Genomic DNA, 110,890 nt, shown 5'->3' with positions numbered 1-110,890 from the left:
GCCCGCCCGCACATCGCCTCCAGCCTCGACAAGGCCGGGCTGAGCTGGCGCGTGGCCTGCACTTCCTCCTCGCAGGGCGGCATCCACGCGGCGATCGAGACCGGCCTGTGCATCACCGCCCTGCCGGAATGCGCCGCGCCGGCGGACTGGCGCCGGCTCGGCCCGGCCGAAGGGCTGCCGCCGCTGCCGGATATCGAGGTGGCTCTGTTCCTCGCCCCCGCCGCCTCCTCCGCCGCCCGCCGCCTCGCCGACATGCTGCGCACGGCGCTCGCCATGCCGGTGGTGGAAGCCGCCTGAAGGCCACCTCCGCGCGTCATCGAAAATTCACATGCAGCGCCGCGGGCGGCGCGCTAGTGCTGCGCCATGAGCGATGAACCAGCGCCTGTCCCTACCGATAAAGGAACACCGGTCGAGGTGTTCCTCGCATTTCTGCGTCTCGGCCTCACCTCGTTCGGCGGGCCGGTGGCGCATCTGGGCTTCTTCCGCGACGATCTGGTGAAGCGGCGCCGCTGGCTGAGCGAGGAGAGCTATGCCAGCCTCGTCGCGCTCTGCCAGTTCCTGCCCGGCCCGGCCTCCAGCCAGGTCGGCATGGCAGTGGGGTTGATGCGCGCCGGGCCGGCCGGCATGGCGGCGGCGTGGCTGGGCTTCACCCTGCCCTCGGCGCTGCTCATGCTCGCCTTCGCCTATGGCGTCATGCATGCCGATGCCGCCGGCATTGGCGGTGGATGGCTGGATGGCCTGAAGGTGGCGGCGGTCGCCATTGTCGCCGATGCGGTGCTCGGCATGGCGAAGAACCTCTGCCCCGATCGGCCGCGCCGCAGCCTCGCCCTTGTCGCGGCGGCAGTGGCAGCATTGGTGCCCGGTTCCCTCGGCCAGATCGGCATCATCGTCGGCGGCGCTCTCGCCGGCCTCGCCTTCATCCGGCTGGACGGCGCGGCGGTGCGCGAACCCGGCGGGCATTACCTGCCAGGCCGGACCGCCTCGCTCATTGCTTTCGCGCTGTTCGCCCTGCTGCTCGTCGGCCTGCCGCTGCTGGCGCAGGCCACCGGCAGCGCCGGCGTCGAACTGTTCGACACGCTCTACCGCGCCGGAGCGCTGGTGTTTGGCGGCGGCCATGTGGTGCTGCCGCTGATCGAGGCGGAGCTGGTGCGGCCCGGCGGGCTGACGCGCGAGGTATTCCTCGCCGGCTACGGCGCGGCGCAGGCCGTGCCGGGGCCGCTGTTCAGCTTCGCCGCCTATGTCGGCGCGATGATGCCGGTGCCGCCCCATGGCGTGGCCGGCGGGCTGCTGGCGCTGGTAGCGGCGTTCCTGCCCTCGGCGCTGCTGGTCTATGCGGCGCTGCGCTTCTGGACCCGGCTGGCGGCGAACCGGCGGGTGCGCGATGGCCTCGCCGGGGTCAACGCCGCCGTGGTCGGCCTGCTCGGCGCGGCGCTGTGGGACCCGGTGATCACGTCAAGCCTCACCTCGGGCCGCGCCTTAGCGCTGGCCCTGCTCGCCTATCTGGCGCTGGCGCTGTGGCGGGTGCCGGCCTGGGCCGTGGTCGCCGGCGCCGCCCTGGGCGGCGCCATTCTCCTCTAAAAGCGCCGCCGCCCTGGGCGGCGCCATTCTCCTCTAAAAGCGCCGCCGCCCTGGGCGGCGCCCTTCTTCTCCAAAGAGCGGCGCCGCCCCCCGCCTCAGCCGCGCGAGACCTTGAACGGGGAGAAGCTCTGGCAGGTGGCGAAGGCCTGGATGCGGTTGATGTTGACGCGCCGCGGCAGGGTGGAGGCGAAGAACACCTGCTCGGCGATGTCCTCGGCGGTCATCGCCTCGGTGCCGGCATAGACGTTCTCCGACTTGGCGGCATCGCCATGGAAGCGCACCAGCGAGAACTCGGTCTCGACCATGCCCGGCTCGATATTGGTGACGCGCACGCCGGTGCCGGCGACATCGGAAATCAGGTTCAGCGCGAACTGCTTCACGAAAGCCTTGGTCGCGCCATAGGTGTTGCCGCCGGGATAGGGATAGTCGCCGGCCACCGAGCCGGTGAACAGCACATGCCCCTCCTTGGCCTCCACCATGGCCGGCAGCGTCGCACGGATGGTGTAGAGCAGCCCCTTGATGTTGGTCTCGACCATGTCGTCCCAGTCCTTGAGGCTGGCCGCCTGGGCCGGCTCCAGGCCGAGCGCCAGGCCCGCATTGGCGAACACCACGTTGAACGGGGCGAAGGCCTCCGGCACGCCGGCCAGCGCCGCCACCAGCGCGTCATTGTCTCGCACATCCACTTCGAGCGGATGGAAATGGCCACCAAGTTCATCGCGCAGCGCGATCAGCCGGTCGGCGCGGCGTCCGGTGCCGACGACGCGGGCGCCCGCCAGCGCGAAGCGCCGGGCGGTAGCAGCGCCGATACCGGAGGTGGCTCCGGTGACAAGGACACGCAGGGTGGCGGGATCCAGCATCTGGTACATGGCGCAGCTCCTTTTCGCTGCAACGCACATAGAACAGTTTGCGGCAAAACTGAACGGGCGATGCGGGAGGAGCCACGACATGCCGCTGTTGCGCGTGAGGGCCGAGGCGTTAAGCTTTCATTGAGCATAACCGCGCCAAATGTCGCCTTGGGTAAGCCGTGGCGGCGCCGTTGGGCGTTGGGGTCACGCTGATGCCATCTTCCCCGGGGAAACAGGGCGGGCGGCAGGGAAAGTGCGAATGCCGCAAACGGCCTTGCGCCGTGTAGGATTTCAGGAGATGTCCGGCGGGTTTTGCCGGGCAAGGGGTACAGCGCCGATGAAGTGCACCGCCGTCGTCATCACGTCCGTAACCGCCCTGCTTCTGGGCGGCTGCAGCACTGTGCTCGACGGGTTCGGCGACAAGGCACCGAATCCGGTCGAAACCAGCCAGATCACCCCGGCGCCCTCGGGCTCGGTGGAAAGCTCGCCCGTCGCCGCGCCGGCCCCGACGACCTATGGCGCTACGGCCGCCACCGCCGCCGCCGCCGTCACGCCGACCTCGCCGACGCGGGCCTCGCAGGTCGCGCTCGCCCCGCCGCCGGCCACAGCCCCGGGCGGCGTCGCCTATGCCGAGCCGGGCGCGGCCCGCACTCAGCTGGCTGGCACCTGGAATTTTAGCTGGGACGAAGGCCAGAAGACCTGCAAGGTCACGCTCTCGACCGATCGCGGGATGTCCGGCTTTGCCGCCACCGCCGATGTCGATTGCCCGAACGATATCTTCATGACCAAGGGCTGGGATGTGTGGGGCAACGAAATCGTCCTGCAGAACCATGTCGGCAAGGTCACGGCGCGTCTGCAGCCCGCTGGCGCCGGCCAGTATGATGGCGTCGCCACCGGCGACGGCGCCAAGGTGACGCTCACCCGCACCTGATCCGCCTGCGGAACATGACCGGACCTATCCGGTCATTGCGGCGCGAGGCAAGCGTTGCCCGCCGCACGCCCCTAAAATTCTTCCCACCGATGAATACCGTTCGTCCCGGAAATTCTCGCCGCGTGGTGGGAATATCGTGCTCTCGTCTTCGTAGTGTCTCGTATGGCGGCCAGGGTAACACTGTGAGAACTTGGCCACAGGCGCGTTCACAAGAGCGGGAACGCAAATTTTGTTCGTGCGTTTGGAGATGATGGCCCTCATTTTATCCATGAGGAAAGCCGATTGATTCGAGATGGCGATCGGAGGATGTTGTGATGCTGCAGTCTGCGAGCGTGACAGTGAAGATTCCGGCGCCGGGCCCGTTGCGCGAGGCCGACACCCGCATCGCCTTCAGGCGCGAGCCCGCGACAGTGGCGCAGCTTATGTCCCAGCATCTTGACCTCGCCCGCCCCGGCTCGGACGCCGAGGCGCTGCGGCTGTTGCGTCAGGCCTTTCCCGCCGCGCCGCTGGCCGCGCGGGTCGAGGCGATGAAGGCCCGCGCCCGCTGAGCGAGGACATCCCTGTTTTTCAGGTTGGTATCCAGGCGCCCGACTAGATCATTTCCCTGTTTCATGGAAACTGGGAATTGATCTAGTTCTTTGTTTTGTCACGTTTTATTCACGCGAACCGGTATCCGCTTCGCTCGAAAACTAGTTGAGCGGACCGGGCCGCTCGTCCTGCGTGCCGCCAGCCACGGGCGCCGGGCGAAGCTCGGCGGGGTGGGCATGCGCGCGCCGCGCCTCATAGGCCCGCGACAGCTGGTTGTAGCGCGTCACCGAGAAGGGCAGCGCCGCGAGATAGGCGACGCAGATGACCGAGAGCACCGTCCACGGCCATGTCACCAGCACCGCCACGAACAGCACCACGCAGATGAACAGCGGCATCACCTTGTCGCGGGGAATGCGGGCGCCGAGCCGCTTGCCGGAAAAGGCCGGCAGCTTCGAGACCATAAGCAGCGCGATCGCCAGGCAATAGAACGCCGCCACCGCCGGCGAGGCGACCAGGCGCGGCAGGCCCACCAGTTCCAGATAGACCGGCAGCAGCACGCAGATCGCCCCGGCGGGGGCGGGAACGCCGGTGAAGAAATCCCCGGCGAAGGGCGGCTTGTTCGGGTCTTCCAGCATCACGTTGAAGCGGGCGAGCCGCAGGGCGGCACAGATCGCGAAGGCCAACGCCGCGATCCAGCCGACCGAGCCGAGCGTTTCCAGCCCCCACATATAGAGCACCAGCCCCGGCGCCACGCCGAAGCAGACGAAGTCGGACAGGCTGTCCAGTTCCGCCCCGAAGCGCGAGGTGCCGTGCAGCATCCGCGCCAGCCGGCCGTCGAGCCCGTCCAGCACCGCCGCCAGCACGATGGCGCCGAGCGCCAGTTCCAGCCGCCCCTCGATCGCCATGCGAATGCCGGTGAGGCCGGCGCAGAGCGCCAGCAGCGTCACCAGGTTCGGCAGCAGCAGCCGGAACGGCACCGCCTGGAAACGCCGGCGCGGCGGCTCCGGCGCATCGGGCTCGAAGGGAGAGAAGAGGTCGGCCATCGCACGCTCGCGGGTTGGAAAACTCAATCGATGCGGAATGTCGGCTCGGTGCCGATGGCCGCGCGGTCCGCCAGAACGGTTTCGCCGGCAATGGCGCGCTGGCCCTCGGCCACCGCGGGGCGGGTGCCGAGCGGCAGGTAGACATCGACCCGCGAGCCGAAGCGGATCAGCCCGAAGCGCTCGCCCGGCGCCAGCAGGTCGCCCTCGCGCACGAAGCTGACGATGCGGCGCGCGACCAGCCCGGCGATCTGCACCACGCCGACGGCGCCGATGGCGGTGTCGAGCACCATGCCGCTGCGCTCATTGTCCTCGCTCGCCTTGTCGAGATCGGCATTGAGGAACTTGCCCGGGCGATAGGCGATGCGGGTGATCCGGCCGGCCAGCGGCGCCCGGTTCACATGCACGTCGAACACATTCATGAAGATGCACACGCGCGGCAGCGGCATGTCGCCGAGGCCGAGCTCAGCCGGCGGCACCGCCGGCCCGACCAGGCAGACCCGGCCATCGGCGGGGGAGACGACAAGCCCCTCGCGCACCGGCGTCACCCGCTCGGGATCGCGGAAGAAATAGCAGATCCACAGCGTGATCAGCACGCAGATCCAGCCCAGCGGCGCAAACAGCCATAGAAACAGCGCCGAAACGCCAGCGCCGATCAGGACGAACGGGTAGCCCTCGCGGTGAATGGGGGCGAGGCCGCTGCGGATGGAATCGAGGACGGACATCAACTGGCCTTTCTGCCCGGTGCCCATGGGTCACGCACCGGCTCCTTGCGCCGAGAGGTAGGGCGCGCCGGCCCGCCCGTCAAATGCCGGATGCGCGACATGGTTCCGCAGAGGTCGCCCGCGCGCCACTGGCCTCAGGCCGGGATGGCATCCGCCGTACCCGCCGGCACCGTCTCGTCGTCCGCCTCGCCGGCAGCCTTCAGCGTCTCGATGGCCCGCTCGGCCTCGCGCTGGCGCTCCCACATGGAATGGTAGAGTCCGCCGCGCTCCATCAGCTCGCCATGCGTGCCGCGCTCGGCGATACGCCCGTGCTGCAGCACGATGATCTCGTCGGCGCCCACCACGGTGGAGAGGCGATGAGCGATGACCAGCGTGGTGCGCCCGCGCGAGACGCGCTCCAGCGCGTCCTGGATCTCGCGCTCGGTGTGGCTGTCCAGCGCCGAGGTCGCCTCGTCGAGAATCAGAATGGGCGGGTCCTTGAGGATGGTGCGGGCGATGGCGACGCGCTGCTTCTCGCCGCCGGAGAGCTTGAGCCCGCGCTCGCCGACCTCGGTGGCATAACCCTTGGGCGTGCGCCGCACGAAGCCGTCGATCTGCGCCAGTTCCGCCGCGCGCGCCACCTCCTCGTCCGAGGCGCCTGCGCGGCCGTAGCGGATGTTGTAGCCGAGCGTGTCGTTGAACAGCACCGTGTCCTGCGGCACCATGCCGATGGCGGCGCGCAGGCTCGCCTGCGACACCTCCCGTACATCCTGCCCGTCGACCAGGATGCGGCCGGAATTGATGTCGTAGAAGCGGTAGAGAAGCCGCGAAATGGTCGACTTGCCGGCCCCGGACGGCCCGACGATCGCCACCGTGCGGCCGGCCGGCACCTCGAAGCTGACGCCCTTGAGGATTTCGCGCTCGGGATCATAGGAAAAGCGCACATCCTCGAAGCGCACCGTGCCGCCCTTCATCTCCAGCGCCGGCGCGCCGGGCCGGTCGCGGATTTCCGGCGAGCGGGCGAGGATGGTGAACATCGCCTCGATGTCGATCAGCGACTGCTTGATCTCGCGATAGATCATGCCGAGGAAGTTCAGCGGCTGGTAGAGCTGGATCATCATGGCGTTGACCATGACGAAGGAGCCGACCGACTGCCGCCCGGCGCGGATGTCCAGCACGCACAGCGCCATCACGGCGGTGAGGCCGAGAGTGAAGATCGCCGCCTGCCCGGCATTGAGCCAGGCGAGCGAGGTGTGGGTGGTGACGGTGGCGCGCTCATAGCGGGCCATGGAACGGTCATAGCGCTCGGATTCCCACGATTCGGCGCCGAAATACTTCACCGTCTCGTAGTTGAGCAGGCTGTCCACCGCCTTGGCGTTGGCGTCGGTGTCGCTCTCGTTCATCGCCGCGCGGATGCCCATGCGGTATTCGGTCATCACGAAGGTGAAGACCGTGTAGGCGAGGATCATGCCGATGGTTGCCGCCACATAGCGCCAGTCGAACTGCCAGAACAGCACGCCGATCACCATCGCGAATTCAAGGATGGTGGGGCCCAGATGCAGCACCAGCATCCGCACGATGGTCTCGATGCCTTCGCGCGAGCGCTCCAGCACCCGCGTCAGGCCGCCGGTCTTGCGCTCCAGGTGAAAGCGCAGGGAAAGCGCGTGCATGTGCTGGAAGGTTTCCAGCGCCAGCCGGCGCACCGCATGGATCGCCACCTTGGCGAACAGGCCGTCGCGCCACTGCGTCAGCCCGGCCATGACGATGCGCGAGCCGCCATAGGCCAGCGTCAGCATCAAGGGGCCGGCGACGAGCCAGGCGATGGCATCGGTGGAAATGCGCGCGCCCTCGCCTTCCGCCACCGCGTCGGTCGCCCATTTGAAGAAGAAGGGCGTGGACATGGTGGCTATCTTGGCCAGCACCAGCAGCAGCAGCCCCCAGACCACGCGGGTGCGCAGATCCGCCCGGTCGGCCGGCCACAGATAAGGCCACAGCCCCTTCAGCGCGACGAGAAGGCTGCCGCGCGGATTGATCTCGGTGGCGCTGGAGGCGGCGGAGCCCTTGGGTGGGGACATGCAGATTTCCGTTCTTCTCACTCGCGGGCGGCAGGCGCCCGATTCACGTCTTACATACGTCGATGGTCGTCACGCAGATGGTGACGGGGCGCGCTCAGACCAGTGCGTCGGCGCGCGGATCAGGGTTGTCCGCGCCGCTCCCCTGCGCCGGCGCGGCGGCCAGCAGATCGAGCAGCGGCAGCAATTCGTCCGCCAGGGCCGCCACCGTCTGCCGGTCGAGGCAATAGCAGGAGCGCGGCCCCTCGATGGTGCCGGTAATCAGCCCCGCCTCCTTCAGCACCTTGAGGTGCTGCGAGACGGTGGATTGCGCGAGGGTCAGCCCGCGCACGATCTGCCCGCACTGGCAGCGCTCGGTCTGCGCCAGCGCCCGCAGAATGGCCAGCCGCGCCGGATGCGCCAGCGCCCGCAGGCGCAGCGCCAGCAATTCGTCGGCGTCGGTCGTGGCATCGGTGGCGGCATTGGTAGCGGTCATCGCCATCGTTTATCGTCGATAGACGATGATTTCAAGACAGCGCCCCCTCAGCCACCCGACAGGCGCGGCCATGGAACCGTACGGCCCTCCCCGCCATTTGCACCGGGCGGCGGGCAATGCCATGTGATGGTAATCTGAATACTTGAACCCGCCCGTGCTGCGGTGCAACATGGTGTCCATGACAAAGATCAAGAGCATATGCGTCTATTGCGGCGCGGCTACCGGAGCCGATGCCGTCTATCTCGAAACCGCCATCGCGCTCGGGCGCCTGCTCGCGGCCGAGGGCATTCGCCTCGTCTATGGCGGCGGCGGCGTGGGGCTGATGGGCGCCACCGCCCGCGCCTGCGCGGAAGCGGGCGGCAGGGTGACGGGCATCATCCCCGATTTTCTGATCGGCAAGGAACAGGCGTTCGACCACGCCCATGAGCTGATCGTCACCAAGGACATGCACGAGCGCAAGCGCCTGATGTTCGAGCGGGCGGATGCCTTCATCGCCCTGCCCGGCGGCATCGGCACGCTGGAAGAGCTGATCGAACAGCTCACCTGGGTCCAGCTCAACCGGCATTCCAAGCCGGTGATGGTGCTCAACATCGCCAATTTCTGGGACCCGCTGCTGACCCTGCTGGACCACATGCAGTCGACCGGCTTCGTCAACATCGCCCGCCCGGTGAAGCTGCTGGTCGCGCATAATGTGCGCGCCGTGCTGCCCAAGCTACAGGGCGCCGTCGCCCATCTCGGCGAGGCCGATCTGCACGGCGAAGCCGAGGAGCGCGTGCTCGACCGGATGTGAGGGCGAAGGCCTGCGGGCCGGCCTTCCTCCGGCCTTCGTGATGCGGAGGGCGATGGCGCTGCGCGGCCGGTGACGGTATTCAAGAGCCGTCGCCGTCCCGGCACGCACGAGTTCATCATGACGCTTTCCGACTTTGCCACCCGCCGCCCCCTCGCACGGCTGCTCGCGCCCGCAGCGCTGTCGCTCACCCTGGCGCTCGCGCCGTCCGCGCAGGCCTGCACCTCGCTGATCTATCGCGATGCCAATGGTGGGGTCTATTTCGGCCGCACGCTGGAGCTGGCGATGGAGCTGCCCTACCGGGTCGCCTATCTCCCCGCCGGCCAGCGCTATACATCCACCGCCGCCGCCGGTGCCGCCGCGCTCGCCTACACCACCAAGTACCGCATGCTGGCGATCACCGTGCCGGACGGCTCGCTCGCCGATCTGAAGATCGTCGAGGGCTTCAACGAGAAGGGCCTCACCTTCAGCCTGCTCGCCTTCGCTGGCGCCGCCGGGCCCACCCACGCCTTCGAGATGACCAAGGCGGCGCTCTCCGCCATCGATCTCGGTTCCTGGACGCTCGGGCAGTTCCAGGACGTGGCCGAGGTAAAGGCCGCGCTCGCCAGCCAGCCGGTGCTGCTCGCTCCGCTGGCCGTGCTCGGCAACGCCAAGTCGCCGTTCCACTATGTGCTGCACGACCGCAGCGGCGCCTCGATCGTCATCGAGTTCGCCAATGGCAAGCAGACCGTCTACGACAACCCGGTAGGGGTGATGACCAACGGGCCCGAACTGCCCTGGCACCTCACCAACCTGAACAACTACACCTTCCTCAGCAATGTCGACCAGTCGAGCGGCCAGTTCGGGTCGCTGAAGGTCGCCCAGCCCGATTCCGGCATCGCCACGGCGGGGCTTCCGGCGTCGAACACCTCGGTCGGGCGCTTCGTGCGCGCGGTGTATTATTCGCAATACGCGCAGAAGGTGAAAGCGCCCGACGACGCGGTGCGCACGCTCGCCCACATCATGAACAATTTCGATCGGCCGAAGGACATCACCATCGACACCAACTCAGGTGGCAATGAAGGCATCGCCGCGGTGGCGACCAAGGATTCCCCGCCCTTCACCAGCGAATACACCTCGTGGACCGCGCTGACCGATCTCAACCGCAGCGTGCTCTATGTCCGCACCTATGGCGGGCTGAACTACAGCACCTTCGATCTCACCAAGCTCGCCGCCGGAAACGCGGTGCTCTCGCTGCCGCTGGCGACGCTGGATGGCATGGCCGGCGACGCCACCGCCGCGCTGATCGCCGCCAAGGCCAAGTGAGGGCGTGAGAAAGGCGCCCGGAGCGTTGTTCCGGGCGCTCGCGCTCAATGCGTGGTGTCGGGCGGGGCGAGCGTCTTTTCCAGCGTCGTGTTGGCCAGCCACACCCCGCCCAGCGAGATGGTGTTGCGCTGCTTGGGGGTGAAGCCGCGCTTGCTGAAGAAATCGAGCGCGGTGTCGCTGGCATCGACGGTCAGGCTCGTCGCCCCGCGCGCGCCGGCCAGCCGCTCGATGGCGTCATAGAGCAGAGACGCCACGCCCTCGCCCACCGCTTCCGGCCGCACATACAGCATGTCGATCAGCCGGTTGTCGGCGAGCGAGATGAACCCCACCGGTTCGCCCTCACGGGTGGCGATGAGGGTCAGTTGCTCCGTCAGGCGCGTCTCCAGCGCTTCCTCGTCGGAAGCCGCCGCCGCCCAGGCTTCCTGCTGGTCGGAATCATAATCCTCGCCGGTCAGCTCAAGGATCGCCGCCTCAGCAATGGCGGCGAGCATCGCCACGTCGCCCGGCAGTGCCGGGCGCAGCGCGGCGGCGGGGGGCCGGTTGGCCCCGCTCACCGCTTCGGCTCCCATGAGGTGGTGCCGTCCTTGTTGTCCTTCAGCGCCACGCCGAGCGCGAGCAGCTCGTCGCGGATGCGGTCGGAGGCGGCCCAGTCGCGGTTGCGGCGGGCCTCGATGCGCTCCGAGATGCGCGCCTCGACCTCTTCGGCCGCAATTGTCAGCACCGGCACGCGCGCCGCCGCCCACGCTTCCATGGGCCCTGGCTCGAAGCCGAGGAAAGCCAGCGTGCCGGCCAGCGCCTTCTTGCCGGCATGGTCGCGCAGCGCGTGCATCTCGGCGATGGCCTTGGGCGTGTTGAGGTCGTCGGCCAGCGCTTCCAGCACCGAAGGCGCCGGGCGCGGATAGGCGTCCGGGGCGGCGGCGTCGAACCACTGCTCCAGCGTCTTGGCGCTCTCCTCCAGCCCCTTCACCGTCCAGTCGATCGGCTGGCGGTAATGGGTCTTCAGCATGTTGAGGCGCAGCACCGGGCCGGGCCAGTCGGCGAGCAGCTGGCGGATGGTGATGAAGTTGCCGAGCGATTTCGACATCTTCTCGCCTTCCACCTGCAGGAAGCCGTTATGCATCCACACCTTGGCCATCAGCCCGGAATGGAAGGCGCAGCGCGACTGCGCCACTTCGTTCTCATGGTGCGGGAAGACAAGGTCGATGCCGCCGCCATGAATGTCGAAGGTCTCGCCGAGATGCTTCCAGCTCATGGCGGAGCACTCGATGTGCCAGCCCGGACGCCCGGGCGCCGCGATGCCCGCCGGCGAGGGCCAGCCCGGCTCGCCGGGCTTGGAGGGCTTCCACAGCACGAAGTCCATGGCGTCCTGCTTATAGGGCGCGACATCGACCCGGGCGCCGGCCAGCATGTCGTCCAGCGGCCGGTTGGAGAGCTTGCCGTAATCGGGCATGGAAGGCACCGAGAACAGCACATGGTCCTCGGCGACATAGGCGTGGCCGGAGGCGACCAGCTTCTCGATCAGCTGGCGCATCTCGGCGATGTGCTCGGTGGCGCGCGGCTCGACATCGGGATGCAGCACGCCGAGCGCTTCGAGGTCGTCATGGAACTGCGCCTCGGTGGTGAACGTCACCTTGGCGATCGCCTCGTTGAGGTCGAGCCCGGGATGCTCGGCGGCGGCGCGCGCGTTGATCTTGTCGTCCACGTCGGTGATGTTGCGGACATATTTGACATGGTCGACGCCATAGAGGTGGCGCAGCAGCCGGTAGAGCAGATCAAACACGATCACCGGGCGCGCATTGCCGATATGGGCGAAGTCGTAGACCGTCGGGCCACAGACATACATCCGCACCTTCGCGGCATCGAGGGGAGTGAAGACCTCCTTCGACCGCGTGAGCGTGTTGTAGAGCTTGAGCTCGGGAAGCGCCTGCGCGTTGGTGCCCGACATATCTGTGCCTTCCGGATCCTGCCGCGCGCGATGAGGCGCGGCGCCGCGTCTGTCGTCCGTTTGGCCGGCCGCGTCAAGCCAAGGCCAGGGATAACGCCGCACGCGACGCCGCCAGCGTGCCGCAGTTGACGGGTGCGGGAGGCGGGGCTATCTCGCCGCCACGACGACGGCAGGCGAAAATTTTAAGGGTCGATTCAAACCTTTTCGCCACATTCACGTTGTCCTGCCGCCACCTTGTCGCCACCAAAGAACGCACCCAACATGACCGCGATGCCGCGCCTGCGCCTCTCCCTGCTCGCCCTTGCTTTGGCGCTGGCTCCGAGCCTTGCCCCGAGCCTTGCCACGGCCGGCGAGGACACCGCCATTTTCAGCGTCGACCTTTCCGACGGCTACGGCATCGACACCTGCATCGCCTCCGGCGCGCCCTGCGGCCAGGCGATGGCGGATGCGTGGTGCCGGGTGCACGATTTCAGCCGCGCCACCAGCTTCGGCCCGGCACGCTCGGACGCCCAGCCGAGCCTGACGGGCGCCGCCCCGGTCCGCACCGCCGCCTGCGAGGGCAGCGCCTGCCAGAATTCCGTCGCCATCACCTGCGCGCGCTGAACGCTTGCGTGCGCAGAAGGCTTGCGTGCACAGAAGGCTTGCGCGCTCAACCGGCGCGCCCGCCCGACTTCACTTGAGATAGTCGCCGCATTTCGGCGCCTCATTGGTCGCGCCCCAGGGCATGACCGGCACGGTCGAGGTCGAGTTCTTCGGGCTGCCCTCGATCAGCTTGTCGGAATAGACCAGATAGACCAGCACGTTGCGCTTGGCGTCACAGCCGCGCACGATCTGCATCTTCTTGAAGATCAGCGAACGGCTCTCCCGGTAGACGATATCGCCCTGGTCGAACTTGCTCTTGAAGCTGATCGGGCCGATCTGCCGGCAGGCGATGGAAATGTCCGACACTTCCTCGGCCACCCCCAGCATGCCCTTCACCCCGCCCCGCTCGGGCACTGTGTAATGGCAGGCGACGCCGTCGACGACGGGATCGTCGATGCCATAGGTCGCGAGCTTGTCGTCGGGGGTGAGGAATTTCCACACCGTCGACTTGCGGAAGATGAGGTCCGGCTCCTGCGCCTGCACGGGGGCGGCGGCGAGGCCGGCGGCCAGCACGAGGGCGGCAAGCGCGAGAGAGCGGAAGGCGGGAACGCGGGGGGCGCGGATCATGCGGATGTGAACTCCGATCGGAACGTTCCGCATATGGGGGTGCCGGCCCCGCGCGCAACGCCCCGCAGGCGCCGTGCGGCGCCGGTGGCTGGGCGTCCCGCTTGCATCGGGCGGCGAAAGCGGGTTCAAACTTTCGACAAGCTTGCCGTGCTCATTGCGGCCTTCGCCCGATTCCGGCACACCCGCTTCCGTCCGCCATCGCGATTGCAGTCTCCCTTGATGACATTCCGCCGCCACCTCGCCGCCCGCCTCCTCCTCGCTGCGGCGCTCCTTGCTCCGGCCGGCCTCGCTGTCGCGCAGGATTATCCGCCCGGCAGCGTCGGCGGGGGGTATGAGGGCGGCGGCTATGAAGGCGGCGACCGCTCCACCTGCATCCGGCTGGAAGGCCAGCTGGCCGGGCTCGACCGGGGCCAGGGCGGGCAGCCCGATCTCGGCGCCGCCATCGCCCAGCAGCAGCAGGAGATCGCCAATCTCTCCGCCCAGGTGCGTCAGCTCGGCTGCGACAAGCGGGGCTTCCTCATCTTCCAGCCGCAGCTGCCGCCGCAGTGCGAATCGCTCAACCGCCGCCTGACCCAGGCCCGCTCGAACCTCGACCGCACCATGATGCAGGCGCGGGGCCAGCAGAGCGGCAATAATGAGCAGCGCCGCCAGCTCATCTACGCCCTCGCCCAGAATAATTGCGGCGCCCAGTATCAGGCCGCGCTGGGGCAGAGCAGCGGTCAGGGTGCCGGGGGCAATTACGGCAACCAGAACCGGCGGCCGCGCAATTTCATCGAGCAGCTCTTCGGCGTGCCGGCGGACGAAACCGGCCCGCTGGACGTGCAGCCGCTGGAAATGCCGAAAGTGTCGACCTATCGCACCGTCTGTGTGCGGACCTGCGACGGTTTCTTCTTCCCGGTGTCCTTCGCCGCCACCCCGGCCAAGTTCGGCTCGGACGAGGCGCAGTGCCAGCGCCAGTGCCCCGGCACCGAGGCCCGGCTGTTCGCCTACCGCAACCCCGGCGAGGATATTAACCAGGCGGTCGGCATCAACGGCCAGCCCTATATGTCGCTGCCCACCGCGCTGCTGTTCAAGAAGCAGTTCGTCCCCGCCTGCACCTGCCGCCCGGCCAACATGAACTGGTCGCAGGCGATGGCCGGACAGGAGGACCCGACGCTGCGCAAGGGCGACATCGTCGTCACCGAGGATGCCTCGCGCGAAATGGCGCAGCCGCGCCCGGCGGCGCCGCCGGCGACCAAGAAGCCCTGACAGGCGCGGGCCTTACCGCAAGGCCTCACGAGAACCGACCGTCATCCCCGGGCTTGACCCGGGGCTCCGTGTCTTTTCCTGCAGCGATCCCTCTCGGTTAGGGCCGGGATGACGGCGCTCCGCGCGCTACGCCCGCTCGCCCCGCAGCCGCGCCGCCGCCTTGTCGCGACCGATCAGCGGCAGCAGCGCCTTCATTTCCGGCCCGCTCTCGCGCCCGGTAAGGGCGAGGCGCAGCGGGTGGAACAGGCCCCGTCCGCCCCGTCCGCTCGCCGGCTTCAGCGCTGCGATCCAGCGCGAATAGACATCCTCGCCCCACTCCTCCGGCAGCAGCGCCGCCGCCTGCGCGAGGAAGTCGGCATCCTCCGGGGCCGTCGCCGGCGCCAGCGGCCCCTCGACCACGCGCCACCAGTCGGCCGCCTCGGAAAGGCGGGCGAGATTGCCGCGCACCGCCAGCCAGAACGCCTCGCCGCCGCCGACGCCGAACCCCGCAAGCCGCGCGGCCACCGCCTCATAAGGCAGGTGATGCAGCGTTGCCGCGGTCAGCGCGGAAAGTTCGGCCGGGTCGAAGCGCGCCGGGGCGCGGGAAATCTTGGCGAAATCGATCTTGCTCGCCAGCGCCTCCAGCGAGGCCACCGGCTCCACCGCCAGCGAGGTGCCGGTGAGCACGGCGAGGCTCGCCACGGCAAGGGCTTCCTCGCCCTCCGCGCGCAGCGCCCGCAGCGAGAGATGGCCGAGCCGCTTGGAAAGCCCCTCCCCGCTCGGCAGCACGAGCAGATTGTGGTGGCCGAAGCGCGGCACCCACCCGCCCAGCGCCTCGATGATCTCGATCTGCACACCGGTATTGGTAACGTGGTCCTCGCCGCGCACCACATGGGTCACGCCCATGTCGACATCGTCGACCACCGAGGTCAGGGTGTAGAGATAGGACCCGTCCTCGCGCACCAGCACGGGGTCGGAAAGGGTCGCGGTGTCGACGCCCTGCCGCCCGCGCACCAGATCGTCCCACACCACCTGCCGGCCATCGAGGCGGAAACGCCAGTGCGGCCGGCGCCCGTCCACTTCCAGCGCCGCGCGCTCGGCCTCGGAGAGCTTCAGCGCCGCGCGGTCATAGACCGGCGGCAGGCCGCGCCGGCGCCGCGACTGGCGCATCGCCTCCAGCTCTTCCTCGGTCTCATAGGCGGGGTAGAGCCGGCCGAGCGCCTTCAGCCGCGCCACGGCCTCGTCGTAACGCGGCAGCCGCCGCGACTGGTGCTCCACCCGGTCCGGCACGAGGCCGAGCCAGGCGACATCCTGCGCGATCGCCTCGGCGAAGGCATCGGTGGAGCGCGCCGTGTCGGTGTCGTCATAGCGCAGGATGAAGGTCCCGCCCCATTGCCGCGCATAGAGGGCATTGTAGAGCGCCGTACGGGCATTGCCGACATGCAGCAGGCCGGTGGGCGAAGGCGCGAAGCGCAGGACGGGCGGGGCGTCGGGAGCGGTGTCGGACATGCCGTCTTATCGCCGAGGAGACCCCACCGGAGCAAGCGCCGGGGCTGCGCGCACCGCCCCATAGCTTTACCTCGGCTGCCGCAGATGGGAGATTGCGGAGGTCGACATTATGCAAGAAGCGCTGCGGCGCCGGTTAGTGGAGTTTCGCGTGACCCCGATCATCCAGGATATCTTCTCCATCTTCTTCGTGCTCGCTCTTGGATATGTCGCGGGTAAGCGCTCCAGCTTCAATCAGGCTCAGGCCTCCGGTTTCAATCACCTTGTCCTCTCCTATTGCCTTCCGGCCCTGCTCTTCGTCTCGATCGCCAACTCCTCCCGGGAGGAACTGTTTTCCGACACGCGACTGCTGACCATCTCCGTGGCCGTGTTGCTGTTCTGGTATTTCGTCGCCTTCTTCGGTGCGCTTTTCGTGTTCGGACACGACCGCCGCGAGGCGGGAATCGCCGGGCTCAGCGCCGGTGCCCCGACCGTCGGGTTCCTCGGCATGGCGGTGCTCGCGCCGCTGTTCGGCGGCAGCGCGGCGCTCAGTGTGGCCATCGTTGCGCTGGTCGTGAACGTGTTGCTGGTTCCGCTCGGCATGTTCTTCGTCGCGCCCAAGGGCACCAAGCCGGCGGCGGCTTTGATCAAGGCGGCGAAGGAGCCGGTCGTTCTGGCGCCGATGATCGCCGTGGTGCTGGTGCTGGCCGGCGTGCGCATGCCCGACCTGCTGCAGGCGCCGCTGGCGCTGATCGGCCATGCCACCTCGGGTGTGGCGGTGTTCGCCGCCGGGCTGGTGCTGTCGGCGCACAGGTTCCAGCTCAATGCGGAGGTGCTGTGGAACTCGGCGGTCAAGGTCGGCCTGATGCCGGCCTCGATGCTGGCCCTCGCGCTGATCACCGGCGTCAGCGCCAGCCATCTCGAACAGGTGGTGCTGCTCGCCGCGCTGCCGCCGGCCTTCTCCGGCATCGTCATTGCCGGACGCGAGCAGACCTATGTCGACCTCGCCTCATCGACCCTCATCGTCAGCGTGCTGGGATTCGCCGTCGCCGCGCCGCTCTGGATTTCGCTGGCCCGCCACCTGGCGGGATGACGCGCGCGCCTACGCCCCCTTGCGAAACCGGTTGGTGAGGGGGTAGCGCCGGTCGCGGCCGAAATTTCTCGCCGTCACCTTCACCCCCGGCGCCGCCTGCCGGCGCTTATGTTCGGCGAGGGTCAGCAGCCGTTCCACCCGCGCCACCAGCGCCGGCTCGAAGCCGTCGGCAACGATGGCGTCGAGCGGCGTCTCGCGCTCCACCAGCCGCTCCAGAATCGCGTCCAGCACCTCATAGGGCGGCAGGCTGTCCTGGTCGGTCTGGTTTTCGCGCAGCTCGGCGGTCGGCGGCTTGGCGAGGATGTTGTCGGGGATGACAGCGCCGTCCGGCCCCAGCGCCCCGGCCGGCTTCCAGCGGTTGCGCAGGGCGCTGAGGCGGAACACCTGCGTCTTGTAGAGGTCCTTCAGCGGGTTGAAGCCGCCATTCATGTCGCCATAGAGCGTGGCATAGCCGGTCGCCATCTCCGACTTGTTGCCTGTCGTCACCACCATGGCGCCGAATTTGTTGGAGAGCGCCATCAGCAGCGTGCCGCGCAGGCGCGACTGCAGGTTCTCCTCGGTCACATCGCGCGCGCGGCCCGCGAACAGCGGCGCCAGCCCCTGCTCCAGCGCCTCCACCCCCTGCCCGATCGGCAGAATGTCGTAGCGCAGCCCCAGCGCCTGCGCGACGCCGGCGGCGTCGGCGAGCGAGTCCTTTGAGGTGTAGCGCGAGGGCAGCATCACGCCATGCACGCGGTCCGGCCCCAGCGCATCCACCGCCATCGCCGCGGCAAGGGCGGAATCGATGCCGCCGGAAAGCCCGAGCACCACGCCGGGAAAGCCGTTCTTCTCGACATAGTCGCGCAGGCCGAGCACGCAGGCGGCATAATCCGCCTCGTCGCCCGCCAGCAGCGGCGCGCGGGCGCCCTCCTCGCAGCGCCAGCCATCGGCCCAGCGCTCCCAGCTTGTGATCCGCACCCGCTCCTGGAAGTTGGGCAGCTGCACCGCCAGCGAGCGGTCGGCATTGAGGACGAAGGAGCCGCCGTCGAACACCAGCTCGTCTTGCCCGCCGACCGCATTGACATAGGCAAGCGGCAGCCCGCTCTCGACCACCCGCGCCACGGCGACGTTCAGCCGCTCATCCTGCACGTCGCGGCGATAGGGCGAGCCATTGGGGATGAGCAGGATTTCCGCCCCGGTCTCCATCAGGCACTCGATCACGTCAGGCGACCACACATCCTCGCACACCGGCACGCCGAGCCGCACGCCGCGAAACGCCATCGGCCCCGGCATCGGGCCGGGGGTGAAGAGGCGCTTCTCGTCGAACACGCCGTAAGTGGGCAGATCGACCTTGAAGCGCACGCCCGCCACCGCGCCGCCATCGAGCAGCAGCGCGGCATTGTAGAGCGCGGCGCCCTCCACCCACGGCGCGCCGAGGAGCAGCGCCGGCCCGCCATCGGCGGTCTCAGCGGCGAGTTCTTCCACCGCGCGCCGGCACGCCGCCTGGAAGGCGGGCTTCAGCACAAGGTCCTCGGGGGGATAGCCGGACAGAAAAAGCTCGGTGAAGACGACAAGATCCGCCCCCTGCCCGCCCGCCAGCGCCCGCGCCTCGCGCACCAGTCGCATATTGCCGGCGATGTCGCCGACCACGGGGTTAAGCTGCGCGAGGGCGATGAGAAGCTGGTCGGCGGGCGCGGATGACGACGTGCTGGACATAAGCGTGATGTAGCCTTTCCCCTCCGGCGCCGGCGATCGCCGCCGCGCCGGTGCGATTAGTCCCAGTCGGTGCCGGGCACCCGGACGGCGAGCGTGCTGAAGCCGGCCTGGCGCACGGCCATGGGCAGCAGCCGCTCCAACCCGTGCATGAGGGTGCCGTCGTCCGGAATCGGCTCGGCCGGGTAGTCCTCCCACTCCAGGCCGAGCGCGAGAAAGGACCGCAGCGCCGCCGGGCGGACGGCGAACATGTTGCCGACGGGAAAATCGACATAGGTGCCGAGCGGCTCGGTCAGCCCCAGGTCCTCGCGCAGTTCCTGGACGATACGGTCATTGCGCGCCCAATTGACCAGATGCGAATCCTCCGGATGGACCAGCCCGACCTCCGGGCTGACTTCCAGCCGGGCGAGCACGGTATCAAGCATGGGATGGGCGCCGCCGATCAGGTTCTCCCACAGGAACTGGCGCCAGGGATCGCCGATGGCGCGGCGCCTTCCCTTGGTCTTCTTGCCATGCACGTGGAAGAACACGTCATAGCCGCCCCCGGCCAGCGCATCGCGCAGCCCGGTCAGGAACGGGCCGATATCGCGGCCGAGATTGGGCACCACATCGATCTGCACCGCGCCGGCATAGCCCGCCGTCATCGCCCGCATTTCGTCCGCCTTGGCCGGCGTGTCCGTGGTGAGGAAAAGGTCCGGGCGCGAGGCGTTGACCTCCAGGCGGTCGAGGAGTTCCGGCAGCAGGTCGGGATAGAAGAAGTGTCCGTGCAGCGCGCTTTTCAACCGGCTCGCGCGCGGGCCCGGCAGCGGCCCGAACACCGGCAGCGCCCAGGGCCCCGCCGGGCGCCCCCGCTCGATCCAGTGCGACAGCGGGTAGCGCCGCTGGTCGAAGCAGGCGACCGGGTGGTGCTCGGCATAGATCAGCGGGTGAAAGCCGGAATAGGGCCGGCGCAGCGGCGGCCGGTTGGGGTGGCGCTTCAGCAGCGCCTTGCGCCGCCAGTCGGCGATCAGCCACTCCAGCTTCTGCGCCACGGTGAGGTCGCCCGGCGGATCGTTCTCGCGCGGAATGTCGAGCATTTCCAGCCGTTCCGGCTCGGTGGCCAGAATGAGGGAAAGCTCGGCGTCCAGTTCCTCGCCGATCTCGCGGCCGATGGCGAGCACATGAGCCGCGCCCGCCTCCAGCGGCGCTTGCGCCGCCACCAGCCGGCGGCGGGCGGCAAAACGGGGCATGGAAGCCAGCGCCGCCTCGCGCGTGGCAGCCGTGGGGAAAACCAGCGCACTGGCCCGTGCCAGCGCCAGTTCCAGCGCCGGGCCGAGCGTCTCATGCCGCGCCGGGTCGGCATCGGCCGCGCCGATCACCGCGACCACGGGAATGTTGCGCTGTTCCAGCGCGTCGGCGGCGTCGATGGTCGCCAGGCCGACGGTGACGGCGAAGAGCGGCCGGTCCTCGTGGACGCGGAAGGCCAGCGCGTCGAGCAGCACCGCGCGGGGCGCGCGCGCGCCGGCGACCGGCACCGGCACCAGCGCAACGCCGTCACCGACCAGAGCCGCGTCGCCGCTCGGCTCGCCATTGAGCACCAGCACCAGCACCGCGTGGTCGCGGGCGAGCCGGCGCAGCAGCGGCGCGGCCGGAGCGGCGCTGTTCTCGATCACCACCACCACGGAGCGGCGCCCAACCGAGGGCGGCGGAAACGGCAGGCCGGCGACCAGCGGCGGCAGTGTCGCGTCCGAGCCCGTCAGCCAGTTGGCGAAGGGACGCCGGGGCCGGCCGGGTTCCTTGAAAATGACGCCCGCCAGCCCCGGGCGCGGGCGCTGATAGGCATCGAACAGCAGCGAGCGCAGGAAGGCGCGGGGGTGGCCCTCGGCGTCGAACAGCAGCCGGCCGATCCGGCGCCCGGTCTTCTGGGTGTTCGCGGTGATCCAGCGCCGCAGCTTGCTGCGCTGCCGGGGCACGAAATAGCGCGCGCGTTTGGCGGGCAGATCGTTGGCCGGGCCATCGGTGGCCGGCGGCGCCTGTTCCGGCAGGGAAGACTCGGGACGGGTCATGACACTCCGGCGGGCCGATGCGGACGATCGTGCAACGCTTCGCAGAAGCGCAGCGCTCCGGGCGTTCTAATGAGGGTGGCCGGCGAAGGCCAGAGCCTCGCCGCGCAAAGTCACTCCGCCGCGATGTCGAACACCCCGCGCGGGCGACTGCCCCAACGGTGCAAAGCCAGAATAGCGGGGCGCAGGCCCTCACCCGCCTCGGTCAGCCGGTAGCCGACCTGCGGGGGGATGGTGGGGTAGACGGTGCGGGCGATCACCCCATCCGCCTCCAGTTCGCGCAGCGCCTTGGCGAGAATGCGCGCGGTCACATTCGGCATGCGCCGGCCGAGTTCGCTGAACCGCGCCTCGCCGGAAAGCAGGTGATAGACGATGCCGCCCTTCCATTTGGCGCCGATGATCTCCAGCGCCGCCTCGACCGGGCAGCCCTCGCCGCACGCATAATCCTGATGCCGCCTCGCCATCGCCTGTCTCCGTTTCGGGCGCGGAATCTAGGGTGTCCGGGGCGCGGGGGAAAGGGCGTTACATTTTCGATAGCAGCCGACAAACTCGTGCGTTCTTGCGCTCGGCCCACGCATCGCGACATCTGGGGGCGAAACGTCAACGCCACCATTGCGCGCGCCTTCGGGCGTGGCGCGGGAGATTTGCCATGAAGGCCATCGGCTACACCACCTCGCTTCCCATCACCGAGGCGCGCGCGCTGTTCGATTTCGAGACCGCCGCGCCGACGCCCGGCCCGCGCGACCTTCTGGTGCGGGTGAAGGCCGTCTCGGTCAATCCGGTCGACACCAAGGTGCGGATGCGCCGCGCGGGAACCGAGGGCGCGCCTGTCATCCTCGGCTGGGACGCCGCCGGCGTGGTCGAGGCGGTCGGCGCTGAAGTCTCGCTGTTCCAGCCGGGGGACGCGGTGTTCTATGCCGGCGACCTTAACCGTCCCGGCACCAATGCCGAGCTGCACCTCGTCGACGAGCGCCTCGTCGGCCACAAGCCGGCCTCGCTCGGCTTTGCGCAAGCCGCCGCGCTGCCGCTCACCTCGCTCACCGCCTGGGAAGGGCTGTTCGATCGGCTCGGCGTGCCGATGCACGGTGGCGAGGGTGCCAGCCTGCTGGTGGTCGGCGCGGCGGGCGGTGTCGGCTCGATGGTGGTGCAGCTGGCCCGCCAGCTCACCGGGCTCACCGTCATCGGCACCGCCTCCCGGCCCGAGAGCCGCGCCTGGGTGGAGCGCCTGGGCGCCCATGCCGTCATCGACCATTCCCGCCCGCTGAGCGAGGAACTCGCCGCCGCCGGGCTCGGACTGGTCGACTACACCTATGCGCTCACCCACACCGACCGGCACTGGGCCGAGATCATCAAGGGCGCGAAGCCGCAGGGCCGCATCGCCATCATCGACGATCCGTCGAGCCTCGACGCGCTGCCGTTGAAGGGCAAGAGCCTGTCGCTGCACTGGGAACTCATGTTCACCCGCTCGCTGTTCCAGACCTCCGACATGATCCGCCAGCACGAGATCCTGGAGGAGGTTTCGCGCCTCGTCGAGGCCGGCACGCTGCTGCCCACGGCGGGCACCCCTCTCGGCACGATCAGCGCCGAAAACCTCACCCGCGCCCATGCCGCACTGGAAAGCGGCGCCACCATCGGCAAGGTGGTGCTGGAAGGCTGGAACTGACCAACCCACCCCGCGCGCGGGCGGCGGCTACACGGCGCGGTCGGGCGTGAGCGCCGCCGCGTCATCGACGCCGCCCGAGCCGAGCCGGCGTTCGAGCAGGTGCTCGATGGCGAGATAGCGCAGCCGCCGAAACAGGCCGGTGCGCTTGCGCCGCCTGGTCTTGGCATAGGTTGCCGACACCAGCCGGCGCTGCCAGATGCGGTGCTCGAACCGCGCCGCGTCGAAGCGGCCCTCGGCGATGTCGAGCACGGCGCTGTCCAGTAGCCCGCATTCCTGGACATAGGAAATGGAGGCGTGGCCGCTGAAATAGATCCGCACCAACTCCAGCGACGCCTCGCGGCGCAGGGCGCGGATATGGCGGCGGTCCTGATTCAGCGGATCATAGAAAATGTACTTGACCGCGCCCTCGCCCGGCATCTGCCGGTCCCACAGCACCGAGCGGCTTTGCGACCCCCAGCGCCGCTCCCACCACACGCGCCAGCGGTCGATGCTGTATTGCGGCGAGAAGGCGATCACCACGTCGGCGCGCAGCGGCGCGGAGAAGCGATAGGCCGCGTATCCGCCCATGCTCATGCCATAGGTGATGACGCGCGCCCCATCGGCGATGTCGGCGCGCACGCGGGCCAGCGCCTCGGGCATTTCCGGGTATTGATACCAGCAATTTCCCGACGGCATGAAATGATAGGCGGTGCGCCCGCGCTTGGCGAAATAGTCCTCGCCAAAGCCCTTGCGGCCCGCCGGCCAGTCCCCCCGCATCGATTCGAAGGTCACGAAAACCGTGTCGTCGCGCTCGCCCGGAACCTTGACGACCGTTAGGTTCTCGCTCTCGAAGATGACCTGACGCACGAAGCTGCTCCGCTGGCCGCCGGCCGGCGACCTTCCCTGCGAAGGGCAAACTAGCCAGAGGCACCGTCACCGGACAATCACAATTTCCCAGGATTGCGCAATTGCTGCTGAAAGGCGGCACCCCGGCCACGTGCCCCTGGAGGCCGCGTGACGCTGGCGTCAGAGCCCGAAGCGATCGACGATGTCGGCGATGATGCGGCGCAACAGCCGGCCACGCTTGCGGGCGCGCTTGTCGCGGTAGAGCGCCGACCCGTCGAGACGGGTGGCCAGTTCCCGCTGGAAGCCGGCGGCGTCGAAACGGTTCTCGCCGACAGCGAGCACCACCTTTCCCAGCAGCCCGGTCTGCATCAGCACGGTGATCGAGCCATGGCCGGCATAGGGCACGCGCACCCGCACCACATCGGCCACCCGCTCATAGAGCCGCACATGCCGGCGGTCGCGGTTGTGCGGGTCGTAGAACAGGTAGACCGGCACGCCGCGCGGCGCCATCAGGTGCTCCCACAGGATCTGGCGCGGGCGGTCGAACAGCCCGTCCCACCGCCGGTCCCACGGCACTTTCTTCGGGTCGATGCTGTATTGCGGTGAGAAGGCGAGGATGCGCGACACGCCGAGCCGGCCAGCGAAGCGGATGGCGGCATACGCGCCCATGCTCACGGCATAGGCGACCACCTCGACGCCGGGGGCGATGTCGGCCCGCACCGTCGCCAGCACCTCCTCCATTTCGGGGTATTGGAACCAGAAATTGTCGTTGGCGAAGAAATGGTAGGCGGTGAAACCGTTGTCGCGCAGGAACTTCTCGGCAAAGGCCTGCCGCTGCGGATCCTTGTTGAGCACATGCGGCTCGAAGGTGACGAACACCACGTCGGTGCGGGTGCCGTCAGTGCGGACGACGCGCACATTTTCGCTTTCGACGACGACATGACGTCCGGTCTCAAGCTGCGGCACGCCATTCCCCTTTTTGAAAACACCGCGAGGTGAAGACACCCCATATGAAAACACCGCGACCTTTGGAGGCCGCGGTGTGTCTCATTCCGTCCGGCGCCGGCCCGGGCCCTCAGGGCCGCGCCCGGCATGCCGGCCTCACTCGGCGGCTTCGATCACCGGGCGCACCCGGCCCGAGCGCTCCTGCTTCAGCAGTTCGGCGACGAGGAAGGCCATCTCGATGGCCTGCTCGGCGTTGAGGCGCGGGTCGCAATAGGTGTGGTAGCGGTCCTTGAGATCGGCATCGGTGATGGCGCGGGCGCCGCCGGTGCATTCGGTGACGTTCTTGCCGGTCATTTCCAGATGCACGCCGCCGGCGAAGGTGCCCTCGGCCGCGTGGACGGCGAAGAAGTCCTTCACCTCCTTGAGGATCTGGTCGAAAGGCCGGGTCTTGTAGCCCGACGCCGCCTTGATGGTGTTGCCGTGCATCGGGTCGCACGACCACACCACGGTGCGGCCCTCGCGCTTCACCGCGCGGACCAGAGCGGGGAGATGGTCGCCCACCTTGTCGGCGCCGAAGCGGGCGATCAGGGTGAGGCGGCCGGCCTCGTTCTGCGGGTTCAGCGTGTCGATGAGGCGGATCAGGTCATCCGGCTTCAGCGACGGGCCGCACTTCAGCCCGAGCGGGTTCTTCACGCCACGGCAATATTCCATATGCGCGTGGTCGGCCTGGCGGGTGCGGTCGCCGATCCAGATCATGTGGCCGGAGGTGGCGTACCAGTCGCCCGTGGTCGAATCCACCCGCGTCAGCGCCTGCTCGAAGCCGAGCAGCAGCGCCTCATGCGAGGTGAAGAACTCGGTCGAGCGCATCTCCGGGTGGTTTTCCGCATCGAGGCCGATGGCGCGCATGAAGTCGAGCGCCTCGGTGATGCGGTCGGCCAGCGCCTGGTAGCGGCCGGACTGCGGGCTATCCTTGATGAAGCCGAGCATCCACTGATGCGCGTTGCCGAGGCTGGCATAGCCGCCATTGGCGAAGGCGCGCAGCAGGTTCAGCGTCGCCGCAGACTGGCGGTACGCCTCCAGCTGGCGGCGCGGATCGGGAATGCGCCCTTCCGGCGTGAACTCGATGTCGTTGACGATGTCGCCGCGATAGGAGGGCAGTTCCACCCCGTTCACGGTTTCCATCGGCGCCGAGCGCGGCTTGGCGAACTGGCCGGCGATGCGGCCGACCTTCACCACGGGGGAGGCGCCGGCATAGGTCAGCACCACCGCCATCTGCAGGAAGACGCGGAAGAAATCGCGGATGTTGTCGGCCGAATGCTCGGCGAAGCTCTCGGCGCAGTCGCCGCCCTGCAGCAGGAAGGCCTCGCCCTTCGCCACCTTGGCCAGTTCGCGCTTCAGGCGGCGCGCTTCACCGGCGAAAACCAGCGGCGGAAACGAGGCCAGCTGACGCTCCACCGCAGCCAAAGCTGCGGCGTCCGGATAATCCGGCACCTGCTGAACGGGCAAGGCCCTCCAGCTATCCGGCGTCCAGCGATCAGACATGACGGCCTCCAACAAGCTCAACACGTCGCCAGGGCTCCTCCCCGGCGGAAAGGCGGGCCTTATACACCCAAGCATCCCCGCCGCGCCAGTGCACCGCCGCAAGGTCAGGGATGCCGTGCGCGCCCTTGTGCCTCCTCTCCCCCTACACCGTCATCCTGAGGTGCCCGGCCAGCGGCCGGGCCTCGAAGGATGCGGGTCAGCACCCTGCCCGGTCCCCCGGCTTCGCGGCCACATAAGCCCCTTCCCTCATGGCCGGGCTTGACCCGGCCACCCAGACGTCGCGCCACCCGGCATCGTGGCTGGGTCCCCGGGTCAAGCCCGGAGATGAGGGGCCGTGAGGTACACGAGTCCCGGCCTAAAGCGCCGGCGTCGCCTCGGTGGAAGCTTCGGGCAGCGGGTCGCTGGTGGTGTGCTTGGAGCGCAGCGTCACCAGCTCCTCGGCGCTGGAGGGGTGCAGCGCCATTGTGCGGTCGAAATCGGCCTTGGTGGCGCCGACATTCATCGCGATCGCCGCCATCTGCACCATTTCACCCGAGCCCTCGCCGATCAGGTGGACACCGAGCACCCTGTCGTTGGCCTGGTCGACGACGATCTTCATGAACACCCGCGAGGTGCGGCCCGAGAGCGTCGCCTTCAGCGGGCGGAAATCGGTCTGGTAGATGTCGAGCCGCCGGCCCTGCGCCCGTGCGTCCTGCTCGGTCAGCCCCACCGTGCCGATCTCCGGCTCGGTGAACACCGCGGTCGGGATGTTGTCATAGCTCACCTGCCAGGGCCGCTTGCCGAACACCGTGTCGGCGAAGGCATGGCCCTCGCGGATGGCGACCGGGGTCAGGTTCACCCGGTTGGTCACGTCGCCCACCGCATAGATGGAGGGGATGTTGGTGCGCGAGAGCCCGTCCACCGCGATGGCGCCGGCCTCGTCGAGATGCACCTCCACCGTGTCGAGGCCGAGCCCGATCGTGTTCGGCACCCGGCCGATCGCCAGCATCACCTCGTCGGCGAACAGGTCGCGCCCGTCATTCAGCCGCACGCGCTTCTCGCTGCCCTCATCATAGATGCCCTCGATGGTGACGTTGAAGGCGAACTCCACCCCGTTCTGCGCCATCTCGTCGACGATGCGGGCGCGGATATCCTCGTCGAAGCCACGCAGCAGCTTGTCGCCGCGATGGATGACCGTGACTTTCGACCCGAGCCCGGCCAGCAGACTAGCGAATTCCAGCGCGATATAGCCGGCGCCCTGGATGATGATGCGGTCGGGGAAGCGTTCGAGGTGAAAAATCTCGTTCGAGGAGATGCCCAGCTCGCAGCCGGGAAAGTCCAGCCCGCGATTGGGGCGGCCGCCGGTGGCGATGAGGATGGTGCGGGCCGTCACCTGCGTGCCATCGGCCAGGCGCACCGCGTGCGGCCCCTCGATGGAGGCGCGCTGGGCGACGATCTCGACGCCGGCACGGTTGAGATTGGCGCGATAGGCGCCCTCCAGCCGGGCGATTTCCTTGTCCTTGTTGGCGACCAGCGTCGCCCAGTCGAACCGGACGTTGTCGACGCTCCAGCCGAAGCCGGCGGCGTCCTCGAATTCATGGGCGAAGCGGGCGGCGTAGACGAACAGCTTCTTGGGCACGCAGCCGCGGATCACGCAGGTGCCGCCGAGCCGGTATTCCTCGGCGAGCATCACCTTGGCCCCATGGCCCGCCGCGATGCGGGCGGCGCGCACGCCCCCCGAGCCGCCGCCGATGACGAACAGGTCGACGTCGAACTGGTCCATGTGAGGCTCTCCGCGCTGCGCTGGTGCCTCGCATGTCGCCCCGCACGGCGCCCCCGTCAAGCGCCCGCATGGCTGGCGTGCGAATCCGGTCTGCCGATACCGGCCACGAAAGCTCTCATCCTTCCGGGGAACTCGACAGCGGGGGGCCTGCCGCTTTAGCTTCGTTCACCGCGTTGCAAGCGGCGGCCAGCGTCAACGTGCCGTCGCCCTGTTCCTTGGAGGAAACCATGAAACATCTCGTCAGCGGGGCGCTGCTCGCCGCCGCAATCGCCGCCGCACCTCTCGGTGCCGCCTATGCCGAGATCAACGAACTGAAGATCATTGCCCCGGCCGCGCCCGGCGGCGGCTGGGACCAGACGGCCCGCTCGATCCAGCATGTGCTGCAGTCCGACAAGCTGGTCGGCAATGTGCAGGTGCTGAACGTGCCCGGCGCCGGCGGCACCATCGGCCTCGCCCAGTTCGTCAATTCCAGCAAGGGCGATCCCAATGTGATGATCGTCGGCGGCTATGTCATGGTCGGCGCCATTATCACCAACAAGTCGCCGGTCAACCTGTCCATGGTGACGCCGATCGCCCGCCTCACCGGCGAGTACGAGGCCATCGCCGTGCCGGCGGCCTCGCCGCTCAAGTCGCTGGCCGATCTGGTCGCGGCGCTGAAGGCGGACCCGCAGAAAGTGTCCTGGGCCGGCGGCTCGGCCGGCGGCACCGACCACATCACCGCCGGGCTGTTCACCAAGGCGATCGGCGTCGATCCGCGCAAGGTGAACTACATCGCCTTCTCGGGCGGCGGCGAATCGCTCGCCTCCATCCTCGGCGGCAAGGTCACGGTCGGCATTTCCAGCCTGTCGGAATTCGACGCGCAGGCGAAGGCCGGCAAGCTGCGCATCCTCGGCGTGTCCAGCGCCGCCCGCCTGCCGGAAGCCCCCGACGTGCCGACCTTCAAGGAAGCCGGCGTCGACGTGGAAATCCAGAACTGGCGCATGATCGCCGCCGCCCCGGGCATCACCCCGGCGCAGAAGCAGGAACTCAGCCAGACCATCGAGAAGATGGTCAAGTCCAAGGCCTGGACCGAGATGCTGGCGCAGAAGGGCTGGGCCAACACCTACCTCTCCGGCGAGGCGTTCGACGCCCAGCTGGCCAAGGACATCGCCGCCACCCAGACCATCCTGAAGGATATCGGCCTCGCCCAGTAAGGGACGCAGCCTTTTCCGACCGAACCCGAGACTCCCTCGCGGCCTGCCGCGGGGGAGTCTTTCGTTCCGACACCCCGGAGCCCCGCCGATGAGCGATTCCCGTCCCACCTCCACCGCCGGCCCCGACAAGGGCCGCTTCGTCATCGCCTTCGCCCTTGCCCTCCTGTCGCTCGTGGTCGGCTGGGATGCGTGGCGGCTGTCCGGGATCAACACCTATTCGGCCGTCGGGCCGGGGGCGTTTCCCGCCATCATTTCCGCCGGCCTGGCCTTGCTGGCGCTGGCCAATGCGGTCGAGGCGGTCCGCGAGGGCGCGCAGGATCGCCCGCGCGACGAGATCGGCCCGATGGCCTGGGTGCTGGGAGGGCTGATCGGCCAGATCGTGCTGCTGGCCTTCGGCGCCGGCTTCGCCATCGCCACCGGCTGGCTGTTCGCCGCCACCGCCAAGGGTTTTGGACGCGGGCCGGTGTGGGGGCATTTCCTTGTCGGCGCGGTGATGTGCTTCGTCATCTATGTGGTGTTCGCCAAGGGGCTGCAGCTGGCGTTGCCGGCCGGCCCGCTTGAACGGCTGATCTGAGGACGCTCCCATGGACACGTTTGCCGCCCTCGGCTCCGGGGTGATGGTCGCCCTCCAGCCGATAAACCTCTTGTTTGCGTTCGTCGGCGTCATGCTCGGCACGGCGGTGGGCGTGCTGCCCGGCATCGGCCCGGCGCTGACCGTCGCGCTGCTGCTGCCGATCACCTTCAAGCTCGACCCGGCCGGCTCGCTCATCATGTTCGCCGGCATCTATTATGGCGGCATGTATGGCGGCTCCACCGCCTCCATCCTGCTCAACACGCCGGGAGAAAGTGCCTCCATCGTCACGGCGCTGGAGGGCAACAAGATGGCCCGCGCCGGGCGCGGCGGGCCGGCGCTCGCCACCGCCGCCATCGGCTCCTTCGTCGCCGGCACCATCGCCACCATCGGCCTGGCGCTCATCGCCCCGACCGTGGTCGACATCGCCATCTCCTTCGGCCCGGAAGATTATTTCGCGCTGATGGTGCTCGCCTTCACCACCGTGTCGGCGGCCTTCGGCTCCTCGGTCACGCGCGGGCTCACCAGCCTGTTCCTCGGCCTCTCGCTCGGCCTGATCGGCATCGACCTGCAGAGCGGGCAGGCACGGCTCTCCTTCAGCGTGCCGGACCTGCTCGACGGCGTGGAAGTGACGACGCTGGCCGTCGCCCTGTTCGCCATTGGCGAGACGCTGTCGGTGGTGGCGGCGGGGGCGCGGGCCGACGAGATCATCGAGCCGGTCAAGGGGTCGGTGTTCATGAACCGCGAGGACTGGAAGCGCTCCTGGAAGCCGTGGCTGCGCGGCACGTTTCTGGGCTTCCCGATCGGCGCCATGCCGGCGGGCGGGGCTGAGATTCCCACCTTCCTGTCCTATGCGCTGGAAAAGCGGCTGTGCAAGAAGCCGGGCGAGTTCGGCAATGGCGCCATCGAGGGCGTCGCCGGACCGGAGGCGGCGAACAATGCGGCGGCGGCCGGCGTGCTGGTGCCCCTCCTCACCCTCGGCCTGCCGACCTCGGCCACGGCGGCCATCATGCTCGCCGGCTTCCAGCAATACGGCATGAACCCCGGCCCGCTGCTATTCGCCACCAATCCGGATCTCGTCTGGGGCCTCATCGCCAGCCTGTTCATCGCCAATGGCATGCTGCTGGTGCTGAACCTGCCGCTGGTCGGGCTATGGGTCCGCCTGCTGGCGATTCCGCGCCCCTGGCTCTATGGCGGCATCCTGGTTTTCGCGACGCTGGGTACGCTGGGCGCCAACCCCTCGCTGATCGAGCTCGGCATGCTGCTGATCTTCGGCCTGCTGGGCTATGTGCTGCGGCGCTACGACTACCCGATCGCGCCTGTGGTGGTCGGCCTCATCCTCGGCCCGCTGGCCGAGCAGCAGCTGCGCCGGGCGCTGGCGATCAGCGTCGGCGATCCGCTGGTGCTATTCCAGAGCCCGGTGGCGCTGACGCTTTACGCCCTCTCGGCCCTCGCTTTGTTCGGGCCGCTGCTGTTCTACATCCTCACCGGCCGCAAGGCCCCGGTGGGATCGGACGAGGATTGAGGCGAACCGCACTCCAAAACGAAAATGCCCGGCGCGAGCCGGGCATTTGTCGTTGAGGGGCGACGTGATCAGATGGTGAAGCCGCGCTTCTTCATTTCCTCGCGCACCCGCACTTCCATCTCGCGTGCGAAGCCCGCGCTCCAGGCCTGGATGCTGCTGAAGCCGGCCTTGAGCAGATCCTCGCGCTTGGCGACCAGCTTCTTGCCGGCCTCCGAGCGGTAGAACGCCAGAAGGTCGCGCAGTTCCTGGGTGGTGAACTCGGTGGCGTAGATCCTGGCGAGGATCTGCACGATCTCGGTGCGGCGGCTCTCATATTGGGTGGAGAGCTGCTTGGCGACCTCGCGCAGGTCGCGAATCAGGTCCGGATTGGACTGCACGAAGCTGGCCGCCGTCTGGTCCACGACATTGGGGATCACCGCGTCGAAGCTGCTGGCCTCGCCATTGGCGACGAGCAGCTCATTGGCGAGCTTCATCTGCTCGGCGGTGGGCTCGGGCGCCTTTGGCGCAGTGGCCTGGGCGAGCTGGAAGGGGGCGGTGTCCTGCGCCAGCGCCGGGGCGCCGCCGACGAACAGGGCGAGCCCCATCACCGCCGCCGTGAACGGCGCGACCCGCCGGGCGGCGCGCGGTGCGGCAATATCAAGCTGCATGAAAGTCTCCTGACGAACTGCTCACGCGCGGTCGATGACCGTCACGCCGCCGGCGCCCGCGAGAATGACGCGGCTCGCCAGATTGATGAAAAGGCCGTGCTCGACCACGCCCGGCACATTCGAGAGCTCGGCGGCAAGCGCGGTCGGGTTGGTGATGCTGCCATAAGCGGCATCGAGAATCAGGTGTCCCTGATCGGTGACGAAAACATGACCGTCCGGCCGGCGGCGCAGCGTCAGCAGCCCGTGGCAGCCCGCATTGCGGGCGGCGCGATCAATGCCCCGGCGGATGGCGGCGACACCGAAATCCACCACCTCGATCGGCAGCGGAAAGGTGCCGAGCACCGCCACCTTCTTCGAGGCATCGGCGATGACGATCATCTGCCTGGCCGCCGAGGCGACGATCTTCTCGCGCAGCAGCGCGCCGCCGCCGCCCTTGATCAGGGTGAGGTCCGGGCCGACCTCGTCGGCGCCGTCGATGCACAAATCGAGCACCGGGTGCTCGTCCAGCGTGCCGAGCGGGACGCCGAGGCTCTCGGCCTGGGCGCGGGTGGCCTCGGAGGTCGGCACGCCGACCACCTCCAGCCCCTCATTCACCCGCACGGCGAGCAGATCGACCAGATGCTTGGCGGTCGAGCCGGTGCCGAGGCCAAGCTTCATGCCCGAGCGGACATATTCGAGCGCCTGCGCGGCGGCTTGTCTCTTGAGGTTGTCAGCGTCGGTCATGAGCGTCGCGGGGCCCTCGTTTTTAGGACTTCTTAATCTTCATCTCGTGCGTAGCGCCGTTGGCGCGCGCCGACAAGCCCGCCGGCTCGCGCCTCCCCGGCGATCATTGGCTGGAAGGTGGGGTGCAGACCACCGCCGGCTCGACGCCGCCGCCGTCCTTGGGCATGTCGCGGACATAGCAGACGCTCATCTGGCCGGTGCCGGCATCGACGCGAAAAATGCCGGTCTCGCCGGAATAGCGGGTCGACATGATGTCGTAGCGGCCCGGCGCGCCGCCCTGCGCGCTCGCGTCGCGGCGGAAGCAGCGCGTGACGCCGACAAGGCTGCCCTCGGGGCGCTCGAACTGGCAGGCATTCACCTCGCCGGTCCGCACATTCACCGAATAAAGCCGGTTGGCCTGGGCGGCCGGGGGCGCGGCAAACACGTAGGGCCCGTCGCCGGGAGCCGCCTCAGTGGGAGCCGCCGGCGCGGTGGCCGAGGGCGCCTCGGTCGGCTTCGCGTCGCCCGGCTTCGTCTCCTGCGCCAGCGCGCCACCGCCCGCCAGCACGCCAAGCCCGAAGGCCGCCGCCACCACCGCCACACGCCAGTTCTGCATCGTCATCCTCATAACCGGGACATCCTGTGCCTCGCCCATCTTCCGCGCGCCGCCGGCCGCGCCCGCATGCGCCCGATGGACGCGGCAGGCTGGACAGCAAAAGCGGCAGGATTGTAGGCCTAGAGCGGACGGCTCGTCTCGCGGCGACGGGCGGCCCGCTTTTCCCGTCACCATCCACGGAAATTGTCATGCCCTCCTCGCCTCCCGCCGTGATCGCCTTCGACCTCGACGGCACGCTCGTCGACACCGCCCCCGACCTGCTCGACACGCTCGACATCGTGCTCGACGAGGCCGGCGCCGCCCGCCTGCCGCGCGACGACACCCGCAAGATGATCGGCGCCGGCGCCAAGGCGCTGGTCAATCGCGGCCTCACCGCCGCCGGCATCAGTGTCGAACCGCCGGAATTCGAGAAGCTCTATGCCCGCTTCCTCGACCATTACGCCGCCCATATCGCCGATCTCTCGCGGCCCTATCCCGGCCTGCTGGACGCGCTGGATGAGCTTTCCGCCCGTGGCCATGTGCTGGCCGTGTGCACCAACAAGCTGGAATATCTCTCGCGCCTGCTGCTCGACCGGCTCGACCTGACCGACCGCTTCGCCGTCATCGCCGGCTCGGACACGTTTCCGGTCTACAAGCCCGATGCCGGCCATCTGCTCGGCACGGTCGAGCGCGCCGGCGGCGTGGCCACGCGTGCCATCATGGTCGGCGACAGCATGACCGATGTTCTCACGGCGAAGAATGCCCGCATTCCCTCGATCGTCGTGCCCTTCGGCTACACCGAGATTCCGGCCGAGGAACTGGGCGGCGACGCCTTTATCGGCCATTACGACCTGCTGGTGGAGACGGTGGAGCGCCTTCTCTCCCGTGGGTAGCGTCGCAAGCCCGCTTGACACCCGGGCCGCGGACACACTACATCCCGCCGCGATGGCGCTGGCCCCGGACATATCCGGCGGGGCCGACGGGCGATTAGCTCAGCGGGAGAGCACTCCCTTCACACGGGAGGGGTCGCAGGTTCAATCCCTGCATCGCCCACCATCGTCGCTCTCGCTTCAGGGACGCGACAGGCCGGGAGCCGGCCAGCAGGGCCGCCCATGTGCAACCTCTACAGCCATCACTCCAATCTGCGCGCGATCACCGATCTCGTCGGCACGCTGCGCAATCTCGCCGGCAATCTGCCGCCGCAGACCGGCATCTTCCCGGATTTCCCCGCCCCGATCGTCCGCACCGGGGAAGACGGCCTGCGTGAACTGGCGCTGGCGCGCTGGGGCATGCCCTCGCCGCCCTCGGTCGCCGGGCCGCCGGTGACGAATATCCGCAACCTAGCCTCGCCGCACTGGCGCGCCTGGAGCGGGCCGGCGCATCGCTGCCTGGTGCCGTTCACCAGCTTTTCCGAATACGCGCCGCTGCCCAACCCCGCCACCGGCCGCAAGGACGTGGTTTGGTTCGCGCTGAACGAGGAGCGCCCCCTCGCCTTCTTCGCCGGGCTGTGGACGCGCTGGAACGGCACGCGCGGCACCAAGGCCGCGCCGGTGGAGGGCCAGCACGAGCTGTTCGGCTTTCTCACCTGCGCGCCCAATGGCGTCGTCGAGCCGATCCACCCCAAGGCGATGCCGGTGATTCTCACCAGCCGTGAGGAGCGCGAGGTCTGGCTGAACGCCCCGTGGAGCGAGGCGCGCGCCCTGCAGCGCCCGCTGCCCGACGATCGCCTCGTCATCGTCGCGCGCGGGCCGGCGAAGGAGGACCCGCCGCCCGCCCCCGCGCCGCCACCCTCGCCTGATTCGCCCGCGGCTTCCCCGGAAGCGTCGCCCCGCCAGGGCAGCCTGTTCTGATGCCCCGCGCGCGGCCCGCGCCCCTGATGTCCCCCTGCCTGAAAGAGCCTGCGGCCCGTGCATAATCCCCTGCGCTATCGCGCCCATATTGACGGCCTGCGCGCCATTGCCGTGCTCGGCGTGGTGCTGTTCCATTTCGGCGCGCACTGGCTGCCGGGCGGCTTCATCGGCGTCGACGTGTTCTTCGTCATTTCCGGCTTCCTCATCGCCAAGTCGCTCTATGCCGATGTCGATGCCGGCAGCTTCTCCATCCTCGGCTTCTATGAGCGGCGGATGCGGCGCATCGCGCCGGCCTTCTTCGTGGTGACGGCGGCCACCAGCCTTGCCGCCTTCCTGATCTTCTTCCCCAACCAGCTGATGACCTATGGCCGCTCGCTCATCTGGGCGGTGCTGGCCTTCGGCAATGTCTATTTCTACCTGCGGACCGACTATTTCGGCCCCTCGGCGGAAGAGACGCCGCTGCTGCATTATTGGTCGCTGGGGGTGGAGGAGCAGTTCTATTTCCTGTTCCCGGGGCTGATCCTGCTCATCGCGCGGTTTGCCCCCAGGGCGAGGGCGAAGCTGGTGCTCGGCCTGCTCGTGGTCTCGCTCCTCGCCTGCGAGATCATCCGCCCGTTCAACCCGGCGGCGGCGTTCTATCTGCTGCCCTTCCGCGCCTTCGAGCTCTTGATCGGCGCCGGCCTCGCCCTGCCGGGCCTGCGCTTTACCGAAAACTCCCGGGCCGGCGGCGCGGCGATGGCGGCGGGGCTCGCGCTTATCCTCGGCGGCATGGTGTTCATCACCGAGCACGCGCCCTTTCCCGGCGTGCTCGCGCTGGTGCCCTGCCTTGGCGCGGCTCTCGCCATCTGGGGCGGGGAGCGGACGGAGAACCTGCCGGCCCGGCTGCTCGGCCTGCGCCCGCTCGTGTTCTTCGGCGCCATTTCCTATTCGCTCTATCTCGTCCACTGGCCGATCGTGGTGTTCGCCCGCGCCCTGCTGCCGAACCTGCCGGCGCTGGCCTTCCTCCTCGGCGGGCTGGCGCTCTCCACCCTGCTCGGCTGGCTGTCCTGGCGCTTCGTGGAACAGCCGGTGCGGCAGAACCGCCGACTGTTCGGGCGCGGGCTGGTCTATGGCGGCACGGCGGCGGGCGCGGTGCTGCTCATCGCCTTCGGCATGGCGGCCTCGGACACGCGCGGCTTTCCCGGGCGGCTCGCCCCGGAGATCCAGCGCGTTCTCGCCTTCACCCGCTATCCCTTCCGCGAGGTGGTGCGCGACGGCACCTGCTTCATCAACGGCAACCGCCCGAAGGACCAGCCGGCGCCGGAATGCCTGCCAGACGCCCATCCCAGCCTCGTCCTGTGGGGCAGCAGCCATGTGGCGCAGTTCATCGGCGCGCTGGAGCCGATCGCCAAGGCGCATGGCTATGCGGTGGGCCAGATGACCGCCGCCGCCTGCCCGCCGCTGGTGCAGTCGAACTTCGCCGCCATGTGCGACCGGCTGAACCGATTCGCCTTCGACTGGCTGCTGGAGCACCGGCCGTCCATCGTGGTCATCGGCGGCGACACGCTGGTTTCGGAGGAGCATTTCCGCCAGCTCGACGCCGACCTCGCCCGGCTGCATGGCGCCGGCATCCGGGTCATCCTGCTCGGCCCGGTGCCGCACTACAGGCGCCCGGCACCGGAAATCCTGGCCGAACGCATGTACCGCAATGCGCCGAGCCGCCTCGCCGATGACGACCTCACCGAGGCCACGGGCCGCGCCGACCGGCTGATGGCGGCGCATTTCGCCGGCAATCCGGATGTCGAGTTCGTCTCGCTTCTCGGCCTGTGCCCGGACAGGAACTGCCCGATGATGGTCGACGGCGCGCCGCTGCAGTTCGACCCCACCCATTTCACCCGCGAGGGCGTCTCCTATTTCGGCGACCGGCTCGGCGCACTGATCTTCGCCAATGCGCCCGCTCCGGCCCCAACGCCGCCGGCGCAGTGAGAGCGGGAACCGGCGGCCCTATGGCCGCACAGCCACACTCGCGGCCTAAGTGGGCGTGCGGCAGGGGACAGGCGCGCGCGAGGCATGCCCACGCGCCGCCAGAGCGTTCATAATGAGGCCCGCCTTGCCCCCCTCGCCTGCCTCACCCAGCCTGCGGTCTGCCGTGCATCATCCCCTGCGCTATCGCGCCCATATTGACGGCCTGCGCGCCGTCGCCGTCCTCGGCGTCGTCCTCTATCATTTCGGTGCGACGTGGCTGCCGGGCGGGTTTGTCGGCGTCGACGTGTTCTTCGTCATTTCCGGCTTCCTGATTTCCAAATCGATCTATGCCGATGTCGAGGCCGGCCGCTTCTCGCTGTTCGGCTTCTATGAACGGCGCATCCGCCGCATCGCGCCGGCTTTCCTGGTCGTCACCGCCCTCACCGCCGCCTTCGCCGCGCTCATCCTGCTGCCTTATCAGATGATGATCTTCGGCCGCTCGGTGCTGTGGTCGGTGTTCGCCGTCGGCAACATCTTCTTCTTCCAGCGCACCGACTATTTCGGCCCGGCGGCGCAGGAAATGCCACTGCTGCATTACTGGTCGCTGGGGGTGGAGGAGCAGTTCTATTTCCTGTTCCCGGCGCTCATCCTCGTTCTGCAGCGCTTCGGCCGGCGAGCGATCCTCTGGAGCGTGCCGGCGCTGTTGCTCGCCTCGCTGGCCGCCAGCCAGTTCATGGTGACGCGCGACCCCGCCGCCGCCTATTTCCTGCTGCCCTTCCGCGCCTTCGAAATGCTGATCGGCGCAGCGCTGGCGCTGCCCGGCCTGCGCTTTGCCGAGCGGCGGGCGGTGCGCGTGGCGGCGGGAACGGGCGGCTGCGCCTTGATCCTGGGCGGCATGGTCGGGCTCAGCTCCGCCTCGCCCTTTCCCGGGCTGCTGGCGCTCATTCCCTGCCTGGGCACGGCGCTGGTAATCTGGGGCGGCGAGGCCGGGCCGAGCCTGCCGACCCGGCTGCTGGGCAGCCGGGTGATGGTGTTCTTCGGCCTCATTTCCTATTCGCTCTATCTCGTCCACTGGCCCATCGCCTCGCTCGGCCGGGAGTGGCTGGGCCCGGTGGCGCCGCTGCCCTTTCTCCTCGGCGGAGTGGCGCTGTCGGTGCTGCTGGCCTTTCTCTCCTGGCGGTTCATCGAGCAGCCGGTGCGCGTCAACCGTCGCCTGTTCACCCCGAAGGTGCTGGTCGGTGCCACGGTGGCGGGCACGCTGGCGCTGGCCGCCTTCGCGCAGACCGCCATCGCCACGCGCGGCCTGCCTCAGCGGCTCGACCCCGAGGTGCGGCGCCTCGCCGCCTATGCCTTCTACAACGCCGACCCGGTGTTCCGGCAGGGCGTGTGCTTTACCCCCTTCTTCCAGGCCGAACTCGCCATCAAGCCGGAATGCCTGCCCACCACCCACCCCTCGGTGCTGGTATGGGGCAACAGCCATATCGCCCATTTCATCACCGCGATCATCGCGGAGGGCGAGGCGCGCGGCTATGCGGTTGGCCAGATCACCGGCGCCGCCTGCCCGCCGGTGCTGGAAGCCGAAGGCTCCCGCCTGCCCTATTGCGCGGCGATGAACGCCTTCGCCCGCGACTGGGTACACGCCAACAAGCCGGACATCCTGGTGCTCGGCGGACTGGGCACGCCCTCGCCGGAACTGGACGCGGCGCTTGAGGGCTTCGCCCGCGAGGGCATCCGCGTGGTGGTGGTCGGCCCTGTGCCGCTCTACCGCGACGCGGTGCCGAAGCTGCTCGCCCGCCGCCTCATCGCCGGCGACGGCAATACCGGGGCGGGCGACGACCTTCTCCCCAGCGCCCGCCTGCACGATGAGCGGCTGCGGGCGCATTTCGCCGGCAACCCGGATGTCACCTACATCTCGGTGTTCGACGCCGCCTGTGGCGGCACCGACTGCCCGCTGACGGTGGACGGCGTGCCGCTGCAGCATGACCCCTCGCACTTCACACAGGCCGGGGCGAACTTCTTCGGCCGCCCGGTCAGCGCGCTCATCTTCGGCGCGCCGGCGAAGTAACGGGGCAACCTGTGGCATTCGTGCCATAGCGCCGGGCAAATTTGCCCGTATTCGCGCGCTGCTAGGCAATGCTCCGATTTTCGCCGCATACTGTGGCACCCGCGCCCGCGCTTTGCCGCCGGGCGAGGGCTTCCATCCGCCACGGGTGACGGAACGGGCCATTTCATGGGGCTTACGATGCGACTTAAGACACTGGCTGCCCTGGCGCTGGGCGCCGCGATTCTCGCCGGCAGCGCGCCGGCCATGGCGCAGAGCGCGAGCACGCCCTCCTTCTTCAGCTTCTTCCCGCGCCCTTCCAATTTCGGCAACGGGCCGGTGAAGGGATATTCCTCGATCCGCCGGCAGGTCGTGCCCTATACCGGCAAGTACAAGCCCGGCACCATCGTGGTGAACACCGCCGAGCGCCGGCTCTATCTGGTGCAGGACAATGGCACGGCGGTGAAATACGGCATCGGCGTCGGCCGCGACGGCTTCCGCTGGGGCGGCGTCAAGACCATTACCCGCAAGGCCGAATGGCCGGGCTGGACCCCGCCGCCGCAGATGCTGCAGCGCCGCCCCGACCTGCCGCGCTACATGCCCGGCGGCATCGACAACCCGCTCGGCGCCCGCGCCATGTATCTGGGTTCGACGCTCTACCGCATCCACGGCTCCAACGAGCCGGAGACGATCGGCCAGGCGGTGTCGTCCGGCTGCTTCCGCATGACCAATGACGACGTGACCGACCTCTATGACCGCGTCCGCGTCGGCACCCAGGTGGTGGTGCTGAACTGACGCCAGGGCGTCATCCCGGACGGCCGGAAGGCCGCTCCGGGATCGCCCTCAATGCCGGCGCACGGCGCGGTTGCCTCAGTGCCGGCGCACCGCGCCGGGGGCATCGCGCGAAAGGTTCTTGGCCGCCAGTTCTTGCAGATAGCGCTTGAAGCGCGTGTCCTGGTCGCGGCCCAGTTCGTGCAGCAGGTCCCAGGTGAAGATGCCGGTGGAATGGCCGTCGTCGAAAATCAGCCGCACGGCGTAATTGCCGACCGGTATAGCCTCCTCGATCCGCACCTCGCGCTTGCCCGCCACCAGCTGGCGGTCGGCCGGCGAATGGCCCTGCACCTCGGCGGAAGGGCTCTCCACCCGCAGCAGCTCGGCCGGGATGATGTAGCTCGCCCCGCCCTCGAAGGCGATGGTCAGCGCACGGCGATCCTTGTGCACCTTGATTTCGGTCGGCCAGAATGTGCCAGCGGCATCGGTCACGGGCGTCTTCCTCTCTTCTCGTTCCTTCCCACATAGACAGGCAGCGCGCTTTCGCCAAGCGCCGGAGCTTTCGGGGCGTTTGGGCAAAGCCACTGTCACGAATGGGTTAGGCTATCGGCCGATAGGCCCCTGCGCCTTGGCAGACGGGGCGCCGAGCCTTAGAAATGGAAGAAGAACAGCGCCCATCGGCGCGGGAGCGACTGCGTGAGCACCAGCGAAGCCGTCATCGACCGTATCCAGTTCGGCGCCCCACGCGCGCCGCTGGTCGACACGTTCGGCCGCGCCGTCACCTATCTCAGGGTTTCGGTGACGGACCGCTGCGACTTTCGCTGCGTCTACTGCATGGCGGAACATATGACGTTCCTGCCCAAGCCCGAACTGCTGACGCTGGAAGAACTCGACCGCCTCTGCTCCGCCTTCGTCGCCCGCGGCGTGAAGAAACTGCGCCTCACCGGCGGCGAGCCGCTGGTGCGCCGCGACGTGATGACCCTGTTCCGCTCGCTCGGCCGGCATCTCGATTCGGGTGCGCTGGAAGAGCTGACGCTCACCACCAATGGCTCGCAGCTCGCCCGCTTCGCCCGCGAACTCGCCGATTGCGGCGTCAAGCGCATCAATGTCTCGCTCGACACGCTCGACCCCGACCGTTTCCGGGCGCTGACCCGCTGGGGCGACCTCGGCAAGGTGCTCGCCGGCATCGACGCGGCTCAGGAAGCCGGCATCCATGTGAAGCTGAACGCCGTCGCGCTCGCCGGCGAGAACGAGCATGAGATCCCCGATTTGATCCAATGGGCGCATGGCCGCGCCATGGACGTGTCGCTGATCGAGGTGATGCCGCTCGGCGAGACCGGGGCGGAGCGCGCCGACCAGTATCTGCCGCTGTCCACCGTGCGCGAGCGCCTCGCCCGACAGTGGACGCTGGAGGACATTCCGTTCCGCACCGGCGGCCCGGCGCGTTATGTCAGCATCCGCGAAACCGGCGGCCGACTCGGCTTCATCACCCCGCTGACGCATAATTTCTGCGAGGGCTGCAACCGGGTCCGCGTCACCTGCACCGGCACGCTCTATATGTGCCTCGGCCAGGAGGACGCGGCGGATCTGCGCGCCCCCCTGCGCGCCTCCGAGAGCGACGAGAAGCTGCACGCCGTGCTCGACGACGCGATCTTCCGCAAGCCCAAGGGGCATGATTTCGTCATCGACCGCCCCGGCCGCGCCCCCTCCGTGCGCCGCCATATGAGCGTCACCGGCGGCTGAGCCGGGCGGCTCCTGCGAGCGTGCCGCATGGCTGCCGCGCGCTCCGCCGTGTTGCTGCGCTGCAATACAACGTGCATATGATCATATGAATCACGCTGCTAAACAGCAGCCAACACACCCTTTTTCGATCATAGAGCGTTCCGCGATGCAGCTTCCGCTGTTGGCCCTGGCCATGGCCTCCTTCGGCATTGGCACGACCGAATTCGTCATCATGGGCCTGCTGCCGGAGGTCGCCGCCGACCTCGGCGTCACCATCCCCGCTGCCGGGCTTCTCGTCACCGGCTATGCGCTGGGGGTGGTGGTCGGCGCGCCGATCGTCGCCGTCATCACCAATTCCCTGCCCCGCAAGGGCACGCTGATCGGCCTTGCCAGCATGTTCGTGCTGGGCAATTTCCTCTGCGCCATCGCGCCGGACTATTGGTTCCTCATGGCGGCCCGCGTCGTCACCGCCTTCTGCCATGGTGCCTTTTTCGGCATCGGCGCTGTCGTGGCGGCCAATCTGGTGCCGCCCAACCAGCGCGCCAGCGCCATCGCGCTGATGTTCGCCGGGCTGACGCTGGCCAATGTGCTGGGCGTGCCGCTCGGCACCGCGCTGGGCCAGGCCGCGGGCTGGCGCTCCACCTTCTGGGCGGTGGTGCTGATCGGCATCCTCGCGGTCAGCGCCATCGCGCTGTGGGTGCCGCGCGACATTCCCCATGCCTCGGGCAACATCCTGCGCGAATTCGCGGTGCTGAAGCGCCCGCAGGTCATCCTCACCATGCTGATGAGCGTGCTGGCCTCGGCCAGCCTGTTCTCGGTGTTCACCTATATCGCGCCGCTGCTGCGCGACGTGACCGGCTTCACCCCGCACGCCGTCACCTATGTGCTGCTGCTGTTCGGGGTGGGAATCACCATCGGCAATCTCTTGGGCGGCAAGCTGGCCGACTGGCGGCTAATGCCCTCGCTGATGGCGAGCTTTGTCGGGCTGGCCGCCATTCTGGTGGCCTTCGTGTTCCTCAGCGCCTCGGCCGCCGCTACCGTGGCCACCGTCTTCATCTGGGGCATTCTGGTGTTCGCCGTGGTGCCGCCGATCCAGATGCGGGTCGTCGACGCGGCGGAGGGGGCGCCCAACCTCGCCTCCACGCTCAATCAGGGCGCGTTCAATCTCGGCAATGCCGCCGGCGCCTGGATCGGCGGGGCGGCGATCACGGTCGGCATCGGCTATGCCGACCTGCCCTGGGTGGGCGCGGCGCTGGCGGTCGGCGCGCTCGGCCTGTGCGTCGCCTCGCAGGCGCTGGAACGGCGCACCGGCGGGCTGGTCGCAGCCGACGCGCTCGCCTGCGAGGAATGCTGAACCGCGCTCTCCTTTGAGGGCACATTTTCCCCGGCGCCGGCGCGATGGCCGCGTTTGCGCCGCCTTTGAACGACTTTTAAGGCGTTCCCGCCTTCGGACCCCGTTTCATGCACGCCCCCAGCGCCAAGCGCGGCATTCTGCTGATGATCGCCGGCTCGTCGATCTTCTCGACCAATGACGCCTTCTCCAAGCTGGCGCTGGCCCATATCCCACCCTCGCAGATCCTGGCGATGCGCGGCGCTCTGGCGGCGCTGCTGCTGCTCGCCGTGCTGGGCTGGATGGGGCTGCTTCCCTCGCTGCGCTACATGATGGACCGGCGGGTGCTGCTGCGCTCCGTCACCGAGGCCTGCGTGGCGCTGCTGTTCATCACCTCGATCTCGGTGATGTCGATCGCCGATTCCACCGCCATCCTGCAGGTCACTCCGCTCGCCACCATGGCGGCGGCGGTGCTGTTCTTCGGCGCGCATATCAGCTGGCGGCAATGGCTGGCGGTCGCCATCGGCTTCCTCGGCGTGACGCTGATCGTCAAGCCCGGCAGCTCGGCCTTCGACGCGATGGCGCTGCTGCCGCTGGGCGCCGCCCTGCTCATGGCCTTTCGCGACTTCGTCACCGGGCGGATAGGCACGCATGTGCCGACCCTTATCGTCACTTTCAGCACGGCGGTGGTGGGCATGGGCTTCGGCTTTGCCGGCAGCTCGGTCGAGACCTGGCACGCGCCTGATGCGACGACGCTGGCCTATCTCGTCGGCGGCAGCGTCTCGCTGATCATCGGCCAGATGCTCACCATCGCGGCGATGCGGACCGGCGACATCTCGGTGGTGGCGCCGTTCCGCTATGCCGCCGTGGTCTGCGCCGTCGGCCTCTCGGCCGTGGTGTTCCACGACATGCCGGATCTGGTGTCGATCGGCGGCATGGCGCTCATCATGGCGGCGGGGCTCTACACCATGCACCACCATATGAGCGCCCGCGCCCTCACCGCCGCCCGGCCGGCGCCGCGCGAGGCCGCCTGCGAGGGGCCCCGCGCCGGCGGCTGAGCCTCAGCCCTTCTGGCGGGCACGGATCATGTAGCCGTCATAAGGGTATTCGCCGACCTGCCACCACAGATATTCCTCGTTGCGGAAGGCGAGCATCGACTCGTAGATGGTCTTGAATTCCGGGTTCTTGGCGGAAATCTCCGCCATCAGCGCGATGTTCTCCTTGTACGCCGCGTCCATCACCTCCTGCGGGAAGGGGCGCAGCTGCGCCCCGCCGGCCACCAGCCGGCGCAGCGCCGCCGGGTTGCGGGCGTCGTACTTCGCCAGCATGTCGGAATTGGCATAGGCGGAGGCGGCCTCGAACGCCGCCTGATAGGAGCGCGGCAGCTCGTTCCAGGCCGGCAGATTGGCGACGAAATGGATGGTCGGGCCACCCTCCCACCAGCCGGGATAATAGTAGAACGGCGCCACGCGGTTGAAGCCGAGCTTCTCGTCATCCACCGGGCCGACAAATTCGGCGGCGTCGATCGTGCCCTTCTCCAGCGCGGGATAGATGTCGCCGCCGGCGAGGTTCTGCGGCACCAGGCCGAGCCGCGCCAGCACCTGCCCGGCAATGCCGGGAATGCGCATCTTCAGCCCCTTCAAATCGGCGAGCGACTTGATCTCCTTGCGGAACCAGCCGCCCATCTGCGCCCCGGTATTGCCGCCGGCGAAGCCGATGACGTTGCTCGTGGCGAGGAAGGCGTTCTGCAGCGCGTTGCCGCCGCCATGGTAGAGCCACGCCGTCTGCATCCGGGCGTTCAGCCCGAAGGGCAGCGTGGTGAAGGGCGCATAGGCGGGGTTCTTGCCGATATAGTAATAGAGCGCGGTCTGGCAGACCTCCACCGTGCGGTTCTGCACCGCGTCCAGCGCCTGCAGGCCGGGCACGATCTCGCCGGGGGCGAACACGTCGATGGTGAAGCGCCCGTCCGTGGCCTCGCCGACATATTTCGACAGCAGGGTGGCGGCGCCATAGATGGTGTCGAGCGATTTCGGATAGCTCGACGTCATTCGCCAGCGCAGGGTGGGCAGGGTCTGGGCGATGGCGGGCGCCGCCAAGGTCGAGGCGGCGGCGGCGGCGGTGGCGAGGCCGGCACCCTTGATCAGGCCCCGGCGGGAAGGCGAATGCGGCATCGGCGTTTCCTCTGTGTTTTTTTGCTTTCCTCTCCCCGACGGGGAGAGGGAGAAGCCCCCTACCCCCGCGTGCGGGCGCGGATCATGTAGCCGTCATAGGGGTATTCGCCAACCTGCCACCACAGATACTCCTCGTTGCGGAAGGCGATCTGCGCGTCCATGATCTTCTTGAAGCCGGCATTCTTGGCGCCGATCTCGGCGATCAGCTCGTTCGAGGCCTGCCAGGAGGCGTCGAGGAAAGCCTGCGGAAAGGTGCGCAGCTGGGCACCCGCCGCGACCAGCCGGCGCAGCGCCGCCGGGTTGAAGGCGTCGTATTTCGCCAGCATGTCGGCATTGGCATAGGCCACCGCCGCCTCGAACGCGGCCTGGTAGCTCTTGGGCAGGGTGTTCCACTTGTCGCGGTTGACCACGACATTCATCGTCGGCCCGCCATCCCACCAGCCGGGATAATAGTAATAGGGCGCCACCCGGACGAAGCCGAGCTTCTCGTCATCATAGGGCCCGACCCATTCGCAGGCGTCGATCGTGCCCTTTTCCAGCGCGGCATAGATGTCGCCGGGGGCGATCTGCTGCGGCACCACGCCGAGCTTGGCCACCACCTGCCCGGCAATGCCGCCGATGCGGAACTTCAGGCCGCGGAAGTCGGCGAGGTCCTTCACCTCCTTGCGGAACCAGCCGCCCATCTGGGTGCCGGTATTGCCGCCGAGAAAGCCGACGAGGTTGTATTTGGCGAGGAACTCGTCCTGCAATTCGCGCCCGCCACCATGGTAGAACCAGGCGTTCTGCATGCGCGCATTCAGCCCGAACGGCATGGTGGTGAAGCAGGCGAAGGACGGGTCCTTGCCGGTGTAGTAATAGAGCGGCGTCTGCGCGATCTCGACCGTGCCGTTCTGCACCGCGTCCAGCGCCTGCAGACCGGGCACGATCTCGCCGGCGGCGAAGTTCTGGATGACGAACCGCCCCTGCGTCACCTCGCTCACATATTTCGACACCAGCTCATTGGCGCCGAAGATCGCGTCGAGCACCTTCGGCACCGAGGAGGTGAGCCGCCAGCGGATCTGCGGCGCGTCCTGCGCCAAAGCGGGCGCCGCCAGCGCGCTCGCGGGGGCGGCGATGGCGGCGGTGCGGAGAAAGTCGCGGCGCTTCATGGGCAGGCATCCCTCGCAAATGGGCGAGCGATGTTTGCAACAGCCCGCCGCGCAGGGCAACCGGCTTGGCTGATGCACGGGCCGGCGCGCAAATGTTCTTGCTCTGTTCGCGTTCCCTCGCTAGCTTTTCCCGGTCATCGGGGAGACGTTGCACATGGACGACAAGGCCGCCCGCTTCCGCGCCCTGCATGAGGGGCCCGGCGCCTTCATCCTGCCCAACCCGTGGGACGCCGGCACGGCGCGCATCTTCGCCGCGATGGGCTATCCCGCTCTCGCCACCACCAGCGCCGGCATGGATTTCTCGCGCGGCGTCGCGGAGGGGACGACCTCGCGCGCGGATCTGTTCGCCCATTGCGCCAGCATCGTCGCCGCGACGCCGCTGCCAGTGTCGGCCGATCTCGAAATGGGCCTTGGCGACAGTCCCGAGAGCGCGGGCGAGACCATCCGCACGGCTGCCGCCCTTGGGCTGGCCGGCGGATCGCTGGAGGACCATACCGGCCGCCGCGACGCGCCGATCTACGATTTCACCCTCGCGGTGGAACGCATCGCGGCGGCGGCGGAAGCGCGCCAGGGCCTGCCGGGCGATTTCGTGCTCACCGCGCGGGCGGAGAATTTCCTGTGGGGTCGGCCCGATCTCGACGACACCATCCGCCGCCTGCAGGCCTTCGAGGCGGCGGGGGCCGATGTGCTCTATGCCCCCGGCCTGCCGGATATCGCGGCGGTGCGCACGGTCTGCGCGTCGGTGTCCCGGCCGGTGAATGTCGTCATCGGCATCGGCAAGACGCGCTTCACCCGCGACGAACTGAGCGAGGCCGGCGTGCGGCGCATCAGCATCGGCTCCAGCCTCGCCCGGCTCGCCTATGGCGCGGTGATCCGCGCGGCACAGGCAATGCAGCGCGCGGGGCGGTTCGATTTCCTCGACGAGGCCATGGGCTTCGCCGAGATCGAGGCGCTCTTCGCCACGTTCGAGGCACAGCAGCGATAGGCCGGACGGGGCAGCAAGGCGGGGGAGATGCCCCCTCACCCCTCCATGACGATGCGCGGCGCGGCGCGGGCCGTGCTACGGCGGCCGGCGAGCGAATCGCGCACCGATTGCGCGATGGCGCGGTAGATGCCCGCCTCCGGGCTGTCCGGTCGGGTCGCCACCACAGGCAGGCCGGCGTCCGACGTCTCGCGGATCGACATCTGCAGCGGCACCTCGCCGAGGAAGGGCACGCCGAGCCGCTGCGCCTCGTGCCGCGCCCCGCCATGGCCGAAAATATCCGAGCGTGTGCCGCAGTGCGGGCACATGAAGTAGCTCATGTTCTCCACCACGCCGAGAACCGGCACATTCACCTTCTGGAACATGGCGATGCCGCGCCGCGCGTCGATCAGCGCGAGGTCCTGCGGGGTGGAGACGATCACCGCGCCGGCCAGCGGCACCTGCTGCGCCATGGTCAGCTGCGCATCGCCGGTGCCGGGCGGCATGTCGACGACGAGAATGTCGAGCGGCGCCCAGTTCACTTCCTTCAGCATCTGGCTGATCGCCGACATCACCATCGGCCCGCGCCAGATCATCGGCGTCTCTTCCTCCACGAGGAAGCCGATCGACATCACCTTGAGGCCGAAGGCCTGCATCGGGGTGATCATCCGGCCGTTCACCTCGGGGCGCCCCTTCAGCCCCATCAGGCGCGGCACGGAGGGGCCGTAAATATCGGCGTCGAGCAGGCCGACCTTGAGCCCGGAGGCGGCGAGGCCTAGCGCCAGATTGGCCGCCAGCGTCGACTTGCCCACCCCGCCCTTGCCCGAGGCCACCGCGATGATGGCGCCGACACCCGGCAGGCCCGGCGCTTCCTTCTGCGGATCGGCCGGGGGCTGGGCATGGGTGTGTCCCGCATGGGAATGGCCGGCATGGGAATGGCCGCCGGGCGCGCGCGCGGCCGCCGGCGTGTGCGAGGCGACCGGGGGCAGGCCGGCCTTGCGCTCGGCGGTGAGCGCCACCAGCGCCGAGGTCACGCCCGGCGTGCCGCGCACGGTGCGCTCCACGGCGGCGCGCACCGGCTCCCAGGCCTGCGCCTGCGCGGCATCGACCGTGATCGACATGTAGACCTTGCCGTCCGAAACAAGGATGTCGGACAGCACGCCGGCCTCGGTCACGGGACGGCCGTCGGGGGCGGAAACCTGCGCCAGCCGCGCCTTCACATCGTCTGCCGTCGCCATCGCGCGCTTCTCCTCAATAGACCTGTTTCAAGCTGAGACACACCAGCGCGGGCGCAGCGTCAACCCGTGCCGCGCCATTGCCCGATCGGCCGGCCTGATGGTGCCGCACTGCACAAAAATGGATCAGTTCGACTTTCTGACTAGGGATGCAGCAGCCCCCGTTGCACTACATTCGGAATTAGTGCCAGCATGGGTTGCCGGGAACGACAGAACACACCGGCGAAGCACACAGTATCAGAGGGGAACATCATGAGGCTCGTCACCCGGTTCGCGGCCGTGGCCATTCTCGCAGCGGCCATCCTTGCCGTGCCCCTGGCCGGCGGCGCCTCCGCCAAGGAATGGAAGACCGTCCGCATCGGCACCGAAGGCGCCTACCCGCCCTTCAACTATATGGACAAGGGCGAGCTGAAGGGCTTCGACATCGACATCGCCAAGGCGCTGTGCGCCGAGATGAAGGTGGAATGCACTTTCACCGCGCAGGATTGGGACGGCATCATCCCCGCGCTGCTGGCCGGCAAATACGACGCCATCGTCGCCTCGATGTCGATCACCGAGGAACGCAAGCAGCAGATCGCTTTCTCCAACAAATACTACAAGACCGCCGCCATCTTCGCCGCCCCCAAGGACAGCAAGATCACCGACACCTCGCCGGCCGCGCTCAAGGGCAAGGTGCTGGGCGCGCAGGCCTCGACCATTCACTCGAACTACCTCGAAGACGTCTACGCCAAGGCCGGCGCCGAGGTGAAGCTCTATGGCAAGCAGGACGAGGCCAATCTCGACCTCGCCAATGGCCGGCTCGACGCGGTGCTGGCGGACAAGATCGTGCTGCTGGAATGGCTGAATTCCAAGGATGGCGGCTGCTGCCAGTTTGTCGGCGCCGACCATACCGACGCGAAATATTTCGGCGAGGGCATCGGCGTCGGCATCCGCAAGGGCGACCCCGAGCTGGTGGCGATGTTCAACAAGGCGATCGACGCGATCGTCGCCAACGGCACCTACAAGACCATCAACGACAAGTATTTCCCCTTCAGCGTCTACTGACGCCCGCGCCGCAGCGTCGTTCCGGCACGGCCGGGGCGGCGCCTTTTCGTCGAACCGTGGGGCGCGCCATCCGTCATGTTGAATCTGCTTGAGCTGCTGTCCTTCGGCCCCAATGGCTGGGGCGACGAGATTTTGCAGGGCGCGCTGCTCACCATCGAGCTCGCCCTCGTCACCCTCCCCGTCGGCATCGTCATCGGCCTTGCCGTGGCGGTGGCCAAGGATTCGCGCTCGCGGGCGCTGCGCGCGGTGGGCGACCTCTACACCACGGTTTTTCGCGGGCTGCCGGAACTGCTCACCCTGTTCATCGTCTATTATGGCGGGCAGATGCTGCTCACCCGCCTCGCTGGCTATGTGGTCGAGGGCGCCCATATCGAGGTGAACCAGTTCGTCGCCGGCGTGGTGGCGCTGGGGCTGGTGCTCGGCGCCTTCTCCAGCGAGGTGCTGCTCGCCGCCATCCGCGCCGTGCCGAAGGGCCAGAAGGAGGCGGCGTCCGCCCTCGGCCTGTCGGGCTGGAACACCTTCCGGCTGGTCACATTCCCGCAGCTCTGGCGGGTCGCCCTGCCGGGCCTGTCCAACAACTGGATGGTGCTGCTGAAAGACACCTCGCTGGTCTCGGTCATCGCCATCAGCGATCTGATGCGCCAGACCTCGATCGCGGTGGGCGTGACCAAGCAGCCCTTCTTCTTCTACCTCGTCGCCTGCCTCATCTATCTCGTGTTTTCCGGCCTTTCGAGCATCGTGTTCACCGCGCTGGAAAACCGGGCCTCGCGCGGCTTCAAGCGGGTGGGAGGCCATTGATGGAACCGTTTCTCGGCTCGCTCGGCGAGGGCTTCCTTTGGGCGATGGGGCTGATCGGCCTCAACGCCGATTTGATGAGCCGCTACGGCCTGCGCTTTCTCGACGGCGTCTGGGTGACGCTGCAGCTGGTCGGGCTGTCCATCGTCTTCGGCGCCGTGCTGGCGCTGCCGCTCGCCATCGCCCGGGTGGAAGGCGGCAAGGTGCTCTCCCGCGCGGCCTTCACCTATTCCTATTTCTTCCGCGGCACGCCGCTGCTGGCGCAGACCTTCCTCATCTATTACGGCGCCGGCCAGTTCCGCGAACAGCTCACCGATATCGGCCTGTGGTGGTTCTTCCGCGATGCCTTCAACTGCGCGGTGTTCACCTTCACGCTGAACACCGCCGCCTACCAGTCGGAGATCCTGCGTGGCGGCATCCAGACCCTGCCGGCGGGGCAGATGGAGGCGGCGCAGGCGCTCGGCCTGTCGCGGGTGCTGGCCTATCGCAAGATCATCCTGCCGCAGGCGATCGCGGTGGGGCTGCGCCCGCTGGGCAATGAGCTGGTGCTGATGATCAAGGCCAGCGCCATTGCCTCGGTCATCACCGTCTACGATTTGATGGGCGTCACCCGCCTCGCCTTCTCCCGCTCCTATGACATGGAGGTCTATCTCTGGGCGGCGGTGCTGTATCTGCTGATGGTCGAGATCGTGCGGCGGGTGTGGAACGTGCTGGAGCGCCGGCTGAACCGGCATCTTCTGGTGTCGCGGTAGCGCGACCGGTTCCATCCTTCGAGGCTCGCTTCACTCGCACCTCAGGATGACGGCGTTCAAGCGAACAAGTATCGTCATGCTGAGGTGCCGGCCGCAGGCTGGCTTTGACGCACGCAGGGCCTTGATTCCCACCACCCTACCCCAGCAGCCGCGCCACCTCGGCGCGCAGCACCGGCACGAGATCGGCCTCGAACCAGGGGTGGCGCTTCAGCCAGCCGGTATTGCGCCAGGAAGGGTGCGGCAGCGGAAGGAAGCGGGGATTCTCGCGCGCGTCAAAAATCTCGCGCCAGCGCTCCACCCGCTCGCTCAGCCCGCCGCCCGCGAAGCGCTCCAGCCCGAGCCGCCTGAGATGATAGGCCTGCGCCGCCGCCCCCACCGCGACGACAAGATCGAACGGCGCCCGCGCGGCGAACAGCCGGTCATGCCACAGGCCAGCGCATTCCCGGCGCGGCGGCAGGTCGCCGCCCTTGCCGTCCTGCCCGGGAAAGCAGAAGCCCATCGCCGCCACCGCGATGCGGTCAGGGTCATAGAAGGTCTCGGCGCTGACCCCGAGCCAGTCGCGCAGCCGGTCGCCGGAGGCATCGGTGAAGGAGCGGCCGGAGCCGTGCACCTTGGTCCCCGGCGCCTGCCCGGCAATGAGGATTTTGGCGCGCGGCCCGACATGCAGCACCGGGCGCGGCGCATGCGGCAGCGGTTTTCCGCGCGGCGTCTCCACGCAGAAGCGGCAGGCGCGGATCTCAGTGAGCAGGGCGTCGAGGTCGTCGGCGGGCATGGCGCTTAGATAGGGAGCCTTCGCCCGCCCGTCATCACTCCGCCGGGCGTGGATGGCGCGCCCGCCACTCCGCCGGCGTCTCGAACGGGCCGGCCCAGATGCCGGCGCCGGCTGCCCGCGCCGCCCGCTCTTCGGCGCCGTAGGCCAGCCCCAGCGCCACCGCCCAGCCCTGCCGCACCAGTTCCGCCCCGATATCCCAGCCGTCGACCGCGCAGCGCGCCACGGCGCGGCCATAGCGGTCCTCGTCCACGGGCCGGCAACTCACCTCGCCCTGGGCGACGAGCGCCGCCAGCGCCGCGCGCGCCTTCATCCCGCAGGGCCAGGCCTTCGCCCCCTCGCCGCACTCCTGATGCAGTTCGGGCGCGTCGATGCCCTCCAGCCGCACCCGCTCGCCGGATATCTCCAGGCTGTCGCCATCCGCCACCCGCACCGCGCCGGTGAGCGGGGGGATGAAGCGCTCGACCAGCAGCGCAATCAAGATCAGCACGCCAGCGAGGGCAATCCCGCGCCACGTCTGTGGCCGCCAGCCCCGTGGCCGCCAGCCGCGCGGAGGGCGATGTCGCTGCGCGCGTGACGGGTTGAACCCCATTACCAGCCCTCATGGCCGGGCTTGACCCGGCCACCCAGCCCCACCGCGCGCACCACCCGGTAAAGGCTGGATCCCCGGGTCAAGCCCGGGGATGAGGGTCGAAGGTTCAGACGCACCACGTCGCGCCGCACGGCCGTCCCTTCACGCCCCCGCCACACCCGCCTCGGCAAAGGTCGCCATGCCGCCATGGCAGGCCAGCGCCGATTTGATGATGCCGATGGACAGCGCCGCGCCGGAACCTTCCCCCAACCGCATGTCGAGATCGAGCAGCGGGCGCAGGCCGAGCCGCTGCAGCACGGCGCGATGCGCCGGCTCGGCCGAGACATGGCCGGCGAGGCAATGGTCAAGCGCCGAAGGGTCGAGCGCCTTCAGCACGGCGGCGGCGGCCGTCACCACATAGCCGTCGAGCACCACAGGCACGCGCTGCAGCCGCGCGGCGAGGATGGCGCCGGCCATCGCCGCCACTTCGCGCCCGCCCAGCTTGCGCAGCACTTCCAGCGGGTCGTCCAGATGCCCCTTGGCGCGCGCCACCGCCGCCCGCACCGCCTCGATCTTGCGTTCCAGCACCTCGCCGGTGGCGCCGGTGCCGGGGCCGACCCAGTCGCCCGCCTGCCCGCCATAAAGCCCGTGGAAAATGGCGGCGGCCACGGTGGTGTTGCCGATGCCCATTTCGCCGAGGCACAGCAGGTCCGGCTCGCCGGCCAGCGCCTCCATGCCGAAGGCCATGGTGGCGGCGCATTCGGCCTCGGTCAGCGCGTCTTGTTCAACGATATCCGGCGTCGGCAGGTCGAGCGCGAGGTCGAACACCCTGAGCCCGGCGCCGAACACGCCGCAAATCTGGTTCACCGCCGCCTTTCCGGCGGTGAAGGTGGCGACCATCTGCTTGGTCACGTCCGAGGGGTAAGGCGAGACGCCGCGCCCCGCCACGCCATGGGTGGCGGCGAACACCGCCACGGTCGGCCGGTTGATCTGCGGAATCTCCCGACCCTGCCAGCCGGCGAGATGGATGGCGATTTCCTCCAGCCGGCCCAGCGCGCCGGGCGGCTTGACGAGTTGCCCCTGCCGGGCGGCCGCGGCGGCGCGGGCGGCCATGTCCGGCCCCGGCATCTGGGCAACGAGGTTGCGGATATCGTCAAAGGGCAGGCCGGTGGCGGAGCGCAGCATGGGAGCCTCAGCAGCAAAACGGACGGGGCAAACCGGACGGGGCAAAACGGAAGATGCAGGGTGAAGAAGTGTCGCCTCGGGCGCCAAGGCGGGGTAGACCCTCACCGAGGGACGCGCAACCCTCACGCAGGCCGCCGCGCCCCGGCGATTTCGCATGGAAGCGCGCGGGCGAGCAAGAAGGCGATCACGGATGGAAGCCCGCAAGGAAGCCCCCTTGGCCGTTCCTCTCAAAGCCCCTGCCGCCACGCCGCCGGACTTCGACGCCGCCTTTCGCGACCGGCTCGACGCGCTGTTCGCCTGGCGGCGCGATGTGCGCTGCTTCCGCACCACCGCGCTCGACGCGGCGGAATATGACGCGCTGCTGGCGGCCGCCTGCCGGGCGCCGAGCGTCGGCTTCAGCCAGCCCTGGCGGCTGGTGCGGGTGCGCGACGGCGACCGGCGCACGGCCATCCGCGCGCTGTTCGAGGCCGCCAATGCCGAAGCGCTGGCGCTGCAGCCGGCCGAGCGCGCCGGCCTCTATGCACGGCTGAAGCTCGCCGGGCTGGACGACGCGCCCGAACATCTCGCCGTCTTCGTCGAGCCGGACCCTGCGAGCGGCCACGGGCTCGGCCGCGCCACCATGCCGGAAACGGTCGCCTATTCCGCCGTGCTCGCCATCCACACGCTGTGGCTGGCGGCGGCGGCGCGCGGCATCGGGGTCGGCTGGGTGTCGATCCTCGCCCCGCAGGCGGTGGCGGCTGCGCTGGAGGTGCCCGCGCAGTGGCGGCTCGTCGGCTATCTCTGCATCGGCTATCCCGCCGAAGCCTCACCCGTGCCGGAGCTGGAGCGCGCCGGCTGGGAGCAGCGGCGGCCGCTCACCGAGCTACTGGTCGAGCGCTGAACGGAATCGCCGATGCCCCTCCCCATCCTTTCAGATGTGCCCGCCGCGCTGCGCTTCCTCTCGCGGCTGCCGGTGCGGCTGCCCTCCGAACCGCAAGAGGACGGCCCGCCCGATCTCGACCGCCTCGGCCCGGCCCTGCCGCTGGCTGGCGCCGTGCTGGGGCTCATCGCCGCCTCGGTGCTGGTGGTGGCGCAGGCAATCGGGCTGGGGGATTTTCTCGCCGCCACGCTGGCGGTGACGGTGCTGGTGGCGATCACGGGGGCGCTGCACGAGGACGGGCTGGCGGATGTCGCCGACGCGCTCGGCGGCTGGAGCGTCGAGCGGCGGCTGGAGATCATGAAGGACAGCCGGGTCGGCGCCTTCGGCGTGTGCGCTCTGATCCTGGCCTTCGCCCTGCGCATCGGCGCGCTGGCGGGGCTGCTGGAGACCGGGCCTTTAGCGGCGGCGGCCGGGCTCGTCGCGGCGGTCAGCGTCTCCCGCCTCGCCGGATTGTGGATGCTCGCCGCCCTGCCCTTCGCCCGGGCGGACGGTCTCGCCCGCAGCGTCGGGGTCCCGGGGGTGGCAAGCCGGCGGCTGGCGCTGGGCGTTGGACTCATTGTTGCGACTGCACTGATCGTCCACCTCATCGGCCTGACTGGCCTGATCGGCGGGACGCTTTTCGGGGTTGTGATTTTCCTCGGCGTGGTTCGCCTTGCGCGCGCCCAATTCGGCGGGCAGACCGGCGATGTCGCTGGAGCCGCCACCCTTCTGGTCGAAATTGCCTTCCTGATCGGCCTGCAAATCTTCGCGCGCTGACGCCCTGCCGGCCCGGCGCTTAACCGGATCGACAGGAAATTGCGCCAGAGTCAGCCGTCCCTGAGCGTACCGGATCCATGTCCCAAACCCTTTCCACACCTTGCGTTTCCGTCTGCACGCTGGATGCCGCCGGGCGCCTTTGCCTCGGCTGCGGCCGCACCCTGGAGGAGATCGGCGCGTGGTCCACGCTCGGCGAAAACGAGCGGCGCGCCATCATGGCCCGCCTGAGCCAGCGCCCCGCAGGAGCCGCGCGATGAACGCCGATCGCCTGATGTGGATCGTCGTCATCGGCCTCGCCGGCGGCATCGGCCTGGTGTTCTTCGCCTCGCGCTATGGCGACGTCGGCGGCCTCGGCGCCAACGACTTGGCGCAGCTCGTTTTTTACGGATCCTTGCTCCTGGTCGTCGGTGCCAGCGTGTTCGCCACATTCACCGGCAGGCTGGGCGAAGCGCTGCGCGCCGCCGCGCTCTGGCTGGTGATTTTCGCTGTTCTGGCCGTGGGTTACTCCTACCGGGTCGAACTGCACGCCGTCGCCTACCGCGTCCTGGCCGAACTGGCCCCAGGCTACGCCGTCCCCCTCGCCGACAACGGCCCGGCGGTCGAAGTGGCCCGCGCCCGCGACGGCGATTTCAACGTGCGGGTAGAAGTAAACGGCAACAGAATACCTATGCTGGTCGATACCGGCGCCTCCAGCGTCGTGCTGACGCCCGAGGATGCGGTGGCGGTGGGTCTGCCGCTGGAATTCCTGCGCTACGACATCCCCATCGACACCGCCAATGGCCGCGGTCGCGCGGCCGCAGTGGTACTTGAGCGCATTGGCATCGCTGGCTCGATCGACGAACGCGACGTGCCCGCCCTCGTCGCCAGCCCGGGCACGCTCAAGCACAGCCTGCTGGGCATGACCTTCCTCTCCCGCCTCGCCAGCTTCGAGATTCGCGGCGAGAAGCTGGTGATGCGGGCCAAGATGCTGGACTAGCGGCGTTTCTTCGTCTCACTCGACGATCAGCGCCACCACGAAGCGCAGGCCGACGATGAGCAGATACAGACCGAACCCAACCTCCAACTGACGCCGGGTGAAGCCGTGCGCCAGCCGGGCGCCGAGCGGCGCGGCCAGCGTCGCGATGCCGCCCACCAGCACCAGCCCCGGCAGCGAGACATAGCCGAGCGAGAAAGGCGGCAGGTCCTCCAGATGCGGGATGCCGCTTATGATGTAGCCGATCGTCCCCGGCACCGCGATCAGCGCCCCCAGCCCGGCCGAGGTGGCGATGGCGGTATGGATCGGGACCCGGTAGAGGGTAAGCACCACGGTGGCTATGCCGCCGCCTGATATGCCGATCAGTGGCGCCGAGGCGCCGATGCCGAAGCCATAGAGCGCCATGGGCAGCCGCCCCGGCAGCGTGTCAGCAAGAACCCAATTGTCACGCCCGAACAGCAGCTTCGACGACATCAGCGCGGCGAACAGCACGAAGGCGATCTTCAGCACCACGTCCGGCGACACCGCCGCCAGCAAGGTGCCCGCGACGACGCCGGCGATCAGCGGAACCGCCCATTGCCGCATGATCGAATTGTCGATTTTGGTGCGGCGTCGATGGGCGAAATAGGAGCGCAGCGCCGTCGGCACGATGATGGCGAGCGCCGTGCCCACCGAGAGATGCATGCGCTCGGAATCGTCGACCCCCACCGCGCCGAACACCTCATAGAGCACCGGCACCACGATGGCCCCGCCGCCAATGCCGAACAGGCCGGCGAGGATGCCGGTGGCAAGGCCGGCCACCAGCAGCACGCCGGACAGCCACAGCAGATGTTCGAGAGGAATTGCCTGCACCATCACGCCACCACGTTTCGTCCTGCGTCGGATCGCCCCGTGATGGCACGGATTCAGGCGACAAGCGACCGGCGTTCTTCGGCCTTGCGCACCTCGTCGACGGCCGCGCGCAGCACATCGAGGCCGGCCTCCGGCTTCACGCCCTCGGTTGCCAGATGGCGCCGGAAGGCACGCGCGCCGGGACGCCCGGTGAACAGGCCGAGCATATGGCGGGTGATGTCGTGGAGCCGGCCACCCGCCGCGAGGTGGGCGGCGACGTAAGGTTCAAAGGCAGTCACGGCCGTGAAGGCGTCGGCGTGCGGATCCTCGTCACCGAAGAACAGGCTGTCGACCTGCAGCAGCAGTTCGGGTTGCTGATAGGCCGCGCGGCCAAGCATGACGCCATCGACATGCGCCAGTTGCGTCTGCACCACCTCCAGCGTGGTGATGCCACCGTTCAGACTGACCGGCACATCGGGCAGCCGCGCCTTCAGCCGGTGCACCCGGTCATAATCGAGCGGGGGAATGTCGCGATTTTCCTTGGGTGAAAGACCTTGCAGCCATGCCTTGCGGGCATGGACGATGAGCCCGTCCGCGCCGGCCGCCAATACCGAATCCGCAAGCGCGTCGAGGGCGACCTCGGGGTCCTGCTCGTCGACGCCGAGCCGGCATTTCACGGTGACGGGGATGGTAACTTCCGCCTTCATGGCGGCAACGCACGCCGCCACCAGCGCCGGATCAAGCATCAGGCAGGCGCCGAAATTGCCGCCCTGCACCCGATCCGAGGGGCAGCCGACATTGAGGTTGATTTCGTCATAACCCCACTCGGCGCAGATCACTGCGGCCTTCGCCAGCGCCACCGGGTCCGACCCGCCGAGTTGCACCGCGATCGGATGCTCGACTTCCGAAAAACCGAGCAGCCGCTCACGGTCCCCGAAGATCACCGCATTCGCCGTCACCATCTCGGTATAAAGCAGTGCCCGACGCGAAAGGCCCCGGTGGAACGCCCGGCAATGCCGGTCGGTCCAGTCCATCATAGGGGCCACGGAAAATATAAATGATTGATTTTTCGACATTATTTTTGTAATTTCGAGAAGTTGGGCCGCGTCGTGTGTACTCGATTTTTCGCCACGATACGCCCCATTTTCCGGATTTTCGACGCGCGAGTGTGGCCCGCCCCGATTGAGTGGTCCAGTTCGACCCTAGGAACTGCCGCTCCAGCGGTTCGAGGGCGACAGATTGGCGTGCGCAGCCTTTTGGGCTTGGCCCGATCGCGATGAGAAGAAGGTCGACGGGCTCAGCGCCCGTCACGGATGAAGCCGGCGATGCGCTCGGCGATCATGATGGTGGGCATGTTGGTATTGGCGCGCGGGATCGACGGCATCAGCGAGGCGTCGGCGACGCGCACGCCTTCGACGCCCAGCACAGTGCCAAGCGGCGATGTCACAGCCTCCGGGTCGTCGGCCCGGCCCATGCGGCAGGTTCCCGAGGGGTGCCAGGTGCCGCCGACATTCGTCCGCACGAAATCGGTCAGCGCGTCGTCGTCGGATAAGAGTCCGCGCAGGGTGATGCCCTGCGTCACCACCGCATGGATCAGCGCCGCGCGCAGCGGACCGGCCCAATCGAGCAGCCCGGCGAGCACGCCGCGCTGCATCGCGTTCCAAGCACCCGGCACCGCGATCCTGGCGACGCGCGGCGTGTAGCTCGCCGGGAACACCACGTCGCGCGCGCCGTCCATGCCGGGATCAAGCAACACCTCCCCGCCCATGCGGAGCGCCGCCTTCAGGCGGACCAGATCGCGCTCGTCGCTGAGCATGCGAAAATCGACTTCCGGCTCCACGCTTGAGTCACGCGAGGCAAGGCGCAGGAAGCCGCGCGAACAGGACTTGTTCACCCAGAAGAAGAGGCTGCCGGTGCGCAACCCCACCGAATGCCAGCCGGCGCGCGAGAGGATCGCCGCGTGCATGTCGCCGGCCGGGGTTCCGGGCAGGCCCGAGGAGTAGCGCCAGATCGACTGTTCATGGTGCTCGCCCGGGTTGCGCTCGCGCAAGCGCGGCGGCAGCCAGGTCGCAACCGCGATCGAGGGGTGCTCCATCAAATTGCGGCCGACGCCCCGCCGATCGCACACCACCGGGATGCCGAGCGCGCGCAGTTCCTCCGCTGGGCCGATACCCGAGCGGAGCAGCAGCGTGGGCGAGTGAATGGCGCCGGCCGCGAGCACCACGTGCCGCGCGGTGATGGTGAAGCGCCGGCTCCCAGCGGTCTCAACCTCGGCGCCGATGGCACGGGTGCCCTCGAACAGAAGGCGCGTTGCAACATGGCCGGTGAGGATCGTCAGGTTGGCACGACGCCGGACCTCCGGCGTGAGATAGGCGAGCGAGGTGGGCTGGCGTTCGCCGCGATCGTCCACCGCCACCACGCCGCGAAAGGTGCCGTCTTGCCACAACCCGTTCTGGTCGGGCCGGATCGGGTAGCCGCGCCTGTCCAGCGTTGTCATCACCCGGGCGACGAAGGGCGAGATCTGCGCGTCGCCGATGCGGCGTAGCACCAGCGGGCCGCTGGAGCCATGCAGCGTGCCGTCAAAGTCGCGGTCGGCCTCCATGGCGCGGAACACTGGCAGGCAGGCCTCCCAGTTCCACCCCTGCGCGCCGAGCGCCTCCCATTCGTCATAGTCCCCGGGAGCGCCGCGATTGGCCATCAGCGCATTGATCGCCGAGCCGCCGCCGAGAATCCGGGCCTGCTCGTAGCGCCGGGGCCGGCGGCCGGCATTCCTCGCCGTGTCCCCCATCAGTGCCGTCAGCTTGCTCCAGATGTTGGACGTGTCGAGATAGGCGCGGCCGGGATAGCGCGCCTGCACCTCGGCCGGGATGTCGCCGACCGTCACATTGCGCCCGGCCTCGACGAGGATGACGTCCTGACGCGGGTCTTCGGAGAGCCGCGCGGCCAGCACACAGCCGGCCGAGCCGCCGCCAAGGATCAGTATGTCGGTGTTCATAGCGCTAGGACCGCCCGCGCTCGCCGCGCGCATTGAGCGCCACCAGCATGACGACGAGGAAGGAGACAGCCGTGAGCAGCGTGCTGATCGCGGCGATGGTCGGATCGATCTCGTCACGCAGCGCGGTGAACATGCGCTTGGTCAGCGTCTGGTACTGGCCGCCGGAGATGAACAGCGCCACCACGGTCTCGTCGAGCGCCGAGATAAAGGCGAACAGGAGGCCCGTGATCACGCTCGGGCGGATCTGCGGCAGGGTGACGATGAAGAAGGTGCGCAGCCGGTTCATGCCGAGACTGCGCGAGACCATTTCCTGCGCCGGGTCGAACTTCCGCAGCCCCACCAGCACCGAGGTGATGACATAAGGCAGGCCGAGCATGACATTGGCAAGGATCAGGCCGGTCATGGTCGCGAGCAGGCCGACATTGGCATAGACGAGAAACACGCCGACGGCGGTGATCACGATCGGCACCACCAGCGGCAGCATCAGCACGACCTGCAGGCTGCGGACCAGGCGAGAACTGGCGAGATTGAGCGCATAGGCGGCGGCGGTTCCCATCACCGTGGCGATGATGGCGCTCGCCACCGCGACGATCAGGCTGACGCGCGTCGCCTGCATCCAGGCGGTGCTGGCGAGATAGGCCTCGTACCAGCGCAGCGACCAGGAAGGCGGCGGAAAGGCGAGGAAGCGCGCGCCGGAGAACGACATCGGCACGATGATGACGATGGGAATGATCAGCCACAGCAGGACAAGGCCGACAAACGCACGCAAAAGCAGTTTGGAGACCGCCATGGTCAGCGCGCCCCCATGATGCGCTCGAACGGGATCACGAAGCTGGCGAGGCGGAAAATGAAGAACACGCAGGCCAGCAGCACCACGCTGATCGAGGAGGCCGCGCCCCATTCATTGTAGACCTCGATGTTTCGCGAAACCAGCATGGAAACCATGTAGGTCCGCCCGCCGCCGAGCAGTTCCGGCGTGATGTAGAAACCGAGCGTCAGCACGAAGACCAGCACCATGCCGGCAACCACGCCGGGCAGGGAAAGCGGCAGGAACACGCGCATGAATACATGCAGCGGTGTGCCGCCGAGGCTGGAGCCCGCCATGGTCAATTCGGGCGGGATCTTCTGCATGGTGGCGTAGAGCGGCAGAACCATGAAAGGCAGCAGGATGTGCACGGTCGCGACGATCGTGCCGAATTCGTTGTTGACCAGCGTGAGCGGGGTGTCGACCAGTCCGAGCTCAGTCAGGGCGGTATTCACCAGGCCACGCCGCTGCAGCAGGATCAGCCAGGCATAAGCGCGCACGAGAACGCTGGTCCAGAACGGCAGCACCACCATCGCCAGGATGAAGAGGCTCCAGCGCCGGGAGGCCCCCGCCGCCACATAGGCGACGGGGTAGCCGAGAATGAGGGCCGCAGCCGTCACGATGAAGGCCATGCGAAAAGTCTGCAGGAAGGTCATCCAGTAGACGTCGTCGGTCAGGAACCGCGCATAATGCGCCAGGGTGAACCCGCCATCCTGCCGCACCGATTGCCAGGCCAGCCAGCAGAGCGGCACGATTAGGAGGCCGCCCACCACAGCGAGCGCCGGCGCCAGCAGCAGCAGGACCAGGCGTCGCTCGCGCCGCTGATGCGCGAGCGACGGGTTGACCGACGACATCGACATGGAAGCCTCCTCGCTAGAGCACTTCCGGTGAAAGCCGGTTCACCGTGCGTGCTCTAGGTTTTTGTTTTTACGCATTTTCTTCACGCGAACCGGAACCCACTTCGCCCGAAAATGCGCGAACAGCCCTCGCTCACTTCTGGATGAAGGACGCCCAGCGCTTCTGCGCTTCCTCACCCGCCGGCGAGCTCCACCACGCTACCGAGATCAACACCTGCTTGGCCGCATTCTCCGGCGAGCTCGGCATCTGGGCGGCGCGCTCGGGCGAGATTTTGCCCGTCTTATAAGCGGCGGGGTTGCCCGGGCCGTAATCGATATAGGCCGGGAAGTTCGCCTGGATGTCCGCCGAGATCGCCGCGTTCAGGAACTTGTAGGAGGTGTCCAGATTGGGCGCGCCCTTGAGGATGCAGAGCGAGGTTTCCTGCAGAAAGCCCTGATTGAAGGTGTAGCCGATCGGCGCACCTTCCTTGATCACCGCAGTGACGCGGCCGTTCCACGCCATCTCCATGTCGATCTCGCCATCGGCGAGAAGCTGAGCCGACTGGGCACCGGACGTCCACCACACGGTGACATGGGGCTTCAGCTGCTCCAGCTTCTTGAAGGCGCGGTCGACATCGAGCGGGTAGAGCTTGTCGGCCGGCACGCCATCCGCCAGCAGCGCCGCCTCCAGCGTCGCCATCGGGTGGCTGCGCAGCGCCCGCGTGCCCGGGAATTTCTTCACGTCCCAGAAATCGACCCAGCTCTTCGGCCCGTTTTCGCCGTACTTCTGCTTGTTGAAAGCAAGGACCGACGAATAAAACTCATAGGGAACCGAATAAGCCGTCTTGTAGTCGGCGGGAATTTCGGCGGCATTGGGCAGCCGGGAGAAGTCGAGCTTCTCGATCATGCCCTGCTCGCCGCCGCGAATGCAGTCCTTGGTCGGTGTGTCGATCACGTCCCAGATCGGCTTGCCGGTGGCCGTCTGGGTCTTCAGTACCGGCCAGGCGTCGGGCGAGGAGTCCTGGTTGATGGTGATGCCGAGTAGCTTAGCGACCGGATCGAGGATGGCCTTGGTCTGGGCCTCCTGATAGGCGCCGCCCTGGGAGACGAAGGTGATCTGTTCGGCTGAAGCGGCCGCGGCCGACAGCAGCAGCGCCGCCGTTATCGCAGGTATCGAGAGTGTCACGCGCATTACGGTTCTCCTCTGGGTCATTCTTGTCGGCCGCTGGCGTCGCTGAAGCGATGATCGCGGCGCATCATCGCCCTATGGCGTCGAGGAACTGGTACCAGCCCGCGACCAGGCGGACGGCGGGTTCGCGCAATCCGTAGAAGGGGATGGGAAGAAGCGGCTGCCGTGTCAGCAGGCCGAGATCGGGCGTGCCACCAGTGACCAGCGCGGCGACATGGCGGCCGATCCCGGAGGCGAGGGCCACGCCGGTGCCGTTGTAGCCAACCGAATAGACGACGCGGTCGTCGAGCCGCCCGAGATGCGGCAAGCTGTCCAGCGTCATGGCCACCAGCCCCGACCAGCGATGCGTCACCGTCACCGAGGCGAGCTGAGGGAACTGGCCCACCATGGCCTTTTCCAGCGCCGCGAAGGCTGCCACGCTGTCGCTCTTGCCGAAGGCGCCGCGCCCGCCATAGAGCAGGCGATCGCCTGATTTTCGGAACCAGCGCATCATGCGCCGCGTCTCGGTGTAGCTGCGGCCGCCCGCCAGCAGCGCTTCGCCCGGGGTGCCCGCGAGCGGTTCGGTGGCGATCATCGCCGAGCGGAACGGGATGATCGATGTCCGCACGCTCGCTGTCGCCGGTGTCAGGTCGGAATAGGAATTGGTGGCAATGACGAGCTGGCGCGCGGTGATCCGTCCGGTTGGCGTCTCCACCTGAACGCCGGCGCCCTCGTGCCCAACTCGGATGACCGGCGTGTTCTCGTGGATGACGATCCCCAGAGCCTTGAGCCCAGCCGCCATGCCGAGCACGAAGTTGAGCGGGTGGATGACACCGCCATGGGTGTTGAGCATGCCGCCGGTGAAGCCGCGCGAGCCGGTCTCGGCCGCCACCTCCTCGGCACTCAGGATAGAGACCCCGGTGTCGCCCAGTGCCTCGCGCAGCCATGTGGCTTCGCTCCTGAGCCCCTCGAATGTGTGGGCATTGTGAGCGCAGCGCAGCGAGCCCGACGGTCGGTAGTCGGCGCCCGCAATGCCGAGTTCCTCGACCAGCTGGCCGACATGCTCGATCGCCTCCAGCCCGAGAGCGTGCATGCGGCGCGCCGTGTCGAGGCCATGGCGCGCCGCGATCTCGTTGAAGCCGATGCGGAACTTGCCGGACACAACCCCGCCATTGCGCCCGCTGGCGCCCCAGCCGATGCGGTTGGCCTCGATGACCACAGGCGAGAGGCCGGCCCTGGCGAGATAGAACGCTGTGGAGAGCCCGGTATAGCCGCCGCCGATAATGGCGACGTCGAAGATGTGGTCGCCCGACAGGCTCCCGAATGCCGGCCGCGCGACCGAAGTCGCCTGCCAGAGCGAGCCGCTGTCGATCCGGTACGTGGGGGCGGCCATACCCGTCGGGCTCGGCATCAGGCGGCCGCGCGGGCGGCGGCGCACTCCGCATCGACCGCGTCGGCGAGTTGCTTGAGCGAGGAGAAGTGGAAGTCCGGCTTTGTCATCACCTTGGGATCGGGCGTGCCGCCAAAACCCTTCTGGCCCTGGCGGCGCTCGATCCAGCAGGTAATGTAGCCCTCGGCCTTGGCGACGCCGATGTCGTGATACTGGCTCTGCGCGACATGCAGGATCTCACACTGCTGGAAGCCGAGCGCGGACTGCCGGCCCTTGTTGAAGGCGAAGAAGCGGGGATCAGGCTTGGCGCATCCGGTCTCGTCGCAGGTGACGCTGTCATGGAACGGATTGCCGAGCGTGGCGGAATAAGCGGAGAAGGCGGTGCGGTCCGCATTGGTCATGGCGACGAGGCGGAAGTTCTTCCGCAGCCGGCGCAGCGCCTCGACGGAATCGGCGAAGGCCGGCCAGCGCAGCACTGCGAGCTGGAAGGCCTCGGCGGTAGCTTCGTCATTGTTGAAGCCGCATTCATTGGCGAGCGACAGATAGACGTCCTTCATCGCGAAGGAGGAGCGGCCATAGTTTTTATCGCGGCCCCGCTTGTAGGGCTCGAAGATCTCGTCGTCGCTGGCTGCCGCCGCCTTCGGCCCGCCCAGCGCGCGCACCGCGCCGAGGACACCCGCCTCGAAATCGATCAGCGTGCCGACCACGTCGAACGTCATGACCTTGAAATCGGTGAACTTCATTTTCTGCGTTCCTCTTGGAAGGTGTCGGTAATTCGGGTCAGCGGACGTTCGGCACGACGATGGTGTCGTCCGGGTGGATGGCGACGGCGATGCGCTCGCCCGGCATCTTGAGCAGCGAACGGCCCTGGTGATTGCTCGGCACCCTGAGGCTGAGCCGCGCGCCCCGGTCGAGCTCCAGAAAGATGCGGATGCTCTCGCCCTGGTAGAGGGTCTCGGTCACGACGCCGCTCAGCACGTTTTCCATTCCCGGCCCCGCGTCCGCGACGATGGTGAGCTTCTCGGAATGGACAGCGAGGAACAGTTCGGTGACTCCCGGCACCGGCCGCGCGGAGATGAGGCGCGTGCCGTCGAGATCGACCGAGCGGTCATCCAGGCGCCGCACCGGAAGCAGCGTCGCCTCACCGATGAAGCCGGCGACGAAGGCATCCGCCGGATGGTCATGCAGACGCTCCGGCGTATCGACCTGGATCAACTGCCCCTTGTTCATGACCGCGACGCGATCGCTCATGGTGAGCGCCTCGCGCTGGTCGTGCGTCACATAGATCATCGTCGCCGCGAGCTTGCGGTGCAGGTGCTTGAGCTCGATCTGCATGGTCTCGCGCAACTGCTTGTCCAGCGCGGAGAGGGGCTCGTCCATCAGGATCAGGCGCGGCTCGAAAATCATGGCGCGGGCGAGCGCGACGCGCTGCCGCTGGCCGCCAGACAGTTCGTGGATCTTGCGCGCGCCGAAACCGCCGAGTTCCACCATGTCGAGCGCGGATTTGAGCCTGGCCGGCCATTCGGACTTCGGCATACGCCGCGCCCGCAGCGGAAACGTCACGTTCTCAGCGACGTTCATGTGCGGGAACAGCGCGTAGTTCTGGAACACGATGCCGATGTCGCGCTTGTGCGGCGGCTCGAAGGTGATGTCGCGCTCGCCGAGGAAGATCGCGCCGGAGGTCGGTTGGACGAAGCCGCCGAGAATACCGAGCAAGGTGGTCTTTCCCGAGCCGGACGGCCCCAGGATCGAGACGAACTCCCCCGGCGCGACGTCGAGGTCGATCGCGTCGAGCGCGCGGAAGCTTCCATAGAACTTGGAAGCGCCGCGAATGGAAACCCCTACCGTGTCACGCGAAATCACTGTCGACATGCTGTTCCCCGGCTCGCCCGCGAGACCGCTGTCGCGACACATCCCCTCGCCATGGGACCTCCTTCGCAAAGCTACGGCGGAACGTTACATCGCGCGCAGCAGATGCTGCCGCGTCTGCGAGGCGGCTTCTGCCGCACACAGGCCACTATGCGGCGCGGCCACGTCCGAATGCTCTGATCGCGGGCCCGAAACGAGCCTTCCATGGCGGCAGGAAACCAATGATCGACGCCGCATTCAATTGAAAAAATATCCGGACAAAGTTACATTATGTAATGCGTAAACTGCGTCTCGCCCTGCCATCGATGAATGGCTTCTTCACGTTCGAGGCTGCGGCGCGCTGTGGCAACTTCGCCCGCGCCGCCGAGGAGCTCAACGTGACACCGGCCGCCGTGAGCCGGATGATGGGTCGGCTGGAGGACCATCTCGGCATCATCCTGTTCGACCGAACGCCCGGCGGCGTGACGCTGACCGAGGCCGGGCGGATCCTCTATGAGGCCGTTTCGCGCGGCTTCTCGGGCTTCGAGCATGCCCTGCGCGAAATCGAAGACCGCAAGACGGGCGTTCAGACCGTCACCCTGTCGGTCTCGACCGGCTTCACAACGCACTGGATCATGCCGCACATGGCGGAGATCAAGCGGGCCTTCCCTTCGCTCGAACTGCGTTTCCAGCTCATCATGTCGGCACTGTCCGGGCCGGTATCGGATGTTGACCTCGGCATGCGCTTCGTCGACGGCCCGGACGAGCGGCATGAGGCGAGCTACATCATGCCGGAGATTCTGGTGCCGATCTGCAGCCCGGGCTACCGCGACCGGCAGCAGCATTCGCCGGCCGATGCAGCGACGGAAAGCTTGATCAATTTCGGCGACGCGCAGCCCGACTGGTCGCAGGTGTTCTTTCCCGGCGACCCCGGCGCGGCGACCAATTCGATGATCTTCTCCGACTATGCGATCGTCGTGCAGGCGGCGATGCTGGGCCAGGGCGTGGCACTCGGCTGGCTCAACGTCACCTGCCACTGGCTGCGGACAAGGGCCCTTGTCCCGGCGAGCCCCAGTGTCAGGGTCACGGGCCGGCACTGCCAGTTCGTGCGCTCGCGTGACAAGCCGCTGCGGCCGATCGTGGCCGATCTGCGCGACTGGTTCATTGCGCGGCTCGGCGAAGATGTCAGGCAGGTCGCCCAGCTCTATCCGGAGCTTCAGCTTGAAGCGCTGCTCGAACGCGGGCGCGCGTGAGCACTCGACGGTCGCGACCGCGCCGAAACGCCTCGTCAGCTGAACCAATGCCCATATTGGTTGAACAGCCACCTCCTCCCCGCCATCGATAGAAATTCGCGACCATGTGCGGCGCGATCGGAAAGGCCGTGCCCTGCCCTGCCAAAGGCCGGCTAATCTCGACAGGCTTTGTTGACGTAAGGTCAGGGCCAATATAAAACCAAAACCGAATAGGTTGCGATTGATTGAATGGGACACTGAGGTGTCGCCAGCGTCCCTCGCGGCACGCACGGGCCGCCAGAGCCCGGATGAAACAAAATTGCACGAGAAAGAGCATCCTTGCGGGAGGAGCGTGGACGTGGGTACGCCGACCAATATCTCGATGGCCTTCTGGAACCATGATCGCGTTCAGGCGCTGATCGACGGCACGCTGGCCCTGCCCGGCTTCACCACTGACATCCACGTCCTGCCGACGAGCGCGCTGTTTCCGATCGCCGTGCAGGAGGCGCGCTTTGACGTCACCGAACTTTCCCTTTCCAGCCACATCCTGCAGGTCTCGCGCGGCACTCCCGATTACACGGCCGTACCGGTCTTTCTCTCGCGCTCCTTCCGCCATAACGGCTTCTTCAAGCGGGCCGGCTCCGGCATAAACACCCCGGCGGACTTTGCCGGCCGCGCCATCGGCGTTCCCGAATATCAGATGACCGCCGCGCTCTGGATGCGCGGCATTCTCAATGATGATTATGGCGTGCGCGCCGAAGACGTCTCCTGGCGCACCGGGGCGCTCGACCAGGGCGTGCGCCGCGAGCGCCTGGCTCTCACCCCGCCAGCGGAACTTTCGATCACGCCGATCAACGAGGGCGAGACGCTGCAGGACCTGCTCCTCGCCGGTGCGATCGACGGCCTGCTGGCCCCCAATCCGCCCAAGGCCTTCCTCGACGGCGACCCGCGCATCGAGCGCGTCTTCCCCGATTTCGAGGCCGCCGAGCGCGCCTATTTTGCCCGGACCGGGTTCTTTCCGGTCATGCATGTGCTGGCGGTGCGGGACACGCTGGTCCGGCGCCATCCCGATCTGCCGATGCAGCTGTTCGACACGTTCCGCAGCGCACGCGACCTGGCGATGCAGAGGTTGCGGGAAATATGGCTCGGCTCGGCGAACCGGCTGACGCTGCCCTGGCTGAACGCCAGCATGGAAGCGACCCTGGCCACCATGGGCCGCGACTACTGGCCCTATGGCTTCACAGCCGCGCGCACCGAGCTTGCCGCCGCCTGCCGCTATTCCACCGAGCAGCACCTCGCCATGCGGCAGGTCTCGCCAGAAGAGCTTTTCCACCCGTCGACACTCTGGACCTGAACGAAGCCAGGGACGGTGGAACTGGACAAACGACAACAGACCAAACGGGAGGACTTTCATGACGACAAGGACAAGGAGTGCCGGCGCGCTCGCCATTACCTGCGCGCTTTCCTGGGCCATGGCCGCCACCGTGCCCGCATTGGCGCAAACCGAGATGCGCGCGCCCAAGGGGCCAATCGAGATCACCGTCGGTTCCGGCGCCGGCGGATCGCCCGATGTCATCATGCGGACCATGGCCAAGATCATGAATGATGGCCTGGTCGAGAACCCGATCGTGGTCCAGAACCGGACCGGTGGCGGTCATTCCAACGCCTACAACTATGTCCTGGGCAAGAAGGGCGACGAGAACGTCCTCCTCACTTTGGCCTCGCCTGTTTTCACCACCCCGATCGTCCAGGGCACGCCCTCGGTGATCGACCAGGTCACGCCGATCGCCGGCTTCGTCCAGTCGGAGCTGGTGTTGCTGACCAACCCGGACGGCAAGTTCAACACGCTTGAAGAGTTCGTGGCCGCCGCCAAGGCGCAGCCCGGCCGTGTCCGCATCGCCGGCGGCGCCTCGGGCGGCAACGACCATCTGGCCACCGCTCTGGTCGAGCAGGCCGCCGACATCAAGCTGACCTACATTCCGCATGAAAGCGGCTCGGCGGCGCAGGCCACCTTCCTCGGCGGCAATGTCGAGGGCCATTTCGCCACGCTGGCAGAGGGCCTGACCCTCATCGAATCCGGCAAGGCCAAGCCGCTGGCCATTCTCTCGGAGAAGCGCCGCACCGAGCCCGGCTACAAGGATGTGCCAACCGCGAAGGAACAGGGCGTCGACGTTGTCTACCTTCAGTTCTGGGGCGTGGCGGGTCCTCCGGGCCTCGATCCGGCCGTTGCCGCCTGGTGGGCGGACAAGTTCCAGAAGGCCACGGAGACCCAAGCCTGGAAGGACACGATCGCCAAGAACCTGCAGCTGTCCACCTTCTACGGGCTGGAGGACGCCGGGGCCTATTTCAAGCGTGAGCAGGACACGTTCCGACGTCTCCTGACAAGCGTCGGCCTCGCGAAGAACTGACCGGCGGAGCCAGACGATGAGACTTCTCGCGGCACTTCCCGCTCTGTTCATGATCGGGCTGTCCCTGATCGTCGGCCTTGGGACGATGGGCCTGCGCTATTGGGACGGCGTGACGCCGGGGCCTGCGTTCTTTCCCGTCTGGCTTGCCGCTGCGGGGGCGCTGCTGGCCATGATTCTGCTCGTTCAGCAGTTTCGTGGCCACTCCCTCGGCGATCTCGATTTTCCCGACAAGGCCGGCTTCCTGCGTGTCGGCGCGACCCTCGCGGCGATGGTCGGCATGGGCCTGGTGACGCCTGTCATCGGCATGGTGCCCGCCGTCGCCCTCTTCATCGGGATCATGCTGACGATCGTGCTGCGGCAGAAGCTGGTGCCCAGCCTCCTCACCGCCGTCGGCGTGGCCGTCGGCGTCGAGCTCGTCTTCGTGCGTTGGCTGGGCGTTTCCCTGCCGACTTTCGCCTTCAGCCTTTGAGTGCGCGAACCATGACCATCCTCGAATTGCTCGGCCAGGGTTTCGCGACGGTTCTCACACCGGCGGGCCTCGGCTTCGTCTTTCTCGGCGTGCTGATCGGCCAGATCGTCGGGGCGCTGCCGGGCATCGGGCCGGCGGCGGGTATGGCGCTGCTGCTGCCGCTCACCTTCGGCCTCGACCCGGCGATCGCCATCATGATGCTGGCCGGCATCATGTATGGCGGCCAGTATGGCGGCACGCTGACCTCCGTCCTCATCAACGTGCCGGGCGAGGCCTCGGGCGTCATGACAGCGGTGGACGGACACAAGCTGGCGCGCGAGGGGCGGGCCGGCACGGCGCTGTCGATTGCCGCCATCGGCTCCTTCATCGCCGGCATCGGCGCCGTCATCGCCGTCACCTTCATTACCCCGACGCTCAGCGACTTCGCGCTGCGCTTCAATGCGCCGGAATATTTCCTGCTCGCTCTTCTCGGCGTCACCGCGACCGCCAGCCTCGGCGCCTCGCCGGTGCGTGCGCTGATGGCCGGCGTGCTCGGGCTGATGATCGCGCTGGTCGGCGCCGACCCCGTAACGGGCGCCCCGCGCCTGACCTTCGACCAGCCCGCTTTGTTCGAGGGGATCGACTTCATCCCCGTGGCCATCGGCATCTTCGGCATAGGCGAGGTGCTGGCCTCGCTGGAGCGGGCACAGGCGATCGAGCCGATCCGCACCCGTTTTCGCGACATGCTGCCGAAGATGAGCGACTGGGTCGCCACCCGCGCCGCCATTCTGCGCGGTGGCATCATCGGCCTGTTCGTCGGCATCATGCCCGGAGCCGGCGCTTCGGTGGCCTCGCTGCTCGCCTATCTCACAGAGCGCAAATTCAGCCGCCATCCCGAGCGCTTCGGCAAGGGCGCGCTGGACGGCGTGGCTGCCGCCGAAGCGGCGAACAATTCGGCCTCGCATGGCGCGATGATCCCGATGCTGGCCCTCGGCATTCCCGGCTCGGCATCTACGGCGGTGCTGCTGGCGGCGCTCATCCTGCACGGCGTTCGCCCCGGCCCGATGCTGATGCAGCAGGAATCGACGCTGGTCTGGGGCCTCATTGCCTCGATGTTCGTCGGCAACCTGTTCCTGCTGATCATCAACCTGCCGCTGGCTCCGCTGTTCGCGGCGCTGCTGCGCGTGCCCTATGTCTACCTGGCTCCCGGCATCCTCGCGCTCTCTCTGGTCGGCGCCTATGCCGCGACGCTGGACCTGGGCACGGTGTGGATGTGCATCGTGTTCGGCGTGCTGGGCTGGCTGATGATCAAGTTCGACATCCCCCGGCCGCCGCTGGTGCTGGCGCTGGTGCTCGCGCCGATGCTGGAAATGTCGCTGCGCCAGTCGCTGCTGCTCTCCTTCGGCAGCCTGTCGATCTTCGTCGAGCGCCCGATCGCCGCCGTGCTGCTGATGGTGGTTCTGCTCTCCCTCGCGCTGCCCGTCTTCGGCGCGCTCAAGCGGTCCCGGGTCCGCTCCTGACGACACAGCCTATTCGACCGGGCCGCCATGCGGTCCGGCCGGGACAAGGCGCATGCCGCTGTCGGGTCTCAGTCCAGCTCCAGCCGGGCGAGGTGGAGCTTCACCCCGCTCTTCTCGGCCACGCTGGCGAGATCACCCACCGGCGCCGCCTCGGTGACGAGCAGGTCGATGTCGCAGAGCGAGCCCAGCCGCACCAGCCCGCGACGGCCGAACTTGCTGCTGTCAATGGCCAGGATCACCCGCCCGGCCTGCATCATGGCGGCCCGCACGGCGGCGACTTCGGCATAGTCGTCATCGCCGATATCGCCGTCCTCGTCGATGCCGCTGACCGAGATGACCACGAAATCGAACTTGAAGGCCTGGATGAACTCGGCCGAGGTCTGGCTGAACACGCCGCCATCCACCTGCCGCACGAAACCGCCTGGCACGGCGATGGTGAAATCCGTGCAGTCGCTCAGCGTCGATGCGACGCGCAGGCTGTAGGTGACGACGCGCAGTGCCTTGTGGTCGATGAGCGCGCGGGCGACGGCTTCGCAGGTGGTGCCGGTGTCGAGGAAGACCGAGGCGTTGTCGGGAACGAGGCGGGCGATGGCGGCGCCGATGGCGTCCTTGGCCTCCGCATTGGCGATGCGGCGCTGGCGATAGACGGTCGGGTCGATCGGGGTCGAGGCCACCGCGCCGCCATGCAACCGGCGCACCTTGCCCTCCAGTTCGAGCGCGACGATGTCCCGCCGCGCGGTCTGGGTCGTCACCGAGAAACGGCTCGCGATCTCCTCGATCGAGATATAGCGGTGCTGGTCGAGATGCTGCACCAGAAAGGCGCGCCGACGCGCCTTCTTGCCCTCGTCATCCCGCTCGTCGTCGCGCATCTGCATGTGGGCTCTCGAAAGCACAGCGTCAAAATAGCCAGCGACCCATGCGGCGTCCATTCGGCGCCGCATGGGTCGAGACGAGCCGATGCCGACCGGAACGTGAGGTCCCGGCCGGCGGATGATGAATACGGAACGCGGTGCGTCAGAACCTGACGCTCAGCGTGCCCGTCAGGCCGTTATCGCTCTGCCCCGAGCCAAACTGCCCATCATAGCCGATACTGATGGTAGCATATTCCGTAGCAGCAAACTCGATACGTGCACCGAGTACAGCAACATTTTCGGCGATCGGCGCGCCGGCGACCGAAAACACGTTGCCGCCGGCAAATGCGAGCGAGGCTTCGGGGGTGATATCGCCAGAGGCATATTGCCAGCCGACCGTGCCGTGCAGCGTAGTTTGCGTGCCACCGAGGTCGAAGCGGGTGGAGGCGCGCAGGCCGAGCGTGGTGAAGAAGGTGTCGAGGCCTTCGCTCCCACCGCCAAGGGCGGTAACCCCGCCCTGCTCGGCGAAAGAGTCGTTGCTGAAGTGGACATAGGCGAGGTTGACGAAGGGTTCGAGCATGCCCTTCTCGTGCTCGAACCGATAACCCAGCTCGCCGAAGGCCTGGGTGGTTGCGGCATCGTAATCGGCCGTCAGCCGCTCGCTGATGGTGGGGATGTTGACCTGGCGCGTGCTGTCGATGCTGTGCCAGGTATAGGCGGCGCCAAGGCGCACGCCGACCGGGCCGGCCTGCGTTCCCGCATAGAGACCCAGATGGACATTGTCGCTATTGGCGCTGGCGGCGAGATCGTCCAGGCTGACGGAGGTCTGGCTGTAACCCGCCAGCATGCCCACGCGCCAGTTGCCGGGCAAACCGGCATCAAGGCCGCCAAGTACGCCGCCCGTGTTGCTGGAAAGGCCGGAGGCGTTGCCGTTGCCGTCGACCTCGTTCCACGCTCCGAAGCCGCGCATCCACATGGCGACTTCCTTGGTGTCCGCCGCCACCGGGCGGGGCGCCTTGGTGTCGAGGCCGACCACCGCCATGTCGGAGAGCAGCGTCTCACCGCCCGAGGCGAGCAGGCGGTCATTCATCGCGTCGCGAACGAACCGGCTGTTGCCGACCAGCACGCCGGCGGTGGAGGCATGCACCTCGCCGCCAATCTGGGTGAAGATGGAGCGCGCCGTCGCTGCGTCCTGCATGACGATGGCGTTGTACAGCGCATTGCCATAGCCCAGGCTCTCGGCGCCGCGCGCCGCCGCCTGCTGGTTGCTGGTGTAGCCAACCTTGTCGAAGGCGGTGTCGTTGCGCGCCATGGTGAGCCGGATGTCGGTCGCGCCATAGGCCAGCGTCGGGTCGAGGAAGGCGAGGCTGGAGGTCACGTCGGCGAACGCCCCCTCAATGCCGCCGGCCGAGGTGAGGATGGTGTAGGCGGTTTCGGGCAAATAGTTGCCGCCGGCCGCGATGCCGATCACGCTGCCGCCTTCGATAGTGGTGGCGCCGGTGACGGCGACGAGGTCGCTCTTGCCCTCGGCGTTGAGTTCGACCTGATAGATGGAACCGGCGGCGAAGGTCAGGTTGCCCGCCACGTTGAGCGTGCCGATGGACTGGCCGGGCGCGAGCGTGCCGCCGGAGGCAACGCGCAGATTGCCCACCGTGCCGGTGCCAGCCAAGGCGGCGCCGTCGAAAACGGTGGTCAGGGACGAGGTGGCGATCGACCCGTTGACGACCAGCAGGCCCTCTTCGACCTTGGTCTCGCCGCTATAGGTGTTCTGGCCGAACAGGCCGAGCGCACCCTCGCCCAGCTTCGTCAGGCTGCCGGTGCCGGAAATCACCCGGCCGATCGCCACGGCGTTGTCCGCCGCGGCGACTTCGATGCCGCCCCCCCCGGCTTCCAGCACGACGGCGCGGTCGAGCAGCGTCATGGCGGTGCCGGCAATGCGCAGCGAGCCATTATCGAGATGCAGGCTCGCCGCCGAGGTGCCGAGCGCGGCGTCCTCGTCTACGATGACCGTGCCGCCATCGGTGATCAGCGTCTCGCCGATGAAGCTGTGGTCGTCGATGCAATAGTCGACAATGGCCTGCTGGAAGCGCGGATCGGTGCTCGTGCAGTCGAGCAGCGTCTTCTTCTCCTCCGGCGTCAGGCCGGTAAGGATCGGATTGCCGTTCTCGTCAGAAATCTGCCCGAGATAGACATCGGTCCGCATATTGTTGCGCGTGAGGTAGAATTCCTTGTTCTTCTCCTCGAACAACGAGGCGTCGGAGCCCCACACCAGACGGTTCTTCTCGACTTCCTTGCTATCGACCGTCTCCTTATAGGTCTCCAGCGCCGGGCCGATCCATTTCAGCGTGTGTGCGACCGGCTCGTGGTCAGCAAGCGGGGCGCTGCCATCATTGGTGAAGCCGACATCGTCGAGCACGCCGGTATAGGCGTCATTGGGATCGTCGACGATGGTGTACCACTTGCCGAAGGGACGGGAGACCATGAAATGGTCAATCGTCACCCGGTCCCAGCTGGTCCAGGTATTGGTCGCGTCCTCGCCGGCCGAGGGCCAGGTCGTGGTGCCGTCGCCCAGTTCGTGCGGCGCGAAGGGTTCCCGCTCCGCCGCGGTGGTGAGAAGCATGTACTGCTTCTTCAGCACGTTCATCGTCACCGGCGTGTTCGACGCCACCGGATAGGTTTCGTCCTCGAAGGTGACGCCGTTCTGCGCCATGTCCTTGGCGATGATCTGTTCCCACTGCCGCCAGCTCAGCTGCGAGTAGCTGGTCTTGCCGGGAAACTCGTCGCGGTGGGTGTTGAAATAGTCCTGGATCACGTTGCGATAATGGGTCAGCCCATTGCCGTCGACCACCTGCATTGACGCCGCATAGGCCTCGTAATCCGCCGCCTTGCCATCCGGCGTGTATTCCTTCGCCAGCTGCTTCCACAGCGCCGATGAGCCTCCGTCGACGATGGTGCGGGCGAAGAGATAGGATTGCTGCTGCGCGCCGTGGAGACCGCGCTCAGAGACGTCGCCGGCATTGAAGTCACCGACGAGAATGATCGGCGTATCCGAACTGGCCGCCCAGCTGTTCATGCCCTTCACCTCGTTGAGGCGGGCATTGGGCTCATCGTAGTAGTTGAGATGCACCGAGCCGATGATCGTCTGGGGAACGCCGTTCTGCGCGTCGATCTTCTGGTAGGCGACGGCGTCGCCGAGGGTGCTGGAGCCGAACGTGCCGGACAGCCGGCTGACCACGCTGACATCGCTGATCTGGGTGCCGGTATACGTACCGAGCCCGGCATCGCCCAGCATCTGGGTGAGGCCCGGAATGTACTTGGTATTGGTGCGCGATTCCTGCAGGGCGATGATGTCGTAATTGCCGTTTGTGAAGAAATCGGAGGTGACGTTGAGGTTGTTGGCGTACTGGTCGCCCCAGGTGTTCAGCGTCAGGATACGGAGCGTTCCGTCTTCCGCATGACCGGCGGCGGTACCGAGCACCGTCATCGCGGCACCGCACAGAAGCCGCGACGTCATGGCGGCAAGGCTGAAGTCACGTCGATGGCGGGTCTTCCTGATAGTCATCGTGCAGTCCCCATGCGCCCGGAATTGCCGCAGCCTGGCCCGGGAGCGCCGATGGCTCCGGGATTCAGGTCGGCGTTGATCGAGGACTGTTGCTTTGGCAGATCAATATGTCACTTAGATAACATTTTCGGCAGCATTCCACGGGGAGGATGATGCCTTGGTATCGCCGTTCCCGGGATGGAGGCGCTGGACCGCCGCCGCAATGGTCCATGGGGTGCACCTTCGCCATGCGCGGCGCGCAGCCATCAAGAAGAGACGTGCCGCACCGGGCGACGTCATCCCATTAACTAACTGATTTAGCTTCAACTTTGTTTGCCACGGGCCACAGCGTCATGTAGGCACCCGCCGAGATTCGATAAGGCCATGCGCGGCGCGCCGCCTTCCCCTGCCTGCCCGTCGCCCCAAGCGAACGCGCCGATTGGTCGGAGCCCCCACAGCGCCCGCCTTGCGGCCTCCACCCATCAGGGTTCCGGTGAAGACCACGGCGCAGCAAACAAAAATGTCGCTAAACGTACATTCGTTGACATTTTCACTGAGGACGTCGAACCGCCCGCCATGTACCGCTCACTGCGCGCAGCCGAAGGTCGAGCTGAGCTGCAACGTCAATGAAAAAGGGAGCAGGGATAACCACCCCTGCCCCCTTTCAGATCCTTCGGCCACATCGAGGCCGGACGGATGCGGCTTAAGCCGCTCGGCTCACCAGCTGTGGCGATCGCGGCCGATCAGATAGCCGACCACCACTCCCGCCAACGCCGCCGTGACCATGCCGGGAAGCACGTCGATCCGGTTGGCGACGGCGGCATTGCCGGCCGCATAGAGTCCCGAGGCGCGGTCAGCAGCATCGCTGACGCCCTCCCGCACCGCGTCGGTCGCGGCGGAAACATTGCGACCCGTTTCACGCATCAGCGCATCGGCGCTGGAGGGCAGGTTCTCGTTGATCTTGTTGGCATCGACCATCGGCATGCTCCTGACATTGACTGCCGGAACAACGCCCGCTGCCCGTTAGCGTTCCCACCGGGAGGCGCCATCAGCCGGCCCGGATGACGAAGGGTCCGACGAATTGCTCCTCGCAATCCTCGGTCGTGCCGGCCTGCCAGGACTGCACGAAGAACCGCCCCGCCCCGCCGAGCCCGATGATCGGCGTGTGCCAGACGCCGCGCCGGTAGACCACGCCGCCCCCGCCGGAAAAGTGGAAGGCGCGCAGCGTGGCGAGGTCCGGGCGCCCGTGCCCCTCATCGAGGCAGACGGCCAGGATGAAGTCTTCCGAATGCATGGCAACGATGGCTTGCTGCGAAAAGGCATGGCGTTCCAACAGCCGCACCACCAGTGGTAGCGCCTGCGGTGCCGTTTCGAACACCGAGGCGACAAGCCGACTTCCCGGCCGTGTATCCGCATCGATCCGTGCAATGTCGTAGCGCAGCGCGGTGCCGGCATTGACATGCACCGGGTCAGCAGCACCGGCGCGCACGAGATGGCCATAGGGGCGAAAGAGGGCCGCGGTGGCCGGGAGCAGTCGCACCTCCAGCCGGGCTTCGATATCCGTGTTCTCGCTCAAGCACGCCTCATTACCGTGGACACTTGCGCTCGCCCGGCAAGTGCGTCAATCGAACATTTGGGGGCAGCGAAGTGACCAAAATTTGAACTGGTCAGACCGGCTCCAACGGTGCCATCCTTGCAGCGAGTGACGGAATTTAGCCAGATGCGTAAAGCGGTGCAAGGTGCCGGCGAAAACAGTGGTCAGACCGATTCAACAGCCAAGCGCCGGCGCCAGCCGGCCCCCACGGCGGCCCAGCTCGCCGTGAGCGCGCTGCAGAAGCTGATCGAGGACCGCAAGCTCGGGCCGGGCGCGCCATTGCCGCCGCAGCGCGACCTGGCGCGGGAGTTCAACATCAGCCGCGCTACGCTGCGTGAGGCGCTGTCGATCCTGGCCACGATCGGCCTCATCGCCATCGAGCCTGGACGCGGCACCTTCGTGCGGGCGACCGCCGAGGGCGGAGAGGCAGCGCCTGCTCCCTCCTGGCGCTTCGCCGCCCGCTATTCCCCGGCCGAGGTCTACCAGTTCCGCTACATCGCCGAGAGCCACGCCGCGCAGCTGGCGGCGATGACCCGCACCGAGGCGGAGATCGAGGAGCTGAAGGAGAATGTGCAGGCCTTCCGCGCCGCTGCCCACGCGCAGGACTTCGCCGCCTTCGCGCAGATCGATTTCGAGTTTCATAAGTTGGTCATGCGCTTCTCGCGCAACCGCCTGCTGGCCGACATGCACGACACGTTCGGCCGCGTGCTGCTGGAAAGCTCGCGGCTGCCGGTGCGGCGCGACAAGCTGTGGGACCCGGTAATGGAGCATGAGCGCGTCGTCGAGGCGCTCACCATGGGCGACCCGGAAGGCGCCGGCTATTATATGCGCCGCCATCTCAGCCGCACGGCAGACCGCGCAGGCATCACCATGACCGAATTCGTCTGAGCTTTGGGCGCCGCAGCCCCCACCGCGGCAGGAACAGCGAAAGGAACGCGCATGGCCAAGGAAATTTTCGTCTCCTACGGCATCGACGTCGACGCCGTAGCGGGCTGGCTCGGCTCCTATGGCGGCGAGGACAGCCCCTGCGACATTTCCCGTGGCGCCTTCGCCGGCAAGGTTGGCAGCCTGCGCCTGCTGCGGCTGTTCGAGAAATGGGGCATCAAGACCACCTGGTTCATTCCCGGCCATTCCATCGAGAGCTTCCGGGCGGAAATGCAGGCAGTCGCCGATGCCGGCCACGAAATCGGCATGCACGGCTACAGCCACGAAAACCCCATAGCCATGACCCCCGAGCAGGAGGAGGCGATCTTCGACAAATGCGTCGACCTCATCACCCAGCTCGCTGGCAAGCCCCCGCGCGGCTATGTGGCGCCGTGGTGGGAATTCGGCTCGAAGACCAACGAGCTGCTGAAGCAGAAGGGCATCAAGTACGATCACTCGCTGATGCACAACGACCATCACCCCTATTACGTGACCGTCGGCGACAGCTGGACCAAGATCGACTATTCGCAGCACCCCTCGACCTGGATGAAGCCCTATGTGCAGGGCGAGGAGACCGACCTCATCGAGATTCCCGCCTCGTGGCATCTCGACGACCTGCCGCCGATGATGTTCATCAAGGCGGCGCCGAACAGCCATGGCTTCGTCTCGCCGCGCGACATCGAGGACACCTGGCGCGACCAGTTCGACTGGGTCTATGAGAATTACGACTACGCCGTCTTTCCCATCACCATCCATCCCGACGTCTCCGGCCGCCCGCATGTGCTGAAGATGCACGAGCGGCTGTTCGACTACATCAAGGGCCATGAGGGCGTGAAGTTCGTCACCATGGAGGAGATCGCCGACGACTTCGCCCGGCGCTTTCCGCGCAGCGGGGCCGCCCGGCCCGCACCCTGAGGCACGGCAATGTGCGGGCTTTGCGGCGCCTTCGCCGGCAGCGACCACTGGACCGCCGGCACGGGAGCCGGCGGCAGCCTCACGCCGACGGCGGACCGCCGCGCCCGCGCCGCCTGCGCCAATGAGGTGCTGCGGCTCTATGGGCTGCGGCTCGACGAATGGGCGGGCCGGTTCACCCTGCGCTCGCGAACCGGGCGCATGGCGGTGGTCGAGCATCTCGGCGCCCTGTGGCCGGAGGCGGAAAAGCTCGTCGGCCAGCCCTGCGATCCGCTCGACCCGGCCGTGATCGAGCGGATCGAACGCAGCCGATGAGCGCGCCGGAGGGACGTGCCGCCAAGCTGCCGGTGCATGTGCTCACCGGCTTTCTCGGTGCGGGAAAAACCTCGCTGCTGCGACGGCTGCTCGCCTCGCCGGCGCTGGCCGATACCGCCGTGCTGATCAACGAGTTCGGCGAGGTGGGGCTCGATCATCTTCTGGTCGAGGCGGTGGACGAGGACATCGTGCTGCTGAAAAGCGGCTGCGTCTGCTGCACGGTACGGACCGACCTCAAGGAAGGGCTGGTCAATCTGATGGAGCGCCGCCGGCACGGCACGCTGCCGCCCTTCGCCCGCGTGGTGCTGGAGACTACCGGCATCGCCGATCCCGGCCCGATCGTCGCCACGCTGACCGCCGACCCGATGCTGCGCCATCAGTTCCGCCTCGGCGGCATCGTCACCGTCGTCGACGTGCCGAATGGCGTGTGCAATCTCGCGTCCTTCCCGGAATCGCTGCGGCAGGTGGCGGCGGCGGACCGGCTGGTGATCAGCAAAAGCGACCTCGCCTCCCCCGAGGAAGCCGCCACACTGGCCGCACGCCTCTCAGCCCTCAACCCGAGCGCGGCTCTGGTCACGCTGCTACCGGACGAGGAACCCGATATCGACCTCCTGCTCGGCGACCCTACCGATGAGGCGCACCGCGCCGCCGAGGTCCAACGCTGGATCGCCGCGGCGGCCGCGCGGGAGGGCGGCTGGCGCTTTCACGGCCATGCCGGGCATGAGCCGGACCGGCATGGCGATATCCGGGCCTTCGTCATCCGTGCCGAGGTACCGCTGGCCTGGCCGCGCTTCGCGCTCTGGCTGTCCATGCTGCTGAACCGCCATGGCGGCGAGATCCTGCGGCTCAAGGGCCTGCTGTCGATCGAGAATGTCGCGGAGCCGGTCGTCATTCAAGGTGTGCAGCACCTCGTCCACGCGCCCGAGCACCTCAAGGCGTGGCCCGGGGGCGCCTCCGGCACGCAGATCGTGATGATCGCGCGCAGCCTCGATCCCGCGCTGGTACAGCGTTCCTTCGACGCCTTTGTCGGCTCAAGCCAAGCTCAGTAGCGCCCGACCAGCAGCCCGCCATCCACCGCGATCACCTGCCCGGTCATGTAGCGCGCCGCTGGCGAGGCGAGAAAGAGAATGACGCCGGCAATGTCCTCGGGCTCGCCGACGCGCCCGAGCGGGATGAAGTCGGCGGCCTTTTCCAACCCCTCGGGCCCTAGCGAATGCTCGCGCGAAAGCGCCTGCGCGGTGCGGATATAGCCGGGCGCGACGCCGTTGACGGTGATGCCATCGCGGGCCAGTTCCACCGCCAGCCCGCGCACCAGCCCGACCACGCCGGCCTTGGCGGCGGAATAATGCACATGCTCGTCCCAGCCATAGGCGACGCCCATGATGGAGGAGAGCGCCACGACCGTGCCGGCCTTGCGCGCCCGCATGCCGGGAGCGGCGGCGCGCACGATCCGCATGATGCCCTTGAGGTCGACGTCAAACGTCCGGTCCCACGCCTCGTCGCTCATCACCCCCAGCGGCACCTTCTTGGCGATGCCGGCATTGGCGATGATCGCGTCGATGCGCCCGAGCCGCGCCTCCACACCGGCCACCAGCGCGTCGGTGGCGGGGGTCGACGTGACGTCGAGCGGCGCGAACTCGGCGCGGCCGCCCGCATCGGCAATGGCGCGGGCAACGTCACCGCCCTCCGCCTCCAGCACATCGGTGACGACGACATGGTAGCCGGCGCGGGCGAAGGCGAAGGCGGTCGCACGGCCGATTCCGATCCCCGCCCCGGTGACGAGGGCGACCGGCGCGCCGGTCACGCCGCGCCCCCCGCCGGCACGGCATAGGGGGAGAGCTCGCGCTTGAGAAAACCGCCATCGCCGGGCTCGCCGACGATGCGGCCGTCTTCCGCCATCACCTTGCCGCGCAGCAGCGTCATGACAGGCCACCCGGTGACCGCCATGCCCTCATAAGGCGTGTAGTCGGCACCGTGATGCATCAGCTCCTGACGGATGGTTTCCTTCCGGTTGGGGTCCCACAGCACGATGTCGGCGTCGAAGCCGGGGGCGATGGAGCCCTTCTTCGGGTAAAGGCCGTAGATCTTGGCGTGGTTGGTCGAGGTGAGCGCGACGAACTCGTTGAGCGTGATGCGCCCTTCCACCACGCCCTTGGAGAACAGGATCTGCATCCGCGTCTCGACGCCGGGAATGCCGTTCGGCACCCAGCGGAAGGAGGTGCGGGCCTTCGGGTTCAGCTTGCCCATCTCGCCCTCATAGAAGAAGGCGCAATGGTCGGAAGAGAAGGTCTGGAACACGCCGGTGCGGATGCCTTCCCAGATGGCGTCCCAGCTCGCATGGTCGCGTGGCGGCGGCGAGCAGACATACTTTCCGCCGCTCTCATCCATGTTGAGGCCCTTCATGTCCTCGGCGGTGAGCGCGACATATTGCGGGCAGGTTTCGCCATAGACCTTGAGGCCGCGCTGCTGCGCCCAGCGGATCTGCTCCATCGGCTCGCGCCCGGAGACATGCACCACCATGATTGGCACATCGGTCAGCTCGGCATGGCTGATGGCGCGGTGGGTGGCCTCGCGCTCCACCGATTGCGGGCGGGAGACGCCGTGATAATAGGGCGCCGTCTTGCCGGCCGCCTCCAGCTTCTGGGTCATGTAGCGGATGGCGTCATAGCCCTCGCAATGGACCATGACGAGCGCGCCGCAGCCGCGCGCGCAGTCGAACACTTCCAGCAACTGGCGATCGTTCAGCACCAGGTCGTCATAGGTCATGAACACCTTGAACGAGGTGTAGCCGTCGCCCACCAGTGCCGGCAGTTCCTGTCCCAGCACGCTGGCCGAAGGGTCGGAAATGATGAGGTGGAAGCCGTAGTCGCAATAGCATCTGCCCTCGGCTTCCTTGTGATAGTCCATCACGCTCTGGCGCAGGCTGGCGCCGCGCGGCTGCAGCGCGAAGGGCAGCACCGTGGTGTTGCCGCCGGCAATGGCGGAACGGGTGCCACTCTCGAAATCATCCGCCATCGCCGGCCCGCCAAAGGCCGGCTGGGCGAGGTGCACATGGCTGTCGATGCCGCCGGGCATGACGAGAAGCCCCGAGGCGTCGATCACCTTGGCGCCGCCGGTCAGGCTCTCGGCCACCGCCACGATGCGCCCGTCGCGGATGCCGACATCGGCGCGCACCGTGTCCGAGGCGGTGACGACAGTGCCACCGCGTATGACCGTATCGAATTCGCTCATGGGCGCCTCGCTGGATGCGTTGGGTAAGAAACGGGATCAAAGCATGATGTCGCCGCCATTGGGCGACAGCGTCTGACCGACATAGAAGGCGCCGGCCTGCGAGGCGAGCATCAGGATGGTGGGGGCGATCTCCGACACCTGGCCGAAGCGGCCGAGCGGGATCTCGGTAAGCTTGCGGGCGCGCCATTCATCGGTGAGGCCGCCCAGCAGAACCGTCTCGGTAGCGCCGGGAGCGATGGCGTTGACGGTGACGCCATGCGGCGCCCCCTCATAGGCCAGCGCCCGGGTGAAGCCGACAATGCCGGCCTTGGCGGCGCAGTAATGCGCCAGCGCCGGGGCACCGCGATAGGCGAGCTGCGAGGCACAGTTGATGATCCGGCCGTAGCCGCGCGCCAGCATGTCGGGGAAGAACTGGCGGGTGACAAGGAAATGCCCGCGCAGATGCACGCCGATCATCCGGTCCCATTCCTCGATGGAAAGGTCGACAAACGCCTTGTCGCCGCCGATGCCGGCCATGTTGACGAGGATATCGACCTGGCCAAGCTTCTCCTTGGCCCAGACGGCCATGGCCTCGACCGCCGCGGCATCCGAGACGTCGCATTCGGTACCGAATACCCGGTGGCCCGCTTGCGTCAGCCGCGCTTCCAGCACCGCCGCATTGGCACCGTCGCCGGCATGGCAGAAGGCGACTTCGGCGCCGTAGCGGGCGAAGAGTTCCACCACCTCGCCGCCAATGCCCCGGCTGCCGCCGGTGACGAGCGCCTTGCGGCCGTGAAGCGAAAATTCCTGCATCGGTGCGGCTTCCTCAAGCTGTACGGGCCGCGATCCAGTCCGCATAGGACCGGATGCCCGCCTCGAGATCGAAACGCGGGGCGTAGCCGAGATCGTGGGCTATGGCGGAGATGTCGAAGCGCCGGTGCACCTCGTCCACCGGGTCGGGACCGGGCGCGAGGGCGATGTCGGCCTGCGGCAGCACCCGCGTCACCGCCTTGCCCACCTCGCCCAGCGTCACATAGGTGCCGCCCGTCGCGGTGTAGACGCGACGGGCCGGTGCAGGGGCGTCCAGCGCCAGCAGGAGCGCCGACACCGCGTCTTCGACATGGATGAACTGGCGGAAGAAATCCTGGCCGAAGGGCAGGCGCGTCGGCCGGCCGGCCAGCGCGTCCTCGATCATGGTGCGGATGACGCAATCGGTCGTCCGCCCTGGCCCGTAGACCCAGGACAGGCGGATGGCGAGCGCATCGACGCCGAACTGGCGCCAATAGGTCCAGAGCAGCGCCTCGCTCGCCGCCTTGCTGCCGCCATAGACCGAGGTCGGGCGCAGCACCACGTCTTCCGGCACGGGCCCTTCGGGCGTGTCGCCATAGGCGCTGGTGGAGGAGCAGAATACCAGCCGGCGCAGCTGATGAATACGCGCCAGCTCCAGCATGTTGGCGGTGCCCACCACATTGACCTGCACCATGGAATACGGGTTGTCGCGCGCCACCATCGGGCCGGAATGGGCGCCGCAATGAATGATCGCCTCAAGCGGATACTCTGCCGCGATGGCGTGCAGGCGGTGAATGTCGGTGAGGTCGCAGGCGAGCAGCGGCAGCCCCTCGCGGGTGCGTTCAACCAGATCGATGGCGACGACCTTGCGCCCCTGCGCCTCCAGCGTGCCGCGCACCGCGTTGCCGATCAGCCCGGCGCCGCCGGTGACGAGGATATGGCGTTCCATTCACGCGGTCCCGGCAAGGCGGCGGGCCTCGGCCCGGTCGCGCTGGAGCAGGCCCTGCTCGATGGGCAGTTCGGCGGAAAGCAGCATGCGTGTGTAGTCCTGCGTCGGGTGGGCGAAAATGGTTTCGGTCTCGCCAAATTCGACGATCTTGCCGTGCCGCATCACCGCGACATTGTGGGCGAGCGAGCGCACCGAGTTGAGATCGTGGGTGATGAACAGCGCCGACATACCGATCTCGGCCTGCAGATCGCGTACCAGGTCGATGATCTGCGCCCGCACCCTTATGTCGAGCGCGGTGGTTGGCTCGTCGAACACCACGAAATCCGGCCCGGTGGCCAGCGCGCGGGCAATGCCGATGCGCTTCTGCTCGCCGGCGGTCAGTTCATGGGGATAGGCGTCGGCAAGGCTCAGCGGCAGGTGGACCAGATCGAGCAGCTGCCGTACCCGTCGCTCGCGCCCCCTGGCGTTGAGGCCAGGGTCGAGCCGCAGCGGCTCGGCGATCAAGGCGCGCACTGGCCAGCGCGGGTTGAGCGCGACATAGGGTTCCTGGAACACCATCTGCAGCCGCCGGCGCAGCGGGCGGAATTCCTTGGCCGGCATGTCGGTGATATCGACGCCGTCAAAGGTGATGCCGCCGCCATCGCACTCCAGCAGGCGCACGAGACATTGCCCCACCGTGGTCTTGCCGGAACCGCTCTCGCCCACCAGCGCCAGCGTTTCGCCGCGCCCGACCGAGAAGGACACGTCGTCGATCGCCCGCACGACCTCGGTGCTGCCGGCTATGGGGAAGAATTTCTCCAGCCGACGCACGTCCAGCAGCGGCTTTGCGTGCGTGGCTTCGGCCATGCCCTGCGCCGCCCCCTCGCCTTGCCCCGCCATCGGCGTCGGGCGCACCCGCGCCGCGTCCAGCAGCGTGCGGCTGTAGTCGTCGCGCGGCCCCTGGAGGAAACGACCGACCTCGCCCAGCTCGACGATGCGCCCGCCTTTCATGATCGCCACCCGGTCGCAGTAATGGGCGATGATGCCGAGGTCATGGGTGATGAGCACGACGCCAGCGCCGAGTTCGCGGCAACGCTTCACCAACAGATCGAGCACCTGCACCTGGATGGTGGCGTCAAGGCCGAGCGTGGCGTCGTCGGCCAGCACGATGTCGGGGTTCGCCACCATTGCCATGGCGATAACCACGCGCTGGGCCATGCCACCGGAAAGTTCGTGCGGATAGGCCTTGGCCCGGCGCTCGGGATTGACGATGCCAACCTGGGCCAGAAGGTCCACCGCCGCCGCCCACGCTTCCCGGCGGCCACAGGCGCGGTGCGCCCGCAGCACGCGGGCGATCTGCGCCCCCACCGTCGCCACCGGGTCGAGCAGCGCCTTGGCATTGGTACCGATGAGGGCTATGCGGGCCCCGCGCAACTTGCCCTGCTCCGCCTCGTTGAGCCCGAGCACCGAGGCGCCGTCGAGCCGGATGTCGCCCTCGACGATGCGGCCCCCCTCGGGCAGCAGGTCGAGCAGGCTGCGCGCCAGCACAGACTTGCCGGCGCCGGTCTCGCCGACAATGCCCAGCACCTCGTCGCGGCGCAGCTCAAAGGAAACGCCGGACAGCGCCTTGGGCGCCCCCTCGCCGAAATCGACGCTGAGATGGTCCACCGCCAGCAGCGGCGCGGCATCAGGAGCTCTCATCGACGGTCCCTCATCGTCGGGTCGGAGAGGTCCTTGGCCATGTCGCCGATCAGCGCGAAGCTGAGCACGGCGATGACGATGGCCAGCCCGGGGAACAGTGACACCCACCACACGCCGAGGATCATCTGCTGCGCCCCGGAAGACACCATCAGCCCCCATTCCGGCGTCGGCATGCGAACCCCGGCGCCGACAAAGGACAGGCCGGCGGTGAGCAGGATGGCGAGGCCGACGCTGATCGAAATCTGCACGATCGCCGGGGTCAGCGCATTGGGCAGGATGTGGCGGAACATGATGGAGAAGTCGGTCGCTCCACTGCACCGCGCCGCTGCCACGAAGGGCCGCTCGCGCAGGGAAAGCACCTCCGCCCGGATAACGCGGGCGAACATCGGGATGAACAGCACGGCGAGCACGATCGACACGTTCCAGATCTCCTGCCCCATGACAGAGACAAGCGCCATGCCAAGCACGAAGATCGGGAAGGACTGGATGAAGTCGAACATCCGCATGACCAGAGAGGACAGCCAGCCGCGATAGAAGCCGATCAGCAGCCCGACCGGCACGCCGATGACGAAGGCCACCGCGACGGCGGTCAGCGAGATCAGCAGGTTGATGCGGGTGGCGTAGATGACGCGGGCATAGATATCCATGCCCGACACATCGGTGCCGAACCAGTGCGCCAGCGAGGGCGGCTCCAGCGAGGCCAGCGGATCGGCCTCGACAGGCGAATAGGAGGTGAGCCAGGGCGCGAACAGGATGGCGATGATCTGCAGCGCCAGCAGCACCAGCCCGATGACCGCCCCAGGATGGCGGCTGAGATAGCGCGTGAAGGTCGCCCTCATACCCGGATCCTCGGATCGGCAAGTTCGTAGAGGATGTCGACCACGGTGTAGACGACCAGGATGAAGGCGGCGGCCACCAGCACGAAGCCTTGCAGCGCGGGATAATCGCTGTTCACCACCGCCTGCACCGCATATTGCCCCAGCCCGCCCCAGGAGAAGATCGTCTCCACCAGCACCGCCGCCCCGAGCAGAAAGCCAACCATGAAGCCGACCAGGGTGATGATCGGCGGCAGGCAGTTGCGCAGGGCGATCCGGCGGATGGTTCGCTCCGGCAGGCCCGAAGCGCGGGCGTGGCGGATGAAATCGCTGCGGTAGACATCGGCGAACACCGTCTTGGTCATCTTCATCAGCGCGCCGGCATTGACGATGGCGAGCGTCAGCACCGGCAGCACGAGCCGCCCGACCGAGGAGAAGAAGGCCTGCGGGTTGCCGGCGATGAGGCTGTCGATGGTGTAGAAGCCGGTGACAACGGGCGGTGGGGCGACGAAGGTGTCGATGCGCCCGAAAGGCGCCGCCGCCCAGCCGAGCATGTAGAAGAAGAAGTAGATCAGCAGCAGCCCGATCCAGAAATCCGGGATCGCGCCGGCGGCAAGGCCGTAGATGCGGCTGCCGATATCCACCGCCCCGCCTGGCCGTACCACCGAGACGATGGCGAGCGTCACGCCGATGAGGATGGTGAGGATCATGGCATAGGTGATCAGCTCCAGCGTCGCCGGGGCGCGCTCCAGAAGGTCGGAAACCACAGGCTGGGAGGTGAAGATCGAGGTGCCGAGATCGCCGTGCAGGGCGCTCCAGACATAGCGCAGGAACTGGTCCCACACCGGCAGGTCGAGCCCCAGCCGCTCGCGAAAGGCGGCGATGGTCTCGGGCGTCGCCATGTTGCCGAGCAGCAGCAGCGCCGGGTCGCCCGGCAGCAGGCGCACCAGCAGGAACGTCACCATCATCACGCCGAAGAGCTGGGGCACCAGCATGAACAGGCGGCTGACGACGATTTTCAGGGGGCGGGGAACGGTGCCCCAGAAACCGGCAAGGCGGACGGCGACAGTCATGCGGGGCTCGTGCGTCCGGTGGGGGGAGGCGCGGCGAGTGGCCCGGCCGAAGCCGGGACCCTCTTGGGCGAGCGGCGGCGGCTCACTCCTTGTACATGTCGTAGAAGGCGTTGCCGTTCGGCGTGTACCAGGAATAGCCCTTCACATTGGCCCGCGTGGCCAGCTGGTAGCCCGGATTCATCAGGAACACCCAGGGCGCGCCCTCCATGGTGATCTGCTGCACCCGCTTCATGTCGACCAGGCGCTTGGCTTCGTCGGTGCTGGTCAGGCCTGCATTGATGAGAGCGTCGACCTCTCCGCTCTTGAACTTCGAGTAGTTGATCGCGGAGGCGCTGTTGAGCCAGAGATTGGCGACATAGGCCGCGTCCGGCACGATCGCCATGTCGCGGAAGAAGTACATCGGCACCTCGCCCTTGGTGTAGCGCTCGACCAGGGTCGAAGCCGGCAGCTTCAGCAGCTCGACATCGATGCCACCCTTGGCGAAGGCCGATTTCAGAATGACCGCGATCTCTTCTTCGATCTGGTCGCCGGTGCGGTAGGCGACCTGGGTCTTGAAGCCGTCGGGGAAGCCGGCTTCCTTCAGCAGTTCCTTCGCCTTGGCAGGATCGTTGTTGAAGAAGAAATACTCGTCGGTGAAGGCCGGGTAGATCTCGGAGATCGGGCTCTTGGTGAAGCGCGCCGTGTTGAAGTACACGCTCTTGAGGATTTCCTCGCGCGGCACGAGGTAGTTCACTGCCTGGCGCACCTTCAGATTGTCGAAGGGCGGCTTGGCGTTGTTCATTTCCACGCGGTGGATGAAGTTACCGAACACCTTGTAGACGGTGACGCCCGGCATCTTGGAGAGCAGCGCCAGCTCGCGCGGCAGCAGATATTCGGCGACATCCACCGAGCCCGCCTGCAGCGCGGCGACGCGGTTGGCCGAGGTCGGCATCTCGCGCAGGATCACCCGCTTCAGCTTGGCCGGGCCACGCCAGTAGTTCGGATTGGCGTCATAGACCACTTCCTGGCCCGGCGTGTATTTGGTGATCTGGTAGGGGCCGAAGGAGGCGGTGTTGGTGGAGAGCCAGCGCGCGCCCCATGGGTCTTCAGGGGTCAGGTGCTTCTTCACCTCGGTGGCGTCGAGAATGCCGAGGTCGCTGTTGATCCAGATACGGTCCAGCAGCGGCGAGGGATTGGGGATCGCCACCGTGACCGTGTAGTCATCCACCTTGGTGAAGGCGACCTTGGGATCCTCGATCTTGAAGATCTGGGTCATGTACCAGTGGAAGTTCGACTTCATGTTCCAGCCGCGCTCGAACGACCACATCACCGTGTCGGCGTTCAGCTCGTTGCCATTGTAGGACTTCACGCCCTTGCGCAGCTTGAAGGTGATGGACTTCTTGTCGGGCGAAAGCTCATAGCTTTCCGCCAGAACACCGACGATGGTGGTGAAATCCTCGTAGAGGATGCCGTCCTCGCCCTTCTTTTGAGCGTAGCCAAGCAGGCGCTCATTGACGTTGCGGCGCACCTCGTGGCCGGCCTCGGTGGGCGGGTATTCCTGGTCGAGCGATTCCGGAGTGCGCGGGGCGGCGACCACCAGCGTGGTTTTGGCGTCCTGCGCCTGCGCCGGCAAAGGCGCGGCGAGCAGCGCCGCGAGGAGGCCGGCACCGACGCCGCCGGCCAGCCGGCCGGAAAGGGTGAGGCGCGAGGCCGGCGCCATGTCGCGGGACGGGGCGAGGACCCGCCGTCCAAGGTCGAGAAGTCCGGTACTCACTGTGCCAAGCATGTTGCGTCCCAAGGTCAAGGGTGTCGGTTAAGATGGCTCATGCGGTCTGACCTGTTGTTAGGATTGCGCGGTCTGACCGCGCTGGCAATTCCAAATTTTGGACGCCTTTTCGCCTCCCAATTAGGCAAATGGGCGGATGGGCCGCCCGATACCTCCGGCCGGCACGCTGCATGAACACCATGCAAAATCTATTTCTCCGTGGCCCTGAGGATCAATCGCCCAAGGAGCAGGCACCCACCGACCCTGCCCCGCGCCGACCGCAGCGCCCGGCTCGGGAGATAATCGGCCCGCCAAAGGAACTGCAAAGAGGTCAGACCACAATTTGAGATTGTTGGCATCGCCGGGTGCCTCTGGAGGCCGCCCTTCGCGCGCCGAGGACTGCCGGCCGAAGGCTGGGCGGCGCCGCGGCGGCCCTAGCCTTCCGTCGCCGGATGGATGTGCGGGTGCGCGTGGGTATGGGCGTGGGCGTGGGTGTGCAGCGCGGCCGGGGAGAGGTGGCCGTTTTCGATCGCCATCGCCCGTGTCGCCAGTTCGGCGATGAAGCCGTCATCATGCGACACCAGCAGCATGGCGCCGGGAAAAGCGTGCAGCGCCGTACGCAGCCGCCTTCCGTTCTCGGCGTCGACGCCGTTGGTGGGCTCGTCCAGCAGCAGCACGTCGGGTTTCATCGCCAGCAGTCCGGCGAGGCAGACGAGGCGCTTTTCGCCGCCGGAAAGCCGATGGCTGATACGCGACGCCAGCGCGCCGATGCCCAGCATCGTCAGCACCTCCTCGGCCCGGCGAAAGGCCTCTGCCTGGGTGCAGCCGAGATTAAGAGGGCCGAAGGCGACATCCTCGATCACGCTCGGGCAGAACAGCTGGTCGTCGCTGTCCTGGAACAGATAGCCGATGCGCGGGCGCAGGGCGCGGAAGTCGCGTTCGCTCCGGCAGGACGTGCCGAACAGCCGGACCTGCCCGGCGCTTGGGCGCTCCAGCCCGACAATGGTGCGCAGCAACGTGGTCTTGCCCGCCCCATTCGGGCCGACAATAGCCAGCCGCTCGCCCGCGGCGAGGGCGAGATTAACCGCGCGCAGCACGGCCGCACCGTCACGGGCGACGGTGACATCCTCAAGGGCGAGCAGCGCGTTCATAGCCGGTCCGCCATCGTCACCGCGAGACCGAAGACCAGCGCGGCACAGAAGCCCGCCCAGTCGCGCGCCGTGGGGGACGGCGGTGCCAGGCGGGGAAAGCGACCTTCATAGCCCCGGCAGCGCATGGCCTCCTCGACACGCTGCGCCCGCTCCAGCGCCCGCACCAGCAGCATGCCGAGGAGATGGCCATAGCTGCGCCAGCTGTGGCGGTTCGTGCCGGGGCGGAACCCGCGCATCCGCATCGCTTCCTGCAGCCGCCGCGCCTCGTCGCGGATCAGCGAGAGATAGCGCGCCGTGAGCACGAACAGGCGCACGAGAACCTCAGGCACATAAAGCCCGCGCAGGGCGGCGCCGAGCCGCACCGGCTCGACCGCGCCCAACAGCGCCGTGAGCGCCAGAACTGATGCGGAAACCTTGGCTGCGATCAGCAAAGCGCGCTCCATGCCCTCGACGCTGGCGGTCAGCGGGCCGAGGGAAAACAGCGGCTGGCCCGCCATCGTGAAGGGAAGCGTCGCGAACAGAAGCAGCAGGAAACCCTCGACATGCATCAGCCGCCGCCAGAGCCGGGCATCGGGCCGGCGCCAGGCGGCAACCAGACCTGCCACAGTGAGCGCCGCCAACGCCACGGGAAGCGTGCGCAGTTGCGATACGCAGGCGATGAAGATGAAAGCGGCGACGAGGCGCAGGCGCAGGTCGCATGCCGGACCCTGCGGTGTCGCCACCGTCATGCCCGCCGCCCGCGCGCCCACAGGCCGATGCCGGCGAGGCCGAGAATAAGGAAGACACCGGAAAGGATGTCGGCATAGCGCAAGCGCGCATCCATTTGTTCGATCCGCTCCATCAACGGCGCCACCTGCCGCTGCACCGCCGACTCGACCAGCGAGGCAAGGCGGGCGTCTGGGTCGATCGGGGCCAGGCTGTCCGTCGGCAGCGCCGGGGCGGCGACCACCTCTCCCCCGAAGCGCGAGGCCGGCAGCGTCACCGAGGCGATATGCCCCTCGCGCGTGTCGACCGTCACCGTGGCGTCCGTGGGCGACTGCGGCACAGGGAAGGCGAAGCGCCCCTCCCCGTCCGTTGTCCCCGAAGCGATCGGCCCGCCGGCGGCATCCCGGGCCACCCACGCCGTCTGCGCCGCGCGACCGCCACCGATGAAGAAGGCGTAGCCCTTCACCTCTGCGCCTTCCACCGTGGCGAAGACCTTCAGCTTGTGCGCCTGCGCCGCGCCGGCAAAGGCCAGCACCAGCAGCAACGCCGTCAGCAGACGGATCATGGCGCGACCGGGCGCAGCGCCTCGGGCTGCACGCGGGCGAGGAAGGAGACGATGGCGGCGGTGACGAAGGCCTCCACGAGGGCGAGCGGCAGATAGGTGGCGATCACCACGCGGGCCGCCGGCGTATAGTCGCTCGACGACAGCCACAGCGACAGGGCGACGAGCCCTCCCGTTCCCAGCACAGAAAGTCCTCCGGCCAGCGCGCCGGCCGCCAGCCGCACCGAAGGCCGCGCGGTGGCGCGGATCAGCGGCCCCAGCGCGAGCCCGCACAGCACCCCCGGCAGCGCGATGTTCACCGTGTTCACCCCGAGCGTCGTCAGCCCGCCGAACCCGAATAGCAGTGCCTGCAACAACAGCGCCACCAGCACGGCGAGAAAGGCGGCGGTGCCGAGCATCACCCCCATCAGCCCCGCCAGCAGCAGGTGCACGCTCGACGGCCCCACCGGCACCGCCACCAGCGACCCCGCGAAGAACGCCGCCGCCAATATGGCGGTGCGCGGGATCATCCGGTCGTCGAGCCGCCGCAGCCCCAGCGCCACACCGCCGGCGGCCAGGAGCCCCCCGGCGACGAGCACGGGCGCGGATAGAAGGCCGTCGGGAATATGTGCCATCCGTCTACTTCCCGGCCCCCATATCGGTCGCCTTCACCCAGATCAGCGCGCCGTCTTCCACCGGCACCTCTTTGCCCTCGGGCGAGGTCATCGGCGTGTCGCCATCCAGCAGCGCGGCGAAGCCCCACCAGCCGGCGCGCGGCATCGCATAATGGAAGGTGCCGTTGGCGTCGGCCTTCAGCACCTGCGTCACGAATGCGTCGTTCGGCGGCGTGACCGTGCCGTCATTGACGAACTCGACCTCGACTTCGGCGAAGGGCACCGGCTTGCCGGCCTTCAGCACGACGCCGGAGAAGAGATTGCCCGTCCACAGCCCGGTCGGCCGGGTGAGCGGCTGGATCTCCACCGGCAGCCCGACCAGTTCGTCCCAGCCCTCGCCCGAGGCGTAGCTGTCGACGATCACCTTGGAATAGTGGACGATGTACTTGCCTTCCGAAGGCTCCCAATAGGGCTGCGGCTCGACATAGAAAATCGCCGCGCCCGGCTCCTTCAGCTCATAGCTCAGCGCCCAGGCGCTCTTGCCGTCGACCGGCTTTTCGCTGATCTGGCCGAGGAGGTCGGTGGTGGTGCCGCCCGCCAGCACGCCCGCCTTGGCTGGCTTCTTCATCTCCATCACCGGCCCGCCCTCGACCGGATGGGTGAACACCATGTCGATAGTCACCATCCCGCCGTCCGGCAGCACGTCGGTGGAGGGGATGATCTCCTGGAAATGCGCCCGCGCCGGCGCCGCGCCAAGCGGCAGGGCAAGGGCGGCGAAAGCGACGAGGCCGGCCTGGAAGCGACGGGGCATGCAGCGTCCTTTGTATGAATTACGTTATGAAAAATCATACAAACGATACTCTGCCTCCGGCAAGGCCAAAATCCCATCCCTGGGGAAATTCTTGCCGGGATCAGGGTGATAACCTAACCTCACCGCATTCGGCCGGGAGCTCTCATGCAGCGGATCACCATCGCCATCGACGACGATCTGGCCGCCCAGCTGGATGGCTTCATCCAGGAGAGCGGCGCCGCGAACCGCTCCGAGGCGATACGCGATTTGGTGCGCCGCGGCCTCTCCGCCCGCCCGGACGGTCCCGCGCACGCTTCCTGCTTCGGCGTCATCAGCTGCGCCATCGACCAGTCGGTGCGCAATCTCGCGGCCCGGGTGCCGCAGGGCCGGCTCGACCGTCACGATCAGACGGTCGCCGCCCTTTCGGTGCCGCTCGATCACTCGACCTCGGTCGATGTGACGGTGATGCGCGGGCAGGTCGGCGACATCGCCGCCTATGCGCAGGCGCTGTTTCTGGAGCGCGGCGTGATGCATGGCGCGCTCAGCCTCATCCCGGTAACTGAGGACAAGGCTCCTCACGTCCACAATCAGGGCTCCCCGCACGCGCACACGCATCTGCGGGTGAAGAGCGGGTTCTAGAACGGAAAAAGGCGCGCTCGACGGGAGCGCGCCTTCTTCATTTAGTGCGGTCGGCCGGTGCGTCAGTTTCGTATCGCCCGGACCAGCCCGATCAATATGCAGGCGCCAATGACGCCGGCAACGAGATAGCCGATCCAGCCGCCGAAGCCGACGCCGATCAGGCCGAAGAGGAAGCTGGCAATCGCCGCGCCGATGATGCCGAGGACGATATTGAGGAAAATCCCCGTGCCGGTCTTCATGATGGCGGAGGCGATCCAGCCCGCCAGGCCGCCGATGATGATGGCGGCGATCCAGCCAATCTGTGCGTCTTCCATGCGAATGTCTCCCAGAGCCCCAGTTGGATGCCGGGGATAAACGCACGGGCCCGTGCGCTGTTCCCGCAACAGGGTACGCCGTGACGGTATTTTTGGCGACGCCCCCCCCTCACGCCGTCGGCGCGGGCGCCTGCTGGCCGATGGCGCGACCGGCCGCGACGGGCCGCTCGAGCCCGGCATGGGCGGCGGCGATCACCGAAACGGTCGCGCGCACCTGCACGGCGGCCGGGGCTGCGCGGCCGGCCTTGCTATCGACATGCAGCAGCATATGCTCTCCGGTGGCGATCTCGCGGCGCTCGGGACCGGCATAGAGCCGGTGGAACACATGCAGCCGCTTCTCATCCGTACCGAGGATCTGGGTGGTGCAGACCAGCACCTCGCCCAGCTTCGCCTCGTCGAGATGCCGCAGATGGGTTTCCACCGTGTAGTAGCTGTGCCCGCCCTCGACATAGGCGAGATCGACGCCGATCAGCCGCAGCAGCGCGTCGGTAGCGTCGCCGAACACCTGGAGATAGCGGTGCTCGGTCATGTGGCCATTATAGTCGATCCAGGCCGGCGAGACGCGGGCCTCCACCAGCGCCAGCGGTGCGGAGGTGTCGGGGGCCGGCGCGGCGCCCGCCTGTGCCCACAGGCGCTGCTCGAACTCCTTGAGGAGCTTGCCCGCCCCCCAGCCCTCCCCGCCCTGCCCCGCCTTCAGCGCCTGCACGATGCCGACAAGGTTCTCGTCGCGGATGCGCTCCAGTTCGCGAATGGAGAGGCCGGCCGCCTGCGCATCGGATTGCGCGCCGATCTTCTCCACCAGCGCGTCGTCGAGGTCGACCACATCGGTGAGCTTGGTCCACGGCCATGCGAGGCACGGACCGAACTGGGCGAGGAAATGGCGCATGCCGGCTTCCCCGCCGGCGATACGGTAGGTCTGGAACAGGCCCATCTGCGCCCAGCGCAGGCCGAAGGAATAGCGGATCACGTCGTCGAGCGTCTCGACGTCGCAAATATCGTCCTTGATCAGCCACAGCGCCTCGCGCCACAGCGCCTCCAGCAGCCGGTCGCCGACAAAGGCTTCGATCTCGCGGGCGATTACCACGCCCTTCATGCCGATGGCGTCGAGCACCGCCTTGGCCCGCGCAACCGTGTCCGACGTGGTTGACGCGCCGCCGACGATCTCCACCAGCGGCAGCAGATAGACCGGGTTGTAGGGGTGGGCGACGAAGAGCCGGCCGGGATGGGTCAGCCCCGCCTGAAGATCGGTCGGCTTGAGGCCGGAGGTGGAAGAGCCGAGCAGCGCGTCCGCCGGCGCGGCGGCGTCGATCTCCGCCAGCACGCGGCGCTTGAGGTCGAGCCGCTCGGGCACGCTCTCCTGCACCCATTGCGCGTCCGCCACCGCCTCCGCCACACTGACGCAGAAGGTCAGCCGGCCGCGCTTGGGCAGCGGCGCGCCCGTGAGCAGACCATAGGCGCGCTCGGCATTGGCCAGCACCTCGGCGACAATGCGTTGCGCGTCGGGGTGCGGATCGAACACCTTCACGTCGATGCCGGCGAGCAGAAAGCGGGCGATCCAGCCGCCGCCGATGACTCCGCCGCCGATGCAAGCGGCGCGGGAGATGGGGGCAAGGCCCCCGGGAAGGGTCGCCGTCATCATCGTCTCCTCAGCGCTTCACCAGCTTCAGCTTCTCGCGCACCTCGGCCGGGCCGATGATCCGCGCCCCCATATTCGTCAACACGTTAGCGGCCTTCTCGACCAGCTGGGCGTTAGTGGCGAGCTGGCCCTTGCCGACATAGAGGTTGTCCTCCAGCCCGACCCGCACATTGCCGCCCGCCAGCACTGCCGCGGCGGGATAAGCCATGGCGTTGCGGCCGATGGAGAAGGCGGAGAAGGTCCACCCGGCCGGCACATTATTGACCATCGCCATAAAGGTGTTGAGATCGTCAGGCGCGCCCCAGGGAATGCCCATGCACAGCTGGATCAGCACCGGGTCCTCGATCAGCCCTTCTTCGGCGAGTTGCTTGGCAAACCAGAGGTGCCCGGTGTCGAACGCCTCGATTTCGGGGCGCACGCCCAGCGCCGTCATCTGCCGCGCCATCTCGCGCAGCATGGACGGCGTGTTGGTCATGACATAGTCGCCGAGATTGAAGTTCATCGTGCCGCAGTCGAGCGTGCAGATTTCCGGCAGGCATTGCGCGACATGGGCGACGCGCTCGGTGGCGCCGGCCATGTCGGTGGCTTTCTCGTTGAGTGGAAACGGAGCCTCGACGCCGCCGAAAACGAGATCGCCGCCCATGCCGGCGGTCAGGTTCAGCACCACGTCGACCTCGGCCGAGCGGATGCGGTCGGTCACTTCGCGATAGAGCTCGAGGCGGCGCGAGGCGGCGCCGGTCTCGGGCTCGCGCACATGGCAGTGCACCACCGCCGCGCCGGCCTTGGCGGCGTCGATCGCACTGTCGGCGATCTCTCGCGGGGTGATCGGCACATGGGCGGAGCGGCCGGTGGTGTCGCCGGCGCCGGTGACGGCGCAGGTGATGAAGACATCGCGATTCATCTGCAGGGGCATGGCGGGGTTCCTGAAAGCGTGAACGGAGCTTGACGGCAAAGCGAAGTCGTGACGCAACTATTTACGCAATCGATTTTTCATTCTGCGAAGCCATGATCTTTGCCCCCGCCGACGACGCGCTCGATGTCACGCTGCTGCTGTTTCCCGGCCTGTCGCTGCTCTCTCTGGCGGCGACGCTGGACCCGATGCGCGGCGCCAACCGCGTGCTGGGGCGGCTGGCCTTTCGCTGGAAGCTGGTGTCGATGGACGGCCAGATGCCGACAGCCAGCTGCGGCCTGCCGATCCCGGTGGACGGCGCCTTCGATGCCGGCGCGCGGCAGGACGTGCTGATGGTGGTGGCCGCCTTCGAGGCGGCGCGCTTCGCCACCCCGCCGATCCTCAAGGCGATCCGCGCCGGCGCCAAGCGCTCGTCCGCCACGGGCGGCATCGAGTCGGGCTCATGGCTGATGGGCTTCGCCGGGCTGCTGGAGGGGCGCCGCGCCACCACCCATTGGGAGGACCTGGAGGACTTCGCCGCCCGCTTCCCCGAAACCGACGTGCAACCGGACCGCTTCGTGATCGACGAGCCGGTGTTCACGACAGGCGGGGCCACCCCGGCGCTCGACTGCATGCTGGCGCTGATCCGCGCCCGGCACGGCTATTCCGCCGCGCTCGATGTCGCCAGCCTCTACATCTATGAGGAAGTGCGCGCGGGCTCGGACGTGCAGCCCATCGTCTCGCTCGGCCGCATTCGCCAGCACGAGCCGCGCGTGGCCGAGGCGATCCGGCTGATGGAAACCCATATCGACCGCCCGCTCACCGTAGCGGCCATTGCCCGGCGGGTGGGCGTGTCGACGCGGGGGCTGGAGACGCTGTTCGTTAAAACGGTGGATGTGTCGCCCGGCGCCTATTACGTCACGCTGCGGCTGAAGGCGGCGCGGCGGCTGGTGCTCGACACCAATCTGCCGATCGCCGACATCGCCGAGCGCACCGGCTTTTCCGCCATCGCCTCGCTGTCGCGGGCGTTCCGGCGGCAGTTCGGCGCGCCGCCCTCCGCGGCGCGCCGTCAGCGATTGTAAAAGGCTCAGAGGCCGAGGCCCGTCTTCACCGCCGCCGCGCCGGGCTTGCCGTCGAGCGTCGTCACGCCGGCCAGCCATTTCTCGACCGCCGCCGGGTTCTGCTTCATCCACGCCTTCACCGCGGCATCGGGCTGCATCCCCTTGTCGAGAATGTCGCTCATCAGGCGATCTTCCATCGCCACGTCGAAGACGAGGTTCTCCAGGAGCTTGCCGACATTCGGGCAGTCCTTGACGTAGCCCGGCCGGGTCAGCGTCAGCACGCTGGCGCCGCCATCCTTGGGCCCGAACACGTCATTGCCATTGGTGAGGTATTCGATCGGCAGGTTGACGTTCATCGGGTGCGGCCGCCAGCCGAAGAACACCACCGGCTCGCCCTGCTTGATGCGGTGGCCGACCTGGGTAAGCATCGCCTGCTCGCTGGATTCCACCAGATCGAAACCCTTCAGCCCGAACGTGTCCTCGGTGATCATCTTGGAGATGGTGGCGTTGGCACCGCTACCGGCCTCGATGCCGTAGATCTTGCCCTGCAGCTTGTCCTTGAATTTGGCGATGTCGGCATAGGTCTTCAGCCCGGCATCATAGGCCGCCTTGGAGGTGGCGAAGCCGATGCGCGCGCCGTCGAGATTTGTGGCGACCACGTCGATCTTGCCGGCCTTCACAAGAGGAACCTGTGTCGGCTCCTGCAACGGCATCCAGTTGCCGAGGAAGATGTCACGGTCGCCATTCTCCAGCGCCTTGAAGGTGATGGCGACCGAGAGCACGGCGACGTCGGGCTTGTAGCCGAGATGGGTGAGCAGTTCGTCGGCCACCGCCGTGGTCGCGGTGATGTCGGTCCAGCCGACATCGGAGAAGCGCGGCTTGGCGCAGGAAGCGGGGTCCACGGCAAAGGCGGAGGACGACATGAGCGTGGCGGACAAGGCGACGCACGTCACGAGCAGGCGTGAAATCATGGCTGTTCCCTCGATTGGCGATCATGCCGCAGACCGGCATCGCAAGGGAAAGCCTATCGACAGGTGAGCCGGTTGATTGACCTTGTTCGAAGTAGAGATGACCGAATGCGCAGCCCCGCCATCCCCGCCCGCGCCTATTCGCGCCCGCTGAGCCGCAGCAGCGCGGCGTGGACGACGGCATTGCCGGCCCACATGGCGCCGGGCCGGGTGAAATCGCCCTCGAAGCTCACCAGCCCGCCGGCCTCGCGCACCAGCACCATGCCGGCCCAGCAATCCCAGCAATGCAGCGTCGGGTCGTAATAGCCGGCGAGGCGGTTGGCGGCGACATAGGCCAGCATCAGCGCCCCCGAGCCGACGCGGAACAGCACGCCGCCCTCGCGATAGAGCCCTTCGACAAAGGCACCGACTTCGGCGGGCGACGCCTTTTGCGTGGCGCCGAAACCGATGGTGGTGGAGGCGATGGTCCAGTCCGGGTTCATCGCCAGCGCCCGCCCGTTGAGCCGGGCGCCACCGCCCGCGACGGCGGAATAAAGCTCGCGCAGCATAGGAGCGTAGATCACGCCGGCGACCGGTTCCGTCCCCCGCGCGATGCCGATTGATACCGTCCAGTTCGGCTGGCCGACGAGAAACGGCATGGTGCCGTCGATTGGGTCGATCACCCAGACGAAGCCGGACGTGCCCTCCGTTGCCGCCTCTTCCTCGCCGACAATGCCGTCGCCCGGGAAATGCCGGCTGATCGTCCGGCGCAACCAGGCCTCGATGCTGCGGTCGGCCTCGCTGACGAGATCTTGCGAATCGGACTTCAGCTCCGGGTGCAGCGTGTCGCGCTGGAGAAAGAACTTGCGCGCCCGCGCCCCTGCCCCGCGTGCCAGCGTCTCGGCAACCGCCTGTCGGGCGCGGAGCGGTTCCATTCCGTCGTCATGCTCCGCTGCCATCCTGCCTGTCTCCACGCTTGTTGACTGCCACGCTTCGGCCACCGCGTCGCCTGTGATGCTATTGCATATTTCAGATTACAAATGTATCGGTTTCCCGTCGACGACAGTGCTGTTGTCGCGGCCGGGCTTCTCGAAAAGCGCCGGCGCGGGTTGAGGCCGGCACGTCCGGCGGAACTGCGGAAGGAAGCGGCGCCGGCGACGGCTCCACGCCTCCGCCAATGATGAGAGACGGTTTTCAACCGTCCGCATGTCGGCCTCGCCCGAACCGTGGCGCTGCGCCATTTCAGGAGGAAACCATGAAGCGTGCATTGAAAATCTGCGCCAGCGTCGTCGCCCTCGCGGCGGCAACGGCGGCCATGCCGGTGGCGGCGATGGCGGACTGGCTCGAAGAGGCGGCCAAGCCCCTCAAGGGCACTGAAGTCAACGGCATCTTCCTCGATCGTCCGGGCTACCGCGCCATCATCAAGCTGCTGCCCGAATTCGAGAAGAAGACCGGCATCAAGGTCAATTACGAAATCGTTCCCTATGAGAACGCGCGCGAGAAGGAAGTGCTGAACTTCACCTCGCAGGGCGACCTTACCATGGCTCTCGTCGATCTCGTATGGATCGGCGAGTTCGCCGAGAATGGCTGGCTGGTGCCGGTGGACGATCTCGCCAAGGACAAGGCGATCACCGACCCCAACCTCAAGCTCGACGGCTTCTTCCCGCTGCTGCTGGAAGCGTTCGGCTCCTGGGGCGGCACGGTCTATGGCCTGCCCTTCGACAATTATTCCGGCCTGCTGTTCTATAATTCCTGCAAGCTCAAGGAAGCAGGCTTCGACAAGCCGCCGGCGACCTGGGAAGAGGTGATGACCGTCTACGGTCCCAAGCTCACCGACAAGTCGAAGAACGAGTTCGCCTATGCGCTGCAGTCGCGCCGCGGCGAGACCCAGTCGGCCGACAGCTTCATGCGCTTCCTCTGGCCCTTCGGCGGCTCGCTGCTGAACAAGGAATTCAAGTCGAACCTGCTCAGCAAGGAGAGCCAGGCCGGCCTGCAGTTCCGCCAGGACCTGATGAAGTACCAGCCGCCCGGCGTCGTCTCCTTCGATCACGCGGAATCGGTGAACGCGCTGGCCCAGGGCCAGGTGGCGATGATCACCGAATGGTCGGCCTTCTATTCCACCCTCGCCGACCCCGCGACCTCCAAGCTCGGCGACTGCCTCGCCGTGGCGCCGGAGCCCGCCGGCCCGGCCGGCCGCCTGCCCGCGCTGGGCGGCTTCTCGCTCGCCGTCGCCGCGCAGGCGACTCCCGAGCAGCAGAAGGCCACCTGGCTGTTCATCCAGTGGGCGACCTCGGAAGACATCGCCAAGGCCTATGTCGAAGCCGGTGGCGTGTCGGGCCGCATGGCCGTCTACAACGACCCGGAAATCAAGGCGAAGTACAAGTTCGTCGAGCCGATGGTCGCCTCCTGGCAGGCCGGCGTTCCCGAATATCGCCCGCGCTTCCCGGCCTGGCCGGCGATCTCCGAGATCGTCGCCGAGTGGGGTTCCAAGATGATGCTGGGTGAAGTCACCGTCGAAGGCGGGTCCAAGGAGATCGGCACCCGCATGGAAGCCATCCTCGGCAAGGAAGGCTACTACGACGGCAAGAAGAAGCTCCTTCAGTGAGTTGAAGCCGGCGGCGGGGCCTCTCTCCCGCGCCGCCGGCCTCCGGGCGGATGCTGCAACCCGCGAAGCGGCATCCGCCCATTTTCATTGCGGACTGTTCCGGGACCCGATGACATGACCACTCTCCACGGCCGGGCGCTGGACGAGATCCGCGCCTGCCTCGACAAGGTGCGCGGCGACGAGCTGGACGGGGCCATCGCCGAACTGGCAGGCGCCGGACGCATCGCGCTGTATGGCGTTGGCCGCGAGGGCCTTCAGATCAAGGGCCTCGCCATGCGCCTCTATCATCTTGGCTGCAAGGCGGCCGTGGTGGGCGACATGACCGCGCCGCCGGTCGGACCGGGCGACCTGCTGGTCGTCTCCGCCGGGCCGGGCGACTTCTCGACCGTTTCCGCGCTGATGGGCGAAGCCCGCGCCGCCGGCGCCCGCACGCTTCTCGTCACCGCCGAGCCGAACGGCACTGCGGCCGCCCGTGCCGACCGCGTGCTCACCGTGCCGGCGCAGACCATGGCGAGCGACCAGGGCGCGGCCGCCACCTCCGTGCTGCCGATGGGCTCGCTCTATGAGGGCGCGCTCTATGTGCTGTTCGAGATCCTGATCCTCGGCCTGCGCGAGCGGCTGGGCGTGACGCCGGCGCAGATGCGCGCCAACCATACGAATCTGGAGTGACCGGAGAGGTTTCTCCGCACACCGCCCCAGCAAGACGCGACAGGGAAAACGCCATGAGCGAGGCCGCGACATCCGCCGCACGACGCAAGCCCAACCGGGGCTATGGCCGCTGGACGCCGCTGTGGTTTCTTGCCCCGGCCGTGCTGACGCTGCTGCTGATCGGCATCTACCCGACCATCTTCGCGCTGGTCACCTCGTTCCGCCGCTACAACATCACCCGCCCGCGCGAAGGCTTTCCGTTCGTCGGCTTCGAGAACTATGTGAACGTGCTGACCGACAGCACCTTCTGGTCCTCGCTGTTCCTCACCGCGAAGTTCTACGTCGCCGTGCTGCCGATCCAGGTGGTGCTCGGCCTCGCCATCGCGCTGCTGCTGCACAAGCCGGGCATGGGGCTGTTGAAGTCGCTCGCACGAGTCACACTGGTCGTCCCACTGGCCACCACCTACGCTGTGGTTGGCCTCGTCGGGCGCCTCATCTTCAACCGAGACTTTGGCGTGGCTAACCAGGCGCTGAGCATCTTCGGCTTTGGCCCGATCGACTGGCTCTCCACCCAGGACGGCGCCTTCGCTGCCATCGTCATCATGGATGTGTGGCAGTGGACGCCGTTCTGCGCCCTCATCTTTCTCGCGGGCCTGTCCATGGTGCCGGGCGAGATCGAGGAGGCGGCGCGGCTGGAAACCTCGTCCAAGCTCGCTTTGCTGCGGCATGTGCAGTTGCCCTATCTGCTGCCCGGCCTCACCGCGGTGATGATCCTGCGCTCGGCCGACGTCCTCAAGCTGTTCGACATGGTGTTCGTGATGACGCGCGGCGGCCCCGGCTCGGCCACCGACCTGATCTCGATCTATATCCAGCGCGTGGGCTTCCGCATTTTCGATCTCGGCACGGCATCGGCGCAGGCGATCCTCTTGCTGATCCTCACCATCATCATCAGCCGGCTTTATATCCGCCTGCTCTACCGCGAGGTTCACTGATGCGTATCTCGTCCGGCAAGCTGCTTCACGCCCTCGGCCTGACCGCCGTCGTCATCTTCACGCTGTTTCCGTTCTTCTGGATGGTGTCAGCCAGCTTCAAGACCCAGGCCGACATCCTGTCCTCGCCGCCGGTGTGGTTCTTCACCCCGACGCTGCAGAACTATGCCGAGATCTTCGCGGACACGAAGGTGAGCGGGGCGATCATCAACTCGCTGATCGTGGCCACCTGTTCGACCCTGCTCGCGGTGATCCTCGGTGCGCCCGCCGCCTTCGCGCTCGCCCGCTACGAGTTTCGCGGCAAGTCGGACCTGTGGTTCTGGTTCATCTCCAACCGCATGATCAGCCCGATCGTGCTGGCGCTGCCGGTCTATCTGCTGGCGATCCAGACCGGGCTGCTCGACACCCATCTGGTGCTGATCCTCATTTACCTCACCTTCCAGCTGCCGATCGTGGTGTGGATCGTCACCGACCAGTTCAAGTCGATCCCGGCCGATCTCGAACAGGCCGCGCGGCTCGATGGCGCCGACCAGTTCACCATCTTCCGCAAGATCTACCTGCCGCTTGGCGCGCCGGGCATCGCCGTGTCGGCGATCTTTTCCTTCATCTTCTCGTGGAACGAGCTGCTCTATGCGCTGGTGCTGACCCGCCGCGCCGTGCAGACCGCCCCGGTCGTCGCCACCAGCTTCATGTCCGGCTATGAGCTGCCCTGGGGCAAGATCATGGCCACGGGCACGGTGATCGTGCTGCCGGTGACGATCTTCGCCCTCATCGTCTCGCGCCACATGGTGCGCGGCCTGACAATGGGAGCGACCAAGTGACGGACTCCCCGGCGCCGATCCGCTTCGGCATCAATCTCGGCTTCTGCACCAAGCGCTGGGTGACGCCGGAGCTGTGGACGCGCATCGTGCGCGAGCGGCTCGGGCTCGACCTCGTGCAGTTCTCCTTCGACCTCGTCGACCCGATGTGGCCGGACGCCATCGTCGACCGCCACGCCGCCGACATAAGGCGCGCGGCGGAAGCGGCGGGCGTCACCATCCACAGCGCCTTCATCGGCTTGGCCCATTACAGCTTCAACCAGCTGCTGCACCCCGATCCGGCGGTGCGCAACTACGCCGAATACTGGCTCGGGCGCGCCTATCGCTTCGCCGCGCTGGCCGGCATTCCCCGCGTCGGCGGCCCGCTCGGCGCCATCCCCGCCACACTCGACTGCAGCGAGGCGGACGCGCTTGATCCGGCCGACTACGCTGAACTGATCACCCGCCTGCACCGGCTCGGCGAGCGCGCCGCCGCAGAGGGCCTGAGCGAACTCTATGTCGAGCCGACGCCGCTGCGCCGGGAATGGCCGTGGACCATCGGACAGGCGCGGCAGATGATGGACGATGTGGCGGACAGCGCGGTGCCGTGGCGGCTGTGCATCGATTGGGGCCACGCCACCTTTGCGCCGCTTTATGGCGACGTGACAGACGGCATGGAATCCTGGCTGCGGGAACTCGCCGACGTCACCACCGCCGTACACATCCAGCAGACCGATTTCGCGCTCGACCGCCATTGGGACTTCACCGTCCCCGGCAAGGTCGATCCACTGGAGGCTGCGGCGCTGCTTCGGCGCACCGGCACCGACACCTGCCCGGTTTTCCTCGAAGTGTTCTATCCCTTCGAGCAGGACAGCCGGTCGATCCTCGGCGCGCTGGAGACGACCTGCGCACGCCTCACGCAGACTTTGGCCTGAGGGGGATGGGATGAACGGTAGCGGGCGCGAGCGCGGCAAGCCAGTGGGCACGCAGGAGATGGAGGCGGCGCAAATCCGTGCGCGGGTCGCCTGGCTCTATTACATTGGCGGCCTGACCCAGCAGGAGATTGCCGACCAGCTCGGACTCACGCGCCTGCGCACCAACAAGATACTTGGCCAAGTGCGCTCCGACGGCTCGGTCTTCATCGACATCCGCCTGCCCATGGCCGACTGCATCGAGGCCGAGGAGCGGCTGAAGGCGAAGTTCGGGCTCGCCCATGTCAGCGTCGTCCCTTCCCTGCCTGATGAGACCGAGCAGCAGCGCGTGATCGGCGAGGCCGCCGGCGGGATGCTCGACGGTCTGCTGGAGAACGGCATGGGCCTGGGCGTCGGCTGGGGCAAGACGCTTGCCGCCGGGCTCAAGCGCGTTACCGCCCGCCCCATGGCGGAGAGCTGGGTGACATCGGTCATGGGCGGGCTCACGCGCGGCTCGGGGTCGAGCACTTTCGAGGTCGCCACCGGCTTTGCCCGCGCGATCTCGGCCGAATGCTACTATCTCGCCGCGCCGCTCTATTTCCCCACCCCGGAGAGCCGCACCATGCTGCTCTCGCATCATGGGATCAGCGAAACCATGCGCCGCGCGCGCACCGTGGACGTGGCGCTGCTCTCCTGCGGCGACATGACGACCCGCTCCCTGCTGGTGCAGACCCAGACCGTTTCGGAAAACCTCGACAGCCTGCGGGCCGCCGGCGCGGTGGGCGACTTGTTGGGCATGTTCCTCGATGCCGATGGGCGCCCGGTGGACCACCCGCTGAACGAGCGCGTGCTCTCGCTGGCCCCGCACGAGCTGAACCCGGTGCGCCATTCGATCCTCGCCTCGGGCGGCCTCTATAAGGTGCCGATCGTGCGGGCGATCCTGCGGGCGGGCTATGTGAACCGATTAGTAACGGACGAACGCTGCGCCGACGCGCTGCTCAAGAGCTGATGGACGGCCACCGGACCTTCGCGGCCGGCCTATCTGGAGACTGCACGATGACCTTCCTGCGACTGGACAACATCAAGAAGAACTATGGCGACGCCGCCGTCATCAAGGGCGTCAGCTTCGAGGCCGAGAAGGGCGAGTTCGTGGTGTTCGTCGGTCCCTCGGGCTGCGGCAAGTCCACCCTGCTGCGCATGATCGCGGGGCTGGAGGATGTCAGCTCGGGCGAGCTCTACATCGACGGCAAGGAAGTGACCTATGAGGAACCCGCCAAGCGCGAGGTCTCCATGGTGTTCCAGTCCTATGCGCTGTACCCGCATATGAGCGTGTTCGAGAACATGGCGTTCGGCCTGCGGATGGCGAAGAAGCCGGAAGCGGAGATCAAGGCGCAGGTGCTGGAAGCCGCCCGCATCCTGCAGCTGGAAGCGCTGCTGGAGCGCAAGCCGCGTGCCCTCTCCGGCGGCCAGCGCCAGCGCGTCGCCATCGGCCGCTCCATCGTGCGCCACCCCAAGCTGTTCCTGTTCGACGAGCCGCTGTCCAATCTCGACGCCGAATTGCGCTCGCAGATGCGGGTGGAGATCGCCAAGCTGCACCGGGCGCTCGGCGCCACCATGGTCTATGTCACCCATGATCAGGTGGAGGCGATGACGCTGGCCGACCGCATCGTGGTGCTGCGCGCCGGGCTCGTCGAGCAGATCGGCTCGCCCACCGAGCTTTATGACACGCCGGCCAATACCTTCGTCGCCGGCTTCATCGGCTCGCCGAAGATGAACTTCATCAATGCCAAGGTCGCCTCCATCACCGGCAGCACCCTGGCGCTAGAGCACACCACTTTCGCCGGCGGCAGGTTGACCCTCGACACGCCCGCCGCCGCCCGCACCAAGGTCGGCGCGGCGGTGACGGTGGGCCTGCGGCCCGAGCACCTCACCGTGAACACCGGCAACCCGGTGCTGGCGCTCACCCTCGACTTCGCCGAGAGCCTCGGCGGCTCGACCCAGCTCTACGCCCGTTCGGAAGGCGAGCCGATCATCGCGCTGACCGCCGGCCGGCCGAACCTGAAGCCGGGCGACGCGCTCACCCTCGGCATCGACCCCTCCCACATCTATCTCTTCGACGTTGCCGGCCTCGCTCTCTAGAGCATTTTCCGCGAAAGTTGACAGACTTTCGCGACCAGAAAATGCTCTAGCTTATTGATTACATGGCACTTTCTTATCGATCAGGTGATTTCACCTGATCGGAAAGGGCCCTGAGCACTCCCGACGACGGCACACTCCAGCAGGACACGCCCCATGGTGCAGGCACTGGTTCTCGAAAAGAAGGGCGAGCTTTCCCTTCGCGACATCGACCTCCCGCTTGAGGTCGGCCCGGACGACGTCAAGATCGCCATCCACACGGTCGGCGTCTGCGGCAGCGACGTGCATTACTACACCCATGGCGCCATCGGCTCCTTCGTGGTGCGCGAGCCCATGGTGCTCGGCCATGAGGCGGCGGGCGTCGTCACGGCGGTCGGAGCCAACGTGAAGAACCTCAAGGTCGGCGACCGGGTCTGCATGGAGCCGGGCGTGCCGAACATGAATTCGCGCGCCACCAAGCTCGGCATCTACAATGTCGATCCGGATGTGCGCTTTTGGGCGACGCCGCCGATCCATGGCGTGCTGACCCCCGAGGTCGTCCACCCCGCCGCTTTCACCTACAAGCTGCCCGGCAACGTCTCCTTCGCGGAAGGCGCGATGGTGGAGCCCTTCGCGGTCGGCCTGCAGGCCGCCACCCGCGCCCGCATCACCCCCGGCGATGTCGGTGTGGTGATCGGCTGCGGCCCGATCGGCATCATGACGGCGCTGGCGGCGCTGGCGGGCGGCTGCTCGCGCGTCTACATCTCCGATCTCTCGGCGCCGAAGCTGGCGATTGCCGGCCAGTATCCGGGCGTCCACCCCGTCAACATCACCGAGCGGCCGCTCGCCGAGGTGGTCTCGGAGGAAACCGAGGGCTGGGGCGCGGATGTGGTGTTCGAGGCCAGCGGGTCGCCGCGCGCCTATGAGGGCATCTTCGATATCGTCCGCCCCGGCGGCACGCTGGTGCTGATCGGGATGCCGGTGGAGACGACGAAGTTCGACGTGGCGGCGGCGATCATCAAGGAAGCGCGGATCGAGACCGTGTTCCGCTACGCCAATAATTTCGACCGCGCGGTCAACCTCATCGCCTCCGGCAAGGTCGATCTCAAGCCGCTGGTCTCCGAGACCTTCGACTTCGCCCGCAGCATCGAGGCGTTCGACCGCGCCGCCAAGGGCCTGCCGACCGACGTGAAGCTGCAGATCGTGATGCCGGGCTGAGGCGGCGCCCTACCCCCTCTCCCCGCCGGGGAGAGGGTTGGAGTGAGGGGCCGGTTCGCCCATAAGAAGGCCCCGATTCCCCCTCACCGACCCGCTTCGCGGGCCACCTCTCCCCCGCGGGGAGAGGAAAGAGACGAGCTTCTTCCGCCCGTTCGATCGGGCGTCTACCAACCCATCGGAGTCTCACATGGCAAACCGGCTTGAAGGCAAGGTGGCCGCCATAACAGGCGCAGCGTCAGGCATCGGGCTCGAATGCGCCCGCGCCATGCTCAACGAGGGCGCCACCGTCGCCCTCGTTGACCGCGCCGCCGACACGCTCGCCGCGCTCTGCACTGAGCTCGGCCCGAAGGCGGTGCCTGTCGTGGTCAATCTGCTCGACCCCAAGAGCGTCGCCACCATGCTGCCGCAGATCCTCGAGAAATGCGGGCAGCTCGACATCTTCCACGCCAATGCCGGCGCCTATATCGGCGGCGACGTGGTGGAAGGCGACCCCGACGTGTGGGACCGGGTGCTGAACCTCAACATCAACGCCGCCTTCCGCACCGTGCAGGCGGTGCTGCCGCACATGGTGGAGCGCGGAAGCGGCGACGTGCTGTTCACCTCCTCCATCGCCGGCGTGGTGCCGGTGGTGTGGGAGCCGATCTACACCGCCTCGAAATTCGCCGTGCAGGCCTTCGTCCACACCACGCGGCGGCAGGTGGCCAAGCACGGCATCCGCGTCGGCGCGGTGCTACCGGGGCCTGTCGTCACCGCCCTCATCAAGGACTGGCCACAGGCCAAGCTCGACGAGGCGCTTGCCTCCGGCGCCCTGATGGAAGCAAAGGAAGTGGCGGACTGCGTCATCTTCATGCTGACGCGACCGCGTAACGTGACCATACGCGATCTAGTGATCGTGCCGAACGGAACGGACCTCTAGGCCATGGGCGGATGCTTCGCGGGAATCGATGTCGGCACGGGTAGCGTGCGCGCCGGCATTTTCGATGCGGACGGACGGCAGCTCGCCGTCGCCAAGCGCGACATCCGCATGTGGAAGGAAGCGGGCGATATCGTCGAGCAATCGAGCGACGATATCTGGGCCTGCGTCTGCGCCTGCGTGAAGGAGGCCTTGGCCGCCGCCGGGCTCGCGCCGGCCGACATTGCCGGCATCGGCTTCGACGCCACCTGCTCGCTGGTCGTGCTTGGCGAGGGCGGGCATCCCCTCCCCGTCGGCCGGCATGGCGACCCCGCCCGCAATGTCATCGTGTGGATGGACCACCGCGCCACCGGCCAGGCCGATCGCATCAACGCGCTGGGCAGCCCGGTGCTGGACTATGTCGGCGGCACGATCTCGCCGGAGATGGAAACGCCCAAGCTGCTCTGGCTGAGCGAGGAACTTCCCGCCACCTTTGCCGGCGCCTGGCAGTTCCTCGACCTCGCCGATTTCCTTACCTGGAAGGCCACCGGCAGCCTCGCCCGCTCAGTTTGCACCGTCACCTGCAAATGGACCTATCTCGCCCATGAGCAGCGCTGGGACGCGAACTATTTCCGCAAGATCGGCCTTGGTGCGCTGGCCGATGAGGGTTTTGCCCGTATCGGGACCGAGATCGTCGCCGCCGGCACACCGCTCGGTGCCGGGCTGACGGCCGAAGCCGCGGACGAACTCGGCCTCGCGCCGGGCATCGCCGTGGCGGCAGGGCTGATCGACGCGCATGCCGGCGGCATTGGCACGGTGGGTGCGCGCGGCGGCAGTGGCGACGTGCTCAGCCGCATGGCCTATGTGTTCGGCACCTCGGCCTGCACCCTGCTCACCACCACCGAGCCTGCCTTCGTGCCCGGCGTCTGGGGGCCCTATTTCTCGGCCATGGTGCCGGATGTCTGGCTGAACGAGGGCGGCCAGTCCGCCGCCGGCGCGGCTATCGACCGGCTGGTGCGGCTGCATCCCGCAGCACCCCAGGCCGCTGAGCTGGCGCGCGGCGCGGGGCAGAGCCTCAATGTCTGGCTCGCCCAGCGCGCCGAGGCGGCGGGCGGCGCCGGCGCCATTGCCGAGCTCGCCGGCACGCTGCATGTGGTGCCGGAGTTTCTCGGCAACCGCGCCCCCTTTGCCGACCATCTCGCGCGCGGCATCATCGCCGGGCTCGGCATGGATGAGGGGCTCGACAGCCTGGTCGGGCTCTACATGGCCGGGCTGGCGGGTATCGGCTACGGGCTGCGCCAGATTCTCGACGCTCAGGCCGCTAAGGGCGCGCGCACCGAGACCGTGGTGATTTCCGGCGGCGCCGGCCAGAGCCCGCTGGTGCGTCAGGTGCTCGCCGACGCGGCGCAGGTGAACATCGCCGCCACGTCATCACCCGAGCCGGTGCTGCTCGGCTCGGCGATTCTCGGCGCCGTCGCCGCCGGCCGCTATACCAGCTTCACCGATGCCATGGCCTCCATGTCGCAGATCGAGGTGGTGTATCCGCCGGGGGCGCAGACGCGCGACTGGCACGCACGCCGCTTCAAGGCGTTCGAGACCCTGCAGGCCGCCTATCGCAGTCTGCGGGACTGAGGCGCCCCGCTTCAGCTCACCGCGACGAAGAGTCCATACGTCGTCTTCCGTCT

At 67.7% G+C, this 110,890-nt stretch carries 107 protein-coding genes and 1 tRNA gene (1 of these 108 running past the window's edge); 51 read left to right on the top strand and 57 right to left on the bottom strand.

Annotation, left to right across the window (positions count from 1 at the left end; genetic code table 11):
* Both A3M1_RS0116510 and chrA read left to right on the top strand, forming a co-directional pair.
* Window positions 1-297, top strand: the 3' end of a protein-coding gene (locus tag A3M1_RS0116510; protein WP_018390101.1) for a LysR substrate-binding domain-containing protein. It extends 570 nt beyond the left edge of the window; only the last 297 of its 867 coding nucleotides appear in the window; its start codon lies off the left edge, out of view; it ends in the stop codon at window positions 295-297.
* Window positions 298-363: 66 nt separating this feature from the next.
* Window positions 364-1,578, top strand: a complete 1,215-nt coding sequence (chrA, locus tag A3M1_RS0116505) for a chromate efflux transporter (RefSeq protein ID WP_198291137.1) — start codon at window positions 364-366, stop codon at window positions 1,576-1,578.
* A 95-nt stretch (window positions 1,579-1,673) separates the two neighbouring features.
* Here the strand turns inward: chrA and A3M1_RS0116500 are convergent, their stop codons facing one another.
* Window positions 1,674-2,444: an SDR family NAD(P)-dependent oxidoreductase gene (locus A3M1_RS0116500; protein WP_018390099.1), complete on the bottom strand. Its 771-nt coding sequence runs from the start codon at window positions 2,442-2,444 to the stop codon at window positions 1,674-1,676.
* Window positions 2,445-2,760: 316 nt separating this feature from the next.
* Between A3M1_RS0116500 and A3M1_RS0116495 the strand changes: the two genes are divergently transcribed.
* Together A3M1_RS0116495 and A3M1_RS0116490 are read left to right on the top strand one after the other, a co-directional pair.
* Window positions 2,761-3,354 (top strand): protease inhibitor Inh/omp19 family protein, encoded by a 594-nt coding sequence (locus A3M1_RS0116495; protein ID WP_018390098.1) that lies wholly within the window; start codon window positions 2,761-2,763, stop codon window positions 3,352-3,354.
* A 314-nt stretch (window positions 3,355-3,668) separates the two neighbouring features.
* Window positions 3,669-3,902: a hypothetical protein gene (locus A3M1_RS0116490; protein WP_018390097.1), complete on the top strand. Its 234-nt coding sequence runs from the start codon at window positions 3,669-3,671 to the stop codon at window positions 3,900-3,902.
* Window positions 3,903-4,043: 141 nt separating this feature from the next.
* Here the strand turns inward: A3M1_RS0116490 and pssA are convergent, their stop codons facing one another.
* The 4 genes from pssA to A3M1_RS0116470 all read right to left on the bottom strand — a co-directional run bounded on the left by pssA (window position 4,044) and on the right by A3M1_RS0116470 (window position 8,179).
* Entirely contained in the window at window positions 4,044-4,925 is an 882-nt protein-coding gene (pssA, locus tag A3M1_RS0116485) for a CDP-diacylglycerol--serine O-phosphatidyltransferase (protein WP_018390096.1), read from the bottom strand.
* Between the two features lie 23 nt (window positions 4,926-4,948).
* Window positions 4,949-5,647 (bottom strand): phosphatidylserine decarboxylase, encoded by a 699-nt coding sequence (locus tag A3M1_RS25125; RefSeq protein ID WP_038197213.1) that lies wholly within the window; start codon window positions 5,645-5,647, stop codon window positions 4,949-4,951.
* Between the two features lie 134 nt (window positions 5,648-5,781).
* On the bottom strand, window positions 5,782-7,701 hold the full coding sequence (locus A3M1_RS0116475) for an ABC transporter ATP-binding protein/permease (protein ID WP_018390094.1): 1,920 nt from the start codon (window positions 7,699-7,701) through the stop codon (window positions 5,782-5,784).
* Window positions 7,702-7,795: 94 nt separating this feature from the next.
* On the bottom strand, window positions 7,796-8,179 hold the full coding sequence (locus tag A3M1_RS0116470) for a helix-turn-helix transcriptional regulator (protein WP_018390093.1): 384 nt from the start codon (window positions 8,177-8,179) through the stop codon (window positions 7,796-7,798).
* A 163-nt stretch (window positions 8,180-8,342) separates the two neighbouring features.
* Here A3M1_RS0116470 and A3M1_RS0116465 point away from each other — a divergent pair, with 163 nt between their 5' ends.
* Window positions 8,343-8,963, top strand: a complete 621-nt coding sequence (locus tag A3M1_RS0116465) for a TIGR00730 family Rossman fold protein (RefSeq protein WP_018390092.1) — start codon at window positions 8,343-8,345, stop codon at window positions 8,961-8,963.
* A 117-nt stretch (window positions 8,964-9,080) separates the two neighbouring features.
* Complete coding sequence (locus tag A3M1_RS0116460; RefSeq protein WP_018964055.1) at window positions 9,081-10,265, top strand: linear amide C-N hydrolase; 1,185 nt, start codon at window positions 9,081-9,083, stop codon at window positions 10,263-10,265.
* A 44-nt stretch (window positions 10,266-10,309) separates the two neighbouring features.
* Here A3M1_RS0116460 and A3M1_RS0116455 read toward each other — a convergent pair whose 3' ends face one another.
* Together A3M1_RS0116455 and cysS are read right to left on the bottom strand one after the other, a co-directional pair.
* A complete protein-coding gene (locus A3M1_RS0116455) occupies window positions 10,310-10,834 on the bottom strand; it encodes a GNAT family N-acetyltransferase (RefSeq protein ID WP_018390090.1) in 525 nt (174 codons plus the stop codon).
* On the bottom strand, window positions 10,816-12,210 hold the full coding sequence (cysS, locus tag A3M1_RS0116450; protein WP_018390089.1) for a cysteine--tRNA ligase: 1,395 nt from the start codon (window positions 12,208-12,210) through the stop codon (window positions 10,816-10,818). The genes A3M1_RS0116455 and cysS overlap by 19 nt, the downstream gene beginning before the upstream one ends.
* Window positions 12,211-12,471: 261 nt before the next feature.
* On the opposite strand from cysS, the gene A3M1_RS0116445 reads away from it, so the two are divergent.
* Window positions 12,472-12,813, top strand: coding sequence for a hypothetical protein (locus A3M1_RS0116445; protein WP_018390088.1), 342 nt, complete (start codon window positions 12,472-12,474; stop codon window positions 12,811-12,813).
* Between the two features lie 69 nt (window positions 12,814-12,882).
* On the opposite strand, the gene A3M1_RS0116440 is transcribed toward A3M1_RS0116445, so the two are convergent.
* Window positions 12,883-13,419, bottom strand: a complete 537-nt coding sequence (locus A3M1_RS0116440; RefSeq protein WP_018390087.1) for a CreA family protein — start codon at window positions 13,417-13,419, stop codon at window positions 12,883-12,885.
* 219 nt (window positions 13,420-13,638) lie between these two features.
* Between A3M1_RS0116440 and A3M1_RS0116435 the strand changes: the two genes are divergently transcribed.
* On the top strand, window positions 13,639-14,667 hold the full coding sequence (locus tag A3M1_RS0116435) for a DUF2865 domain-containing protein (protein ID WP_018390086.1): 1,029 nt from the start codon (window positions 13,639-13,641) through the stop codon (window positions 14,665-14,667).
* 126 nt (window positions 14,668-14,793) lie between these two features.
* On the opposite strand, the gene A3M1_RS0116430 is transcribed toward A3M1_RS0116435, so the two are convergent.
* The gene (locus A3M1_RS0116430; protein WP_018390085.1) at window positions 14,794-16,155 is read right to left on the bottom strand and encodes a glutamate--tRNA ligase; all 1,362 of its coding nucleotides are present in this window, start codon (window positions 16,153-16,155) and stop codon (window positions 14,794-14,796) included.
* A gap of 148 nt (window positions 16,156-16,303) precedes the next feature.
* On the opposite strand from A3M1_RS0116430, the gene A3M1_RS0116425 reads away from it, so the two are divergent.
* Complete coding sequence (locus tag A3M1_RS0116425) at window positions 16,304-17,224, top strand: AEC family transporter (RefSeq protein ID WP_018964056.1); 921 nt, start codon at window positions 16,304-16,306, stop codon at window positions 17,222-17,224.
* A gap of 9 nt (window positions 17,225-17,233) precedes the next feature.
* On the opposite strand, the gene A3M1_RS0116420 is transcribed toward A3M1_RS0116425, so the two are convergent.
* The 3 genes from A3M1_RS0116420 to A3M1_RS0116410 all read right to left on the bottom strand — a co-directional run bounded on the left by A3M1_RS0116420 (window position 17,234) and on the right by A3M1_RS0116410 (window position 21,422).
* Window positions 17,234-18,919, bottom strand: a complete 1,686-nt coding sequence (locus tag A3M1_RS0116420) for an NAD+ synthase (RefSeq protein WP_018390083.1) — start codon at window positions 18,917-18,919, stop codon at window positions 17,234-17,236.
* Window positions 18,920-18,975: 56 nt separating this feature from the next.
* Window positions 18,976-20,961: a rhamnan synthesis F family protein gene (locus A3M1_RS0116415; protein ID WP_018390082.1), complete on the bottom strand. Its 1,986-nt coding sequence runs from the start codon at window positions 20,959-20,961 to the stop codon at window positions 18,976-18,978.
* Window positions 20,962-21,071: 110 nt separating this feature from the next.
* Entirely contained in the window at window positions 21,072-21,422 is a 351-nt protein-coding gene (locus A3M1_RS0116410) for a helix-turn-helix domain-containing protein (protein WP_018390081.1), read from the bottom strand.
* A gap of 185 nt (window positions 21,423-21,607) precedes the next feature.
* On the opposite strand from A3M1_RS0116410, the gene A3M1_RS0116405 reads away from it, so the two are divergent.
* Window positions 21,608-22,621, top strand: coding sequence for a zinc-binding alcohol dehydrogenase family protein (locus tag A3M1_RS0116405; RefSeq protein ID WP_018390080.1), 1,014 nt, complete (start codon window positions 21,608-21,610; stop codon window positions 22,619-22,621).
* A gap of 27 nt (window positions 22,622-22,648) precedes the next feature.
* Here the strand turns inward: A3M1_RS0116405 and A3M1_RS0116400 are convergent, their stop codons facing one another.
* The 4 genes from A3M1_RS0116400 to gor form a co-directional block, all read right to left on the bottom strand.
* Window positions 22,649-23,467 carry a hypothetical protein gene (locus A3M1_RS0116400; protein WP_018390079.1) on the bottom strand — a complete coding sequence of 273 codons (819 nt, stop codon included), beginning with the start codon at window positions 23,465-23,467 and terminating at the stop codon, window positions 22,649-22,651.
* Between the two features lie 159 nt (window positions 23,468-23,626).
* Entirely contained in the window at window positions 23,627-24,412 is a 786-nt protein-coding gene (locus A3M1_RS0116395; RefSeq protein ID WP_018390078.1) for an alpha/beta hydrolase, read from the bottom strand.
* Window positions 24,413-24,547: 135 nt separating this feature from the next.
* The gene (locus A3M1_RS0116390; protein WP_026221348.1) at window positions 24,548-25,933 is read right to left on the bottom strand and encodes a class II 3-deoxy-7-phosphoheptulonate synthase; all 1,386 of its coding nucleotides are present in this window, start codon (window positions 25,931-25,933) and stop codon (window positions 24,548-24,550) included.
* A gap of 355 nt (window positions 25,934-26,288) precedes the next feature.
* On the bottom strand, window positions 26,289-27,695 hold the full coding sequence (gor, locus tag A3M1_RS0116385; protein ID WP_018390076.1) for a glutathione-disulfide reductase: 1,407 nt from the start codon (window positions 27,693-27,695) through the stop codon (window positions 26,289-26,291).
* Window positions 27,696-27,922: 227 nt separating this feature from the next.
* Between gor and A3M1_RS0116380 the strand changes: the two genes are divergently transcribed.
* From A3M1_RS0116380 to A3M1_RS0116370, 3 genes are all read left to right on the top strand, one after another.
* Entirely contained in the window at window positions 27,923-28,888 is a 966-nt protein-coding gene (locus A3M1_RS0116380) for a tripartite tricarboxylate transporter substrate binding protein (RefSeq protein ID WP_018390075.1), read from the top strand.
* Window positions 28,889-28,976: 88 nt separating this feature from the next.
* Window positions 28,977-29,462: a tripartite tricarboxylate transporter TctB family protein gene (locus tag A3M1_RS0116375; RefSeq protein WP_018390074.1), complete on the top strand. Its 486-nt coding sequence runs from the start codon at window positions 28,977-28,979 to the stop codon at window positions 29,460-29,462.
* A 10-nt stretch (window positions 29,463-29,472) separates the two neighbouring features.
* The gene (locus tag A3M1_RS0116370; protein ID WP_018390073.1) at window positions 29,473-30,984 is read left to right on the top strand and encodes a tripartite tricarboxylate transporter permease; all 1,512 of its coding nucleotides are present in this window, start codon (window positions 29,473-29,475) and stop codon (window positions 30,982-30,984) included.
* Window positions 30,985-31,052: 68 nt separating this feature from the next.
* Here A3M1_RS0116370 and A3M1_RS0116365 read toward each other — a convergent pair whose 3' ends face one another.
* From A3M1_RS0116365 to A3M1_RS0116355, 3 genes are all read right to left on the bottom strand, one after another.
* Window positions 31,053-31,631, bottom strand: coding sequence for a DUF2059 domain-containing protein (locus A3M1_RS0116365; RefSeq protein ID WP_018390072.1), 579 nt, complete (start codon window positions 31,629-31,631; stop codon window positions 31,053-31,055).
* Between the two features lie 21 nt (window positions 31,632-31,652).
* Complete coding sequence (gene rpiA, locus A3M1_RS0116360) at window positions 31,653-32,354, bottom strand: ribose-5-phosphate isomerase RpiA (RefSeq protein WP_018390071.1); 702 nt, start codon at window positions 32,352-32,354, stop codon at window positions 31,653-31,655.
* A 103-nt stretch (window positions 32,355-32,457) separates the two neighbouring features.
* On the bottom strand, window positions 32,458-32,949 hold the full coding sequence (locus A3M1_RS0116355) for a hypothetical protein (protein ID WP_245261711.1): 492 nt from the start codon (window positions 32,947-32,949) through the stop codon (window positions 32,458-32,460).
* Between the two features lie 188 nt (window positions 32,950-33,137).
* Between A3M1_RS0116355 and A3M1_RS0116350 the strand changes: the two genes are divergently transcribed.
* The 6 genes from A3M1_RS0116350 to A3M1_RS0116325 all read left to right on the top strand — a co-directional run bounded on the left by A3M1_RS0116350 (window position 33,138) and on the right by A3M1_RS0116325 (window position 39,558).
* Window positions 33,138-33,821 carry an HAD-IA family hydrolase gene (locus A3M1_RS0116350; RefSeq protein ID WP_018390069.1) on the top strand — a complete coding sequence of 228 codons (684 nt, stop codon included), beginning with the start codon at window positions 33,138-33,140 and terminating at the stop codon, window positions 33,819-33,821.
* An 88-nt stretch (window positions 33,822-33,909) separates the two neighbouring features.
* Window positions 33,910-33,984 (top strand) — tRNA-Val (locus A3M1_RS0116345).
* A 56-nt stretch (window positions 33,985-34,040) separates the two neighbouring features.
* On the top strand, window positions 34,041-34,778 hold the full coding sequence (locus A3M1_RS0116340; protein WP_018390068.1) for an SOS response-associated peptidase: 738 nt from the start codon (window positions 34,041-34,043) through the stop codon (window positions 34,776-34,778).
* A gap of 57 nt (window positions 34,779-34,835) precedes the next feature.
* Complete coding sequence (locus A3M1_RS0116335; RefSeq protein ID WP_018390067.1) at window positions 34,836-36,743, top strand: acyltransferase family protein; 1,908 nt, start codon at window positions 34,836-34,838, stop codon at window positions 36,741-36,743.
* A gap of 124 nt (window positions 36,744-36,867) precedes the next feature.
* Window positions 36,868-38,787 (top strand): acyltransferase family protein, encoded by a 1,920-nt coding sequence (locus A3M1_RS0116330; RefSeq protein WP_245261710.1) that lies wholly within the window; start codon window positions 36,868-36,870, stop codon window positions 38,785-38,787.
* Between the two features lie 165 nt (window positions 38,788-38,952).
* Complete coding sequence (locus A3M1_RS0116325; RefSeq protein ID WP_018390065.1) at window positions 38,953-39,558, top strand: L,D-transpeptidase; 606 nt, start codon at window positions 38,953-38,955, stop codon at window positions 39,556-39,558.
* A gap of 75 nt (window positions 39,559-39,633) precedes the next feature.
* Here the strand turns inward: A3M1_RS0116325 and A3M1_RS0116320 are convergent, their stop codons facing one another.
* Window positions 39,634-40,026, bottom strand: a complete 393-nt coding sequence (locus tag A3M1_RS0116320) for a gamma-butyrobetaine hydroxylase-like domain-containing protein (protein ID WP_018390064.1) — start codon at window positions 40,024-40,026, stop codon at window positions 39,634-39,636.
* A 204-nt stretch (window positions 40,027-40,230) separates the two neighbouring features.
* Here A3M1_RS0116320 and moaA point away from each other — a divergent pair, with 204 nt between their 5' ends.
* From moaA to A3M1_RS0116305, 3 genes are all read left to right on the top strand, one after another.
* Entirely contained in the window at window positions 40,231-41,277 is a 1,047-nt protein-coding gene (moaA, locus tag A3M1_RS0116315) for a GTP 3',8-cyclase MoaA (RefSeq protein WP_018390063.1), read from the top strand.
* 145 nt (window positions 41,278-41,422) lie between these two features.
* Window positions 41,423-42,610: an MFS transporter gene (locus tag A3M1_RS0116310; RefSeq protein ID WP_018390062.1), complete on the top strand. Its 1,188-nt coding sequence runs from the start codon at window positions 41,423-41,425 to the stop codon at window positions 42,608-42,610.
* 107 nt (window positions 42,611-42,717) lie between these two features.
* Window positions 42,718-43,644, top strand: a complete 927-nt coding sequence (locus A3M1_RS0116305) for a DMT family transporter (RefSeq protein ID WP_018390061.1) — start codon at window positions 42,718-42,720, stop codon at window positions 43,642-43,644.
* A 3-nt stretch (window positions 43,645-43,647) separates the two neighbouring features.
* Here the strand turns inward: A3M1_RS0116305 and A3M1_RS0116300 are convergent, their stop codons facing one another.
* Window positions 43,648-44,757 (bottom strand): TRAP transporter substrate-binding protein, encoded by a 1,110-nt coding sequence (locus A3M1_RS0116300; protein ID WP_018390060.1) that lies wholly within the window; start codon window positions 44,755-44,757, stop codon window positions 43,648-43,650.
* Window positions 44,758-44,816: 59 nt separating this feature from the next.
* Complete coding sequence (locus A3M1_RS0116295) at window positions 44,817-45,905, bottom strand: TRAP transporter substrate-binding protein (protein ID WP_018390059.1); 1,089 nt, start codon at window positions 45,903-45,905, stop codon at window positions 44,817-44,819.
* A 154-nt stretch (window positions 45,906-46,059) separates the two neighbouring features.
* On the opposite strand from A3M1_RS0116295, the gene A3M1_RS0116290 reads away from it, so the two are divergent.
* Complete coding sequence (locus A3M1_RS0116290) at window positions 46,060-46,890, top strand: isocitrate lyase/phosphoenolpyruvate mutase family protein (RefSeq protein WP_018390058.1); 831 nt, start codon at window positions 46,060-46,062, stop codon at window positions 46,888-46,890.
* A 35-nt stretch (window positions 46,891-46,925) separates the two neighbouring features.
* Here the strand turns inward: A3M1_RS0116290 and A3M1_RS0116285 are convergent, their stop codons facing one another.
* Window positions 46,926-48,104 carry an Mrp/NBP35 family ATP-binding protein gene (locus A3M1_RS0116285; protein WP_018390057.1) on the bottom strand — a complete coding sequence of 393 codons (1,179 nt, stop codon included), beginning with the start codon at window positions 48,102-48,104 and terminating at the stop codon, window positions 46,926-46,928.
* Between the two features lie 249 nt (window positions 48,105-48,353).
* Here A3M1_RS0116285 and A3M1_RS0116280 point away from each other — a divergent pair, with 249 nt between their 5' ends.
* The 3 genes from A3M1_RS0116280 to A3M1_RS0116270 all read left to right on the top strand — a co-directional run bounded on the left by A3M1_RS0116280 (window position 48,354) and on the right by A3M1_RS0116270 (window position 50,692).
* Complete coding sequence (locus A3M1_RS0116280; protein ID WP_018390056.1) at window positions 48,354-49,145, top strand: ABC transporter substrate-binding protein; 792 nt, start codon at window positions 48,354-48,356, stop codon at window positions 49,143-49,145.
* Window positions 49,146-49,220: 75 nt separating this feature from the next.
* Window positions 49,221-49,943 carry an ABC transporter permease gene (locus A3M1_RS0116275; protein ID WP_018390055.1) on the top strand — a complete coding sequence of 241 codons (723 nt, stop codon included), beginning with the start codon at window positions 49,221-49,223 and terminating at the stop codon, window positions 49,941-49,943.
* Window positions 49,943-50,692: an ABC transporter permease subunit gene (locus A3M1_RS0116270; RefSeq protein WP_018390054.1), complete on the top strand. Its 750-nt coding sequence runs from the start codon at window positions 49,943-49,945 to the stop codon at window positions 50,690-50,692. The genes A3M1_RS0116275 and A3M1_RS0116270 overlap by 1 nt, the downstream gene beginning before the upstream one ends.
* 136 nt (window positions 50,693-50,828) lie before the next feature.
* On the opposite strand, the gene A3M1_RS0116265 is transcribed toward A3M1_RS0116270, so the two are convergent.
* The 3 genes from A3M1_RS0116265 to cobT all read right to left on the bottom strand — a co-directional run bounded on the left by A3M1_RS0116265 (window position 50,829) and on the right by cobT (window position 53,217).
* Window positions 50,829-51,464, bottom strand: a complete 636-nt coding sequence (locus A3M1_RS0116265; RefSeq protein ID WP_018390053.1) for a uracil-DNA glycosylase family protein — start codon at window positions 51,462-51,464, stop codon at window positions 50,829-50,831.
* A 34-nt stretch (window positions 51,465-51,498) separates the two neighbouring features.
* Window positions 51,499-51,951 carry a thermonuclease family protein gene (locus tag A3M1_RS0116260; RefSeq protein ID WP_018390052.1) on the bottom strand — a complete coding sequence of 151 codons (453 nt, stop codon included), beginning with the start codon at window positions 51,949-51,951 and terminating at the stop codon, window positions 51,499-51,501.
* A 243-nt stretch (window positions 51,952-52,194) separates the two neighbouring features.
* Window positions 52,195-53,217, bottom strand: coding sequence for a nicotinate-nucleotide--dimethylbenzimidazole phosphoribosyltransferase (gene cobT / locus A3M1_RS0116255; RefSeq protein ID WP_018390051.1), 1,023 nt, complete (start codon window positions 53,215-53,217; stop codon window positions 52,195-52,197).
* 190 nt (window positions 53,218-53,407) lie between these two features.
* On the opposite strand from cobT, the gene bluB reads away from it, so the two are divergent.
* The 4 genes from bluB (at window position 53,408) to A3M1_RS0116240 (ending at window position 55,868) form a co-directional block, all read left to right on the top strand.
* Entirely contained in the window at window positions 53,408-54,097 is a 690-nt protein-coding gene (gene bluB, locus A3M1_RS0116250) for a 5,6-dimethylbenzimidazole synthase (protein WP_018390050.1), read from the top strand.
* Between the two features lie 12 nt (window positions 54,098-54,109).
* Window positions 54,110-54,892: an adenosylcobinamide-GDP ribazoletransferase gene (gene cobS, locus A3M1_RS0116245; RefSeq protein ID WP_018390049.1), complete on the top strand. Its 783-nt coding sequence runs from the start codon at window positions 54,110-54,112 to the stop codon at window positions 54,890-54,892.
* 77 nt (window positions 54,893-54,969) lie between these two features.
* Window positions 54,970-55,149, top strand: coding sequence for a DUF1289 domain-containing protein (locus A3M1_RS25930; RefSeq protein WP_081620340.1), 180 nt, complete (start codon window positions 54,970-54,972; stop codon window positions 55,147-55,149).
* A complete protein-coding gene (locus A3M1_RS0116240) occupies window positions 55,146-55,868 on the top strand; it encodes a TIGR02281 family clan AA aspartic protease (protein ID WP_018390048.1) in 723 nt (240 codons plus the stop codon). The genes A3M1_RS25930 and A3M1_RS0116240 overlap by 4 nt, the downstream gene beginning before the upstream one ends.
* Before the next feature lie 15 nt (window positions 55,869-55,883).
* Here A3M1_RS0116240 and A3M1_RS0116235 read toward each other — a convergent pair whose 3' ends face one another.
* From A3M1_RS0116235 to A3M1_RS0116195, 9 genes are all read right to left on the bottom strand, one after another.
* Window positions 55,884-56,720 carry a sulfite exporter TauE/SafE family protein gene (locus A3M1_RS0116235; protein ID WP_018390047.1) on the bottom strand — a complete coding sequence of 279 codons (837 nt, stop codon included), beginning with the start codon at window positions 56,718-56,720 and terminating at the stop codon, window positions 55,884-55,886.
* Between the two features lie 50 nt (window positions 56,721-56,770).
* Window positions 56,771-57,772, bottom strand: a complete 1,002-nt coding sequence (gene dusA / locus A3M1_RS0116230) for a tRNA dihydrouridine(20/20a) synthase DusA (protein ID WP_081620341.1) — start codon at window positions 57,770-57,772, stop codon at window positions 56,771-56,773.
* Window positions 57,773-57,993: 221 nt separating this feature from the next.
* The gene (locus tag A3M1_RS0116225; protein WP_018390045.1) at window positions 57,994-59,691 is read right to left on the bottom strand and encodes a GMC family oxidoreductase; all 1,698 of its coding nucleotides are present in this window, start codon (window positions 59,689-59,691) and stop codon (window positions 57,994-57,996) included.
* A gap of 4 nt (window positions 59,692-59,695) precedes the next feature.
* Window positions 59,696-60,481 (bottom strand): ABC transporter permease, encoded by a 786-nt coding sequence (locus tag A3M1_RS0116220; protein WP_018390044.1) that lies wholly within the window; start codon window positions 60,479-60,481, stop codon window positions 59,696-59,698.
* Window positions 60,482-60,483: 2 nt separating this feature from the next.
* Window positions 60,484-61,356, bottom strand: a complete 873-nt coding sequence (locus A3M1_RS0116215; protein WP_018390043.1) for an ABC transporter permease — start codon at window positions 61,354-61,356, stop codon at window positions 60,484-60,486.
* 130 nt (window positions 61,357-61,486) lie between these two features.
* The gene (locus tag A3M1_RS0116210; RefSeq protein WP_018390042.1) at window positions 61,487-62,524 is read right to left on the bottom strand and encodes an ABC transporter substrate-binding protein; all 1,038 of its coding nucleotides are present in this window, start codon (window positions 62,522-62,524) and stop codon (window positions 61,487-61,489) included.
* 64 nt (window positions 62,525-62,588) lie between these two features.
* Window positions 62,589-63,893, bottom strand: coding sequence for an FAD-binding oxidoreductase (locus A3M1_RS0116205; protein ID WP_026221347.1), 1,305 nt, complete (start codon window positions 63,891-63,893; stop codon window positions 62,589-62,591).
* Window positions 63,894-63,910: 17 nt separating this feature from the next.
* Window positions 63,911-64,633, bottom strand: a complete 723-nt coding sequence (locus A3M1_RS0116200) for an HAD-IA family hydrolase (protein ID WP_018390040.1) — start codon at window positions 64,631-64,633, stop codon at window positions 63,911-63,913.
* 37 nt (window positions 64,634-64,670) lie between these two features.
* A complete protein-coding gene (locus tag A3M1_RS0116195) occupies window positions 64,671-65,762 on the bottom strand; it encodes an ABC transporter ATP-binding protein (RefSeq protein ID WP_018390039.1) in 1,092 nt (363 codons plus the stop codon).
* Between the two features lie 272 nt (window positions 65,763-66,034).
* Here A3M1_RS0116195 and A3M1_RS0116190 point away from each other — a divergent pair, with 272 nt between their 5' ends.
* The 5 genes from A3M1_RS0116190 (at window position 66,035) to A3M1_RS0116170 (ending at window position 71,346) form a co-directional block, all read left to right on the top strand.
* Entirely contained in the window at window positions 66,035-66,991 is a 957-nt protein-coding gene (locus A3M1_RS0116190; RefSeq protein WP_018390038.1) for a LysR family transcriptional regulator, read from the top strand.
* Between the two features lie 337 nt (window positions 66,992-67,328).
* On the top strand, window positions 67,329-68,324 hold the full coding sequence (locus A3M1_RS0116185; protein ID WP_018964058.1) for a hypothetical protein: 996 nt from the start codon (window positions 67,329-67,331) through the stop codon (window positions 68,322-68,324).
* A gap of 58 nt (window positions 68,325-68,382) precedes the next feature.
* Complete coding sequence (locus A3M1_RS0116180; RefSeq protein ID WP_157626322.1) at window positions 68,383-69,378, top strand: tripartite tricarboxylate transporter substrate binding protein; 996 nt, start codon at window positions 68,383-68,385, stop codon at window positions 69,376-69,378.
* A gap of 16 nt (window positions 69,379-69,394) precedes the next feature.
* A complete protein-coding gene (locus A3M1_RS0116175) occupies window positions 69,395-69,847 on the top strand; it encodes a tripartite tricarboxylate transporter TctB family protein (RefSeq protein WP_018390035.1) in 453 nt (150 codons plus the stop codon).
* An 11-nt stretch (window positions 69,848-69,858) separates the two neighbouring features.
* A complete protein-coding gene (locus tag A3M1_RS0116170; RefSeq protein WP_018390034.1) occupies window positions 69,859-71,346 on the top strand; it encodes a tripartite tricarboxylate transporter permease in 1,488 nt (495 codons plus the stop codon).
* 68 nt (window positions 71,347-71,414) lie between these two features.
* On the opposite strand, the gene A3M1_RS0116165 is transcribed toward A3M1_RS0116170, so the two are convergent.
* From A3M1_RS0116165 to A3M1_RS0116150, 4 genes are all read right to left on the bottom strand, one after another.
* Window positions 71,415-72,221: a DeoR/GlpR family DNA-binding transcription regulator gene (locus tag A3M1_RS0116165; RefSeq protein ID WP_018390033.1), complete on the bottom strand. Its 807-nt coding sequence runs from the start codon at window positions 72,219-72,221 to the stop codon at window positions 71,415-71,417.
* A gap of 139 nt (window positions 72,222-72,360) precedes the next feature.
* Window positions 72,361-75,759: an autotransporter domain-containing protein gene (locus tag A3M1_RS0116160; RefSeq protein ID WP_245261707.1), complete on the bottom strand. Its 3,399-nt coding sequence runs from the start codon at window positions 75,757-75,759 to the stop codon at window positions 72,361-72,363.
* Window positions 75,760-76,455: 696 nt separating this feature from the next.
* Window positions 76,456-76,716 carry a hypothetical protein gene (locus tag A3M1_RS0116155; RefSeq protein WP_018390031.1) on the bottom strand — a complete coding sequence of 87 codons (261 nt, stop codon included), beginning with the start codon at window positions 76,714-76,716 and terminating at the stop codon, window positions 76,456-76,458.
* 70 nt (window positions 76,717-76,786) lie between these two features.
* Window positions 76,787-77,314: an ureidoglycolate lyase gene (locus tag A3M1_RS0116150; protein WP_018390030.1), complete on the bottom strand. Its 528-nt coding sequence runs from the start codon at window positions 77,312-77,314 to the stop codon at window positions 76,787-76,789.
* Between the two features lie 144 nt (window positions 77,315-77,458).
* Between A3M1_RS0116150 and A3M1_RS0116145 the strand changes: the two genes are divergently transcribed.
* The 4 genes from A3M1_RS0116145 to A3M1_RS0116130 are packed head-to-tail and all read left to right on the top strand — an operon-like array spanning window position 77,459 to window position 80,532.
* On the top strand, window positions 77,459-78,220 hold the full coding sequence (locus tag A3M1_RS0116145) for a FadR/GntR family transcriptional regulator (protein WP_018390029.1): 762 nt from the start codon (window positions 77,459-77,461) through the stop codon (window positions 78,218-78,220).
* Between the two features lie 51 nt (window positions 78,221-78,271).
* The gene (locus tag A3M1_RS0116140) at window positions 78,272-79,171 is read left to right on the top strand and encodes a polysaccharide deacetylase (protein WP_018390028.1); all 900 of its coding nucleotides are present in this window, start codon (window positions 78,272-78,274) and stop codon (window positions 79,169-79,171) included.
* 9 nt (window positions 79,172-79,180) lie between these two features.
* Complete coding sequence (locus A3M1_RS0116135) at window positions 79,181-79,483, top strand: hypothetical protein (RefSeq protein WP_018390027.1); 303 nt, start codon at window positions 79,181-79,183, stop codon at window positions 79,481-79,483.
* A complete protein-coding gene (locus A3M1_RS0116130; protein ID WP_018390026.1) occupies window positions 79,480-80,532 on the top strand; it encodes a GTP-binding protein in 1,053 nt (350 codons plus the stop codon). Before A3M1_RS0116135 ends, A3M1_RS0116130 begins: the two co-directional genes overlap by 4 nt.
* Here A3M1_RS0116130 and A3M1_RS0116125 read toward each other — a convergent pair.
* From A3M1_RS0116125 to A3M1_RS0116065, 13 genes are all read right to left on the bottom strand, one after another.
* On the bottom strand, window positions 80,526-81,287 hold the full coding sequence (locus A3M1_RS0116125) for an SDR family NAD(P)-dependent oxidoreductase (protein WP_018390025.1): 762 nt from the start codon (window positions 81,285-81,287) through the stop codon (window positions 80,526-80,528). The genes A3M1_RS0116130 and A3M1_RS0116125 overlap by 7 nt on opposite strands.
* Window positions 81,284-82,714 carry a dihydropyrimidinase gene (gene hydA, locus A3M1_RS0116120; protein WP_018390024.1) on the bottom strand — a complete coding sequence of 477 codons (1,431 nt, stop codon included), beginning with the start codon at window positions 82,712-82,714 and terminating at the stop codon, window positions 81,284-81,286. The genes A3M1_RS0116125 and hydA overlap by 4 nt, the downstream gene beginning before the upstream one ends.
* A gap of 36 nt (window positions 82,715-82,750) precedes the next feature.
* The gene (locus A3M1_RS0116115; protein ID WP_018390023.1) at window positions 82,751-83,506 is read right to left on the bottom strand and encodes an SDR family NAD(P)-dependent oxidoreductase; all 756 of its coding nucleotides are present in this window, start codon (window positions 83,504-83,506) and stop codon (window positions 82,751-82,753) included.
* A gap of 13 nt (window positions 83,507-83,519) precedes the next feature.
* Window positions 83,520-84,431 carry an NAD(P)-dependent oxidoreductase gene (locus tag A3M1_RS0116110; protein WP_018390022.1) on the bottom strand — a complete coding sequence of 304 codons (912 nt, stop codon included), beginning with the start codon at window positions 84,429-84,431 and terminating at the stop codon, window positions 83,520-83,522.
* Complete coding sequence (locus A3M1_RS0116105) at window positions 84,432-86,111, bottom strand: ABC transporter ATP-binding protein (RefSeq protein WP_018390021.1); 1,680 nt, start codon at window positions 86,109-86,111, stop codon at window positions 84,432-84,434. It lies immediately after the preceding gene.
* Window positions 86,108-86,950: an ABC transporter permease gene (locus A3M1_RS0116100; RefSeq protein WP_018390020.1), complete on the bottom strand. Its 843-nt coding sequence runs from the start codon at window positions 86,948-86,950 to the stop codon at window positions 86,108-86,110. Before A3M1_RS0116100 ends, A3M1_RS0116105 begins: the two co-directional genes overlap by 4 nt.
* Complete coding sequence (locus tag A3M1_RS0116095; RefSeq protein ID WP_018390019.1) at window positions 86,947-87,999, bottom strand: ABC transporter permease; 1,053 nt, start codon at window positions 87,997-87,999, stop codon at window positions 86,947-86,949. Before A3M1_RS0116095 ends, A3M1_RS0116100 begins: the two co-directional genes overlap by 4 nt.
* 82 nt (window positions 88,000-88,081) lie before the next feature.
* Entirely contained in the window at window positions 88,082-89,764 is a 1,683-nt protein-coding gene (locus A3M1_RS0116090; protein WP_245261705.1) for an ABC transporter substrate-binding protein, read from the bottom strand.
* Between the two features lie 413 nt (window positions 89,765-90,177).
* The gene (locus tag A3M1_RS0116085; protein ID WP_018390017.1) at window positions 90,178-90,894 is read right to left on the bottom strand and encodes an energy-coupling factor ABC transporter ATP-binding protein; all 717 of its coding nucleotides are present in this window, start codon (window positions 90,892-90,894) and stop codon (window positions 90,178-90,180) included.
* Window positions 90,891-91,622 carry a cobalt ECF transporter T component CbiQ gene (gene cbiQ, locus A3M1_RS25120; RefSeq protein ID WP_245261703.1) on the bottom strand — a complete coding sequence of 244 codons (732 nt, stop codon included), beginning with the start codon at window positions 91,620-91,622 and terminating at the stop codon, window positions 90,891-90,893. The genes A3M1_RS0116085 and cbiQ overlap by 4 nt, the downstream gene beginning before the upstream one ends.
* Window positions 91,619-92,164 carry a hypothetical protein gene (locus A3M1_RS0116075; protein WP_018390015.1) on the bottom strand — a complete coding sequence of 182 codons (546 nt, stop codon included), beginning with the start codon at window positions 92,162-92,164 and terminating at the stop codon, window positions 91,619-91,621. Before A3M1_RS0116075 ends, cbiQ begins: the two co-directional genes overlap by 4 nt.
* Window positions 92,161-92,775: a cobalt transporter CbiM gene (cbiM, locus tag A3M1_RS0116070; protein WP_018390014.1), complete on the bottom strand. Its 615-nt coding sequence runs from the start codon at window positions 92,773-92,775 to the stop codon at window positions 92,161-92,163. The genes A3M1_RS0116075 and cbiM overlap by 4 nt, the downstream gene beginning before the upstream one ends.
* 4 nt (window positions 92,776-92,779) lie before the next feature.
* Window positions 92,780-93,565, bottom strand: coding sequence for a DUF4198 domain-containing protein (locus tag A3M1_RS0116065; protein ID WP_018390013.1), 786 nt, complete (start codon window positions 93,563-93,565; stop codon window positions 92,780-92,782).
* A gap of 144 nt (window positions 93,566-93,709) precedes the next feature.
* On the opposite strand from A3M1_RS0116065, the gene nikR reads away from it, so the two are divergent.
* Window positions 93,710-94,183 (top strand): nickel-responsive transcriptional regulator NikR, encoded by a 474-nt coding sequence (gene nikR / locus A3M1_RS0116060; RefSeq protein WP_018390012.1) that lies wholly within the window; start codon window positions 93,710-93,712, stop codon window positions 94,181-94,183.
* Between the two features lie 62 nt (window positions 94,184-94,245).
* Here nikR and A3M1_RS0116055 read toward each other — a convergent pair whose 3' ends face one another.
* From A3M1_RS0116055 to A3M1_RS0116045, 3 genes are all read right to left on the bottom strand, one after another.
* Complete coding sequence (locus tag A3M1_RS0116055; RefSeq protein ID WP_018390011.1) at window positions 94,246-94,497, bottom strand: GlsB/YeaQ/YmgE family stress response membrane protein; 252 nt, start codon at window positions 94,495-94,497, stop codon at window positions 94,246-94,248.
* 109 nt (window positions 94,498-94,606) lie between these two features.
* Window positions 94,607-96,133, bottom strand: a complete 1,527-nt coding sequence (locus A3M1_RS0116050; protein ID WP_018964060.1) for a carnitine 3-dehydrogenase — start codon at window positions 96,131-96,133, stop codon at window positions 94,607-94,609.
* A 10-nt stretch (window positions 96,134-96,143) separates the two neighbouring features.
* Window positions 96,144-97,046, bottom strand: a complete 903-nt coding sequence (locus A3M1_RS0116045) for a 3-keto-5-aminohexanoate cleavage protein (protein ID WP_018390009.1) — start codon at window positions 97,044-97,046, stop codon at window positions 96,144-96,146.
* Window positions 97,047-97,138: 92 nt separating this feature from the next.
* Here A3M1_RS0116045 and A3M1_RS0116040 point away from each other — a divergent pair, with 92 nt between their 5' ends.
* Window positions 97,139-98,104 carry a GlxA family transcriptional regulator gene (locus A3M1_RS0116040; RefSeq protein WP_018390008.1) on the top strand — a complete coding sequence of 322 codons (966 nt, stop codon included), beginning with the start codon at window positions 97,139-97,141 and terminating at the stop codon, window positions 98,102-98,104.
* 5 nt (window positions 98,105-98,109) lie between these two features.
* On the opposite strand, the gene choX is transcribed toward A3M1_RS0116040, so the two are convergent.
* Window positions 98,110-99,054, bottom strand: coding sequence for a choline ABC transporter substrate-binding protein (gene choX / locus A3M1_RS0116035; RefSeq protein ID WP_018390007.1), 945 nt, complete (start codon window positions 99,052-99,054; stop codon window positions 98,110-98,112).
* Between the two features lie 134 nt (window positions 99,055-99,188).
* Window positions 99,189-99,965, bottom strand: a complete 777-nt coding sequence (locus tag A3M1_RS0116030) for an inositol monophosphatase (protein WP_018390006.1) — start codon at window positions 99,963-99,965, stop codon at window positions 99,189-99,191.
* Between the two features lie 320 nt (window positions 99,966-100,285).
* Between A3M1_RS0116030 and A3M1_RS0116025 the strand changes: the two genes are divergently transcribed.
* From A3M1_RS0116025 to A3M1_RS0115980, 10 genes are all read left to right on the top strand, one after another.
* Window positions 100,286-101,635, top strand: coding sequence for a sugar ABC transporter substrate-binding protein (locus A3M1_RS0116025; RefSeq protein ID WP_018390005.1), 1,350 nt, complete (start codon window positions 100,286-100,288; stop codon window positions 101,633-101,635).
* Between the two features lie 114 nt (window positions 101,636-101,749).
* Window positions 101,750-102,304 (top strand): SIS domain-containing protein, encoded by a 555-nt coding sequence (locus A3M1_RS0116020; RefSeq protein WP_018390004.1) that lies wholly within the window; start codon window positions 101,750-101,752, stop codon window positions 102,302-102,304.
* A gap of 53 nt (window positions 102,305-102,357) precedes the next feature.
* On the top strand, window positions 102,358-103,275 hold the full coding sequence (locus tag A3M1_RS0116015; protein WP_018390003.1) for a carbohydrate ABC transporter permease: 918 nt from the start codon (window positions 102,358-102,360) through the stop codon (window positions 103,273-103,275).
* The gene (locus tag A3M1_RS0116010) at window positions 103,275-104,093 is read left to right on the top strand and encodes a carbohydrate ABC transporter permease (RefSeq protein ID WP_018390002.1); all 819 of its coding nucleotides are present in this window, start codon (window positions 103,275-103,277) and stop codon (window positions 104,091-104,093) included. Before A3M1_RS0116015 ends, A3M1_RS0116010 begins: the two co-directional genes overlap by 1 nt.
* Entirely contained in the window at window positions 104,090-105,004 is a 915-nt protein-coding gene (locus tag A3M1_RS0116005; RefSeq protein WP_018390001.1) for a sugar phosphate isomerase/epimerase, read from the top strand. The genes A3M1_RS0116010 and A3M1_RS0116005 overlap by 4 nt, the downstream gene beginning before the upstream one ends.
* A gap of 10 nt (window positions 105,005-105,014) precedes the next feature.
* Window positions 105,015-105,989, top strand: coding sequence for a sugar-binding transcriptional regulator (locus A3M1_RS0116000; protein ID WP_018390000.1), 975 nt, complete (start codon window positions 105,015-105,017; stop codon window positions 105,987-105,989).
* 47 nt (window positions 105,990-106,036) lie between these two features.
* Window positions 106,037-107,119: an ABC transporter ATP-binding protein gene (locus A3M1_RS0115995; protein WP_018389999.1), complete on the top strand. Its 1,083-nt coding sequence runs from the start codon at window positions 106,037-106,039 to the stop codon at window positions 107,117-107,119.
* Between the two features lie 156 nt (window positions 107,120-107,275).
* Window positions 107,276-108,313, top strand: a complete 1,038-nt coding sequence (locus A3M1_RS0115990; RefSeq protein ID WP_026221345.1) for an NAD(P)-dependent alcohol dehydrogenase — start codon at window positions 107,276-107,278, stop codon at window positions 108,311-108,313.
* 187 nt (window positions 108,314-108,500) lie between these two features.
* Window positions 108,501-109,229, top strand: a complete 729-nt coding sequence (locus A3M1_RS0115985; RefSeq protein ID WP_018389997.1) for an SDR family oxidoreductase — start codon at window positions 108,501-108,503, stop codon at window positions 109,227-109,229.
* 3 nt (window positions 109,230-109,232) lie between these two features.
* Window positions 109,233-110,837, top strand: a complete 1,605-nt coding sequence (locus tag A3M1_RS0115980; protein ID WP_018389996.1) for an FGGY-family carbohydrate kinase — start codon at window positions 109,233-109,235, stop codon at window positions 110,835-110,837.
* Window positions 110,838-110,890 lie beyond the last annotated feature (53 nt).

Origin of the sequence: Ancylobacter sp. FA202 (assembly GCF_000380205.1) — a bacterium.
GTDB lineage: Bacteria > Pseudomonadota > Alphaproteobacteria > Rhizobiales > Xanthobacteraceae > Ancylobacter.
The sequence above is the reverse complement of the archived record's forward strand: the minus strand, read 5'-3'. Positions and strand labels throughout refer to the sequence as shown.

What these genes read in the sequence shown, in the direction of transcription:
- A3M1_RS0116460 (WP_018964055.1), top strand. Translation starts at nt 9,081, where the DNA reads ATGACGCTTTCCGACTTTGCCACCCGCCGCCCCCTCGCACGGCTGCTC.
- A3M1_RS0116475 (WP_018390094.1), bottom strand. Translation starts at nt 7,701, where the DNA reads ATGTCCCCACCCAAGGGCTCCGCCGCCTCCAGCGCCACCGAGATCAAT.
- choX (WP_018390007.1), bottom strand. Translation starts at nt 99,054, where the DNA reads ATGATTTCACGCCTGCTCGTGACGTGCGTCGCCTTGTCCGCCACGCTC.
- cysS (WP_018390089.1), bottom strand. Translation starts at nt 12,210, where the DNA reads ATGTCGGGCACCAACGCGCAGGCGCTTCCCGAGCTCAAGCTCTACAAC.
- A3M1_RS0116115 (WP_018390023.1), bottom strand. Translation starts at nt 83,506, where the DNA reads ATGCAGGAATTTTCGCTTCACGGCCGCAAGGCGCTCGTCACCGGCGGC.
- A3M1_RS0116435 (WP_018390086.1), top strand. Translation starts at nt 13,639, where the DNA reads ATGACATTCCGCCGCCACCTCGCCGCCCGCCTCCTCCTCGCTGCGGCG.
- chrA (WP_198291137.1), top strand. Translation starts at nt 364, where the DNA reads ATGAGCGATGAACCAGCGCCTGTCCCTACCGATAAAGGAACACCGGTC.
- A3M1_RS0116355 (WP_245261711.1), bottom strand. Translation starts at nt 32,949, where the DNA reads ATGCAGAACTGGCGTGTGGCGGTGGTGGCGGCGGCCTTCGGGCTTGGC.
- A3M1_RS0116440 (WP_018390087.1), bottom strand. Translation starts at nt 13,419, where the DNA reads ATGATCCGCGCCCCCCGCGTTCCCGCCTTCCGCTCTCTCGCGCTTGCC.
- A3M1_RS0116140 (WP_018390028.1), top strand. Translation starts at nt 78,272, where the DNA reads ATGGCCAAGGAAATTTTCGTCTCCTACGGCATCGACGTCGACGCCGTA.
- gor (WP_018390076.1), bottom strand. Translation starts at nt 27,695, where the DNA reads ATGGACCAGTTCGACGTCGACCTGTTCGTCATCGGCGGCGGCTCGGGG.
- A3M1_RS0116280 (WP_018390056.1), top strand. Translation starts at nt 48,354, where the DNA reads ATGAGGCTCGTCACCCGGTTCGCGGCCGTGGCCATTCTCGCAGCGGCC.
- A3M1_RS0116430 (WP_018390085.1), bottom strand. Translation starts at nt 16,155, where the DNA reads ATGTCCGACACCGCTCCCGACGCCCCGCCCGTCCTGCGCTTCGCGCCT.
- A3M1_RS0116015 (WP_018390003.1), top strand. Translation starts at nt 102,358, where the DNA reads ATGAGCGAGGCCGCGACATCCGCCGCACGACGCAAGCCCAACCGGGGC.
- A3M1_RS0116155 (WP_018390031.1), bottom strand. Translation starts at nt 76,716, where the DNA reads ATGGTCGATGCCAACAAGATCAACGAGAACCTGCCCTCCAGCGCCGAT.
- A3M1_RS0116105 (WP_018390021.1), bottom strand. Translation starts at nt 86,111, where the DNA reads ATGAGAGCTCCTGATGCCGCGCCGCTGCTGGCGGTGGACCATCTCAGC.
- A3M1_RS0116085 (WP_018390017.1), bottom strand. Translation starts at nt 90,894, where the DNA reads ATGAACGCGCTGCTCGCCCTTGAGGATGTCACCGTCGCCCGTGACGGT.
- A3M1_RS0116180 (WP_157626322.1), top strand. Translation starts at nt 68,383, where the DNA reads ATGACGACAAGGACAAGGAGTGCCGGCGCGCTCGCCATTACCTGCGCG.
- A3M1_RS0116145 (WP_018390029.1), top strand. Translation starts at nt 77,459, where the DNA reads ATGCGTAAAGCGGTGCAAGGTGCCGGCGAAAACAGTGGTCAGACCGAT.
- A3M1_RS0116375 (WP_018390074.1), top strand. Translation starts at nt 28,977, where the DNA reads ATGAGCGATTCCCGTCCCACCTCCACCGCCGGCCCCGACAAGGGCCGC.
- A3M1_RS0116065 (WP_018390013.1), bottom strand. Translation starts at nt 93,565, where the DNA reads ATGCCCCGTCGCTTCCAGGCCGGCCTCGTCGCTTTCGCCGCCCTTGCC.
- rpiA (WP_018390071.1), bottom strand. Translation starts at nt 32,354, where the DNA reads ATGACCGACGCTGACAACCTCAAGAGACAAGCCGCCGCGCAGGCGCTC.
- A3M1_RS0116405 (WP_018390080.1), top strand. Translation starts at nt 21,608, where the DNA reads ATGAAGGCCATCGGCTACACCACCTCGCTTCCCATCACCGAGGCGCGC.
- A3M1_RS0116050 (WP_018964060.1), bottom strand. Translation starts at nt 96,133, where the DNA reads ATGACGGCGACCCTTCCCGGGGGCCTTGCCCCCATCTCCCGCGCCGCT.
- A3M1_RS0116295 (WP_018390059.1), bottom strand. Translation starts at nt 45,905, where the DNA reads ATGAAGCGCCGCGACTTTCTCCGCACCGCCGCCATCGCCGCCCCCGCG.
- A3M1_RS0116220 (WP_018390044.1), bottom strand. Translation starts at nt 60,481, where the DNA reads ATGGCGGTCTCCAAACTGCTTTTGCGTGCGTTTGTCGGCCTTGTCCTG.
- A3M1_RS0116020 (WP_018390004.1), top strand. Translation starts at nt 101,750, where the DNA reads ATGACCACTCTCCACGGCCGGGCGCTGGACGAGATCCGCGCCTGCCTC.
- A3M1_RS0116025 (WP_018390005.1), top strand. Translation starts at nt 100,286, where the DNA reads ATGAAGCGTGCATTGAAAATCTGCGCCAGCGTCGTCGCCCTCGCGGCG.
- A3M1_RS0116175 (WP_018390035.1), top strand. Translation starts at nt 69,395, where the DNA reads ATGAGACTTCTCGCGGCACTTCCCGCTCTGTTCATGATCGGGCTGTCC.
- pssA (WP_018390096.1), bottom strand. Translation starts at nt 4,925, where the DNA reads ATGGCCGACCTCTTCTCTCCCTTCGAGCCCGATGCGCCGGAGCCGCCG.
- A3M1_RS0116265 (WP_018390053.1), bottom strand. Translation starts at nt 51,464, where the DNA reads ATGCCCGCCGACGACCTCGACGCCCTGCTCACTGAGATCCGCGCCTGC.
- A3M1_RS0116285 (WP_018390057.1), bottom strand. Translation starts at nt 48,104, where the DNA reads ATGGCGACGGCAGACGATGTGAAGGCGCGGCTGGCGCAGGTTTCCGCC.
- A3M1_RS0116045 (WP_018390009.1), bottom strand. Translation starts at nt 97,046, where the DNA reads ATGCCCCTGCAGATGAATCGCGATGTCTTCATCACCTGCGCCGTCACC.
- A3M1_RS0116290 (WP_018390058.1), top strand. Translation starts at nt 46,060, where the DNA reads ATGGACGACAAGGCCGCCCGCTTCCGCGCCCTGCATGAGGGGCCCGGC.
- A3M1_RS0116000 (WP_018390000.1), top strand. Translation starts at nt 105,015, where the DNA reads ATGAACGGTAGCGGGCGCGAGCGCGGCAAGCCAGTGGGCACGCAGGAG.
- A3M1_RS0116165 (WP_018390033.1), bottom strand. Translation starts at nt 72,221, where the DNA reads ATGCAGATGCGCGACGACGAGCGGGATGACGAGGGCAAGAAGGCGCGT.
- A3M1_RS0116410 (WP_018390081.1), bottom strand. Translation starts at nt 21,422, where the DNA reads ATGGCGAGGCGGCATCAGGATTATGCGTGCGGCGAGGGCTGCCCGGTC.
- A3M1_RS0116135 (WP_018390027.1), top strand. Translation starts at nt 79,181, where the DNA reads ATGTGCGGGCTTTGCGGCGCCTTCGCCGGCAGCGACCACTGGACCGCC.
- nikR (WP_018390012.1), top strand. Translation starts at nt 93,710, where the DNA reads ATGCAGCGGATCACCATCGCCATCGACGACGATCTGGCCGCCCAGCTG.
- A3M1_RS0116110 (WP_018390022.1), bottom strand. Translation starts at nt 84,431, where the DNA reads ATGGAACGCCATATCCTCGTCACCGGCGGCGCCGGGCTGATCGGCAAC.
- A3M1_RS0116160 (WP_245261707.1), bottom strand. Translation starts at nt 75,759, where the DNA reads ATGACTATCAGGAAGACCCGCCATCGACGTGACTTCAGCCTTGCCGCC.
- A3M1_RS0116200 (WP_018390040.1), bottom strand. Translation starts at nt 64,633, where the DNA reads ATGAAGTTCACCGATTTCAAGGTCATGACGTTCGACGTGGTCGGCACG.
- A3M1_RS0116380 (WP_018390075.1), top strand. Translation starts at nt 27,923, where the DNA reads ATGAAACATCTCGTCAGCGGGGCGCTGCTCGCCGCCGCAATCGCCGCC.
- A3M1_RS0116055 (WP_018390011.1), bottom strand. Translation starts at nt 94,497, where the DNA reads ATGGAAGACGCACAGATTGGCTGGATCGCCGCCATCATCATCGGCGGC.
- A3M1_RS0116370 (WP_018390073.1), top strand. Translation starts at nt 29,473, where the DNA reads ATGGACACGTTTGCCGCCCTCGGCTCCGGGGTGATGGTCGCCCTCCAG.
- A3M1_RS0116090 (WP_245261705.1), bottom strand. Translation starts at nt 89,764, where the DNA reads ATGCTTGGCACAGTGAGTACCGGACTTCTCGACCTTGGACGGCGGGTC.
- A3M1_RS0116420 (WP_018390083.1), bottom strand. Translation starts at nt 18,919, where the DNA reads ATGTCCAGCACGTCGTCATCCGCGCCCGCCGACCAGCTTCTCATCGCC.
- A3M1_RS0116500 (WP_018390099.1), bottom strand. Translation starts at nt 2,444, where the DNA reads ATGTACCAGATGCTGGATCCCGCCACCCTGCGTGTCCTTGTCACCGGA.
- cobT (WP_018390051.1), bottom strand. Translation starts at nt 53,217, where the DNA reads ATGCTGCGCTCCGCCACCGGCCTGCCCTTTGACGATATCCGCAACCTC.
- A3M1_RS25930 (WP_081620340.1), top strand. Translation starts at nt 54,970, where the DNA reads ATGTCCCAAACCCTTTCCACACCTTGCGTTTCCGTCTGCACGCTGGAT.
- A3M1_RS0116495 (WP_018390098.1), top strand. Translation starts at nt 2,761, where the DNA reads ATGAAGTGCACCGCCGTCGTCATCACGTCCGTAACCGCCCTGCTTCTG.
- A3M1_RS0116310 (WP_018390062.1), top strand. Translation starts at nt 41,423, where the DNA reads ATGCAGCTTCCGCTGTTGGCCCTGGCCATGGCCTCCTTCGGCATTGGC.
- A3M1_RS0116190 (WP_018390038.1), top strand. Translation starts at nt 66,035, where the DNA reads ATGCGTAAACTGCGTCTCGCCCTGCCATCGATGAATGGCTTCTTCACG.
- A3M1_RS0115980 (WP_018389996.1), top strand. Translation starts at nt 109,233, where the DNA reads ATGGGCGGATGCTTCGCGGGAATCGATGTCGGCACGGGTAGCGTGCGC.
- A3M1_RS0116470 (WP_018390093.1), bottom strand. Translation starts at nt 8,179, where the DNA reads ATGGCGATGACCGCTACCAATGCCGCCACCGATGCCACGACCGACGCC.
- A3M1_RS0116390 (WP_026221348.1), bottom strand. Translation starts at nt 25,933, where the DNA reads ATGTCTGATCGCTGGACGCCGGATAGCTGGAGGGCCTTGCCCGTTCAG.
- A3M1_RS0116455 (WP_018390090.1), bottom strand. Translation starts at nt 10,834, where the DNA reads ATGGGAGCCGAAGCGGTGAGCGGGGCCAACCGGCCCCCCGCCGCCGCG.
- A3M1_RS0116210 (WP_018390042.1), bottom strand. Translation starts at nt 62,524, where the DNA reads ATGCGCGTGACACTCTCGATACCTGCGATAACGGCGGCGCTGCTGCTG.
- dusA (WP_081620341.1), bottom strand. Translation starts at nt 57,772, where the DNA reads ATGTCGAAAAATCAATCATTTATATTTTCCGTGGCCCCTATGATGGAC.
- A3M1_RS0116490 (WP_018390097.1), top strand. Translation starts at nt 3,669, where the DNA reads ATGCTGCAGTCTGCGAGCGTGACAGTGAAGATTCCGGCGCCGGGCCCG.
- A3M1_RS0116075 (WP_018390015.1), bottom strand. Translation starts at nt 92,164, where the DNA reads ATGATCCGTCTGCTGACGGCGTTGCTGCTGGTGCTGGCCTTTGCCGGC.
- bluB (WP_018390050.1), top strand. Translation starts at nt 53,408, where the DNA reads ATGGAAGCCCGCAAGGAAGCCCCCTTGGCCGTTCCTCTCAAAGCCCCT.
- A3M1_RS0116350 (WP_018390069.1), top strand. Translation starts at nt 33,138, where the DNA reads ATGCCCTCCTCGCCTCCCGCCGTGATCGCCTTCGACCTCGACGGCACG.
- A3M1_RS0116215 (WP_018390043.1), bottom strand. Translation starts at nt 61,356, where the DNA reads ATGTCGATGTCGTCGGTCAACCCGTCGCTCGCGCATCAGCGGCGCGAG.
- A3M1_RS0115995 (WP_018389999.1), top strand. Translation starts at nt 106,037, where the DNA reads ATGACCTTCCTGCGACTGGACAACATCAAGAAGAACTATGGCGACGCC.
- A3M1_RS0116130 (WP_018390026.1), top strand. Translation starts at nt 79,480, where the DNA reads ATGAGCGCGCCGGAGGGACGTGCCGCCAAGCTGCCGGTGCATGTGCTC.
- A3M1_RS0116325 (WP_018390065.1), top strand. Translation starts at nt 38,953, where the DNA reads ATGGGGCTTACGATGCGACTTAAGACACTGGCTGCCCTGGCGCTGGGC.
- A3M1_RS0116225 (WP_018390045.1), bottom strand. Translation starts at nt 59,691, where the DNA reads ATGAACACCGACATACTGATCCTTGGCGGCGGCTCGGCCGGCTGTGTG.
- cbiQ (WP_245261703.1), bottom strand. Translation starts at nt 91,622, where the DNA reads ATGACGGTGGCGACACCGCAGGGTCCGGCATGCGACCTGCGCCTGCGC.
- A3M1_RS0116305 (WP_018390061.1), top strand. Translation starts at nt 42,718, where the DNA reads ATGCACGCCCCCAGCGCCAAGCGCGGCATTCTGCTGATGATCGCCGGC.
- hydA (WP_018390024.1), bottom strand. Translation starts at nt 82,714, where the DNA reads ATGAGCGAATTCGATACGGTCATACGCGGTGGCACTGTCGTCACCGCC.
- A3M1_RS0116205 (WP_026221347.1), bottom strand. Translation starts at nt 63,893, where the DNA reads ATGGCCGCCCCCACGTACCGGATCGACAGCGGCTCGCTCTGGCAGGCG.
- A3M1_RS0116040 (WP_018390008.1), top strand. Translation starts at nt 97,139, where the DNA reads ATGATCTTTGCCCCCGCCGACGACGCGCTCGATGTCACGCTGCTGCTG.
- A3M1_RS0116270 (WP_018390054.1), top strand. Translation starts at nt 49,943, where the DNA reads ATGGAACCGTTTCTCGGCTCGCTCGGCGAGGGCTTCCTTTGGGCGATG.
- A3M1_RS0116235 (WP_018390047.1), bottom strand. Translation starts at nt 56,720, where the DNA reads ATGGTGCAGGCAATTCCTCTCGAACATCTGCTGTGGCTGTCCGGCGTG.
- A3M1_RS0115985 (WP_018389997.1), top strand. Translation starts at nt 108,501, where the DNA reads ATGGCAAACCGGCTTGAAGGCAAGGTGGCCGCCATAACAGGCGCAGCG.
- A3M1_RS0116465 (WP_018390092.1), top strand. Translation starts at nt 8,343, where the DNA reads ATGGTGTCCATGACAAAGATCAAGAGCATATGCGTCTATTGCGGCGCG.
- A3M1_RS0116100 (WP_018390020.1), bottom strand. Translation starts at nt 86,950, where the DNA reads ATGAGGGCGACCTTCACGCGCTATCTCAGCCGCCATCCTGGGGCGGTC.
- A3M1_RS0116010 (WP_018390002.1), top strand. Translation starts at nt 103,275, where the DNA reads ATGCGTATCTCGTCCGGCAAGCTGCTTCACGCCCTCGGCCTGACCGCC.
- A3M1_RS25125 (WP_038197213.1), bottom strand. Translation starts at nt 5,647, where the DNA reads ATGTCCGTCCTCGATTCCATCCGCAGCGGCCTCGCCCCCATTCACCGC.
- A3M1_RS0116365 (WP_018390072.1), bottom strand. Translation starts at nt 31,631, where the DNA reads ATGCAGCTTGATATTGCCGCACCGCGCGCCGCCCGGCGGGTCGCGCCG.
- A3M1_RS0116275 (WP_018390055.1), top strand. Translation starts at nt 49,221, where the DNA reads ATGTTGAATCTGCTTGAGCTGCTGTCCTTCGGCCCCAATGGCTGGGGC.
- A3M1_RS0116030 (WP_018390006.1), bottom strand. Translation starts at nt 99,965, where the DNA reads ATGGAACCGCTCCGCGCCCGACAGGCGGTTGCCGAGACGCTGGCACGC.
- A3M1_RS0116095 (WP_018390019.1), bottom strand. Translation starts at nt 87,999, where the DNA reads ATGACTGTCGCCGTCCGCCTTGCCGGTTTCTGGGGCACCGTTCCCCGC.
- A3M1_RS0116300 (WP_018390060.1), bottom strand. Translation starts at nt 44,757, where the DNA reads ATGCCGCATTCGCCTTCCCGCCGGGGCCTGATCAAGGGTGCCGGCCTC.
- cbiM (WP_018390014.1), bottom strand. Translation starts at nt 92,775, where the DNA reads ATGGCACATATTCCCGACGGCCTTCTATCCGCGCCCGTGCTCGTCGCC.
- A3M1_RS0116445 (WP_018390088.1), top strand. Translation starts at nt 12,472, where the DNA reads ATGACCGCGATGCCGCGCCTGCGCCTCTCCCTGCTCGCCCTTGCTTTG.
- A3M1_RS0116170 (WP_018390034.1), top strand. Translation starts at nt 69,859, where the DNA reads ATGACCATCCTCGAATTGCTCGGCCAGGGTTTCGCGACGGTTCTCACA.
- A3M1_RS0116195 (WP_018390039.1), bottom strand. Translation starts at nt 65,762, where the DNA reads ATGTCGACAGTGATTTCGCGTGACACGGTAGGGGTTTCCATTCGCGGC.
- A3M1_RS0116240 (WP_018390048.1), top strand. Translation starts at nt 55,146, where the DNA reads ATGAACGCCGATCGCCTGATGTGGATCGTCGTCATCGGCCTCGCCGGC.
- A3M1_RS0116415 (WP_018390082.1), bottom strand. Translation starts at nt 20,961, where the DNA reads ATGACCCGTCCCGAGTCTTCCCTGCCGGAACAGGCGCCGCCGGCCACC.
- A3M1_RS0116340 (WP_018390068.1), top strand. Translation starts at nt 34,041, where the DNA reads ATGTGCAACCTCTACAGCCATCACTCCAATCTGCGCGCGATCACCGAT.
- cobS (WP_018390049.1), top strand. Translation starts at nt 54,110, where the DNA reads ATGCCCCTCCCCATCCTTTCAGATGTGCCCGCCGCGCTGCGCTTCCTC.